Source organism: Streptomyces sp. NRRL S-920 (assembly GCF_000717945.1).
Lineage (GTDB): Bacteria > Actinomycetota > Actinomycetes > Streptomycetales > Streptomycetaceae > Streptomyces > Streptomyces alboniger.
On record NZ_JODF01000029.1, the window covers coordinates 1 to 115,343 of the forward strand.

A 115,343-nucleotide genomic window follows, 5' to 3' on the forward strand; every position below is an offset into this window, starting at 1 on the left:
CCGCCAGGTCACCATTCCGCTGCACGTCCTGTTGCAGTGGGACGACGAAGGGAACGACCGGCAGGCGGCCCTGGACCTGTTCGACGCCTTCGGCTCCAGGGAGAAGACGCTGCACGCCAATATGGGCGGGCACACCGGCGTCCCGCAGTTCGCGGGGGACGCGGCCGCCCCGTTCTTCACCCGACACCTGAAGTGATGCAGGGCCATCAGACCGGCAGCAGACGGTAGCTGATGTCGGTCGGCATGGTGTTCATCGAGGACAGGTCCTGGCCCTCCGTATGCCGAGTGCTGCCCCAACTCGTATACAGGCGCTGTCGGTTCTCGGGCTCTGGTCGTGCACCAGGACGACGACGGGGGGGCGCCCCCGACCCACGCCCCGGTGAAGCGGACCTGATCGGCAGCCCAGTCGCCAGTCGTTGCCACGGGCGCAGTCGCCCGAGCAGTGTCAGGTCCAGCAGGGGAATGATGTGATCGCTAATCAGGTCATGCCTCTGAACCCGGGATGCGTCAAATAGAACTGGACGGTTTCCAGGGACAGATGACCTGCATTTTCTTTACTTGATGGTGCGCTGACCTCCGACGCGGTAAGTAGTCTCGGACGTCAACTCAAGTGCTCCCGGACGTGTTACTGCATAGCTAAGCCGACGCGAAAGCCTCCGTGGAGGTTCCTGGTGATCGCTGCGGCGTTGGCGAAGCGATTTAGCAGCCCGTCGACGACGGCTCTGTGGTCCCGGTCAGGGGGCTGCGCGTGCGCCGTTGGGGAGCGGCCCGCCTCGGTAACAGGTGAAGGTCCGAGACGGGCGTACTGGTGCAAGCGAGCGCCGGTCAGAAAGGCTTCTCATCTCGGCGAGGTGCGGCAGACGGGAGCGCGGAGCCGACGGGCCGTGCACGGTGGCCGATCAGGGTGTCGGGGGCTGTTGTGACTGAACGGCCTGCGTGCGTGCCGGGGCTGCTTCTGCGGCGGGACGGGGTGTGTGGTGAGGCTACGGGGTGGGTCTCGGGTCTGTGTTGGGGTGGTGGGGCAGGTGGTCGTTGAGGTGGTCGGCTAGTGCAGTGATGGTCGCTCGGGTGTGCAGGACGCTGCGGGGCAGCGGGATGCCCAGGGTCTGCTGGAGGCGGTTGCGCAGCCGGACGGTGATGAGGGAGTCCATGCCCAGGGCGGGCAGGGGGGTGTGCGCGTCGATGCGGTCCGGCGGGCAGTCCAGGAGCATGGCGGCCTGAGCGGTCAGGAGGTCTTGCAGCAGCTGGCGGCGTCGGCCGGGCGGGGCCTCCAGCAGTTGCTGGAGCGACGCGCACCCGCCGGTGGGGTCGTCGGCCTGGTGGGTGGATGCGGCGGTGGGCAGGAGGGGGGCGAGGTAGGGGGAGGCGGTGACGGTGGGGTAGGGCGTGAGCCAGCGGGTGAGGTCGAGGGTGACGAAGCCGGTGTGAGTGCGGGCGTGGGTGAGCAGGAGTTCGAGTCCGGCCAGGGCGTCGTCGAGGGGGATGGTGGCAAAGCCGCGGTCGCCGAGGGTGCGGGCGCCGATGCCGGCTTCGGCCCAGGCGCCCCAGTTGATGCCCGTGGCGGGGAGGTTGGCGGCGGCGCGGTGGGTGATGAGGGCATCGAGCCAGGCGGAGGCCGCGGCGTACGCGGTCTGCCCCGGGGAGCCAAGGAGTGGGACGAAGGAGGAAAAGCCCACCCACCAGTCCAGGTCGAAGAAGGTGCTGGCCTGGTGCAGCAGCCACGCTCCTTGGGCCTTGGGGCGCCAAACCCGCTCCAGCAGCTCCTCGGTGAGGCCGGTGATGGTGGCGTCCTCGACCACGGCCGCGGCGTGGATGATGCCGCGCAGGGGGTGGCCGTGGCGTTCGGCGGTGTGCAGCAGGTGTTCGGCGGTGCCGGGCTCGGCCAGGTCGGCGCAGACCACTTCGATCCGCGTGCCGGTGCGCCGCAGTCCGTCCAGGAGAGCGTCGGTGTGCTGGTCGGGTTGGGAGCGGCTGTTGAGGACGAGGGTGCCTGCGCCCTTGTCCGCCAGCCAGCGGGCCAGCACCATGCCCAGGCCGCCGAGCCCGCCGCTGATCACGTAGGCGCCTTCGGGACGGACGAGGGGAACGTGGTCGGGCGGCAGGTGGGCGGTGACGGTGCCGGTGGGCCACCGGTATGCCGTAGACCTGCCGGAGGGGGTTTCGCGGGCCAGCTGCTCCAGGGGGAGCTGGGCGACGGGCAACAGCGGCAGTGCCCCCTGGACCAGGTCATCGGCGACGTTCCCGAGCAGGGCTGCGGCCGCACCGGGCGTCGCGCTCAGCAACGCCGTGAGGTCCACCGTGCGCGCTGGCGTGCTCCCCGAGCCGTTGCGGGCCGCATGGGCGGTGGTGGCCAGGAGCTGGCCTGCCGGTGCCAGAAGGCGGTGGGCGTGAGGTTCGGGACGGGGGGTGGTGTCGATGATGATGTCCCACAGGCCGCTGTAGTTGGTGATCGCGGTCGTGGCGTGGACCTGGGCCTGGGCGGCGGTGGCCGTGTGCTGAGCGGCCAGGGCCAGGGGCCCAGGGCCGAGGATCAAGACGCGGTCGCCGGGCCGGATACGGGCCAGGTGGTGCAGGCCGTAGTAGGCGGTGAGGTAGGGCAGCAGCGAGCCGGCCAGCCGGGTGGCGTCCAGGTGGGCGGGCACCGGTATGCACCAGCGCTCGTCGACGGTCAGACGGCTGACCGGGTCCGTTTCCGCGACGACGACGGCCACCTGCTGCCCGGGGGCCAAGGTGGTCTGGGGGCCGGCGGCCGTCACGGTGCCGGCGCAGGCGGACAGCGGTGGCGCGCCGGGGCCGTGATCGGGACGGCAGGTGGTGTGTACGGCGACACTCACCTGGTGCTCTGCCGGCTCGGGAGGCGGCTCGGTGACGGTGAAGGCCACGGTGGCGCCGTGGGGTTCGGCGCGTACTGGCACCTGATTGGTCCGGCAGACGGCGGTGCGGCGCTCGGCCGGGCTCAACGGGGCCGGGGCCAGGCGGGCGACGTAGCGCCGGCCGTCCCGCCAGGCCACCTCGTCCTCGGTGTCGTCGGCGAGCAACTGGGCGGCGACAGTGTGGGCGGGGGTGCGGGTGTCGGTGTCGTAGAGGGCGGGGCGCAGTTCGGGGTGCTCGTACAGGAGGGTGCGTAGCGCCCCGCGCAGCCCGGCGTGGCCCAGTGCGATGGTGTCCCGTTCGCCGATGGCCTGGCCGTGGTGGCTGAGGATGTGCAAGCGGGCGGGCGGGTGGCAGTCGGCCAGGGCCTGCACGGCGGTGATGAGGCGGGCGGTACGGCGGCGGGCCCGCTCCACGGCGCCGAGGCCGGTGCCGGTGTCCGGTTCCAGGACAACAACGGCGTCGGTGAACGGCGCCGGGCCCTTCTTCAGGGCTGCGGCGAGGGCCTGGTGGGCCGGGCCTGGTTCGTCTTCCAGGGGCAGGGTGAGCCGGGCGCAGGCGGACGGGGGATGGCCGAGGGCGGCTTCGAGGGCCAGGTGCCAGGGGTGGAGGTCCTCGGTTTCGGTGATCAACAGCCAGGTGGCGTGCTGTCGGCTGCGGGAGGCGGCCAGCGGCTGGGGCTGCCAGCGGTGTTGGATGAGGTAGTGCTGGAGGCGGCCGGCGACCGGATGCCTCGGCGAGTGGGCGAAACGGATGTGCTCGGCGCGGCCGACCACCATCCCCGCGGCATCCAGCAGCCGCAGCGAGCCGGTCACGGTGTGCTCGTCGAGGGCGTCGGCGCGGACGTGGCAGTACACGCCGGTGGCCGTGTCTCCGTGTACCTGTAGCTCGCCGATGCCCTGGGGGTAGGCGGTGCCCTCCGGCAGGGCGATGCGGCTGGTCCACAAGGCCAAGAGCGTCTGGAGACATCCGTCCAGCAGCACGGGGTGCCAGGCGAAGCCGTCGGTGTGCGGGCGGGCCGCGTCGGGGAGGGCCAGGCGGGCCAGGGCCTCGGGCCGCCCGGCATCCGGTGCCAGGTGCAGGCTCTGGACGGTGCGGAAGGCCGGCCCGTAGGCCACGGAGCAGGTAGCTGCCCAACTGCCCCACAGGCGTGCGGTATCCGCCTCCACGGGACAGGAGCGTCGCAGTTGTTCCACCGGCACGGGGGCGGGACTCGTGCCCTCGGCGGCGGGGGAGAGGGTTGCCCCGGCGTGCGGCTCGAAGCCGTCACCGGCCCGCGCCATCACCCTCCACACGGCCGTGCCGCCGTCCTCCTGCGCGCAGGAGGACAGGTGCACCCGCTCACCGCCGAGCGGCAAGAGCGCATCGAAGGTCATATCCCGCACACACACCTGCTGTACCGGCTTGGCGAAGGTGTGGGTGGCGGCGGCCAGAGCCATCTCGCACCAGGCAGCCCCGGCCATCGCCGGCTGTCCGGCGGCTTGGTGGTCCTTGAGCCAGCCTTCGCGCTGCGGGTCGAGGGTGGCCTGCCACAGGTGCCGTCGGCGCTGGAGCGGGTCGAGGACGTGCACGCCCAGCAGCGGATGCTCCTCGAGCACGCTGTGGGTGGTGGCGGGCCGGCCCCGGGTCAGCTCCGAGGGTGCGATCCAGTGGTGCCGCCCCTCCCAGCAGGTACCCGGAGCGTCCACCAGCCGACCCCTGACGTGCGTGCTCCAGGGCACGGGGAATCCGGCGCAGTGCACGGCGGCCAGGTGGGCGGCGAAGTCCCGCTTCTCGTCCCCGTCCCGCCGCAGCGTGGGCACGACCACCGCCTCCCCAGCGCCGTGGGCGGCCAGCGTTTCGGTCAGCGCGCCGGCCAGCAGCGGGTGGACGTTGACTTCGACGAACAGCCGGTGGCCTGCCGTCTGCGCGGCCTGGACGGCTGATGCGAACCGCACCCGGCGGCGCTGGTTGTCCGCCCAGTAATGGGCATCCAGTCGGACCGGCGCACACGGATCTTCGGTGACGGTGCTGTAGAAGGCCAGGGACGGACGCCGCGGCTGCACATCGGCGAGTTGCTCGCGCAGCGGGGCCAGGATGGAATCCATGTGCGCGGAGTGGGAGGCCACCTCCACCGCCACCCGGGCGGCCTCCACCACTCCTTCTTCTTCCCACTGGTGCAGCAGCCGTTCGACCTGGCCCGCGTCCCCGGAGATCGCCGTGCTGGCCGGGGAGGCGACGACCGCCACCTCCACCTGGTCGCAGCCGCTCTGTGCCAGCGCCCTGGCCACCTGGTCAGCGGGCAGCCGGACCACCGCCATCGCCCCGCCGCGCACCCGGGTGAGCAGCCGGGAGCGGCGGCAGATCACCTTCACCCCGTCGGGCAGGCTCAGCGCCCCGCAGGCCACCGCGGCGGCGACCTCGCCCATCGAGTGCCCGATGACGGCCGTCGGCACCACTCCCCGGGCCCGCCACAGGGCCGTCAGCGCCACCTGGAGGGCGAACAGCGTCGGCTGGACCCGCTGCACCCCGCTCACCACCGTGCCGGCGGCCAGCACCTCGCGCAGCGAGAACCCGCTCTCCGCCTGCACCAGCGGCTCCAGCTCCTCCAGGGCGGCGGTAAACGCCGCATCCCGGCCCAACAAACCTTGGCCCATGCGGGCCCATTGCGAGCCGTGGCCGGAGTAGACGAACACCGCCCCACACTCCTGCGCTCCGGCTCGTCCCGTGGTGGCGAGGGCCGTCGGCTGACCAGCGGCCAGCTGCCTCAGTCCTGTGACCAGCTCGCTGCGGCCATCGGCCACCACAGCCGCCCGGTGCGCCCCGTGCGAGCGCCGCACCGCCAAGGTGTAGGTCACATCCCGCAGCAGTTGGCCGGCACCGTCCCCTTCCAGCCAGTCCGCCAGCCGCGCCGCGGACTTGTGCAACGCACCCGGCGAAGCGGCGCTCAGCAGAAACATCTGGCTCCAGGCCCCGGCCGTACGGTCCGTACCGGAAACCGGTACGGTTTTTTCGGCGGGGGCTTCCTCCACGAGGAGATGCGCGTTCGTGCCGCCGACCCCGTAGGAGGAGACCGCCGCCAGCCGGGGTCGGCCCGGCACCGGCCAGTCGGCCGCCTGCGTCGGCACGAACAGCCGGCACCCGCCGGCATCGATCTCGGGATGCCACCGGGTGAAGTGCAAGCTGGCCGGCACCCGGCCCCGCTGGAGAGACACGACGGCCTTCAACAGCCCCACCACACCGGAGGCGGGCTCGGTGTGACCGATGTTCGTCTTCACCGATCCGATCGCGCACCCTCCGGGCCCCCTCCCGTAGACGTCCTTCAGCGCGGCGAACTCCCGCGGGTCGCCCACCGGTGTGCCGGTGCCGTGCGCTTCCACCATCCCCACCCGGTCGGCCTCCACCCCGGCGCGGCGCAGTGCCTCGGTGAACACCGCGGCCTGCGCCTGGGAGGAAGGCACCGTCAGCTGGTCGGAGCGGCCGTCCTGGTTGACAGCCGAGCCCCGCAGCACCGCCAGGATCCGGTCCCCGTCGTGCTGCGCGGCGGCCAGCAGCTTGAGGACGACCACTCCGCAGCCCTCGGCCCGCAGATAGCCGTCGGCCCTCGCATCGAAGGCCCGGCACCGGCCGGTAGGCGAATACATCCGCCACCGGGCCGAAGCCGCACCGATCTCCGGCCCCAAGGCCGCCGAGACACCACCCGCCACCGCAAGCGGACACTCACCGGCCCGCAGCGCCTGGCACGCCAGGTGCACGGCCACCAGGGACGAGGAGCATGCGGTGTCGACCGCCAGGCTCGGGCCGTGCAGATCCAGCAGATAGGACAGCCGTCCGGCCCCCACCCCGTGCACCGCGCCGGAGAACCAGTACGCGTCCGCCTCCTGTGGACGGCGGTGCCCCCGCAGCAGGTTGTCCATGGAATACATCCCCGCGAACACTCCCGCCCGCGAACCCCGCAGCCTCTCCAGCGGAATCCCGGCGTGCTCCAGCGCCTCCCAGGCCACCATCAGCAGCAAACGGTGCTGCGGATCCAGCCAGTCCGCCTCCTGCCCCGACATCCCGAACGCCTGCGGATCGAAGGCGCCGATATCCCCCGCAAGCCACCCGCCGACCCGCATCACCGCCGCGACCTGCTCCGGCAGCATGCGCCCCAACGCCTGTGCGTCCCACCGGTCCTTGGGCACCGGACCGACGGTCTCCCGCCCCTCCTCCAGCAACCGCCACAACGCGCCCAGCGAGTCCACACCACCCGGCAGACGGCACGAAGCCCCGATCACGGCAACCGGCTCGGCCTGTCCGGACGGGCCGTCACAGCATTCGGGCATCATTCCCCCCGGGTGGCGCGAACTCACTCTCGCACAGACCAGCGGAACACCCCGGGCCCCACTAGCCGCGACAGGTGTTCAGCCTTCCGCTTGTCCCGACAAGACAAGCCGAACGACCGCACACCCCAACCCTCGCAAGCCCCTGCACACACGCTCACAGAAGAGCAGCGCACCGGTTCCGGCTGGCGAGAAAACCGGCAGACGAAATCCCGCCGAACGCATCATTCGCTACTCGGGAAAACGCCGCCACACGTGTTTCACTGTCTCGTTGTCGGTCATCTCCGCCACGGCCAGCAAAGCCGTCCCGTTCAGATCACGGAACTTCCCGGTCGTGCTTCGCGCGTGCAAGACGCCCTCGAAACGCACCGATCCCCCGCGCACGACCCCAGAGGCACTGCCCGTCAGGACCAGCTGGCCACCGCCCTGCGTTGCCTGCACTACGATCTTGACGGTTGCCGTCTCGGTCCCGTCGGCCAACCGCACCGACTCGTGAGTCGCGATATCGGTCACCTGGTGGCCGTCCACCTCGCCCCCGCCTGCGGCCGAATACTCCAACCGCACGGTATCGTTTTCCACATCTGTAACACGAGTTGCGTTGACCCTGTTGGTGATACGACCTACCACGTCACTGGGCACGCCTCGCCCCTTTCTCTAGGGCCGTTTTTTATAAGCATGGTAAGGACGGGCGGCGAAAACCAGCAGAGAACATTCCGGCCACCTTTCGGCGCCACTGAAAAATTATGTCCCGGCGTCTGGACGGAGGGGCTGGGTGCTTGTCGTCGTGGAGTCCGGCACGGCTACCTCCGTGGTCGTGGCGCATAGCGGTTCTCATAGTTCGAAGCATCTCCCAGACCTCGTACTGGGCCCGGGCCGCGGTCTCCATCGTTTCGCCTGGTTCGGGGGCACCGCGTTCGAGGCGCTTGACTTGGTCGTAGACCGTGTTCAGGGCTTGGTTGACGACACTCGCTCGCATGAGTACTTCTTCGGGCGCGATCATCTGTGCTTCGGAGTATCGATCGCGGTGCGCGTTCTTCGCCTCCTCGAGTGCGTCGCCGTCAGCCTCCTCCACACCGCGTTCCCTCATGACGTGGAGACGCCGGTTCAGTGCGGTGGTGAACTGCCGCGCATCTCGGTTGAGTTCCACATAGCAGGTGCGTCCCAGCGAACGGTTCTCACGGACCTCCTCATGGTCTCGAACGAGTTCTACCTCCCGGCGCTTCGCTCGTTCGGAGCCGCGCTGGGTAAGTAGCGCCCCTCCCAGGGTTCCTGCGACGCCTGTCACTGCGATGATCACCGAGCTGATATCCACCGACGTACCCCGTGCAATTCATCGGCCTCGTGCTCGCTGCACATGGCCCGGGCCCGCCGGTGGCAAGGACTCTGCCCACGTCATGGTCGGTGCCCATGACTGCGATCCAGAGTTCGGCCGGAGTCCGCAGGGTCGGCGCACCGTTGACCAGGTCCGTCGCGCCTCCGCCGATCCGAGGCGACGGGCCCAGGCCCAGCGCTTCCTCGGCAGGCTGCGCCGCCGTTGACGTCAGAAACGTACGGTGATGCCGAGCGGGCGCCTGGGGCCGGCGAGGGCGATGTCCTGAGGAGCGCCCGGCCAGGTTGTACCTACTGGCGTGCCGGAAGCAGTACGGCGCCCTGACCTCTCCGGGGCCTGCGTGAGGCAACCCGGGGTACTGGAGACCAGCCCGACGGTCCTATATTCATACAAACAATTCACGCGCGGCCCTGCTGCGATGAACACGGGGTAGGACCGCAGTGAGCGAACCCGACGGCACTGAACCCGCCCGGACCGAGTCCCGCGCCGCCCGCAAGGCGCGCGAGAAGGCGCGAAGGCGCAAGCGGATGGCCGTGGTCGCGGCCGTGCTCGGCCTGGGCGGGGTGGCCACCACGTGCGTGCTCGCCCTCGCGAACTCCTCCGGAAGCCGGAGCGAGGACCGGCACACCGCGTCCACATCCTCGGGCAACGCGGCGCAGAAGGCGCGTGCCGCGAAGCGCGCGAAGAAGAGCGAGGAGAAGTGGGACGGCAAGGTCCGGGTGCTGGGCGACGGCTCCACGTCGCACACCGGACCGCAGCGCGGACAGCTCAAGCCGAAGAAGCTGAAGCCCGGCGAGAAGCCGCCGCAGTTCGTGGTCTTCTCCTGGGACGGCGCGCTGGAGGGCGACGACCGCCGCTTCTCCCACTTCCGCCAGGTGGCGCGGGAGAGCAACGCCCACATGACCTTCTTCCTCACCGGCATCTACCTCCTGCCGGAGAGCAAGAAGTCGCTCTACCGCCCGCCGCAGCACAACCCGGGCTCGGCCGCCATCTCCTACCCGACCGTGCCGCACATACAGACCACGCTGGAGCAACTGCGCGGCGCCTGGAAGGACGGCAACGAGATCGGTTCGCACTTCAACGGGCACTTCTGCGGCCCCAAGGGCGGCGGTGACTGGAGCACCAAGGAGTGGAAGAGCGAGATCGAGCAGACGTACTCGTTCATGAAGAAGTGGAAGACCAACACCGGCTTCACCCAGGAGGCGCCCCTGCCCTTCGACCCGGACCGGGAAGTGGTCGGTGGCCGCGCGCCCTGCCTGGAGGGTCAGAAGAACCTCCTGGCCGCGATCAAGCCGTTCGGCTGGCGCTACGACGCCAGTTCCTCGGGGGACTTCCAGATATGGCCGTCCAAGGTCGACGACATATGGAACTTTCCCCTACAACTCCTGCCCATGGACGGCAAAGAGGTGCAAGTCCTCTCCATGGACTTCAACTTCCTCTACCACCAGTCCGGCGACAGCACCCAGGGTGACCCGGCGAAGTTCCCGGCGTGGGAGGCGCAGGTCCGCAACTCGTACATGAACGGCTTCAACCGCGTCTACAACGGCAGCCGGGCGCCGATGTTCGTCGGCAACCACTTCGAGGACTGGAACGGCGGGATCTACATGAACGCCGTCGAGGATGTGATGCGGGAGGTGTGCCCGCGCAAGGGCGTCCGCTGCGTGTCGTTCCGGGAGTTGGCGGACTGGCTCGACGCCCAGGACCCGAAGGTCCTGGCCAGGCTGCGCCTGCTCGACCCCGCGCAGGCGCCGGACTGGAAGTCGCTCGTCAAGTAACGCGGGCGAGCTGCGCGGGCCGGGGTGCCCGGCGGCCCCCGCCCGGCCCACGCCTACTTGACCGCCTTGATGTAGTCGGCCCACAGCCCCACCGCCCGCTCGCTGCCGAGCGTTCCGGGGGCGTCACCGCCCAGCCCCTCCAGTGGCAGCGGCACCAGGTCCTTGAGCGACATGCGGTAGACCACCACGGCCGTGGTCTCGTCCTCGGTGCCTCCCACGAACCAGCCCGCCGTGTTCGCGGTGGTCGTCCCGGTCTTGCCCACGGCACCGGCGTGCGCCCCGCCCGCCGCCTTGGCCGACCCCTCGGTCATGGTGGTCCGCAGGGCGTCCGTGACCGCTCGGGCGGTCTTCTCCGACACCGCCCGGGAGGGTTTCGGCCCGACGAGCGGCACCGCGTCCCCGGCCCGCGTGATCGAGCGCACCGAGTAGGGGTCGGTGTGCATGCCGCCCGCGGCGAAGGTCTGGTACGCGCCGGCCATCCGGATGGCGCTCGGCGTCGAGTTCTCCCCGAGCGCGAACGTGGGGACCCGCTCCCCGAGGCTCGATTCGAGCAGCCCCGCCCGCAGGGCGTACTTCTCCACCCGGTCGAGGCCGACATCGAGACCGAGCTGGAGCATGGGTGTGTTGACGGAGTCGGCGACGGCCTGCCGCAAGGTCACCTTGCCCCAGTCCCGGCCGCCTTCGTTGCGTCCCTTCACCACCTTGCCGTTGCGGTCCCAGTACGGCCCCTCCGGTGTCCGTACGGCGATCCGGTCGTCGCCGTCGTAGACGCTGGCGGGGGAGACGGGTGTGCGGCCTCCCTCACGCGTGCGCTGCACACCGTCCTCGAGCGCGGCGGCGTAGACGAAGGGGGTGAACACCGAACCGGCCGGAATGGTCGTCGCGTTCGACTGGTTGAACCCCTGCTTCAAGAAGTCGTGGCCGCCGTACACGGCGAGCAGCCGGCCGTCCGGGCCGACGCTCGCCGCGCCGATCCTGGCGTGCTTGTCCGTGTCGGGCCGCCGCTCGGCGTCAAAGTCCTTGTCGACCTTCCGGACAGCTCCGGTCAGGGCCTTCGTGCGCTTGCGGTCGAAGGTCGTGCGGATCTGGTAGCCGCCGAGGTCGTAGTCGGCGGTCTTGATGTGCCCGGCCTTGATCGCGTGCCGCTTGGCCAGCTCCACCAGGTAGCCGGTTTGCGCGCCGGGGGTGGTGCCGCCGGACCCCGGCTTCGTGGGCTCCGGGAACTTCTTGTACGTGGCGCGCTCGGCCCGCGTGAGATGGCCGGTCTCGACCATGCGGTCCAGGATCCAGTTCCACCGCTCGACGGCCCGCGCGCGGTTCTCCTTGCCGAGGGCCGGGTCGTACAGTCCGGCGCCCTTGAGGAGAGAGGCCAGGAAGGCGCCCTCGCTGGGGTTGAGACGCGAGACGTCCTTGCCGTAGTACGCGTGCGAGGCGCGCTGGATGCCGTAGGTGCCGCGGCCGAACCAGCTCGTGTTCAGGTAATCCTGGAAGATCCGGTCCTTGCTCGTGTGGTTGTCCAGCTTCACTGCGAGCAGGGCTTCGGTGAACTTCCGGGAGAACGTGCGGTCCTGGCTGAGGTAGACGTTCTTCACGTACTGCTGGGTGATGGTCGATCCGCCCTGGGTCTCCCCGCCGGTGACCGCTGCGGTCGCGGCACGCAGGAAACCGGTCGGCGAGACCCCGGAATCCGAGTAGAAGCTCGCGTTCTCGGCCGCGAGGACCGCCCCTCGGACCTTCGGCGGCACTTTGTCCAGCGGTATCTCCTGCCGGATGACCCAGCCGGTGCGGGCCATGACGGTGCCGTCGGACCAGTAGTAGACGTTGTCCTGTTGTGTGGCGAACGAGTTGAGGTCGTCCGGTATGTCCGTGGCGGCGTACGCGATCGCGACGGAGCCGGTCAAGCCGAGGAGCACGTACAGGAAGGCGCCCAGCCACTGACGCCACGAGGGTATCCACCGCCGCCATCCGCTACGGCCCGGCCGTGGGTACGCGGGACGCAGCCGCCGCAGTTGCCTGCGCGCCCCGGCGACGACACCGGGTATGCCGCTGTCCGGCCGTCCCCCGCGCGACTGTCCGGGCTTCCTGCGCCGGCCGGTCGCCGCGCGGCGGCCCGGTGCCGCCCGCCGTCCGCCGCTTCCCCCACCTGCGGTTATCCTGCGCCCACCCACCCCGCATGCCTCCTTTGCTGCGCTATGCCGCACACCCTAGAGGTACGTGGGCCGCGGCCGCCGGGACTCTGGCGCCCCGGCCCGGCGGCCTGCGGGTCCGGCGGGAAACGAACGGCACGGTGTTGGCGCGGAGTTGTGCGAAGATTCCGTGCCCCAGTCGGGGTGATCACGCGCACGAGAGGAAACACAGTGATACCCAAGAGATACAGACCCGCCGCCGTCGCGAGCCTGACCGCGGCCGTGGCCTCCGGCTCCCTGCTCGCGCCCCCCGCCCACGCGGACGCCGTCGACAGCGGTCCCCGCAAGGCCGACCGCGAGACGGTCGCCGCCTTCGCCCGCATCGCCGATGACGTTCTTTCCCGGCGCACCCAGGCCCTGGTGGAGGATCACGCGGGACGCGGCGACGCCGGTACCGGCGCTTCCACGACGCGCATGTCCGGCCGGCTGAAGAAGGACGAGGACGCCGCGCTGCGGTTGTTGAGCGCCCGCAAGGCACGTCTGGCGAAGCTCGGCGAGGCCTACACGAAGGCGGACACCCGCGTCGTCGTGGAGCGGGCCACGATCACCGGCCGCACGGCGACCGTCCAGGTCACCTCGTCGTCGACGCTCACGTACAAGAAGGTGCGCGGGGACGAACCGGCCACCACCGCTTTCTCGACGCGGCAGGAGCTGAAGCTCACCGGCACGAAGGACGGCGGCTGGAAGCTGACCACGATCACCTCGCGGGACGAGGGTCCCGCTGCGGTCGACGAGCCGTCCGCGGCCGGGGTGAACACCATCAAGGACGACGGCAACCAGTACCCCGACGGCACACCGGCGTCCACCGAGTACCCCACCACGCCGATGCCCTCGGGCAAGACGGGCGGAGCCTACGACTACTCCGCCATGGCGCGGTACGCGGAGAGGTACTGGAGCAACTACAACCCGGCGTACCGGAAGTTCAACGGAGCCGGCGGCGACTGCACCAACTTCGTCAGCCAGGCGCTGAAGGCGGGCGGCTGGAAGCCCGTCCCGGGCTCCGCCTACGACTACCGGAACTGGTGGTACGGGAGCGCGAGCCAGAGCACCTCCTGGGTCGGCGTGAACGAATGGGCGTGGTTCACGCTGTCCAACCTGCGGGCCCCCAACCTGTCGAGCGTGTACAAGCTGGACGTCGGCGACGTCCTCCAGGTGGACTTCGACAAGAACGGCTCCAAGGACCACACCATGCTGGTGACTTACCGCAACAGGCGGGGCATGCCGTACCTCACCTACCACTCCACCGACACGGTCCGAAGGTCGCTGGCGAGCATCCTCGCGTCCTCGCCCAACGCGCGTTACTTCGCGTACCGCACCTGACAGAACCGGTAGCCCGCAGCGGCACGGACGGCCGGTATCCGACCGGACTTGTGCCGGGCCGTCAGGCGGGAAATTCGATCAGGCCGACGGGTGGCAGTGTGGGCGTCTTGGAACCCCCTGAGGGTTCGATGGTGATGCCCATGCCGTCGGCCTGGTCGATCGTCCCGTCCATGAGGGTGATCTGGGTGCTCTGGTCCCGGTCGAGGAGCCCCGCCGGACGCATCGTGCCCTTGTCGTTGAACCACAGCTCGTAGACCTTGCCCTCGGGCGGTGCGTCGAGGCCGGACACGGTGAAGACCGCACGGTTCTGGCTCGCCGAGGTCACGACGGTGCCGCGGGCACCGCCGGGCAGGGACGCGGTGTGTGTCCGCGCGTCACCGGCGGCCAGAACCTCCGCCACTTGATCGGCACTGGCCTCCGCCCGGTGTGCCTGCTCGCGAGCCTGCCGCGCTTCCTGGTGCTGCCAGGTCGCCACGCCGCCCAGGGACGCGGCGACCAGGCAGGCGGCCAGCGCCAGCCGGCGCGGCCAGAGCGAACCCCGCGGTGATCTTTGCGGCGCTTGCGCGACGGGCTTCTCCCGCACGGTGCGCGGCGGTTCCTGGCGGACCTGGGAGATCTGCCGGAGGACGGAGTGCTTGAGAGCGGGAGGCGGTGCGCTGCTGGCGGCGAAAGCCAGCCGACCCGCGGTGGAGACGAACTCGGCCACCTCCTGACGGCACTCCGAGCACGTGGCCAGATGCGCCTCGAACGCGGTGCGCTCGTCGTCGTCGAGGGCGTCGAGGGCGTAGGCACCGGCGAAGGTGTGCGGGTCGCTCACGCTCATGTCGCCACCCCCAGGCAGTCACGGAGCCGGATGAGCCCGTCCCGCATGCGGGTCTTCACCGTGCCGAGCGACGCCGACAGGCGCTCGGCCACTTCGCGGTAGGTCAGGCCCTGGTAGTAGGCGAGGATGATCGACTCGCGCTGGAGTTCCGTGAGGGTCTTCAGGCAACGCACCACGTCCTCGCGTTCCTGGCGGGCTTCTACCTCCGCCTCGGTCACGTCGAACTCGGGCAGCTGCTCCCGCCGCGCGGCCCGCTCCTCGCGTGCGGCGGATGCCACGACCGAGCGGACGCGGTCCACCGCTCTGCGATGTGCCAGCGTGAGTACCCAGTTCATGACCGATCCCCGTTCCGGCCGGTAGTCGGCGGCATGGCGCCACACCTCCACCAGCACCTCTTGCGTCACTTCCTCGGACTGCGCCGCGTCGCGCACCACGGCCCGCGCGATTCCGAAGACCGGGCCGGCCACTGACTCGTACAGCTGACCGAAGGCCTGCTCGTCGCCGTCGACGATCTGTTTCATCAATGCGATCAGGTCAGGCTTGTCGTCAGGGTTGCCGCCGATGAACACCGTTCGCCTCATGTCGACATCATTACCGACTCGCCCAGTGCCATGTCCGCACGGGGGAAAATGGGAGTGCCGCCCATGATTCGTCACCGAGAGCGAAAAGGATTGGTTGACCGGTGGCGAGATGCGAACGCCAGAGGCGGACGGAGTATTCGTAGCCGCGCCCTCTTTGGATTGGTCGGAAAGAATTTCTCCCTCAAATGGGTGGCGGACCAATCCGCACCCGGCCCCCGCTCCGGATGACGGGTGTGAGCGAAGAAGCGAAGACCTCAAGGCGCCCCGGAGCGTGGCGGCTTGGCGGGCTGGGCGCGCTGAGCGGCCTGCTGGCGGGTTACTCCGCGCTGGCGACGGCCGAGCTGGTGTCCGCCGCCGTACGACCCGAGTCCGGCCCCGTGATCGCGGTGGGCGGAGCCGCGATCGACCGGACGCCGACCCCGGTGAAGGACTGGGCGATCCGCGAGTTCGGGACGGACGACAAGCTCGTCCTGCAACTGGGCATCCTCGCCGTCCTCACCCTTCTCGCGCTCGCCCTCGGAGTGCTGGCGGTCCGGTACCGGAGTGCCGGCTCGGCAGGAGTCCTCCTGCTCGGCGTGGTCGGGGGCGTCGCCGCGACGAGCCGGACCGACTCCACGAGCATCACGGACGCGCTGCCCTCGGTGGCCGGGGCCGTGGTGGGCGCGGGGCTCCTGTACTGGCTGGCGGGGCGCCTGCGAGCAGGCAAGCACCCGGCACCGGCTCACGACCACGAGCGCCCAACTCACGACCAAGGGCGCCCGGGCTGGGACCGGCGAGGGTTCATCGTCGCCGCGACGGCCGCGGCGGCCGCGTCCACCGGGGTCGGCCTCCTGGGACGCACCCTGATCGGTGCGCGGGGCCAGAACGCCATCACCTCCCGCAACCAGGTCACGCTGCCCGCCCCGGCCTCGGCCGCCGCGCCCGTCCCCAAGGGTGCCGCGCTCCGAATCAAGGACGTCAGCCCGTTCATGACGCCCAATCAGGACTTCTACCGGGTCGACACCGCGCTGGTGGTGCCCAGGGTCGACGCGACCTCATGGAGGCTGCGGATCCACGGCAAGGGCGTCACCCGTGAGATGACCGTCTCCTTCGCGGATCTGCTGCGCATGCCGCTGATCGAGCGGAACATCACGCTGGCCTGCGTCTCGAACGAGGTGGGCGGCCCGTATGTGGGCAACGCGCGGTGGATCGGTGTGCGCCTGGCCGACCTCCTGGCGCAGTGCGGTGTGAAGCCGCCGTCCAAGGGCGGGCCCGCGGACCAGCTGGTCGCGCGGTCCGTGGACGGGATGACCATCGGAACCCCGGTCGAGGACGTCATGGACGGCCGCGACGCGATGCTCGCCCTCGGCATGAACGGCGAGCCGCTGCCCTTCGCACACGGCTTCCCCGTACGCATGGTCGTCCCCGGCCTGTACGGGTTCGTATCCGCCTGCAAATGGATCCAGGACATCGAGCTGACCACGTTCGACGACTACGACCCCTACTGGGTGAAGCGGGACTGGGCCCGCAAGGCCCCGATCAAGACCCAGTCCCGTATCGACACCCCCAAGCCCTTCGCACGCCCCGCGCCCGGCACGGTGATGGTCGCCGGCGTGGCCTGGGCCCAGCACCGGGGGATCGACCAGGTCGAGGTCCGTGTCGACGACGGCCCCTGGCAACAGGCCGACCTGGCAGCCGAGGACACCAGGGACACCTGGCGCCAGTGGTCCTTCCCCTGGAAAGCGACGTCCGGCGGCCACACCCTGACCGTCCAGGCCACGGACCGCACGGGTGAGACGCAGACGCAAAAGCGCACCGGCACCGTCCCCGACGGGGCCAGCGGCCGGCATTCGGTGGTGGTCACCGTGGACTGACCCAGGCCACCGCCGCGCAGTGCGGAATCAGCCGCACGAACCACGACCTGAACCCATGCACGAGCAATCCGCCCCGCATGAATGATCAAGGAGCAGAAATGAACGCCACCACCCGCCGCAACCACCGCACCCGCCGTGGAGCCCTCGTGCTCGCCGCGGCGGCGATGCTGCCGCTCGGCCTGACCGCCTGTTCGAGCGACGACGGCAAGGACGAGGCGTCCTCGGACACCAAGTCGTCCGCCACCTCCGAGAAGGCGACCGACAGCGCCGCGAGCGGCACGGGCAGCAGCGATGAGCCGTTCGGCTCCGCATGCTCCTCCGTGCCCGACGACGGCGCCGGCTCCTTCGGCGGCATGGCCAAGGACCCGGTCGCCACGGCCGCCTCCAACAACCCGGAGCTGTCTACGCTCGTGACCGCGGTCAAGAAGGCGGGCCTGGTCGACACCCTGAACAACGCCAAGGACATCACCGTGTTCGCGCCGACCAACGACGCGTTCGCGAAGATCCCCAAGGCCGACCTGAACAAGGTCCTCAGCGACAAGGCCCAGCTCACCAAGATCCTCACCTACCACGTGGTGGGCCAGAAGCTGGCGCCCAAGGACCTGGAGAGCGGCTCGTACCCGACGCTGGAGAAGTCCGAGCTGACGACGGCCGGATCCGGTGAGTCCTACAAGGTCAACGACTCCGCCAACGTGGTCTGCGGCAACGTCAAGACCGCCAACGCCAACGTCCACATCATCGACACCGTCCTCATGCCGAAGATGTGACGCCCGTATTGACGTGGGGCCGACCCCGATGGGCCGGCCCCACGTCAGCGTGCTCCGTCCCCGCCGCAGGCCCGCGAAGCCGCCTGGTGAAGCCGTTCGGCCGCCTGCCGTAGATAGGCGGTGACCTGCGGGTCGGCATCGAGGGTGTAGTCGCTGTCGAGGGCGGCGAGGAGCTGGGCGATGCCGGGCAGACGGTCACCGGAACAGTCGACGGTGCAGGTGTCCGCGTCGAGAGGCTGGATGCGGTCGGCCAGGGCCCAGGTGCGGCGGCGGACGGTGTCGGCGGGGGCCTGGACGGTGGCGACGGCGCGGTGGCGGGTAGGGGCGCCGGCGATCTTCCCGGCGACGTACGCGGCGGGGTCGTCGCCCGGTACCGGGCGGGGCGCGAAGTGGCTCCGGTTGGGGGTGAGGTGGCGGATGCGGTCGAGGCGGTAGATGCGCCAGTCGTCCCTGCCGGTGTCGTGGGCCAGGAGATACCACAGGCCACCGGAGGCGACGAGGTGGTGGGGTTCCACCCGGCGTGAGGCTGAGGTGCCGTGCCGGGTGGTGTAGTCGAAGGTGACGGATTCATGGTCGCGGCAGGCGGCGGCGAGGGCGGCCAGCAGCTTGGCGTCGATGCGCACCATGCGGGTCTCCCAGCCGATGGTGGCCGTGGTTTGATGCACTGCGGCCACCTGGGTGCGCAGCCTGGCGGGGAGGACCTGTTCGAGTTTGGCGAGGGCGCGCAGGGTGGTCTCTTCCATGCCGGTGAGGTGACCCGCGGCGGTGCGCAGGGCGACGGCGGTGGCGGTGGCCTCGTCGTCGTCGAGGATGAGGGGCGGCATGGCGGTGCCGGAGGCCAGCCGGTAGCCGCCCGCGTGGCCGGTGGTGCCCTCGACGGGGTAGCCCAGCTCGCGCAGGCGGTCGATGTCGCGGCGGACGGTGCGACCGGTGACGCCGAGCCGCTCGGAGAGTTCGGTGCCGGACCACTCGCGGCGTGTCTGTAGCAGGGAGAGCAGCCGGAGCATCCGGGCGGGAAGGTCGGTCGTCATATTGCCCAGAATGCCGCCCTTTAAGGACGTGAGGTGTCCTAAAAGCGTCCTAACGTGAAGACATGTCCGAGAACAAACCCTCCCGAAATCTCACCAACGCGGCGGATCCGCGAAGGTGGGCGGCACTGGTCGTCGTACTCGTCGCCTCCTTCATGGACGCGGTCGACGTCACCGTGGTCCACATCGCTCTGCCCGACATCCAGGCCGAGACCGGCGCGTCCACGGCACAGCTCCAGTGGATCACCGGCGGGTATGCGCTGGCGTTCGCGCTCGGGCTGATCACCGGCGGTCGGCTCGGTGATCTGTTCGGCCGTAAGAGGATCTTCCTGCTGGGTGTCGTCGGCTTCACGCTCACCTCGCTGGTGTGCGGTGTCGCGGGGAACCCGGAGACGCTGCTGGCCGGGCGCGTCGCGCAGGGCGCGATGGCCGCGTTGATGGTGCCGCAGGTGCTGTCGATCATCCACGTCACCTTCCCCGAGCAGGAACGGGGCAAGGTCTTCGGGATCTACGGTTCGGTCATGGCCCTGGGTACGCTCGCCGGGCCTCTGGCCGGTGCGCTGTTGGTCGAGGGCGACCTGTTCGGGCTCGGCTGGCGGCCGGTCTTCCTGGTCAACCTGCCGCTGGGCGTCGCCGGACTGATCGCCGGGGCCCTGCTGATCAGCGAGTCGAAGGCCCAGCGGGCGGCCCGGCTGGACCTGGTGGGCGTGCTGCTGGCCACGGCCGGTCTCCTGGCGCTGGTCCTGCCGCTCACGCAGGGCCGTGAGCTGGGCTGGCCCGCCTGGACGTACGGGTTGATGGCCGCTTCCGTGCCCCTCCTGGCCGCGTTCGTGGCCTGGGAACGGCGCCTGGCGCGGCGCGGCGGATCACCGCTGGTGGTGCTGTCGCTGTTCTCGCGGCGCAGCTTCGCCGGCGGCCAGGGAGTACAGCTGCTGTTCGGTCTGGCCTCGGGCGTGTTCTTCCTGGCCTGGACGCTCTACCTCCAGCTGGGGCTGGGCTTCTCGCCGCTGAGGGCCGGGCTGTCGGGGATGCCGTTGTCGGCGGCGATGATGGCCGGCGCCGGACTGTCGATGCAGGTGCTGGTGCCGCGCTACGGCCGCCGGGTGCTTCAGGCGGGAGGATTGCTGGCCGCCGCGGGCATGGTGTCGTACGTCCACCTGGCCGGCCATTACGGCACCGACATCGCGCTGTGGCAGACGATGATGCCGCTGATCCCTATGGGCCTGGGCATGGGGATGATCATCGCCCCGCTGACCGACGCGATCCTCTCCGAGGTCCCTCACGAGCACGCCGGCTCGGCCTCCGGTCTGACCAACACCACCATGCAGCTCGGCCAGGCGGTCGGCGTGGCCCTGTCCTCGGTCGTCTTCTTCGACCGGCTCGGACCCGGCGATCCCACCACGCAGGCGCGGCAGATGCCGCATGCCTTCGCCGGCTCCCTGTGGTATGTGGCTGCCGCGTTCCTCGCCGCGTCCGCTGTCCTGTTCGCTCTGCCGAGGACTGTCGGCACCAAGCGACCGGCGAGCGACGAGGCCGCTCCGGAGCGAGAGTGGGAGCCGGTGCCGGAGCAGGAGGCCGAGGCGGCCCCCGTCGGCTGACACGCCTTGCCTTGCTTTGCCTCGCCTTGCCCCTGCGAAACACCTGCGAAAGGCATCACCGCCATGAGTTTCATGTCTCCCGGGCAAGTGGTCTGGTTCGAGATCTGCACCACTGACCCGAAGGCCGCCACCGACTTCTACGGCCCGCTGCTCGGCTGGAACTTCGAAGTCGACCTGGACTCCTCGGTCGACGGCCGCACCTACACCCGCATCATCGCCCCGGGCGCCTCCTGGCCGATGGGTGCGATCCAGCAGGGCGACACCGGCGGCGAGAGCCTCAACCTCTCCATCCTCTCCGCCGACGTCCACGCCGATGTCGACAAGCTCACCGCGCTCGGCGCGCAGGTTCTGGTGCCGGCGACGGCGGTCGGCGAGGTGACGGTCTTCGCCCGGCTGGTCGACCCGCGTGGCAACGCCCTGTCCCTGTTCTCCCGCGGCGAGTCGGCGAAGCTCGCCGAGCGGGCCCGGGCGACCGAGGAGCACATGGAGCAGACCGTGGCCGCGCCGCAGCCCGGTGCGATGGCCCGGTTCGAGATCGGCACCACCGACGCGCAGGCCACGAGGGACTTCTACGCGGCGGCGTTCGGCTGGCGGTTCGAGAGGGGCGAGTCGGCTGACGGCACCCCGTACTTCGACGTCTTCACCGGCGCCCAGGGGCCCTCCGGCGGACTGCGGGACTACAGCGAAAGCCCCGAGGGCGTCGACTACGTCATGCCGTGCTTCCTGGTCTCCGACGCCGTGACTATCAGTACGGCCGCGGAACGGGCGGGTGCCCGGGTCGAGTACGGCCCCGCGACCGACCCCGAGGGGCTGGTCTTCTCCCGCGTACTCGACCCGCGCGGCACCCGCTTCGGGCTGTTCTCCCCGCCCGTGCGTACGCGGACGCCGTGATGGAGCGACACCCGGACGCTGCCCCACCCACTGCCACCCTCCCCCCCCACCAAGCCCGCGGCCCGCACCCGAGCAGCCGCGCCACCGAGGAAAGGAAACCTCCACCATGAGCACCTCCCACTCCGCTGATGCCCTCAAGGGCTCGGTGATCTCGTACGCGATCTGGGCCGATGACGGGCGTCGGCTCGCCGAGTTCTACGCCGCCGCGCTGGGCAGCGAGGTAGGCGAGCCCTACCCCGACGAACACGGCAATGAGGTCGCCTTCCCCGTCACCGTCGGCGGCACGATGTACGTCTTCTGGACGTCCAGCTCCTTCACCGCACCCGCCTGGCCCCAGCAGGACCTGCCCTTCCACATGGATCTGGCGTTCCCCGATGTGGTCGCCGCGGAGAAGCGGCTGCTGGAACTCGGGGCGAGCAAGCCCGACTTCCAGCCCGGCGGCGAGCACTGGACCGTTCTGCTGGACCCCTGCGGCCAGCCGCTGTGCATCAGCCAGACCCAGCCCTCCTGACCACAGGAGTCCCTGCTGACCACAGGAGCCCTACCTGACCACCCATGGAAAGGAACCAAACCCTCATGAAGATAGCCCTGTTGGGAACCAACTTCGGCCAGGCGCACGCCGCCGTCTACGCCGCCCGTGACGACGTAGAGGTGGTGATGTTCGGCCGCGACGCGGACAAGACCGCAGGGGTGGCCGGACAGTTCGGGTTCGCCGCCGGCACGGACCTGGACGCGGCCTTCACCGACCCCTCCTTCGACTTGGTCGATGTCTGTCTGCCCATCCCGCTGCACGCACCGATGGTGCTGCGCGCACTGGAGGCCGGCAAGCACGTTCTGACCGAACTGCCCATGGCCGGTTCCCTGGAGGAGGGCCGCAGGATCGTGGCGGCCGCCGAGTCGAGCGACCAGCACGTGTTCGTGGACATGTTCGAACGGTTCATCCCTGCCAACCAGGCCCTCACCGACGCCGTACGCGACGGTACCTACGGCCGACTCCAGGAACTGACCTGCTGGAACGCGGTCGCTCTGCTGTGGCCGGGCGCCTCGCTCGGGCTGCAGCAGCTGCCGATGGAGGCCATGCACAGCGACCTGGACCTGATCACCCGCGCCCTCGGCACACCGGGCCAGGTGCACGTCACCGCGGTGGGGCGCGACGCGGACGCCGGCGCGGTCGAGGCCACCCTCGCCTTCGACGGCGCGATCGCCCGCAGCTCGCTCTCCTCGCTGCGGCCCAAGCCGTGGGGCGCCCGCAGCGGCTACACCGCCGCCTTCACCCACGGCGTCCTCGAGTGGACCTCGGCCATGGGCTACGACGGCAAACCGACCGGCACTCTCACCGCCTACACCGAGGAGGGCGCCCGCGAGGTGAAGCTGGCCGCCGCCAACCAGTACACGGCGATGATCGACCACGTACTGGCTGTGCTGCGCGGTGAGGCCACCAACGAGATCAGCCCGGCGAGCGCCCTGGCCGCGCTGGACCTGACCTGCCGAATCAACGAGCAGGTCAACCCCGCCGCGTGACCGCCCGGCCCTGCTGCCGCGCCACCCTGAGCGCGCGAGCAGCGGGGCGCCGTGACCGGCAACGCGCGCGACCTCTGTCACCCGGTGTGCCACTACACTGCGCCGTGCGTGGCGTCACAGGACACGCGGCAACTGGCCGAAAGTCGAACGGGGAACGGCATGGCTACGGGGGGATGGGGGCCGGGCAACGGCCCGGGTCAGTCTGGCGGCAACGGCCCGGGAGGCCAGGGCGGCTGGGGCGCTCCTCACGGATCACCGCCGGGCGGCCCGTACGGTCCGCCGCCACCGAATCCGGGCCCGTATCCGAACCCGAACCCGAACCCGGCTCCGTACCCCTACGCCCCCCAGCCCACGAGGCCTGCCGCCCGGCGTTCCCGCGGCTGCCTGTCGTACTTCTCGCTCTTCGGGTTCGTCTCCGCGATCCTGCGCTCGGCGCATCGCGTCGCCACCCGGCTTTTCGCGCAGGAGGGTGAGGGCCGAATAGTGGACCGGGCCGTGGACCGCGTCCAGCTGGCGCGCACGGTGCTGGGTGCCGCAGCCACCATCGCCCTGATCCTCGCCTACAACGTGGACCGGAACCGCTTGGAGGACGCGGCGTGGAGCGGCGTCGCCAACCTCATCGTCGCCCCGTTGGTGCTGCTCATCGCCGGACCCCTGGTCATCGTCGGATTCCTCTATTACGCGCCCTCGCACCTGCGGCCGCATCTGCGCTCCCGGCTGCGCGCTCCGCTCAAGGCGGTCGGCTGGTACGTGCTGACGTTGGTCGTCATCAGCGGAATCCTCGCCCTCACGGCGCAGGCCATCGACGTCAACGACGGGAGGAGTTGGTGGGAGTACGTACTGGGCGTCGCCGCGATCATCGTGATCGTGTGGGGTTTCCCCTTCTTCTTCATGGCGTCGCTGTACTCGGCCCGCAGCGCCTTCAACAGCGCCCAGGTCCACCCGCTGCTGCCGCCGGTCCTGACCATGGTGCTGGTGTGGGTGTTCGCGGTCTTCAACCTGATCGGCGGCGGCATGCCGGGGGGCCCGCCCGCCGTCCAGTTCTGCTCCCTGCTGGGCGGACCGCTGTCGGTGACAGCCGTCTCGCTGTGGGAACTGCGACGGATGAGGACCCGTTTCGGCGTCACCCTTCGCGCCTGATCCGGCTGCGCCGGGCCCCGCTGCCAGAGGTAATCGCTGATCACCTTTGATCGGGGGGATGGTGATGTGTCCGTCGCCTACTTCAGCCCGAGAGCAACGATCAAGCCGGCTATCAGCACTGCCGCGAGAGTCGTCTGGAGCAACGTCAGAAGCTGTTGCGTACCGTCCCGTCGCAAGGTGCTGCGCACATGCTCCCACCCCGGCTGGCGACGAGGAGTCATCAGCCGTTCAGATCCATGACTTGGACAGCATGACTTCCACGTCCGGGCTCAAATTCGAGACCCCGTCTTCCTCCAAGGCGCTTCTGCGAAAGCCGCAGAGATACGACGACATCACCTTCTGACGGCCCTTCGTTCCCAGGGGTACTGAGCCTCGCAAGCGAGGGGAGACAGCGGCGACCGCTTCTCGCACCGTGAGCGTCAGCACGAACTCCAGGACTCGAACTCGAAGCCGCTCTGCAAAGTATAGAGATGCAAGATCAAGTACCGGAGTGCCGAGTCGTTGCCCTCGTCGATGGCGGAGACGATCCCTATCCGCTTTCGTCCCACAGCGCCCCTCCCGCCTCCGCTCCGGCATGACCTTACAACCTAGGCCTCCGTCCCCAACGCCAAAATCCCATTGGGTCCCCATACGGCCAACTGCCCCTGAGGGAAGCGGCGTTGGTAGGCGCGGGGGGTGTGGTAGTGGCCTGCGACCAAGATGGTGGCCGCTGCCGGCACGGATTCCGCACGCGGACGCCGTCCTCACCGGGCACCCGAGGCGGGTCCGAGGGCAGGCCGGCCTGTGACAGGTGATCAGCCACCAAGGCCACGCCGAGCGCGGTCTCGGCTTGGGGCTCGGCGGGTCCTGCCTGTCCGTGGACGAAGTCGAGCGGCAGACGCCGGGGGAGCGGCTGCCGGGGGCGCACGTGACGGGCGGTACGAAACGGCGTTTGGGGGGCTCTCGTGCTGAAGTGTGGTGAGAAGCTCATGATCGGGAACGTGAATGTCATGCCGGACGTATCAGCCCCCGTGATCAAACTGGTGCGGCGGACCACCGAACCCGTCGCCGCGCAGACCCTGCGCTCCACGGCCGCGGCCGTCATCTCATTCAGCGCCGCCTTGATGGTCCTGCCCGCGCAACCCGCTCCCCTGACGGCCCCGCTCACCGCGCTCCTGGTCGTCCAGGTCACCCTGTACGCGACCCTCACCACCGGCATTCGACGCGTGAACTCCGTCATCGTCGGCGTCCTCATCGCCATCGGCTTCACCGCCCTGGTAGGGCTGACCTGGTGGAGCCTGGGCCTGACGATCTTCACCTCCCTGATCATTGGCCGTTTCGTACGAGTGAACGAGTTCGTGCCCGAGGTGGCGATCAGCGCGATGCTGGTCCTGGGCGTCTCCCAGGCCACGTCGGCGGCCTGGCACCGGGTCCTGGAGACGCTGATCGGCGCCGGGGTGGGTCTGCTGTTCAACCTGCTGTTCGCGCCCCCTGTATGGACGCAGTCGGCGGGGATGTCCATCGACGGGCTGGCGCGCGGGATGGGCCGGATGTTCCGCACCATGGGCACGGAGATCGCCGGGGGCAACCTCCCCTTCCCGCACGCGGCCGCCAGACTGCACGAGGCGCGGCGGCTGGACCACGACATCGTGGAGGTCGACGCCTCGCTGCGGCAGGCGGAGGAGAGCCTGCGGATGAACCCGCGCGTACGGCAGGGGCTGCTGTCCCGGGTGGTGCTCCGGACGGGGCTGGACACCCTGGAGATCTGCGCGGTGGTGCTGCGAGTGCTGACCCGAAGCCTGACCGACCTGGCGAAGTTCCGTACGGACGAGCCGCTGTTCCCGCCGGATGTGTCGGCCGGCCTTCAACAGCTGTTCGAGCAGGTGGCCGAGGCCATCGAGAGCTTCGCCCGGCTGATCACCACCCAGGTGGCCGCCAACGCGGAGCAGGCCGAGGAGCGGCTGACCGAGGCCCTGGCCGCGAGCCGGACCACCCGCGACCAAGTCGCCGAGATGCTGCTGGAAGACGTGCAGGAGCACCCCAGGCAGTGGCAGCTGCACGGCGCGCTGCTCGCCGAGATCGACCGGATCCTCGACGAGCTGGACCTCGACAAGCGCACCGAGCGCCTCATACAGGAGCTGGACCGCCGCTCGGTGGAGCTCAACGAACGCCATCCGCGGCTCGCGGCGCTGCGCCGCCGACTGCGCGGCGAGAGCGGCACGGAGCGGCAGCCGGCCGTGGAGACGTGAGATCCGGCCCACGGCGAGCGCGACGGCACCCACGCGTCGATCGAGGTCCTGCTCGTTCCGCGTCCGCCAACCGAACGCGGAGATACGGATGGCTCGCCATCAGTCGCGCTCGGCGCCCGCCCCCTTGGCGGGCGCGGTGTCGGCGATGACGGCGACGATGTCCTGGAGGACGGCCTCGCTCTCGGTGACCTCGATGACGGTGACGCCGTGGTCGACGGCCTGGCCGCACAGCCAGGCCTGGATGAGGCGGATGTTGTCGAACTCGCGAAGGTAGCGCTCTCCGACGCGGGATCCGGTTTCACGGCCTCTGCGCAGGAAGTGGTTCCTGTGAGTGTCGGCGTCGGACACCGTCAGCACGACGGGCAGCAGGAGGGTTCGGGGGAATTGACGGGCCCAGTGCGCCAGGTGGCCGGGGACCACGTGGGAGCCCTCGACGATGATCGACGTCCGTTCCTCGACGGCACGGGCGATGACGGCCCGGGCGCCCACGGAGACGGCCTGGACCTGTTCCCGGAAGGAGGTGATCAGGGCCTCGGCCGGTTCTTCGGGGGTGGGGCAGGGCGAGGGTACGACGTGGAAGCTGGAGGTGTGCAGAGCGGGAAGCAGATCCTGTGGAACCGCGGCGCGCAGGACTGCGCGGACGGCGTCGGTGGAGATGACCCGAGTCATGCGCAACCGTACGGCCAGTTGGGTCGCGATCGTGGACTTGCCCACACCGGTGACGCCGCCCAGCAGGACGATCAGCGGTGCCTGGAGGTTGTCGACGCGCTGCCATCGCCGGTAGCGACGCGCGTGCTGTTCGTCGATCTCGCCCAGGACCGCGCATGCCAGATCGCGCAATGTGCGGGTCGTAACGAGGGGGAGTGCTTGGGCGGTCAGCCGCTCGTGCACGCGTCGGGCGGCGGCGAACGCCTCGCCGGGGAGTACTCCGGCGGTCATGAACGAGGAGGCGAGCAGCCCCTCGGAGAAGGGCAGACGTTGAGAGCCGGTGTGGATCTCGATGCCCGGCGTGGTGGCGTTCATCCGTGTTCTTCTCCCGCGGTCGCGTGTCGTCGGCGGGCCAGGTGGGCCACGGACAGCAGGTGGGGGTCGAGGGTGTCGCCGTCGAGGGTGAGGGGACGGTTGTCGACGTAGACCGTCTCGATGCCGTGTTCGGCGCCGAAGCGGGTGACGACGTCCACGCCGGCCGCCTTCAGTTCGACGGCCAGGACGTCGGCCTCGGGTGCGCGTTCCCCGAGATCGTGGGCCAGTTGTCGGCGGTCGCCCAGGGCGTGGCTGATGCCCACGACGTGCGCGCCGTGAACGTGTTCGAGGTGCGCGGCGAGCGTGGAACCCGCTTGCCGTGGCGCCGTGGTGGCCAGCCACAACTGCTTGCCGGCCACATCGGCCATGGGGTACGGGCGCAGGACGGCACGGATGGTGTTGGGGCGCGAGACGTAGTGTTCGGCGATGCCCGCCTCGATCGCTTCCGCGCGTCTGCGGCCCTCGTCGCCCTCGCACATGGTCAAGACCACCAGGTCGGCCAGCAGCAGGCGGTAGAGACCGAAGTAGCCGTAGAGGTCGACCGGGTCGATGTGCACGTCCACCACCAGGATCGTCGCGTCGGCGGCGGCCGGAGGGATGGACGCCCCGCTGGACTCCAGCACCAGCACTTCCGGATCGAGACCGACGGCCTTTTCGAGGGCACGGTCGTAGTCGGTGTGGAACGGGGCGCCGGCTAGGCCGCCTCCGGCCCGCCAGGTCCCCACGGTGGGCACGCCCGTCGTCAGGGCGTCCTCGATGTGGTCGCTTGCGGCGTGCCGGCCCCGGTCGGCCCACTCGAGCAGGGTCTCGGGCGTCAAACCGGCGTCGGCCGCCACGGCTTGGGGTTCGGCGGGACCGCCTCGGCCCATCGCCACGATCACCGGGGCCAACCCCGCGTGTCGATAGGCGCGGGCGGCGGCGCCGGATACCGCGGTCTTGCCGGTGCGCTTGCCCATCCCGATCACCGCCACCGAGGCGGCGCCGCACACCGGGGGCCGGTGCGGTGGGGTGAACACGAAATCGGGGCCGACATACGAGGCCTCGCGCCACACCGCGATCGAAGCCATGCGAAAGCGGCGGGTGTTGTGCAGGACCGGCTCGTCCGACAGGTCCAGTACCCGCGTGGCGCCCGTCTCGACGATGGCCGCGGCCAGCGCGCGTTCCGGGTCCTGCGCCGTGCGGACCGGCACCCCCAGGTCCAGGGCGCGGGTGCCCAGTTTCTCCCCGCCGCCCACCAGCAGTGCCAGGACGACGTGTTCCCCGGCCTCGCGCATGCGCGCGATCGCCCGCGCGGTCACCGGCGGATAGTGCTCACCGTCGACCAGGACGATGGATGTGGGAACAGTCGACACGAGGCTCCTCGATCGAGATCGACCAACGGTCCGGCGGGATCGGATACGAACGCCCAGGGCCCTGCGGCCCGTTCCCGGACATCGCCGGGCGACTCGTTCCCAGCGACGAAGCCGCGCACACAGCCAAGACGAACGACTGACCGACACCGCGGATGCCACCAGTAGACGCATGGGCTGGCCGACTGTCCGGCATTCATACTTTCGAGGTCGTTTCCCGGACCGCCGAGTCGGAGGTGAGACCTGCGCCCGACCCGGACATGGGCCCGGAACACCCAGCGTCTAGGGTGAGCTTGTGCCGCATTTCGAGGTGGTGACAGCCGTCGCCGCGCCCCCGGACCGGGTGTTCGCGGTATGTCTGGACGTGGAGGCGCATACCCGCTCCATGGGCGAGTCGTCGGAGCGCGCGGTCGGCGGCAAGACTCGGGGAGAGCTGGCCCTCGGTGACACGGTGACCTTCCAAGCTCGCCATCTCGGCCTGACCTGGCGGCTCAAGGCCCGCATCACCGGCTACGACCGGCCCCGATGCTTCGTGGACGAGCAGGAGTCCGGACCCTTCAAGCGATGGCGTCACGCCCACCACTTCGAGCCGGACGGTGCCGGGGGCACCATCATGAGAGACGTCGTCGACTTCGCCTCACCGCTGGGGCGCGTCGGACGCATCGTCGACCGACTCCTCCTGAGCCGGTACATGCCCCGCCTCATCAGAATGTGCAACGCCTACCTGGCCAGCACTTTCGACTGAGCGGCCGGGCCCGGCACCCCTGCTCCACTACAAACGGCCCCGCGGCGCTGAGCAACTGGCCGCGAGCGTGGTTCTCTTGCCCGAATCAGCGGAACGCACGGCCTGCCAGGGCCGGGGTCTGCCGGTCGGCAGCGAGGCGGAGGTGGTCGAGGGGCGGGTCACCTGGCCGTGAACCGCCACCCGACCACAGCAGGGCCCTGTCTTGCCGCGGTTACGACACCTTCGCCCCTACGACGTCTTCACCGCTAAGGCGTCACGGTGCGATCGCCCAGCGCTGACGCGCGTCGGTGCCGCACTCGTCGACCGTCACGTCCTCCGTCTCCCTCAGTGTCGATCCCCTTGATCCGCGCGATGTTGTCACCGGGGCCGGCGTACTGGATGTCCCGGCGCGAGATGTCCCCGTGGCTGTAGGTGGTCAGCTCGGCCCCGTCGCTCTTTACCCCGTCACGGGCGGAGAGGTAGAGGCCGTTCGACGCGCGCAGCCGGGTTCTGCTCTCTCCGGGCTCCCAGGTCTTCTCCTCCACGGCGCGGAAGTTGTCCCACCACCGCTGGGCCTGGCTGCCGTCGCACGGCAGCAACAGGACCTGCAGCGGCAGCCATGGGTTGAGACCGGGGCATCCCCGGGGCCTCGCCGCCCGGCCCGCGCGGGCGCCGCGGGCGGCAGAGGCGCCGGGCGGGCTGTCCCCGTAATTGAAGCGGTACCAGTGCCCCTCGACGGTGCCCATGCGGAACCGCTACCGGTCGCTGCCGCTGATCACACAGCCGTCGTTCGTCACGCTCATGACCCACCCGGTCCGGGCGTGGGTCGCGCGGTCGGGCGCGGCCGTCACGGGAGTGGGGTGGGGTGCGAACTGCACCGTATAGTGGTCGGCGCCGCGCCCTGAGGGGACGGCCGCGGTGTACCGGGGCATGCCGTGGGTGATCGCGTAGTCCAGCTCGCCGCCGTTCTGGTGCGTGGCCCTGTTCGGCCGTACCAGCTGTTCGTCGGCACCCAGATGGAGATTCTGGTTCCGGGCCTGCTCGTCACTGCGGTTGCGGATGTCGAGGTTGAAGTTGCCGAGCATGACCCACCGCTCGCCGGGCCGGGTCGCGTCGCGGATGCCCCGGAGCAGGCCGCCGACGTCCGCGGCCGCGCGCGTGCATGTTGTAGTAGACGGTGTTGCCGATCCGCACGCCCAGGGCCCGGCGAAGGCGGTACGCGTTGTTGGTCTCGCTCGGGTTGTACATCGGGTTCTCGATGACGCGGACCTCGGCGGCCTCTTCGGCGGTGACGATCGCGAGGTTGACCCGGCCGCCTATCCACGCGTCCCGCCCCGTCGTGCGGCTGTGCTGCGGGTCGGTCTGCAGGTAGTACACGTGGCGCGGCGGCCGGCCACCGTCACCGGTCGAACGACCGTACTGCCAACGCGAGTGGTTGACCGAGCGCGGCAGGCCGGGGGCCGCGTCGCGTCCATGGAGATGGGGATCGACTCGGGCTCCGTACCGTGCGCGTCGGTCGGCGGGCCGCTGCCGACCTCCTGGAGGGCAAGGACCTCGTGCTGCTCCGTCAACGGGCCGGCTTCACCGGTCCAGCGCTGGCCGCGATTGGAACCCTCCATGTTGTACGTGGCGAACGACGGGGCCCGCTCGGCGGCCTGCCGCGCCGTCCCCGCAGGCTTTCCGTCCGCCCGCGCCGCTTGACCACCCGGCCCGGGCACGACGCCTTCGAGCAGGCCGACGGTGAGCAGCGTGGTCAGGACCGCTCCCCACCATGAGCCACGCGGGCCGGATCGGGACGTGGTGCTCGTTCGTGGCACCGGTGATAACCGCATGATGCGTTTCTCCGTTCAGGGATCGGAAAACGCCCAGAGTCTTGAGGGTGCTCCGTCCCGTACGCCAGGAAGATCGGGCGATCGCGGACGCTGGAACGCCGGACCAGTTTCGTGGTGGGCGCCGGTTTCGGTACGCATGCGAAAGCATCATGCTGGGCGGCTCGATCCCGACGGCTGGAGCCTCCGCCGTCGGCGGCCAGGCTGTGTGGTTCTCCGGATCGCGGGGCAGCAGGGCAAGTAGCTTCTGAAGCCGTCAACTCTGCCGTCGGGTAGCCAGCACCTGAGGGCCGGGCCGTGAACTTCATCAAGTGGAGGCGCTATCGACATGCAGGACGATTACTTCAGGAGAAAACAGGCGACTTCCCGGCTCTTTATGATCGCCACGTTCCTCCTTGCCTGTGGAGCGGGTATTGGCCTGGCCCTGGCCGTCGCCGGAAAGCCGGCAGGTCTTTGGCTGGTAGCGCTCTGCGCAGCTATATGGGGGGTCAGTTATCTGGCTCGGCGCAGAGTGACTGGCGACGAACTGTGAGATCCGTCCGGTAATGATGGAGGGTCCGGACCAGAACATATGGCGGAGTCCAACTCCCCTCCGGGCTGCCCGCGTCTGACCCTGAGTTCAAGCGATCGGCCGGTGAACGCTAGCGGCTGCCCGTGACAACCCCTGCGCTAGTTTTCGCAAAGCAAGAGGTAGCTGTCAACAACCCCACGAGAGGTTCGCCAGCCGGGCGAAACGTTGCCAGAGGGTCCGGTTTGCTCCGCTATGCACGGCGCATCACACGTAAGCATGAGCGCCAATAGGCACTCTGTGCGCCCTCCCAGTTCCCCCGGGTGACGGAAACCATGAGCACACCGCACATGAACCAGTGATCCGCGGTCCCCTGCCCCTCGGCCGGGCGGACTTGCGGCGGAAGGAGTTCACGGTGTTGCTTCTCATCTCTCCGGACGGTGTCGAGGAGGCCCTCGACTGTGCGAAGGCGGCCGAGCATCTCGACATAGTCGACGTCAAGAAGCCTGACGAGGGCTCTCTCGGCGCGAACTTCCCCTGGGTCATCCGGGAGATCCGCGAAGCGATACCGGCGGACAAACCGGTCTCCGCCACCGTGGGCGACGTTCCGTACAAGCCGGGCACGGTGGCACAGGCCGCGCTCGGCGCGGTCGTCTCCGGCGCCACGTACATCAAGGTCGGTCTCTACGGATGCACGACGCCCGAGCAGGGCATCGATGTCATGCGCGCGGTCGTCCGGGCCGTGAAGGACCACCGCCCGGACGCGCTCGTCGTCGCCTCCGGCTACGCCGACGCCCACCGGGTCGGCTGCGTCAACCCGCTCGCCCTACCCGACATCGCGGCCCGCGCCGGTGCCGACGCGGCCATGCTCGACACCGCGATCAAGGACGGGACGCGGCTCTTCGATCACGTGCCGCCGGACGCATGCGCCGAGTTCGTCCGGCTGGCCCACGCCGCTGGCCTGCTCGCCGCCCTCGCGGGCAGCATCAAGCAGGCCGATCTCGGCCCGCTGACCGGCATCGGCACGGACATCGTCGGGGTGCGCGGAGCGGTCTGCGAGGGCGGCGACCGCAACACTGGCAGGATCCGTCCGCATTTGGTGGCAGGCTTCCGGGCGGAGATGGAACGGCACGCCCAAGAGCACGCGGCCGGCGTCAGCGCCGTGAGTTGACCACCGGCATGCCGAGCTGCGAGCGCCACCGTGTGGCCGGACGCGGGGCCGGGCGTTTTCCCGTCACTGACCGGTCCCGCCAGGCCTGGCACAGCTGGCGTGCCGACGCCGCTGCCCGCATCACGGCTCTGCGCGCGGTGGCCGACCCCGTGGGGGCCGGCCGACGACGACCTCGCCCGACTGCTCACACGGGACAGGGCAAGCCCCTGGCCGAGTCGCCTGCGGAAACCGCCTGTCCGGCGGCTCGCCTGCGCTACGTTGCCGATCTGGCCCCCAGGACCCGGCGAATCACCGAGGGCCGGCCCGTGCACAGCAAGGTCCGCTGGCGACCCCGCGGATCCGGCGCCGCGATCGTGCCATGGAACTTCTCTCTCCAGCTCGCGGCGGCGAAGTTCGCACCCGGGCCCACCGGCCGCGAACCGCACGGCGCCCGCCTCGCCTCCCGCCCCGGCCCGGTCAACAACGCCCCCCAACTGGCCCGGGTCCAGCGGCTTACTCAGCGGGCGCTGGCGGCCGGCGCCCGCGCTGCGTACCGCGGCCACCGACTGGACGGACCGGGGTACTTCTTCGCTCCTGCGATGTTCACCGACATCCCGCCCGACATCCCGCCCGACAGCCCGGTGGTGACCCAGGAGCAGTTCGGCACCGACCCCCACCGGACCGAGGCGGTAGCCGACCGGCTCGAACGCGGTACGGCCTGTATAAATCACCACGCCGAACTGTCCCTCGGCCCGCCCTTCGCAGGCGTCAAGGACAGCGGCGTCGGCGTGGCGGGCGGACCGTGGGCGCTGTGCGGCAACCTGCGGCCGTTCGCCGTCCACCACCCGCCGGGGGCGTGGCGATGAGGTTCCAGGCGGCCGTACTGCGCTCGTACGAGGGCCCGTTCACGGTCGAGGAGGTGGACCTGCAGACCGAGCCCGCCGTCGGCGAGATCCTGGTGGAGATCGCGGGCTCCGGGATGTGCCGGACCGATCTCGCGGTCCGGCGATCCGCCGGCCGCAGCCCCCTGCCGGCCGTCCTCGGCCACGAGGGCTCCGGAGTCGTGGTGAGGACCGGTAGCGGCCCTGACCTCGCGGTCAATGTGGGCGACCACGTCGTGCTGAGCTTCGACTCCTGCGGGCACTGCCGGAACTGCCGCAGCGGTGCTCCGGCCTACTGCGACTCCTTCGCCTCCCTCAACCTCTTCGGAGGACGCGAAGAGAAGCCGCCGCGGCTCACCGACCCGACCGGCAAAGCACTCGCGCCCCGTTGGTTCGGCCAGTCCTCGTTCGCCGCGTACGCGCTCGTCCCGGCCCGCAACGCCGTCCGGGTCGACCCCGCACTGCCGCTCGAACTGCTCGGGCCCCTCGGCTGTGGCTTCCTCACGGGTGCCGGAGCCGTGCTGAACTCCTTCGGCGCGGGCCCCGGCGACCACCTGACGGTCTTCGGCGCCGGAGCCGTGGGCCTGGCCGCGGTGATGGCGGCCACCGCCGCCGGCGTCTCGGCCGTCGCCGTCGACCGACATCCTGAGCGGCTCGCCCTCGCCGAACGGCTCGGCGCGACCCCGCTCCACGCCGAGGCACCCGACCTGCCCGGGCGGATCCGGCGCCTGACCGACGGCGGCGCCCAGTACGCCCTGGACACCACGGCCGCGCCGCCCCTCATCAACGCGGCGCTCCAAGCCCTCCGCCCCACCGGCAGCCTCGGCCTGGTGGCGCGCCTGCACACTCCGCTGTCCCTCGAACCGGGCGCACTCGACCAGGGCCGCGGCATCCGTCACATCTGCGAGGGGGACGCCGTACCCGCAGTGCTGATACCCCGGTTGATCCGACTGTGGCAGGCCGGCCTCTTCCCCTTCGACCAGCTGCTCCGCACCTACCCGCTGGCCGACATCAACGAGGCCGAACGCGACTGTGACGCGGGCCGGGTGGTCAAACCCGTCCTGCTCCCGGAGAGGGCGAGCCGATGAGCGAGGCGCACGGCACCGGGGACTCGCCCCATCCGACGAGTGCGCATCTCGCGTCCCCCACCCCCACCGACGGAGGAAGCATGACCGGCACGGCGTCGCAGCACACAGACGTGGAAAGCGTGGACGGGGGAGTGGGCTTGACCGCCCTCCTGGTCGCCGCGGCGCGGGCGATCGAGACCCACCGCCACGACAGCCTGGCCCAGGACGTCCACGCGGAACACTTCGTGCGCGCGGCCCCCGCCTGCGCGCGGTGGCCGGTACGCATCGAGCAGGTTCCGGCTGGGGACGCCGACCCGCTGTGGGGGCGATTCGCCCGCTACTTCGGTCTGCGGACGAGGACCCTCGACGACTTCCTCCTCCGGTCGGTCGGTACCGGCGCCTGCCAAGTCGTCCTACTGGGTGCCGGGTTGGACACCCGCGCCTTCCGACTGGACCTGCCGTCCGACTGCGTCGTCTTCGAGATCGACAGGGCGGGCGTGCTGGCCTTCAAGCAGCAGGTGCTCACGGACGTGTCAGCCGCCCCGAAGGTGAAACGCGTCCCCGTACCGGTCGATCTGCGCGCGGACTGGGCCAGCACGCTGACCACCTCCGGCTTCGACCCGGCCGTGCCGAGCGTGTGGCTGGCCGAGGGGCTCCTCTTCTACTTGCCGGGCCCCGCCGAGACGTACCTCATCGACACGGTGGACAGGCTGACCACCGCCGGAAGTGCTCTGGCCTTCGAGGCCAAGCTGGAGAAGGACCTCCTGGCCTACCGCGACAGCGCGATCTACACGGCGACGCGAGAACAGATCGGCATCGACCTGCTCCACCTCTTCGCCAAGGGACCACGACCCGACTCGGCGGGAGACCTGACGGCCAAGGGCTGGTCCACCGCGATGCATACGCCCTTCGACTTCACCCGTCGCCACGGACGTGGCCCCCTCCCCGAGCCGAACGACGCGCTGGAGGGGAACCGGTGGGTGTTCGCACACAAACCCCGGCCATGACGCCCGCAGCACTCACGATGGCGCCCGTACGGGGCTTCTAGGGCCTGTCCGATAGATCAGTGGCCGGGGTGTGACGCGGGGCCCCCACATGGCCGCTGCGGAAAGGTTTCGGCGTTCACGAACGGATGAAAGCTCGCTGCTCCCCGTCTTGAGTCGGTGGTGGCATGGACAGCCTGGGGAGGAATCCACCCCTCCGTCTAAGGATGCCCTCATGCGTTTCCGTACTTCCCTCGCCGCCGCCCTGGGCGCGCTCGCGCTCGTCGTCACCCTGCCTACCTCCGCCAACGCCGCGACCGGCCAGTTCGTCTTCACCTACAACCGCGACGGCAAGACCATCGAGGCCAGGCTGAACGATCCCAAGGGCCGCGAGTGCATCGACCTGGCCGAGGTCGCCGACCCGAGCGCGACTCCCGCGCACTCCCCGCGTAACCGCACCAACAGCATCGTCACCGTCTATAGCGACCTCGAATGCGAGGGCGAGTCCTTCTCCCTGAGGGCGTACAGCGGCTTCGGCGGCGAGGGCCTGAAGTTCCGCTCCGTCATCTTCAACCAGTAGCCCCGCCGCCGACGGCCCTTCCGGCTGCTCGAGTCTCAGTGGGTGAGCGACGGCTGGAGGGGCCCGGTGCTGCACCCAGCAGACGCTTCTTAGACATCGGCCCGCCCGGTCAGGGACGAATCCAAAGGCGTACGGAAGCGGCGGTCACGCTGCCGTGGAACACGTACGCTCTCTTGTCGAAGCGGGTGGCCACGGCCCGGTAATTCTTCAACCGGTTGATCAGCCGCTCCACCTCGTTGCGACGCTTGTAGACCGTCGTGTCGAAGCCGGTGGGCCTGCCGCCCGCGCTGCCCCGCCGCTTCCGGTTGGCCTGTTGGTCCTTGCGCTCGGGAATGGTGTGCTTGATCTGCCTGCGCCGCAGATACCGGCGATTCCGGAGCGACGAGTAAGCTTTGTCGCCGCCCAAATGGCCGGGGCGGGTACGAGGACGGCCACCGGCCGGGCGATGCACCCTCACTCGCTCCAGGAGCGGAACCATCTGCGGCGCGTCACCCCATTGCCCAGGAGTGACCAGCGTGGCCAGCGGCCGCAATCCGCCCTCACCGACCACGTGGATCTTCGTCGTCAGCCCGCCCCGGGAACGGCCCAGGCCCTCGTCGGGACGGTGCTGCACCGGACGGGTGCGCTTCCCGGAATTGCGTGGCGCCTCCCTGCGGGCGCCCGCGGCATGCTGGTGAGCCCGGCACACCGTGGAGTCCACGCTCACCATCGACCAGTCGATACCGCCGGTCGCGTCGGCATCAGCCTGGACAGCCCGCAGAACCCTCTCCCACGTGCCATCCGCCGACCAGCGACGATGCCGGTCGTGCATCGTCTTCCACTTCCCGAACCGCGCTGGCAGATCCCGCCACGGAATACCCGTCCTCAGCCGGAACAGAATCCCGTTGACCACCCGACGATGATCCTTCCAACTCCCGCCCCGCCCGACGTTCCACGGCAAGTGCGGCCTCAGCCGCGCCCATTCAGCATCCGTCAGATCGCCTCGCCCCACGCTGAGATGAACGATCAAGACACAAGCCAGTCACACGACCCACCGGACAGGCCCTAAGAGGCGCGAGCAAGCCCTGTCTGGGCTGCGGGGCACGTAGTGGCCCAGCTGCGGTTGTCAAGCGACAAGCGGTGTTCGTGCTGACTGCACGACGTGGGCGTGCAGTCAACACGGTTGCATCCAGGTGGAGGCCCATATTCCTAGCGTGGTCCGGGGCCGTAAATGGCACCGGAGATCCGCTGCGCATATGAAGAATTCCCTGGTGGGAGCCTCCAGGCGCGAGTCTCTCTCGCACTGCAGGAGGTCCGCGATGCGGCCCGGGGTGGGAGCCTAGAGAAGCGAAATTCGATTGCTGGCCTTGTCACCAGGGACGTAGCCTGAGGTCGCTCGTGGAGCTGTCCGCTCCGTTCGTAAATGTCATGAGGTGATGACTTATCTCCCAGGCCTGAGAACCGCTTGTCATGAGGCTTGACCCCCTGCTCTGTGCAGTAGCGCGCGGTCGTCTCTCAGCAGCGGTCTGCCCTTCGGCCTGGGCGTTGCCGTACCCGAATTTTCCTGTCGCGCAGTGAGCGGGATGGGCATGCCTGGCCTGCCCATCTCCCCCCTTTTCTGTCCGCCAGAACAGGAACTGCGTTGTGTCTGCTGACACCAAAGCCTCCTCCTCCTCCTCCCGCTCCGCCTCCACGGGCAACCGTCCCGGCAGTGGTCGCACCGTCATGCTGGTCGTCGTCCTGGTGGCGGAGCTGATGAATGCCCTCGACGGCTCCGTCGTCTATACAGCCCTGCCCTCCATTCAGCACGACACCGGCGCTTCGGGCGCCGCCGTGCAGTGGATCCACGCCGCCTACGCGCTGACCTTCGCCCTCGGACTGATCACCGGCGGCCGACTCGGCGATCTCCACGGCCGCAAGCGGCTCTTCCTCCTGGGTACCGGCGTCTTCACCGCAGCATCGCTGCTCTGTGGTCTGGCCGGTTCGCCCGCTCTGCTGATCGCTGCCCGCGTCATCCAGGGCGGCGCCGCAGCGGTCATGGTTCCTCAGGTCCTGGCCACCTTGCACATCAGCTTCGACGAAGGCTCCCGTGCCAGGGCGTTCAGCCTCTACGGCACCATCATGTCGCTGGGCAGTGTTGCCGGACCGGTCCTGGGCGGGGTGCTCACCAGCGCCGATCTCTTCGGCCTCGGATGGCGCCCGATCTTCCTGATCAATGTCCCCATCGGACTGGCCACCGTGCTCCTCGGCCTGCGGTACCTGCGCGAATCCCGCGACCTCACAGCCCGGCGCCTGGACCTTACGGGCATGATCTTGGCCAGCCTGGGCCTGCTCCTGATCGCCTACCCGCTCACTGTCGGCGGCGCACACCACTGGCCCGTCTGGAGCTTCCTCATGATGGCCTGGGGGCTGCTGACCCTGGCGGTCTTCCTGGTCCAGCAGCGGACCAGAACCGCACGAGGCCGCGATCCACTCGTTGTTCTGGAGCTGTTCAAGCGCAGGGCGTTCACCGCGGGTCTGTCCGCGCAGCTCGTCTTCGGGCTGCTGTCCGGTGTGTTCTTCCTGGCGTGGACCCTGTTCATGCAGGACGGACTCGGGCTTTCTCCCCGGCAGGCGGCGACAGGCTTTGTGGCGGCCTCGGTGGGTGAGATGGCCGGCGCCTGGCTGGCGATGAGTCTGGCCGTCCGGCACGGCAGGCGCGCCCCGCAGGCCGGAGCACTGCTGGCCGCGGCCACCCTGGTGATATACGCGTGGCTGATCACAGACCAGAGCACCGGCCTTTCCCCGGCGTTGACGGTTGTGCCCATGCTGCCGGTCGGCCTCGGCCTCGGCATGATCGGAGCAGCCTTGGCCGACATAACACTGCGCCAGGTCGACCACGACCACGCCGGGTCCGCCTCCGGGCTGTTCAACAGCTCGACCCAGCTCGGCATTGCGCTGGGCACGGCATTGACCGCCGTGGCGTTCTTCGCGCACGCCCCGGCCGGTAGCCACGGCGCCACAGTCACCGCCGCGTTCACCGGCACCCTCTGGTACGTCATCGGCGCCTTGCTGGCGATGTGGGCCCTCATGCTCTGGCTGCCCAAGCGCCACGCCACGCACTAGAACCAGCCCTCCGGGGCCCGTACGGCAACGCCCGGGCCCCGGAGCGGGGCAGCCGCCCGGACGGCAGGGTCTACGACCAGCAGTCCTGACCGCTGCTTTAGCCCGCCCATGAGTCCGTCAACGAGGAACAACCGCCCCCCATGATCCGACTGTTGATCGCCGATGGCCTGCGGCTGACGCGCGAAGCGCTGGCTGTCGTCCTTGCATCCGAACCTGGCATGCAGGTGGTCGCGCAGGTTCCACGAGGCGACGAGATCGTGCCGAACGCCCGGCGCACCCGCCCCACGGTGGCGCTGCTCGACGCCCACCTCCCCGGCCAGGACGGGCTCTCGGCCGCCGCACAGCTCAGAGACGCACTGCCCGCCTGCCGCATCGTCATCCTGACTACGCTGGAACGCGCCAGCGCCCTGCGAACTGCTCTGGAGGTCGGGGTCGAAGGGTTCCTGAGCAAAGGTGTATCGGTCAGCGAACTGGCCGACTCCGTCCGCAAGGTCGCACGCGGTGACCGCGTCCTGGACCCGCGGCTCGTCACTGACGCTCTGCACACCCCTGACAACCCGCTCAGCGAACGCGACACCGACCTGCTGCGCCTGGCCGCGCACGGTCACACGCCTCCCGAGATCGCCGAGATCCTGCATCTCTCACCCGGGACGGTCCGCAACAACCTGGCCGCCATCAACCGCAAAGTCGGGGCACGCAACCGCATCGAGGCGATACGCACCGCCTCCGCCCGCGGCTGGATCTGACCGTACCCCCATCCGTCACCGCGCCCCCCCGAATGAAATCTGCACGAGAAACCATGCATTTCACCTGCATGGCACCCCTACGGCGGCCCCTGAATCTTCTATAACCGCTGGTCAGCGCGGCGACAGCCGGAAAATGCCGGGTCCGGAACCGGTTCGTGGGTCGTCGTGACTTGGAAGAATCTGAGCCCGGTCGGCCCACGAATGAGCCGCTGCCGTCCATGATCTGAACGAGAAGGAGACATCGTGTCCAGTCGGTGTGATGTGTGCAGCAAGCAGCCCAGCTTCGGTAAGCGTGTGGCCCGCTCCGGGTCCCGCGCCCAGAGCCGGCACGTCCGGGGACGGTCAAGCCGCCGTTTCAACCCCAACATTCAGTCGGTCCGGGCCGTCAAGGACGGAACGCCTCTGCGCATGAACGTGTGCACCTCTTGCATCAAGGCGGGCAAGGTGGACCGCCGCGTTTCCGCGTAAAAATGCGGGAGAAACTGGTGCCCAGGCTCTTCAGCCGCATCCGCGCTGCGGCGCCTGGTGCCCGGCGTTCTCCGGCAAGGAGTGAATTCCCTTGTGACGACTGCGGATTGCCGACCGCTCCCGTGGACGGCCCTGACGAGTGGTACACCGTACTCGACGGTGTGTGGGAATGCGCTGGTGCTGCCGAGGACAACGTCCTTTGCGTCGGTTGCCTCGAGGTACGCCTGAAACGCCGCCTTGTGCGCACCGACTTCATCTCGGCACCCCTCAATGACCCGAACTACGGACACCACAGTGAGCGCCTGCTGAGCCGTCTGCGCCCCGCAATCGAGGATTGATATGCCTTGGCGCCGGCCCCTCACCAGGTCGGGTGCGTCAGCCACGCATCCACGGCAAGGCGCGCCTCCGGGTCAGGGGAGTGGTGAGCGAATGACGTACTCGCTGCGGCGACGCTGCGACGCCTCGGCACAAGCGAATTTTATTCCGTTGCATGGAGGCCCGAGGTCGTTTTAGGCTGATGTAGTTCCGTTGTATTTCCGTCGGTGCCCGTTCTGGGGTCCGGCGCTGTGTTCCGAGGTGATGACCTATCCCCCAGGCCGAGTAAGCAGCCGCTCGTTTTTGAGGCGCTCTTCCGGTTGTCCGCGATGGTGGACCGCTGACGCATGCCTCGACGGCGGTGCTCCCTGATGGCCTGGGTTCGTTGCCCCCTGTTTCCCCCTGTCGCGCCAGACGGCGTGCGGGGGCATGCCCAGGCTGCCCCCGCCCCTTTCCCCTTCTGTACGCGAACAGGAATCTCCACCGTGTCAACCGACACCCACACCACCGGCCGCCCCACCGGCGCTGCCCGTGCTGCCACGATCACGCTCGTCGTGATCCTGATCGCCGAGCTGATGAACGCGCTCGACGGTTCCATCGTCCATACCGCACTGCCGTCCATCCAGACGGACACCGGCGCCTCCAGCGCCGCCGTGCAGTGGATCCCCGCCGCCTACACCCTCACCTTCGCCCTCGCCCTGATCACCGGCGGGCGCCTGGGTGACCTCTTCGGGCGCAAGCGGGTCTTCATCGCCGGCACCATGCTGTTCACGCTGGCCTCGCTGCTGTGCGGACTCGCTACCGGCCCGGACTTCCTGGTCGCCGCCCGCGCCCTCCAGGGCGCCGGAGCGGCGGTCATGGTGCCACAGGTCATGGCCACCATCGCGGTCACCTTCCAGGGCGAATCCCAGGCCAAGGCGTTCGGCATGTACGGCATGATCATGTCGCTCGGCGGCGTCCTCGGGCCGGTCCTGGGCGCTGTCCTGACCGCCGCCGACATCGCCGGTCTGGGGTGGCGGACGATCTTCCTGATCAACCTGCCGATCGGCGCGGCCACCGTGCTCTTCGCTCTGAAGTTCATCCCGGAGTCTCGTGACCAGCAGGCCAGGCGCCTGGACCCGCTGGGCATGCTGCTCTCCTCAATGGGTCTCCTGCTGATCGCCTACCCGCTCACCGTGGGCGGCGAGAAGCACTGGCCTCTCTGGAGCTTCTTCATGCTCGCCGCAGGTGTGGTCGTGCTGGCCGTGTTCGTGGCCCAGCAGCGCGCCAAGACCGCAAAGGACGGGTCCGCGCTGGTGGCGCTGTCTCTCTTCAAGAGCAAGGCGTTCGCCGGCGGGCTCGCCGCGCAGCTGGTCTTCGGTCTGGTCTCCGGTCTCTTCTTGCTGACGTGGGTGCTGTTCATGCAGTCCGGCCTCGGACTTACGCCCGGGCAGTTCGCTCCGGCATCCGTCGCCATCTCCATCGGCGGCATGGCCGGCGCCATGCTGGCCTCCAAGTGGGCGGGACGCCACATGCGGCGCGTGCCGCAGACTGGAGCCGCACTGATCGCTCTCACGCTGGCGGGCTACCAGCTGATGGTCTCCGCCCAGCAAACTGAGACGCCGTTCGTGGCCGCCGTCGCCCCGATGATCCTCGTCGGTGCCGGTTTCGGCATGGTCGGCGCGGGTCTCGCCGGGCTCACCCTCAGCCAGGTCGGCCACGAGGACGCAGGCTCTGCTGCGGGACTGTTCAACACCGCCATGCAGATCGGTACCGCACTCGGTATCGCGACGGCCTCCGTGGTGTTCTTCAATCACGCCCCCGCAGGTAGCCACGGCACCACGGTGACCGAAGCGTTCGCGGGCAGTATCTGGTACATCGTCGCCGCTCTTGCGGTGATGTGGGCGCTGATGTTCCGGCTGCCCAAGCCGGGCAAGGCCGCCTGACCCACCGCCGGGGTCCGCCCTCACCGGGCGGACCCCGGCTAGATGTGCAACCTCTCTACCGGAAGAGTGCCCAAAGCCGATAACTGGCCACTACTGAACGTTACCGCTGACCTTGATCACGCGGAAATGCTCGAACGGTGCTCGTGATCACGCGGAAGTGCTTGCGAAACCGCGGAACTGTAGGTTCCGCGAGTTGGTGAGCACTGTCTCCTGCGTAAACACCGGATTCCGCGGGTGATGAGCAGCGTGCGTTGTCGGTGACCATGAGCAGAACCGCCTGTTGGATCCTGAGGGGTCGTCACTGTTGGTAGGCGATCTTGGGTTCGCAGGCCGCGAGAGGGATGCGGTGGCCATGTTCTCCACGTGAGGCTCGGGGATGGGCTGAGGCTTCAATGGTCGTGACGATCACCGGTTAGGCAAACCGGTGATCGTCGGCTATGTTGCGGCGCCGCAGGCGCCCTTGGCAGTCGAAGGGCTCCTTTGCGGACTCGACGCACTGCGGCGATGTCGCAGCATTGGGGCTTGCGGTTGCCCGGCATCTGCTGTCCGGATGGTGAGATCAGCCAGCTTCTGTCACTGTGTGCGCTCACGCGGTTACCTGGTGGAATGGTGGGGTGAGGCGGGACGCCGTGTCCGGCTGGAGCATGAGGGAATGCCTGTGGCAGAACTCAGCCTGACCACCAGCGAGCGCAGTTGTCGGGGCAGTGTTCAGAGCGCGCGGCGGACCGGCGGATGCGGTCGGGGCGGGTGCAGAACCTGTTCGGAAGGGGACAGGCGCGCCGCTGCGGAGAGCCGGTCTTCCGACCCGCGGTCGCGCAGCCGGTCTGGCATCGGTGACACCGTTGAACTGCACTGCTTCTGTACGCCTCGGGGCTCGCAGAGACCGATCTCCCGATGGCCAACTTCACCTGCGCACAGCGCTCCCAGATCGGGAGCGTTTCTCAGCTTTCATCAAGGATGTGGTCGTTCGTGTCGGGATCGCCTTTTACCGCTGAGCAGCGCCTGGAGCGCCTGAATGCTTCGTTGTCCGGGACGCCCCGGGTCCGGGGTGAGGAGAGCCGGGGAGAGCGCCGGCTGCGGATGAACCGCTCGTCGAACCTGCTGGTCGGGGTGCTGCTCCACGCCGCCGCCCGCCAGGACGAGGGCCTGGCCCTGACGGACCTGGAGCAGCGTCTGCTCAAGACCGCCACCACGCTCCTGCCGGAAAAGGAACTGCCGGCCTTCGGCCAGGCGTACCGCGACGCCTGCGCCCGTGGCCCGGTCGCGGTGCTCCCCGAGGCGATCACGAGCCGGCCGATGGAGAGCGGGTTCAGCAAGGCAGACCTGAAGGCCGCGCTGCCTGCCCTGGCCGAGGAGATCTGCGCCCAGCCCAACGTCCAGATCATCGATGTCAGCAAGCGCGACATGGCAGACAGCGACGAGTTCGCGGCAGCGCTGGGCGAGTACGGGCGGGGCGTCACCATCCTGACCGGCCCGCGCCCGGCCGCCGACACCCAGGGCGTGCTGAACGAAGTGCGGGTGCGGATGGAGAAGTTCGACTGCCTGAAGGAATCGGGAGAAATCTCCGGGAGCGACGAAATCTACTGAGCGGTGAGCGCGGGCAGCGACCAACACATCAAGAAGTCGTTCAAGACCCGCAAGTACGGAGACATCGACGTCAACGACTACCCCACGGTGTTCGACTACGACTTCAACGCCCGCGAGACGTACGCGTACAGCGGCCCCGTCGACCAGCACCTGTCGGTCGAGTTCCAGTGCTGGGAACAGGACGACAGCCCTGGCGGCTTCTACGACGACCTGCGAGGAGCTCTCGCGGGCTTCGCCGAGTATGCCGTGGACGCGTCCGCCGACATGACCGCGGCCGGTGGCGACGGGGCGGAGAAGGCCGCCGGCTGGGCTGCCCTGCTCGGCATCGCAGCCGGCCTGCTCAACGCCATCCTGGGATGGGTCACCAACGACGACGACCTGGTGTGTGAGAGGACCATCGGCTTCGACCGCGCCGCCTTGTACGCGATGCGGGACCGGCCCTACAACAAGAACTTCTGGCACTTCAACGGTGGCGGAGTCGGCTACCACTACCTCTATCTGACCACCAACGACTTCTGAGCCACAGGACCACGCCCGGCGGCACAGGACTCAGCCTCTGTGCCGCCGCCGCGCACTGCGGCTCCCTGATGCCGTCGGCATTGCCCGGAGGTCCGCGTTATCAGAGCCTGATTTCAATCCTCAGTTGATCTCGTGCGGGCGCCTCACTGGTCGTCGTAGTGAACGGCAGGCTTGTGTACGCGCTGGGGTCACGGTGGTGTGGCAGGGGGCTTTGCGGAGAGCTTGCGGGTGCCTCACGCGCCTTGGTGGTGCGCCTTCCGCTGGGGGGCCGGCAGTCGGATTCTGCCGGTGACGGGCGGGCCGGGGTTCTTCTCTACGGCCAAGAGAGGCCGTGCTCCGGCCTGTTGTGGGGTGGGCGCGATGTCCGCAGGCATGAAGGTCGGGAGCGTGACGCGCAAGCGCTACGAGGAGCTCGTCGCCGAGGACCGGCAGCTCGTCCTGGACGAGACGAAGATCCAGTTCAAAATCGGGGACGACGCCTTGGAGATAGAGCCGCTGCGTCCGCACGGCGGCTCGCAGCCCGCAACAGACGAGGAACCGTTGGGAGTGCGGGCGACGCTGGAAATGTTCGCCGAGGACATCGGCGTCTCCTACAACCAGGTGCGGATCGTCCGGCAGACGGCCAGTAAGTGGCCGCCCGAACGCCGGGCGGAGGGGGTCCCGTTCGAGATCCACCGCATCCTGGAGAAGCTTCAGGACCGCTTCGAGCGGATCGTCAACCCGCCCAGGCATCCGCGGACCGGGAAGTTGCAGTGGACGGGGGACGCGGCGAAGCGGCAGGTGGGATGGCAGGTGGACACCCCGCAGTCCGTCCAGGAGAAGGTCGAGGCCATCCATGATCTGGCGACGGATGAGCAGGTGGCCGCGCGGGTGGCGACCGACTTCCTGCGCCGTCCCGGCGTCGCCTTCCGGGCTGCCGGCGATGGCACGGCCGTGCACCTGTTCAACAAGGCCCAGACCCAGCGCTGGAAGCAGGCCGAGGAGGCCCGCGAGGAGCTGGTTCCCGGGCAGGAGGAGAATCCGGTGGCTCCGGTGGTGCGGTCGATCGACCGCACAATGGAGTTCCTGGATCTGGTGGGCGCCTGCCACAAGTTCGTGGCCTCCACCAACCGCCTGGTGCCTTTGATGCGGGATCGGGAACTGTCCCTGGACGCCCAGGAAGTGATCGGGCACAACCTGTCCCGGGTGCGGGCCGCGTGTGACTGGGTCGAGCACGCGGTCTCCACCGGCGAGACCGATATGGACGAGGAGCTGGCCCGTCTGCTGCGGGGCGAGTGAGGGGCCATGGCACGTTCACGCCGCAAGGGCGATGCCGCCCGGCGGCATGCCGAGTGCATCCGCCGCATCCTGATGGAAGCACGCCCGGCCGGACTGGACTTCGGCCAGCTGATGGCGGCCTGTGAACTCACCCGCGCCCAGGCCCGCGACGGGCTGGCGATGCTGCGGGACACCATCACCAGGAACGGTTGGCTGCCCTTGGTCTACAGCCGCCTGGACGGCTACATGTTCACTCTCGATCCCGACGAGCTGGAACGGTTCGAGGTGAGCCGCATCCGCGAGCTGCTGACCGAAGCCCGCCGTCTGGCCGACGCCACGATCGCCCCGCACGCCGCACACGCTCCGCAGGACAAGCGGGTGCAGTACATCGTCACCCAGATCAGGGCGGTCGAGGCCACCCTCGACCTGATCGCCTGAAAGGGGGCGCGCGGATGCGGCGGCGGCGCTACCCCTCGGACACCACCGATGAAGAATGGTCGGTCATCGAGCCCCTGCTCCCGCCTGCCGCCTGCACCACGCCACGAGGCGGGCGGCCGGAGAGGCACCCTCGCCGGGAGATCATCGATGCCCTGCGCTATGTGGTGTCTGAAGGCTGTCGCTGGCGGTCGCTGCCCGCGGACTTCCCGCCACCTGCCACCGTCTACGGATTCTTTCGCAGGTGGACGAAGTCCGGGGCCCTGGAGAAGATCCGCGATCACCTGCGCCGCGAAGTCCGGTGCGCCATGGGCGCCTCACCGCACGGGGTAGCGACCGTGATTGACAGCCAGTCGGTCAAAGCCGCCGAGATGGTCGGCAAGGATTCCCGCGGATTCGATCCCGGCAAGCGCATAAACGGCCGCAAAAGACACGTCGTTGTGGACCTTCACGGGCTTCCGCTGCTGGTCACGGTCACGCCCGCCAGCACGCACGACGCGAACGCCGCCCGTCTCGTCCTGGCCCGTCTGCGCGCGGAACACCCGGAGATCGCGGTCGTCTGGGCCGACCGCGCTTACGCCGGCACCCTCGTCTCCTGGGCCAAGACGACACTAGGCCTGACCATCAAAACCGTCAGCCGCCCCAAAGGCGCGGCCGGCTTCGTCCTGCTGCCCCGCAGATGGATCGTGGAACGCAGCCTCGCATGGATCTTGCACGCAAGACGGCTGGTCAGGGACTACGAGAGGCTGCCCGCCCACGCGGAAGCGATGGTCAATCTGGCACTGATCACCTTGATGAGCCGCCGTCTGACCCGGCCCGCACTGCACCCCACCGCGGCCGCCCTCCGCCCGGGAGCGGCTCTCCAGGCAGCTTGACCAGGACCGCGCTACCGATCACATCGGCCGCCCGTCTACTCTCACCCCAGGCCCCCAGCCCCCGGGCCGTGACCGTCTTCGTGAGGCCAGCTGGAGCCGCGTCGCCGACAACGCGGCCCCAGCCCCTGCCCTCCAGGCGGCGGCGGGGCAACTCCCGCGGCCCTGCCACCCGGAGGGCACCTCGCGCGAGGCCCGACCGAGGGGAGCCTTCGGTGCCTCGCGCACCCGGCCGCCGCCGCATTCCGGCGGCGGCCGGACCCAAGAAGCGTCCCACCGCCGCCGCCCGCTGTCCGCGCGATGCCATATCTAGCTCGTGCATTCACCCGTTGCACCCCGGCCGGACATCGAACTCCGCAGTCGAACCCGCCGATTCGCGGGCTGCTGCCGCATCGGCGACGCGGTCAGCCGCCCATAGCCGAGCACACAAATCAAGGCGGCCAAGCGGACGTGGTCCAGGCCCACCCCGTGTCCCGCCCACTTCGCGTGGGTGCCGGCGCATTCCCGCGACGCCGACACCCACGGTCGGACTGCACCGGCTACGGAGGGGAGCTCGACACGGCCGGAACGTCCTACCCACCACCCTCCTCCCCCAAGAGGGGGCGGAACGGGCCGGGACAGCGCATTTCCTCTACGCCAGAGAGCACACGTCGGTCCTCACCCTTTGGCATGTCGGCTTCATCAGCGGCTTCTCACACATTGCACCCGGTGTCTGTGCGGGCCAACCACCGGGTTCCGGGGTCTGGCGGCAGGGGCCGCGTCACGAGGGAGCACTGAGCGGCAAAGCGGCACGGATGGATCCCACACATGCTGGGTGGTCTGCTGAACCCGGCCCGTACTCGTGTCCCCACCGCCATGCCCACTCAGTGGCGAACGGAGCACTGCTTCTGGCACGCCGGGCTGCTCCGCTGCTCCCGTCACCCGCAGGGAGCCCGTCGGCGAAGGGCCGCAGTCGGCCCATCCCAGTGGGGAAGACCGGAAAGGCATCAACAATGTCCGCTACGGTAGGTAGTCGTTGACAACGGGTCTGCGGATTTGTCAATCCATTGTCAATGGAGCGCCTTCATTGTCAGCGAAGTGGCGGATCCTACAACCGCTGTAGGGTCCGCGGCCTCGTGAGCACGGACTCCTGCAGGAACGGCGGATTCCGCGAGTGATGAGCGCTGCTTGTGGGTGCTCATTACGAGCAGAACGTCTCCGTTGGGATGCCATTGGCGGTCGCTGTGAGTAGCGCCTGCCGTCTCCGACCTTCCGCCTACCGGGTATGAGTCGGGAAGAGACCGTCACGCGTCTCCGGTCGAGCTGCCCATTCACCGCTACAGAATCGTGGCGTCCCAGATACGCAGAGTGCCGTCGGCGCCACCTGTGGCGAGCCAATGGCCGTCGAGGCTGAAGTCAAGGAAGAGTACTGAGTTGTTGTGCCCGATGAGCTTCTCGCCTTGGCGAGGGTAAGGAGCGTCGTCGAGGTGCCAGAGCTGTATGTCGCCACCGTACGATTCAGCAACAGCGAGAAGGGGGCGCTTCGGGTGAAAGGCTCCGGTGCGCAGCGCCGCCCCCAGGGTATGCGGCGTGGAGGTCCAGCCTGTCCCGCGTCGCCGCCACAGTTCGGCTCCCTCGGGCCCGAAGACGGCGAGAGAATCATCGAAACGGCTGATGAGTAGGGTCGCCCCGTTCTCGGAATCGAACACCGCCTCAGGACTCAGGCGCATGGATGGGAGGTCACGTTTCAGGTCGTTGAATCCTGGAGCAGTAGATCGCCACGTTCCGCCTCCATCGCCCATGAAAGCGAGACTGCCGTCGCGAAGGAACGCCATTCCCTCAAGATTGGCGTCCTCAAGGTTGTCGCCCTCCCCGCCCTTGAGAAAGTCGTCGAAGAACTCCCACCGGACGAACAAAGATGGATCATCTTCCCGGATCGCTTTCCACACGCCGATGTGTGACGAGTCGCTCCAGGCCATGTGGTCACCGTGTACGGCCAAAAGTGAATCGGAGGTCGATGTGTCAGATGGAAAGCCGACTTGCTCCATCCCGCCGCTGGCCAGGTTCCAGATGCTCACCCCTCCCCCAGACTCACGAGTTGCCATGAGGAGGTCACCGTCCGCGGAAAAAGCGAGCACCGGCATCGGCTCATCAGGCTCGGTATACTGGGGGTAGCCTGCGGCCAGTGAGACTGAAGGCGACGCGGCGTATCCGACCCACCGCCACACAGACCCGTCATCCAGTGCGAAGGCGACCTCGCGTCCTGCCCCAGGTCGCATCGCCACTCCTACGACTCTGCGCCGCCCGGGAACTGCCAGTCTGGCCACACTCCCGTCCCTGCGCCCGCTGAGCAACCGGAACATCCCTGCAACTGCTAGACCTGTGCCCGCTACTAGCACCAGTCTGCGTCTCACTGGCGACCGCTGCGCTGTGTTCCGTGCCTGAACGGTATCTCCGTACGTCGGCTGCACAGCTAGCGTTTCTTGGAGCCGGATGTGCCGAAACTGGTATACGCCACCCGCCTGTCGCAGCAGTTCCCGGCGGCGTGCATCGGCGAGGAACGTCATGAGGCGCCATGGGAGCTTGCCGCGTACCGCAAGATAGAACCTGGCTACGACGAAGCGGGGCCACGCCCGCCCCATGAGAACGAGCAGGCTGAAGAACACTCCCGGCAATAGCAAGGCAACACCTAGGAGCGAGCCTGAGTTGCCGAAAGCTCCGGTTAGCGTGCTCCACCGGTCGGCTGCGAGAAGCCTGACATCAGAGCGGCCCGGCCAGCCTGTCCAACCGGTTAGCAGGCCCAGTAGAAGCTCGCCGGCCACCGTGCCCACCCACCAGGCGGGCAGCCCCAACAAGGCTGCCACAAGGCCAGCCGTCGTAGCGCTGACGATCGACGAACGGCGGTCCTGGCGAAGTGAGCTGGCGGGACTGACCTGTGTTGCCCGCGATGGGGGCGCGTCCAGCCAGTTGTGTGCGGCCAGAGCGCAACCGACTACCACGGCAAGAGCCACGGACACAGTGAGGGCCTCGACGTACAGTGCGGTCGCCACGGGAGTTTTCTGATCGCCTGGCTTGTCGATGACGCGGATGGCAGTCCACCCGAACATGAGAGGCACCACGGAAACCAGCGCGAGCACCAGTCCCATCCGGAATCCGCGCGCGAGGCGTTTCGGCGATCCACGCACCGACCAGGTGAGCCGACCAGGCGGTCTGGCTTCGGAGACGTACCAGACAAGAGAATTCAGGAGCGCGAAGACGCCGCCGACGATGAGGGAGACCACGACGGCCAAGCCCCGGTCCTCGAGCGCGATGCTGTCCGTCATCGGCATCCACAACACGGCAGCCAAAACCAGCAGGCTCCCGCCTGCCAGACCGGTTACCGGTCCTGCCCAGGCCGACAGCAACCGCCCGCTCATCAGCCACCAGGCCAGATCCCGCTCCCGCCGATCGTGCAGATAGCCTGCAAGGAACGTCAGCCAGCGTCGCGCCTGCGCGGGGCTCCAGGGGATTGAAGTCGCCATCTCGTCGGGCTGGTTCGGATCCGGCGCGTAGGCCGCGTCGATCAGCCTGTGGAAAACGTGGTCCTCCACCGCATGCATCGAGTCGAAGTGTTCGGCATCCAACAGTTCCCGCGGACTTCCGCAGCCTCGCTCGTACACCAATCGCGCCGACGTCACCATCAACGGCGTCGACAATGCGGCGGCCACCGCGCCCTGCCGCCGTGCCCGCAGGTGGGTGAAGACCGGCGCCCAGTCGACGTGGGCAGGCCAGTGCACCTCTGCAAGATAGGCGATGACGTCTTCGGCCAGTACGGGGGAGATTTCGACCACCGCTGCCTGCCGCAGCATTGGCGCGCCACCACGGATCAAGTCCTCGTACTCGGTGGCGCGACACGTCACAACGACAGGTCGCTCGCCGCCTATCGCGTGGTTGATCCCGCGGATCGCGCTGCGTCGGGCAGATTCCGGGATCTCGTCGAGGCCGTCGAGAATGGGAAGGAGCAGGCCGTGGGCGAGGAGGGTGCGCGGGATTTCTGGACGGTCGTTGTAATAGGGCTGGGCGAGTGTCCGCACGATCCAGTCGTCCAAGCGCTCGCGGACCGGGTCCCAGGAGGAAACCGGGAGAAGCACCGGAACACAGCCGCCCGGCTCGCGGATACTGAGCAGGCCCAGCGTGAGCAGCATCGCCAGTACCGTCTTGCCGGAACCGGGCTCACCGATGATGACCAGGCGGCCGTTCGGGATCCGGGCCCAGCCCTCGGCGAGCCGGCGGGTCGCCTCGTCGAAGCGTCCATCGAGCCGGCCGTCCAGTCGTATCCGCACGACTGGGGAATTGGGAGAGCGCAGATCATCGACGATGTTCCTGGTTGTAGATTTCCAAGTTAGCGGTAGTACCCGCGGGTCGCGCAACTGGCGTGCTGTGGCTTCCTCCGACCACTGGTCACGCAGGCGCAGTCCGAGGTCGTCGGCAAGGGTGGCAGGATCGTGGCGGACCGGTTCGCGGCGAAGAAACTCAGTGAGAGACAGCAGTAATGCGATCATGCCGGTGAACAGTCCAGCGATCGTGGCAAGCGGTCCAGTCACGCCCGGGTCCAACACGATCCACACGGCGAAGCCGATGGCCAAGGCCGCGCCAATGGAAAGTACCGTCTTACGGATCATCCTGCGGCGGGCGGCTTGTAACGCGCCTAGAAGCACAACTGTATGTTTCCCAACGTTTGGGTGCTCAATCTCGAACGCAGTTTCCGGTGCACTTGCTGCGATCCCCATGTATGCGTGATCTCTTAGACGGAATAGTGCAGGCAGTAGGCAACCGAACGTGACCACTGCCCATGATCACGCAGAAATGCTCAACCAGTGCTCATGGTCACGCAGAATTGCTCACAAATCCGCGGAACCTAGACTCGCTCTAGGGACCGTAGCTTCGTGAGCACTGGGTCCTGCGGCGATGGAGGTTTCCGCACGAGATGAGCACCGCGCGACGGTACGGATCATGAGCAGGATTCCTGAGCGGGGGCCATCGGGGGTTGCTCTGCGTAGCGATGGTTCTGTGCCCACCGCCGGTCGGGCGTGAGGATGTCTTCGGGCATGTACGGCGGGCAGGTGGCTTGGGGCATGAGGAGGTCCTTCCACGGACTGAACGGGGGGCGGTGGAAGGGCAATGACCCGGATGTTCCCCGGTTTCGCTAACCGGGGATCCGCTGCTATAGGTGGCAACGAGTGTGTCAGCCAGTCAGTCGGGCATGGCCCGAAGAAGCCCCTTGAGGTCGTTCAGGGTGTGTAGCGTGCCAGGCATCCCAGATCCCGCGCCGGATTCTGCCCCGTTGCGGAACATCGAGGTCTTGACTGCGAGCCTTAGGCTCGGACTTCCGCAACGGTCGGTAGCGGCCGTTGTGTGGTCGTCATGTCTGAGCCTCGCGAAAGCTCGGCTACGCCAGCCGAACCGAAATGATCGCACGACGGGTCAACCGCTGAGCTCGCCGTTTGTTATTGACAACTACTGGATGTCACCACTGTCCAAGATCACGTGGCGGGGTGTCAGCGTCGCGCGTGGCATGGCGCGCGACTCGACGGGGACAGCGGCATCCTGCCTGTCCAAGTGCCCTCTCGGGACTCTGAGATCGCTGAGCGCAAGGAGGGATATCGTAAGCGGGCGCTGTCACGGCTCGTGGCGTAGCGCCCTGAACTGGAGCGCCTGCGCGGTGGGTTGCCGACGGTGCCGTACGCGCCTGCTCAACCCGGAAGAGGCTCCTGCTCCTGAAGCCAATTCAGGAGGGTGCTGAGTAGCGAAAGTAAGGTCAGACGTTGATGTCGAATTCTTGTGCGATACCGACCAGGCCGGAGGTGTACCCGCGACCGACGGCTCGGAACCTCCATTCCGTACCACGTCGATAGAGCTCACCCAAAATTACTGCGGAGACGTTGGAGCTTGCCCCGGGGAACGAGTAGTGGGTTATCTCGTGGTCGCCTGATGGGTTGATGACCCGGACGGACGCTTGGTGAATATCGTCGAAGGTCTGCTGCCGGTTAGCGGCATCGTAGATTGATGCTAAAAAAACGATCTTTGTGACTTCGGCTGGGACGGTGACGAGGTCGACTTTGATCCTTTCTTCGGAGGCCATTCCCACAGTGAAATGTTCGACCGAACCCTCTGGGCTCGTGCGGTTATTGAAGAATACGAAGTGCTGGTCGGATATCACTCTCCCTTTGGCGCCAACCAATATGGCACTGGCGTCAACATCGAAGTCTGGACCCGCTGGCGTCCGCACGTCACAATTCAGCACAACGATTACGGTTGTGAGGTCCGGCGCCTTGGTGGTCAGCGAGACCTTGCCCCCCTTCTCAAGCCGCGTGCTGCCAGCTTGGCAGGATGGTGCGGAGAGTGATGGGTGCTGGATGTTGAGTGCGGTGGCCCGCAGCCGAACGGCGGTGGCAACGGGTTCGGGTAGCCAGCCACCTTCAGCGAGGCTCATAGCTACGGCTTGCCTACCTCCGTGGGTCACAGCTAGCTGTTCCAGCAGCTCTGGTACGGAGAGCCGTCGGGAGGGGTCTTTGGTCAGACACTTTGCCACTACGGCCCGCAGACTGTTTGGTACTCGCTGCAGATCGGGCTCTTCATACACGGCGCGAAAGTTCACAGCATGGGCCAGGCCGGAGCCGAAGGGACCGGCTCCGGTGGCGGTGAACACCAGGACCGAGCCCAATGAGAAGACGTCGCAGGCCGGAGTGACTGGATTGCCGGTGATCTGCTCCGGCGACATGAAGCCTGGCGAGCCCACCACCATGCCACTCCGTGTCAGAGCGCTGGCCTCGTCGGCGACCGAGATGCCGAAGTCGATGACTCGGGGCCCGTCAGCAGCGAGCAGTACATTAGAGGGCTTTAGGTCTCGGTGGACCACTCTGGCGGCATGAACAACCTCCAAGGCTTCGGCCAACCCCGCGCCTAACGCCAGTACTCGCTCCTGTGGCCAGGGACCGTGGGTGGCAACCGCCTCTCCGAGTGAGATACCCGGTACGTACACGGTCGCTAGCCAGGCCGGGGACCCGTGCGGGTCTGCGTCAATCACTCCTGCGGTGAAGGCTCCATTCACCCGGCGGGCCGCCGTGATCTCCCGAGCAAATCGGTGCCGGAAGCCGGTGTCGTCGGCCAGATCGGGGCGTACAACCTTCACGGCTACCGGCCGCCCACCTCGTGAGCGCCCTAGGTAGACCCGCCCCATGCCGCCGGCGCCTAGCCGCGCGACTATTCGGTACGGCCCGACCTGGTCCGGATCCCCTGCCTGCAAGGCTTCGAAAACCGTCATTGTGCCCCCGTTGTGCAGCTTGCCGTCAACTCGCCGTTGGACGGATCGAGGTGGCGGTGGATGGTCTCCTCGGCCAGCGGCCCAAACACCCGGTCCGCGTCGTCCTGGGTCTTGTCGCACGGTCGGCCTCGGCCGGGCTCCAGCCGGTCCGCCCGGTGCGTGCACTCACCCACCGCCTTGCGTACACGTCGTCGCGTCCGGCGAACAGAGCCCGTAGCAGAGTGATCTTCGCCACGGTGCCGGACGAGGGGCCGGCGCACGGAAGCCCGCCGCCAGCACCAAGGACGGGGGCACCGGCATGGGGTCGGCTGCGGCCGACGGCGCGGGGGCCGGGCATGGCGGTTGGCCTAGGCGCGCCCTCAGGCGTGTGTTGTTTGTCTTCAGCAGGGCGAGCTCCGCGTTCTCCTGCAGGGCGGCGTTGAGACATGCGCAGCTCATTGGGGTCGTTGCCATCAGACCAGTCCTCCACGCCCCTCATGATCCAGCCTGCAGGTGGATCGTGCGGTGAGATCCGTCAGGTTCGCTAATATACGTCGGCTGATGCTGAGGGCTCTTGCGCGTCAAGGAGCTGGAGCAGGCGCCTGGCCTCATTGAGGAGGGTTCGGCCGCGGGGCGTCACCCTGACCGGCCGCTTGCGGTGGTTTAACACGGCGAACCCGGCGCCGTCTTCCACCAGGCGAAGGCGCGCGTTGAACGTTGTGCGGGGGATGCCGAGGGCGAGGGCTGCCGAGCGGCGCGTGGGGTATCCCGGCACCAGCACCGCGCTTCGCAGGGCGGTCAGGCTGTTCTGGCGGATGCTGATGCGGCGCATGGCCGGCGAGAGCTTCACTAACAATCCGTCGAACGGATTCGTGTGGATGCGTGGCGGAGGGGTGTGGCCGCTGACGGGGTGCCGGGGGATCTCCCATGCGTCGAGGAGCTTGGTGATGCTGTTGCCGCCGGTGTTGAGTTCCCGTCCGATGTCCGCGGCCGTGCGCCTCTTGACGTAGTACTCGGTCGCGAGCCAGGCGGGGTCGACGGACCGGGCGAGTTCACCGGCGGCGCGGCGCGGCCGGAGCGGGATTTCGGCCTCCCTCAAGGAGTAGCGGACGATATCGGGGCTGCATCCGGCGACTTCGGCGATGTCCTTCTGCTGCATCCCCCGTTCCACATAGAGGTGGCGCAGGCGATCGGGTGCAAGGTCACCTTGCCGGGGAGTGAGGTGCCCCGGCCCTCGGGGTTCGGGCGGTTTCGGGGCGCTGACTCCTCGGCTCTCCAGCAGCAGCCGCAACTGGTGCATCGTCAGGCCGAGCTCGCTGGCCACATCGCCGGCGCTCGGCCCCGGCTGCAGCAGCGCGGCCAGGCGGTCCACGGTGACGTCCAGCGGGGCGACGGGCAGCGCGATCCCGTCGAGCCAGTCGTCGGGCGGCTCCCACCACACCGGCTCCTTGATCTTGCGGGCGGCGAGGATCGCAGCGGCCTGATCAGCGAAGAAAGCACGCAGATCGGGATGCAGCCGGTAGGTGAAGCGGTGAGCCCATGCGGGCGGGTGGTTGCCCCGGTGGGGCTCGGCCCCCAGCAGCAAGCGGCGCACCTGCCAGCGGGCCCGCTCCCGATGTACCGGTGTGAACTGGCGGCTGCCGAAGCTGCGACAGATCTCCCGGTGCCGCCACTCGTCGAGGCACAGATCGACGCTCTCGTCGGCGAACAGGGCCCGACGGCGTGCGTAGTTGATCGGGACTGTATGCGTGTCGACGACGTGCGCGAAGTGCGCCAGCGTGCTGGCGATGTGGTCCTCGTCCACGAAGGCCAGCAGCGCCTCCTGCTGGCTGCGGAAGTGGCTGTTGCCCATGAGCCGGGTGGCTTCCCGGTGCCCGATCGGGCCTGCGGGGATCAGCATCAGGTTCACGCAGGCGCGGCGGATGCCGCCGATACGCGGCTGGTGGGCGGCCTTGGCCGGCAGCAGCCGCAGCGTCCAGGACGCCCAGAGCATCCCGGGCAGCTTCGCCGCCCGCTGGCTCACCTGCGCTTCGGTGAGCGCGGGAGGGGCGGCATCGGGGGTCGCCGTCCGGTAGCGCAGCCGGGCCTTGAGGGTGAGCTGTCCGTCCGAGGCTTTGAGGATCCGCGAGATCACGCGTGGCCCGGCCGGCCTCCAGTTCCCCAGATCCGAGGTCGGGTGATCGCGGGGGATGCCGATGGGCTGCCCGTTGCCGCGGTGCAGCCAGGCGAACAACTTGTCGGAGGCAGGGTGTTCAGGGTCTGTGGCGATGACGGCCAGGGCTGTGCCGACGGCGATGTTGTGCGCGTCATGCACTTCCTGGGTGGCGGCGACCCGGGGTGTGGTCCCGCCGCATTCTTCAAGGACCTGACCGACCACGGGTGGCGCCAGCTCGAGTTGCGCCTGGATGCCGCGCAGGGCCCGGCGGCCCAGGAACGACAGCTCGCCGCCGCGCTGGCGTGCAGCGGGGCCGTGGTGGTCGGCGAGCACGGAGGTGTCCACCGCGTGCTGGGCTGCGAGGACCGCCCCGTTCGTGGGCAGGCGGACCGCTGGTGCGTGGGCGAGGGGGAAGTCGCAGCGGACGTCCTGGCCCCGCTGGATGATCCAGGAGCGGCAGGTTTCCGGCGGCGGCACGACGCGGTGCCGGCCGCGGGTGGCCACGGGCGGGGCGTTGCCGCACTGGGGACACAGGTCGAGCAGCAGCAGGCTGTGCCGGGTGCAGGCGAAAACCCAGCCAAGGCGCCAGCGCACCTGCCACCGTGCCTGCTGCTCGTTCAGGCAGGCCGGGCAGTACCGGGAGGTGTTGCCGTAGTGCCGCCAGGTGGGCGGACACCGCAGGCGCCGTGTGACCGGGTCGATGCGCACGAGGGAGCCGTCGTAGGGCTCCAGGGTCATCGCCCTCAGCTGCCCGGCCCCGATCCCGGTGCGGCGCTGGAGCACCTCGCGTTCGTCCTCGGTCAGGCGGCGGACCATCGTGCGCGCGGACGAGCGCGGCAGACCGAGATAGTCGACGAAGTCCAAGGTGTTGATCCGAAGCCGTTGTGCGTACCGCTCCAGCCAGCTGTCCAGGGCCTCCCCCGGGACCGGTGCCACGGCGATGGGGATGCGCTCCTCACTCCAGCCCGTCATGCCGACTTCCTCCGGTGTCGTGGACCCTGGTTGGGCCGCGTGGTCTTGAGGCCGGCCTTGATCTCGGCTTCCAGTTCCTTGCGGGCCTCCTCGGCCGCGGCATCGTTCTTCACCTGGTTCATCAGCTCCTCGTCCAGGCGCTCGTGCCCGCTGCGGATCGCGCGCAGGCAGCCGCGGTTGATCAGCGACATCAGCGAGGCGAAGTGCCCGGTGGAGCGGGCGAAGAGGTAGTCCGAAAGGTCCTCGGCGAGCATGCCGGGGTGCTTCTCGGCCAGGACCAGTTTCTGCTCGATCGTCTTGAGCAGCTGACGCCACTGCAGGCGGCCCTCGTCGTCATCGACCTGGAAGGGCGCCAGCGTCAGCGCCGTGGTGCGGCGCCCGAACTGGGCGAGCGGGCTCTCCCTCGGCGAGAAGCCCTCGTGGAGGATGCCGCGCTCCTGGACGCCTACCCCGACGTAGATCAGGGTGACAGGGAAGACGTTGGAGAGATACTTGAGCTGGTTGGCCATACGGACCGAGTTGGACTTCGAACCCGCCAGGAAGTGAATGTCGTCGATGATCATGGCGACGGTCTTCATCGACAAGACCGCGTCCACGGCCCGCTCGGCCAGCGTGTCCGCGTCCCCCTTGACGGGCAGCCCGTAGAACCGGCAGATCGCCGCGTTCAGACCGCGGATCTGCGTGTTGCCGCTCAGCGCGATGTAGATGACCGGCACCCGGCGGGCACCGGCCGCCGTGGTGTCCCCGTGCAGGTTCACCTGCCGTTTGAACAGGTCACAGCCGTACGCACGTACCGCCGTGCTCTTACCGAGCCCCGGGTGGGCGTCCACTAGGGCGGCCGGTTTGGTCTTGTTGCCGTCCTGCCGGTTCGCTTCGACGATCTCGCGTAAATCAGCGTGGAGGGCGAGCAGTTGCGGAGTGTCGATGGGGCCGATGTTGGCGTGCCAGACCTCCCGGTTGTCGTTATGCACCGATCGCGCCCGCGGCGACAGCTCAGCGAGCTGGGCCCGGCTCAGCTGCTCCGGCCGGATCCGGTCAGGGCCGTAGACCTCCTGCAGCCATCCGGCCAGCCGGGTCGGACTGTACTGGCGGTCGTCGCCCTCGAACGGCGCGGGGCCGTCGGCCTTACTCAACGGCTCTCCCAGACATCGGCGTAGTACTCATCCTCATCGACCAGGCCCGCAGTCTCCTCGTCTGCCGGGACTGCCTCGCACTCCTCGTCCTCGTCGTCGTCCCCGCCCAGGTCCTCATCCGCAGGCACGACCACCACCTGCAGATCAGGTGCCGTCCTTCGGCCTGTTCCCACGTTTGGCGAGCTGAGCTCCGCCAGACGGCGCACGGAAGGAAGCTCGTCGATCTCGTCGACTCCGGAACCGTCTCCGCCCATCAGGCGCAGACGGTCCTGCGACAAGCGCACCGCCATGCGCCGCTCGGCCCGATCCACGGTCAGCCCGGCACCCCAGCGTTCCAGCAACTCGATCAGGGCGCGTTTGGTGTCCGGGAAACGATGCGTCTTGGCTGCGATCCGGCGTGCGTACTTCAATGCCTCCAAGCTGGCCGGCCCGTTAAGGGCCGGGGCGTGCTCCCAGTCCAGCGTGTGCCACAGGTGAGACTGCCCCGGATCCTGGAAGTAGATCTTCCTGATGTCGGCGCGATCCACGGCGACGGGCCATTTCCCGGCGTGCTCGCCGCGGTGCGGGCTGATCCGATTGCGGTAGTCGTCGAGCCCGTCACCGTTGTAGCGCAGCCCATTCATCTCCACCCCGTAGTGGTGGATGGGGCGCCACTCCTCTTCCAAGAACTCGAACGCGAGCCCCGGCCTGGACGGGATACGCAACGGCCCCGCCCGGTTCACGCCGTGCTCGAACATCTCCAGAGGGCTCAGCTTCAGACCCGGGACCTCCGGAACCGTCAGCCCTCGGTGGTGCCGCCTGTGATAGATCAAGGTGATCCACTCACGGATGATCATCTCAAGCTCGTCCAGGAAGAAGTACGCCTCCTCCTCCACTTTCTCTCCCCGGCTGTGCACGTCTGGCCCCTTGTAGCCGGGAAGCGCCGCCAGAAGCCCCTGGTTCAACGTTTTGAACCACCGCTCCACCGGCTTGTCGGTCGGCGTATAGGGGCGAGCCGGCTGCAGCGAGATGTCGAGCTTCGCGCTGACGCTCGCGATGTGGTTCGAGACGTAGATCCGGCCGTGGTCATAGATGATCGTCTCTGCCGCGACCGCGGGCAGCAGCGGCTGCCCCTGCGCGTCCACCAGCTTCTCCGCGTCGAACACCACCGTGGAAGGAACCCCGTAGTACGGAAGCGGCTCACCCGTTCCAGCAGACGACACCTCCCGCGGTCGGATCGTCTCGAACAGAACACCGGCCACGTCGGTCGACTTCGTCGACACCGGCGTCAGACGCAACCCGGTGATCACCTTGCTGTAGAGGTCCATGGCGACAGTGAGTTCGCACTGCACCCACCGGCAGGTCACCGGCTCCATTGCGAAGACATCCAGGCTGTTGGTGTCCAGCACGACGTACTCACCTGGCCGCGCGGCCCGCAGCTTGCCGAAGACCCCTTGCGGACGGTTCGCGATGGACCGCTTCCCCTTCGTGCTGCCCTGGAACGCGTTCGTCCCCCGACCGAGTTCCTTCAGCAGCGCATAGCCCGTGGTCTGCTTCGGAATGCTCACCTCATCACGGCCGTACTTCTTGGCCAGCCGTTCTTCGATCTCCATCAGCACCAGGCCACGAACCGGGCGGCTGGACTTCTCCAGACTCCCGATCACCGTGCGTGCCATCTCCAACCAGCGCGGATCGGCCCGATCCAGCACGCCTTTGGGCTGGCGCTTGCTCACCAGCCCGGCCGGCCCGTCCCGCTCGACCTTGGACACCCATCGCCGGACCGTCGCTGGGTCGACTCCGAGCTCGGCGGCCTTTGCCCGGTACCGGTGCATCAAAGGCACCTCTGGCGCATAGTCCGGCCGTGGCTCACCCTCCAAAGCCAGCTCGGAAGAACCCAGTTGAAAGCCGAAGCGAACCTCCTGCACATGCCGGAACCGAACGGTGAGCGCATCGTCCTCCGCACTACTGAGGCCGCCCACCAACGCTGCGGCCGCCGGCTCCGCAGGCGAGGTCTCCACCAGGAACTCGGTAGAGGGGTGTGCCAGCAGCACCGACAAGTCGACCTGCCGCCACGTGGGGCGGCCCTCTGCCGACATGTGCTGAAGGAGGATGCGGCGGCCCTCGATCTCCGCGATCGTGAACTGCTCGCCGTCATAGGTGAGTGGCAGACCAGTCCGCAGAGTCGTTGTCCAGGCGTTCACAGTGACCTCCGCGGGACCCAGTCGCCACTCAGCGGGCGGGATAAATCAGTGGTCAGCCGCCCAGACCACACCAGCGCCAAAAGAGCTGGTCGCGCCTCGTGGTCGGGGCGCCCAGCTGCCAGCCGTCGCTCGGCCACACCCAGTCGGTCACCGTCCTGCACGCTTTCCCAAGCACGCTCGATCTCGGCCTCCGGCACCACGCCCGGGCGACGGTAGGCCGCGAGGAACCGGACGTTCTCCAGGACCACCCGGTCCGCCCCGGACCAGATCTCGTACTCCCAACCGTGCCGTTCGACCAGTTCACCCGGCCAGGCCAACGCCTCCGTGATCTTCGGATCCTTGAGCCGATCCGCGGGCTTGACGTTCACCACCCGCACCGCTCCCGACTCCATGATCAGCAGGAAGTCCGGCACGTGCCGCCGTACCCGATCGCCAACCCGAGCGGTCAGGTGGCACGGCTGGGCATGGATTCCCCGCACGGCAGGATCCATGTCGGCCAGGAGCAGCCGTGCCAGCTCCAAGCGGCTCTCATAGACCACGGGCCCGGCCATAGTTGCCGACGCGTACCGCCCTGAGTAGTGCGCCTGGCCGTGGACGGAACGAAACTTCCGCCATGGAACCGACCATGTGAAATCCGCCAAACGCAGATCCTTGAACGGGACCTTGCGCACCGACGCGTCGTTGTAACGCACCGAGGCCATCGGCTGTTTGTACTTCCCGCGGGCCTGGGCTGGACTCGGAATAGCCATAGGGCGGAAGCTAGTTACCGTGCGGAGTCAGTGCGCACAGATCCTTGAAATTGCGCATCGGATGCGCATTTCACGGGTACAGTGCGCACCGGATCGCGGAACCTACAGGAACCTACATCGCCCCGCTCAGCCTGCAGTTCACGTTCGGCGCGCCCCAGCAACCAGGCGTGACGGCGGGCATCGAACTTGACTTCGTCCCGGTAGGTGTCCTCGGCGCTCCACTACTGATCATGAACTCGCCGGTGGTACACAACGTCGCTGAGCATGAGACCGGCACTGCGGCCACACACGCCGAGGGCGAACTTGTAATCCTCTCCCTTGTGAAGGCCGCCGTGACCGACTGCGCGCGCGAGGCGAGTGTCGGTGAGCAACATGCAGTGACCCATCGGCGGCTTGCTCGCCATCGGATCCGGCCAGAACGTCCAGACGTCGCCGGCCTCGTGGCGTCCCACAGGGGTAGGACACATCCAGGTCGTGAGGCTCCCCGACTCGGCGTGCCAGTCAGCGGACCGGCCGGCGACCCAATGCAGCCCCGTGGTGATCGCATGCTCGTTGCGGATGGCCAGCGACGACGGGGGCAGCCGATCGTCGTCGTCCGCGAAGGCAACACGGGGGGCTCGTACGTAGTTCAAGGCCGTGTTGCGCGCGGGCGCGGGGCCCGGGCCCGGGCGTACGACCACGCTCACTCGCGGGTCCTTGACGATGGCCGGCGGGAGCAAGCCCGGGTCGGCCTGCGGCCCGTTGGGAGCGACGATCCATTCCCAGGTCACGTCTTCCTGGGCAAGGAGACTCTCATAAAGCTCTTCCAGAAACGGCAGTCGATTCGGCCGCAGGCCGGTCGGAGTGATCACAGCAACGGCAGGCTCGTTGAGGGGGTGCATAAGGGTGGGACTCCAGAGCGAAAGCATCGGGGCGGGAATGGTTAGGCGACTTGGCCGACGCTCAACACGCTGGACTTGACAGGGAACCGGCATGCATCCTTCGACGGTACACGACGTCCGGCAGCAGCTCCCCTGCCCAACGGCCACAAATCCCAGTGATGTAGGCGTAATCCTCCCCCTTGTGGAGCCCGCCATGTCCGACTGCCCGGGCAAGCGGCGTAGAGGTCAGCAGCATGCAGTGTCCCAGCGGTGGCTTGCTGGCGAGCGGGTCCGGCCAGTAGTCCAACACCTCGCCGGCCGCGAGCGGCCGACGGGGGTTGGGCTCATCCACGTCGAAAGGCTCCCGGATTCGGGGTCCCAGTCGGCCGACCGGCCGGCGACCCAGCCCAATCCGGTGATGATGGCGCGCTCGTTCCGGACCGCCAAGCTGAAAGGGGCGGCGAGCTGATCGTCATCATCCGCGAAGGTGCAGCGGGGCGCCTCGACGTAATTCAGGGCGGTGTTGCGGGCTGGAGCCGGGCCCGGCTCAGGTCTGGCGATCACCTTGACCCGGGGGTCCCTTGTGATCGCCCGCGGGATGCGGTCAGGCTCTGCTCGTGGGCCGTTGGGGGCGACGATCCACTCCCAGGTGACGCCCTCCTGGGCACAGAGGCTCTCGTAGAGCTCCTCGATGAAGGACAGGCGGGTGGGGTGCAAGTCTGTCGGAGTGATGACAGCCGTCTGCGGAGTGGTCAAAGGCACTGGTCCTCCAGTATTGGTTGGCCGAGGTGGTTACGCCGGGCGGGAAACGCCCACAGGCGGGGTAGGGCCCGGGTGGCTCGCCGCGAGATACTGGCCCGGGCGTTGCGACCAGGGTCCGATCACAGACGTGGTGGTGAGCGCGATCAGGTACAGGTGCTGCGGCAAGGCCCGATGGAATGCCTTGAGACGTTCAGCGTCGTGCAGATCATGGGCGGGGGGAGCGGTTGCGAGCACCTGGGCCAGGACGCCGGGTGCCTGAGCACTCGCGCTCTCGGGGGCGCACCAGCGCACGGCGAGCAACTCGCCGGTGTCGTACGGGCACCGCATGGGGGTTATCCCGGGCCCCAGGTTCTGCCACTGCGGCCCCGGATCAACAACGATCAGAGGGAAAAGGCGCCGTTGCGGTAATTTCCGGTCTGGATCTCGTCGGCGATCACGTACTACGCCTCCGTGGTGTGGGCATGTGCGGGCTGTCGTGTCGGGGACAGTGCAGTAAAAGCAGGGGTTGGTCTCGGTCCCGCTCCTCGGGGCCCTGGTGGAGGCGCGTGCGGCCCGGTCCGGTGGGCGCCGGTGCCGCTGTCGTCCTCGGCTGGTTCGGGAGTGCTGCTGCGGCCCGGGGTGGCGAGGTTGAAGCGGAGGATGGCCCACTTGAACAGCACGTAGTAGATCGCCGCGTACGCGGCCGCGATCGGCAGCAGCAGGATCGGACGGGTCGCGATCGGGAAGTTGAGGCCGAAGTCGAGCGCGCCGGCGGAAAACGCAAAGCTGTGTTTGATACCCAGGGCGTTGACGAGGGCGAGGCTGGTCCCGGTGAGTACGGCATGGGTGAGGTACAAGGGCCAGGCCGCGAAGGCAAACAGGAGCTCGATGGGCTCGGTGACCCCGAAGCAGAAGGACATCAGGGCCGCGGTACCCAGGAGTTGGCCGGTTCGCTTGCGCTGCTCGGGCAGAGCGGTGCGCCACATGGCGACTGCCGCAGCCGGCAACGCGCCGCACGCAATCGGGTAGAAGCCCGTGGTGAATGATCCTGCAGCCGGATCACGCGCAACCAGAAATCCAGGGATATCCCCGTGCACACCGTTTGCGTATTCGCCTGCGACGAACCACATGATCGTATTGGGGATCTGGTGCAACCCGGTCAAGAGCAGAACTCGGTTGAGGACGCCGAATACCCCGCCGCCTATGACTGCTTGCGCGGTCAGTTGCTTCGCCAACCAGACGAGGCCGTCGTTGACCGCCGGGAATGCGAGTCCGAGCGCCGCCCCGAGCAGGAGAGCCGCAACGAGGATCGCGGCGTGCGCCGCGAAGGGCGGGAGCCTCCGCGCGGTCAGTCTTCGCCAGAGCATGGCGGTCAGGATCCCGGCCAGGATGCCGGTCAGGGCCCCGTACGGCTGCTGGCTTGGAGGCGTGTCCAGTTTGTCGGAGGGCAGTGGGTTGAGCTGAAGGCACGCGTGACTGATCGCAAGGTAGGCGACGATCGCGGCAAGGGCGGCGTGCGGGTCACGGTCACGCTGCAGTCCGAAGACCGCACCGACAGCGAAGAGCAGAGGGAGATAGCCGAGCACGGCCCCACCCACGGCCGACACGACGGACGCGGCCGGAGAGATCGCGCCGACACCGCCCAGGAGGTCTTTCTGCCCGATGCGCAGGAGCAGTCCGGCTGCGGGCAAGGCGGCGACGGGGAGAGCGAGCCCTTCACCGAGCCTGCGCAGGAATCCCGTCTCGCTATGGGAAGAGCGCGGGGTCCTGCGCCAGCGGCCCCTTGAGCGCTTGCCAGCCGCGTTCGTCTTTCGCAACGATGTCACGCTCATCAGCCGCCGGCCCGCCCAGAAGGGCTCTGACGAACCAGACGGGACAGGGACTGGGCATCGTCGGGGACAGCAGGCACAGATTCCTCCGAAGCGGGGCGGGGCCGCGAGCAGGCGGGTGTCGGAGGCCACGCTGAACGAGCCCGTGAAGGTTCGCAATGCACCATCTCCGTTGGCGGGAACCGTGGCCGGGACAGCGTCAGCCCCAGGAACGGGTCCCGCCCGGTCCGTCCCGCCAGGCGAATTCGCGACATGGTCACCCACAGCAGTCGCAGCAGATGAGGAGCAACGCCCCTGGAGCGGGGGACGGTTCGGTGGAGGGCCGGGCTGACCCCTGATCGGCAGCCTCTCCCCCCTGCTGGGCGCTCGTTGGGGTGCAGCGCACCCCCACGGGCCCAGCGGCCGATCTTCGCGGGGCACTGCGCGATGTTGGTCGGCTGCGGAGGTCAGGACGGGACACACACGGCGGTGGTTGAACCATCCTTCGGTTCAGCCCAGTTGTACGTCCCGCGGGCCGGTCCACCCCTCTCGCACGCCGGGTGTCCCGGTTCTACCGTCCATGCTCATGACCGAGTCACTCACCGGTGCCGTGCACGAGCGGATCATCGAGCCATCCCACTTCCAGCCCGGCGACGATGTCCACATCATCGGGTCCGTCGTCGATGCCCGCCGCTTCGAGCGGCCGCACACGGTCGACCAGGTCCGCGAAGGTAGCGGGACCCACGCCAGCGGGGCGCCTGCGCTCCTCCTGCACGATCGCGGGAGCACGCTGAGAGCACCAGCCCGTTATCTGATCCACTGGAAGAACTGCCCTCAGTGTGCCGGCTTCGAGGCCGAGCTCCGCGAGGAGATCACCACGGCCGACTATGGCGACACGCCGCCCCATGAGGTGATGCTGATGGCGCGCTCCGCTGATGGGCAACTGCTTCACATTTTGGATGTCCTGCGCATTCTGGATGAACTCGGATCCTGATCAGTGCTGAACAAGTACGGGTGCTGAGAACGCGCCTTTGCACCTCTCTGGTGAGGCCCGTGTGAGTGTGCAGCCTTGTTTCGCCTAGGGATGTAGAGTCTGTTGGCTCTGTTCTCGTTCGCCGTGTCCGGCAGCCGGGGGTCAGCCGGTGTACGCCCAGGAGTAGACCGCAAAGCCGACGGCAACGGGGCAGGCCACAACACCCGCCAGGATCAGGCGGCTTGCCCATGACAGACGGCGGATGCCGGGGGCGAACACCAGGGCGGTCAGGGCCGCGGCAGCACCGGCGACGAACGCCACGTACTGCAGGACGAAGGTGCCGGCGTCCGCGCCTGCCGCCTCACCCCAGAGTGCGGCCAAACTCACGAGCACCGTGATCCAGGCCAGCGATGTCAGAGTGAGCGCCCACAGCACTCCTGCCACTGCGACGAGACCCCAGTGCCCAGAGCGCCGTGCGGGCTGAGCAGGGCCGTACAAGCGCGCGTAGGTGCCGGGGTTCGTCATCGATTCCTTCCACGATCGGTATGCACAATCCTCACCGCGCCCGCCCCGCCGCAGCATGGGCGCGGATACTCATCTGCACCGCGGCTCGTACTCAGCCGACACAACCCGGCTCCCGACACCTGGGTCACGTCCGGCACGGCCATCGCCATCGACGGTCTTCAGCTCTCCGCCGGCCCAGAGCGCGGCGGACCCTATCCACGACCCCACGCCGGGCCTACGTGTGCGGGCGGGCCGCGCCTCAGCCGACCGTGCTGGCCAGACGACGCATGATCGTCATGAGTTCATCGGGCGGGGAGATGCTCATCGTCCGGCTTTCCTCGTCGAAGAGCGTGATCGATGTCAGGGTGCCGGCGCGCCGCCAGAAAACCCGGGGGGAGAGGCGTCCGGGGCCATCCTGCCCTCGTCCGGTATCTCGGGGCCGTCGGCGGCTCGTACCGCCTTCGTCCGTACCGACGGCCGGCTCGCCGCCGTCCGAGTCGTCGACGACGATGTCTCCGTCGACTTCCTCGGCCTCGAGCCAACCGGAAGCCCCGGTCTGCCCAGAGCGATCGGGAGCGCGCCGACCCCGGCGACCACGCCGAAAGAGAGTTTCACCAGGTCGAAGAGGGTTTTCGCATCTAGCTTCGCAGTGCTGTCGATCTCCCTGAAGCCCGCCTCCGGCTCCCCAGCCGCAAGCCGGACCAGCAGCGCTGTCTCATGAGACATGCCGAAATCTGGAGAACGACGGTTACCGGACCATCGTGTTCACCGGGCCGTCCCCGTACGTGCAGTTGCGGCGCGGCGCCGACCTGGCACCCGCGTTCCCGGAGATCGCTCGCGCCGCGGCCGAGCTCGGCGTCGAGGTGGTCCTCGACCGTAGTGTAGGCAGAGCCGTCCCCGGCACGCGCCCGGGGCCCGGGGGTGGCAGTGTCCAAGAGGCCGCCGACCTGTGAGGCCAGAACGCTCGTCAGCGTCTGCGACGAGCACGACGGGGCAATCGGGCAGGCGCAGGGCGAGGTACCGGGGCCGGGCGCGAGGACCGGTATAGCCGATGACGCCGGATGACGTCGGCATGACACCGGCGAAGCGGTGGTAGTGGCCGAACGGCACCTGCGGCCGGTCGCCTTCGAACGGCCATAGCGCCGAGGTCCGGAGCGGCTCATTGTTCGTACGCCCCGGCCTCCTCATGCCTAGGATGAGAGGACCGAGTTGTGGTCCCCTGGCCGGCATCCGGCGCGGGAGGTCCAACGGAGGCAGGAGATTCGTCATGGCCGACGCGGTAACACTGGCAGTGTTGGGGAGCGTGGCAGCCACCGAGGGCATCAGGTTCTTGTACGACCAGGCATCCGAAGTGCTCCGAGCCTGGCGGGAACGACGCCGACAGGATGGCGAGGCGGCGGCCGATGCGGCTGAACTCAACGTGCCTGTCGTTCCGTGCGGAGTGCTTGACGCCCCGGCCGGCGACGGCCACGTTGACGCCGCGGTCGTGGCGCGTGAGCACCGCGCCTTGGTCGAGCTGTCCGCTGCCCTGTCCCCTTACGCGCTGGACCAACTCGATGTCGACACCACCGACAGCGAGCTGGCACTGCGCGCCGGCCGACTACGTTCCCTGTTGGAGGCCGTCTACGGGCAGCGGTTCACCTTCCGCGGCGAGGATCGCGAACCGGCCGGGTCCCAAGTCTCCGTGTCCCAGGCGCTCGGTGTGGTCGAGGGGCAGGTGCTCGGCGCCGAGGCAGAGGTCAGCAAGGGCGGTTCTCTGCGGGTCGGTCAGCAGGTCGATACGGTCGCCGAGAAGGGAAAGTTGGAAGGTTTCAAGGGCACCGTCGGCGGGCCCGGGCAGTGATGCCATGACGGAGAGGCACCAGGGGGCAGGGCAGGACCTGTTCTTCCGCGAAACCGTCGACCGGTACGTCAAGGCTCCGCGGTTCGTGCACCGTGACTGGCTGGCCAAGAAGGTGACTGCCGCTCTGGGTCAACCAGACTGCCGCATGGTCCTTCTGACGGGGCAGCCGGGCGTGGGCAAGAGCGGGCTGATGGCCCAACTGGCCGAGAAGAACCCGGACTGGCTGGTCTACTTCATCCGCCGGGACCAGCGTTCGCCGCTGTCCGCCGCGACGGCCCGAGCCATGCTGCTGAGGGTGGGGTTCCAACTCGTGGCACTGCGCCCGGAACTCTTCGACGCCGCCACCGTGCGGGTCGTCGTGGAGCAGCGGATCGGCGAGGTGCTGCGGGAGGGCTCCGCCGCGGCCGCGGACGTGGATCGCGTAATCGGCTCGCCGTTCCATCAGACCGTACTGGAGCTTCGACAGGAGGTGGCCCGCAACGGCGGGGCCGTGACCGGGCTGCGGGTGCGGGAGTGGGTGGCAGACCCCCGGTTGGTCAGCCTCGACGATCTCACCTCCATGGCACTCCTCGATCCAGCGGCGGCGCTTCGCCGGATCGACCCGCACGCGCGGATCGTGATCGTGGTCGACGCGCTGGACGAGGTGCCGTACCAACCCGTGGAAATGACCCTGCTGTCGTGGCTAGCTTCCGTCGATCTACCGGACAACGTCCGGTTGTTGCTCACCTCACGACCGGAACCGCTGCTCGATACGCTGAAGGACCGGAAGGGCGGCCAGCTCGCCCAGCTAAAGTTTCCCAGCACAGACGCGCGCGTGCGCGGCGACCTCACTGAATATGCCCGGCTGATGCTCTCGGAACCGTACGTGACCGAGGCGCTCGACTCGCTGGACGTGGGGGCGGACGAGTTCGTCGGGCGGGCGACGGACAAGGCCGAGGGCAACATCGGCTACCTTGACGCAATTGGTCGCGCGGTGGACCAAGCCGTCGCTGAGTCCGCCACTGACGGGAGCGGGGACCGGACGTCCCTGGCCAGCCTCCTCGCTCTCGACCGACTTCCGAGCGGGTTGGACGACCTGTACGCCTTCTTCCTCCGGCAACTGCGCAACGGACCTGGCACCCTGCTGGTGCGGATCAACGACCCGGGCACTGGCATCTCGGGGCGGGCCAAGGCATGGACCGAGCTGTACCACCCGGTGCTCGAAGTGCTCTCCGTGGCGCTGGAGCCGTTGACGGCCGCGCAGCTCCGTGACCTCACCGGCACCCTGGCCACCGATGTGGACCTCGTGGCGGCCGTGCAGCGTCTGAGTCAGTTCCTCGACCGGACAGGCGGGCGCTACCGCCTCTACCACGCAACCCTCGGGGAATTCCTTCATGCCAACGGCACGCGGCGGAATGCCGACACCGCCGAACTGGCGGTGGACGCGTTGGCCGCGCACCGCCGTCTCGCCGCGCGGCTGCGCGCCGTGGGCGATCTGAAGGTCCCGTCCGAGGCGTCGCAGCGGGGGCCCCTCGGTGACTACGGGTTGCGCTATCTCGCAGTTCACCTCGACGGGGCGGGATGGCACGCCGAGCTCAGAGACCTGCTCGTCGGGGACCGCCACTGGATGGACGCCAAGTTCACACACCTCGGCGGCGACCGCTCCTACGTCGCCGAACTTGACCTAGCCTCCAAACGGTTGACCACTCCACTCGCCCCCGCACGAGCCCTCGGATCGGCTCAGCTGGCGGCGGCACGGTGTGTGGTGAATCAGCGAGTTGCCGTGCTTGAGGATCCCGAGATCCGGCTGCTGGTGGCCCTCGGGCGCGAGGCTGAGGCGCTTGGTCAAGTACGGCTGCGGCCGATGGCGCGGGACCGGCTGGACGGCCTGCTGCTGGTGGACGGCGAACTGCGCCGGAGGGGAAGGGGTGATCCCACCGTCCTGGCCGACGTGGCCGACGACATCGTCGCGCTCGCCCTCGACGACGGGGACAATTCGCTCGTCGAGACGTACGGCAGGCGCAAGACCGAGACCCTGGTGTATCTGGCCTTGGCGCAGGACGCCTGGGGACGCGCGGGCAAGCTGGCCGACGACCTGGAACGCGCGTTGCCGGACATGCGGGGCATTTCGTGGCCCCATTGCCGCGCAACAGCGCTGGCCGAGGTTGCTCGGGCCTATGCGACGCTCGGTCTGGTAGACGAGGCGTGGTCCGCGGTGCGGACCGGTGTCGACCATGCGGAGCGCCCGGAGCTCGTCCCCGCCATCGCCGAGGCGGCCGCCGCCGCGGGAGCGGGCGTCGACTCCCGCGACGTCTATGCGCTGGCAGGCGGAAGCCCACGGGACAGGTGGTTCGCCACTGCCAACAGCAAGCGCAAGATCGCGCTGTGGGCCGCCCTCTTGTCGAGCGGTGCCCTGGATGAAGCCCTGGCTGCGATCGGCAACCTGCAACCCGGGCTAGAGGCAGGGGAGTATGCCGAATGCCTGGGGCGCCTGGCCTCCATACTCGACCGGCACGGACGGTCCGACGAAGCCGGGAAGGTATTCAAACAGGCGCGCCGGGCAGCACGATCCATCGACCCACCCACCCGCCGGGGTTTCGCACTGGGGAAACTCGTCGCACTACTCGTGGACGCTGGCCGAAACCGGGCAGTGTCTCGCGTGCTCGAGGACCTAGAAGAGACCGCGGCAAAGTCCTGGCACGAGCCCGACGTCACCGAACTGTCTCTGGTCTCTGCGCTGCTGACCGCAGGGAAGATCGACGCAGCCGCGCACAGGGCGAAGAGCACGCGGTCCCTTGTCGCCCTCGCAAAGGCGCTGATCAAGGCCGGGCGCATCGACGGCGCGCTGCGCGTGCTGGATCAGTGCGAGGCCGACTATTTGGTCACCACACTGGCATATCGATCCATCGTCGAGGCGGCAGGTCGGCTCGGCGATTTCGAGGCCGCCCGGAGAGCCCTGGCGGCCAACCCCAACGAGGAGGACAGGGAGGCCCTCTGCGGCCTCCTCGCCATCGCTTTAGCCCAGGCCGACCGGCAGCAGGAGGCACGGGAGGTCTACGACACCGAGCTCCGCGCCCCCGAGCACCGCGTACCCGTGCTGCGCGCGATGGTCGAGTCCCGGGCGGCGCGGTCCGACACCGTGGGCGCGTCAGCCGCGTACGCCGAACTCGACGGTGAGCTGCACCTGCGGAGGGATCCCCTTCCGCACCTGTCGGCGCTCCGTGCACTGGCCGCCGCCCTGTACCGGACCGGACATCGGCGCCACGGCCGGGCGGTGCTCAACCACGCCACCACCGAGGCGTCGACGGTGGTGGACATGTTCCGGCGGTACGAGGAACTGCGAGACCTCGCGATCCTGTACGCGGACGCCGGACAGCCGCGGAAGGTGGAACAGATCGCGCGGTCCATCCTTGACTCCCGGGACGACCGACCTCCGACCGGCCAGGGTGAAGAGAAGTCCTTGGCGTGGGTGTTGGAAGCGCGCGCCGAGGCGGTTCGCGACATTACCGAAGCCCTGGCAGATCGGCGTCGGTTCGACCTGGCCCGCACTGTCGGATTGAAGATCAAGGACGAGTTCTACTGCCGGAACTGCATCGAGTTGAGACGTCAGGCACTCGCCTGCGTCGCCAGCACCCGGGTGGGAGAGCGGACGCCTCCGCCGGTTGTCCCGTTCGCCCCCCGGGCAACTCAGGCAGAGGCGTCCCGACCGTGCGCCGATCTTCGCGCCTTGGAGGCGTCTGGCCCCGACGAACTCATCAGGGATATCGCCGACCGGAGCGTCGCTTTCGAGGCGGTCGAGCCGAACTTAGTGGTCAAGGCTCTCAAGGAGGCGATGCGGATCAGCGGATGGGTGCGAGCGGACTGGCGTCACGTGCACGATCTCCTGTCGGACCTGTAGAGCCGGCCACCGTCCACAGCTTCTTAAGGCCAGAGAAGAGCGTTAAAGGATAGCGATCTGCATCGACCTCACTAGGGCCTGTCCGGCGGATCTTGTGACTGCCTCAGCCTTGGTTCGTTGTCATGGGCATGGGGCGGTGGGATCTAACGAACGAAGAGTGGGCCCGGCTGAAGCTGCATCTGCCGAAGTCCGGGCAACGGGGCGGTCGTTGGGAGAGTCACCGCAGGGTGATCAACGGGGTTCTGTTCCGGCAGCGCACCGGGGTGCCGTGGCGGGACCTGCCTGCGCGTTTCGGCAGGTGGAAGACGGTGCATGAACGGCATCGGCGCTGTCGGCGGACGGCACCTGGGACAAACTCTTCGCGGCGGTCCTGGCCGACTCCGACGCGGAAGGCCGCATCGACTGGTCGATGGTGAGCGTGGACTCCACCTCCTGCCGCGCTCACCAGCACGCCGCCGGGGCCCACAAGAAGTCTCCGCGGCTTCCGGGAAAAGACGCACGCCCCGCCAGCACCGCCCCGATGAGGGACTCGGACGCTCCCGGGGCGGCCTGACCTGCAAAATCCACCTCGCCGGAGAAGGCGGCCGTCGGCCCCTCGCGTTCCTGATCACGCCCGGCCAGTGGGGCGACGCACCCCAGTTGATCCCGGTCATGGAACGTGTTCGTGTCGCACGCCTCGATGGCGGACGCGCCCGCACCCGGCCTGGTCATCTCGGTGGCGATAAGGCGTACTCCTCCCGCCGCAACCGCCGCTACCTGCGACGACGCCAGATCAAGCACACCATCCCCGAGCCGAAGAACCAGCGGGCCAACCGCCAACGCAGAGGCAGTAAAAGTGGCAGGCCCGCCGGCTTCGACAAGACGATCTACAAGCGGAGGAACGAAGTCGAGCGAACGATCAACGCGCTCAAGAATTTCCGGGCCGTCGCGACGAGATACGACAAGCGGGCCTACATCTTCCACGGCACCGTCACCGTGGCCTCGATCCGGCTGTGGCTCCGCCCGTGACCTGCTGAGCTACTGATCGAGGTCGTAATCGAACCAGATCCGGTGCGTGCCGTCCGGGTCGATCGCAATGCCTCCGGTCCCGGTGATCCCGGCCAGCTCGCCCGTTCCGCTGCCCGGAACGATGACGACGAAGAACCGCCCTGCCTGGATCCGCCCGACATCGTTGCGGAGTGCGCGAAGTTGAAGGTGCCCGCCCGGCTGTGCAATGCCCCCTCAAAGGACTCCATGGCGACATAGGTGCCCGTGTTGGTGGACTGGTCGAACGCGGAGGTGAACAGCGTGGCCGACCGCCCGACAACCTCTCCTTCGAACTGCTTGTCCATCGTGGCGACACCAACGGACACCGCGGTCTCGATCGCCGGGCTTGGCACCGGGGCGGGCGTGAAGTCCACAACTTTGAATGTCCCTGAAGCTCGCATCCCCGGAGCCTACTTCGCACCACCGACATCGACGGTGGCCAGACCGCTCATGATCCGCCGGACAGACCCTAGGGCGGGGCCAGCCGCGAGCCCCGCCCGGGAAACGCATTCCGCTGGAGGCGGCAACTCGGTTGCGCCGCACCGGTTGCCGCCCCGGCCCAGCGAGCCGCTGACGGGCTGTGTCAGACGGTTCGGGTGCCCACCAGCTGGTCGCCGGGAATCCCGGCCTTGTCCGGTGCGTAGTAGTCCTCGATGCCGGCGGCCCACGTGGCCACGGTGATGCGGTCCTCGGCGTCCGGCCCGAAGGCGTCGAAGAGCGCGTGGATGTTCGCTTCCTCGAAGCCGATCGCCGTCATCAGCGACACGAAGAGGGAGCGCTCGATCAGGCCGTCCCCATCGGGATCGCCGAGGGCGGAGAGTGCCTGGGCGAACTCAGTGATCGTGGGGCCGAAACGCTCGGGGTCGAGTACGAACGGACGGAACTCTTCCACGGTGATCACACCGTCGCCGTTGGCGTCCAGTTCAGTGGCGAGTGTCGTCCAGTAGCGGCGGAACGCGGCCTGGATGGCGGCTCGGGCGCCGTCGTCCGACGCGGTCGCCGCCTTCAGAACACGGCCCGTCATGAGGTCGAAGTCGCCGGAGTCGATGACTCCGTTGCCGTTGGCGTCGAAGAGAGAGAAGACCAGTTCCACACGCTTGGCGGCCTCAGTTCGCAAATTTCTCACCTGTCTCCTGCGACCCGATGATTCCGGGCCTGCCCAATGGGTGCCTCTACCTGACCGAGTGGGGGACACACGCCCAGCCCGGCGCGTATAGGGGCCATGGCCATGGAACCGCCACGAAGGGCCGCGGACTCGGCGATCTTCGCTTGTGGTGACAGAAGGACTGTTGAATGAGCGTGTATGACAGATCAGATGCCTCGCCTGTGACAACCAGGCTGCTTCAACCGATCCCGCTCGTCGGCTCATATGACCACGCTGACGACAACTCCTGAGCGCTGGCTTACGCCCATCGACAGCGACGTCCTGGACCCCCGACCACGGCAACGTCCTTGGCCCCAAAGACCTGTTCACCCGGGCCGTCGACGTCGCCCTCGCCGCCGACGAGCGGCCGCCGACTGGGCGAGCCGGCTCCACTTCGTCGCACGAGCGCGTCAGGCGCTTCGCGGAGCCCAGGTCTTCCGCGACGGGTTGTCGGCCGCCGACCAGGGAACCTTCGCGCAGGAGGTGTATCCCGACAGGAAGAGGGAGGTGGTCGAGTCGTTCCACGCCAGGTCGAATTGGTCACCGGTCGCCGGGTCCTGGACGCGGAAGCCGAACTCGACCCAGTCCTTGCCCCGGCGGTTACCGTCGTGGGTGAGGGTCCAGCCCGCCGAGGTGAACTTCCGGCGCAGGCGAGCCTCCGTGGCACGGGCGACATCGGCCGGGATGTCCTCGACCGTCCACCTGAGCTCGAAGGTGACGACGTCAGGCAGAGTCTTCTCAACGCTGAGGCCGCCCGCATAGCAGCTGTGGCCGGGGACCACTTGGACGGGCGTCACCGCCTCATGGGGTGGCAGGGCCATGCCGTCGTACGCCCACTGCGCGCGGTCCGTCAGACGCTGGGAGAGCGTCGCAGGGTCGGCGGAGGGATACTCCCGCTCCAGCATGGAGCAGCCCGAGGTCGTCAGGGCGGCGAGCAGCAGGGCCAGGAGCGCGGTGGTCTTCCTCATGGATGGACCATACGAACGAGGCGGCGCAGGCCGCATGAGCACGGGTACTCAATTCGCAGGAGGGAACCAGGGGCCCGCGCCACACCCGAACTCCGCGCCAAAGGCCAGGCCGACTCCGAGGGCAACGCCGCGACCCAGGCCGAGCGCAAGACCAGCGCTGGCCTTGGGCGGGGACCCCTATCCCTCTACTCCGGACTCAATTCACCCCGCAACAGCGGGTACCGAAGCCCGCTCTCCGATGCTTGCTGTGCCTCATGCGCGCGTGCGTCACATCCGTCCCAGCGCCGTCGTCGAACGCCGGTGCGGGGGAGAGGGGCCTTGTCCGTCAACTGTCCGAGCCGACCCTTACGATCACGCCGTGACCACGCAATCGCCCTTGGCCCCCTTCGTCCTCGACGAGGCCGACGCAACGCAGACCTCGCACTGCCTGATGCTCTTCGAGGGCGACATGGAACAAGTAGAGGCGGTGTTCGAGGAGCACGACGCCGAAGGGAACGGGCACGGCTGGGAGGGCTTGGCCGAATCGCTGGTCCATACGCAGATGCCCGAACTTGCCGACCGACTGGACTTCGGCTCCGAGTCCGGCACCTTCGTCGTCACCAGCGACGACATCACCGCGCTCAGGCAGCTGGGGGACGTGCTCCACGGCGCATTCCACGACCGCGAGCTCCTCGCACGCCACATCCAAGGTGCTGACCCGATCTTCCTGCCGCGCTGACGGGCCGCGCAGGTCGTAGGCGACAAGCGGCGCGGCCACAGGTGCCACAGGCTCTCGGCTACTGGCCCGAAAGGACCCCGCGTGTCGAGAGCCCTCGGGGGTCGCCTCCGTCAGTGAAGAGGGCCGAGCGCGCCTTCGCGGAACTGCCGGAAGGTATGCCAGCCCAACCGCTTTCGTGGAGTGATGAGCTCTCCTTCTGCGCAGTCAAGGACCTTGCAGCCCAGGGCTTCGGCAAGGCGAAAGACCGCTACGAGCACCTCGTCGCCAGAGCCACGGATGTGGAGCATGATCGAGTCCACGGGGTCCGCGGAGCCGATGTTGAGTTCCATGGCCCAGGCGGGGCGGAGGAGTTCTCCCCAGGAGGGGTCTGAGAAGTCGACGTCTGGGACGGCCTGAGTCACGGCCGCGAGGACGTCGTGTCGGCGGCCGAGTGGTGCCGGGCTGAAGTCGTCGGGGATCTGCCGCACAGAGGTGACCTCGTCGGGCAGGCGGAGGAGAAGCACGTCCCAGCTCATGGAGGCCTTCCGAGTAGCGCTCAAATAGTGCTTGCTGTAGGTCAGATCAGGCTGAGCACTTCTCCGGGAGGCGGCGGCAGGAGTACGTTCCGCAGGCGGCGGATGTTCGCGCGCCAGGGGCCGCCGCCATCCGATTGTGCCCATAGGTCCACCAGCTCGGACGGCTCGGTCGTGATGCGGTCGAGGGCCTGAAGGGCGAGTTGCCGAAGGCCAGTGAGATCGGGGAGGGGCTCCTCCGGTCCGTAAACCGGATCGGCAGGCTCACCCTGGGGGCATTGCGCGGCGACGAGGGCGGCCGCGGCTACGGCTTGCTCGGATTCGGGTGCTTCGAGGTATCCCGCGATGTCGATCACACGTGTGAGAGCGCCGCGGACGATGCCCCCGCGTTCGTCCCCGGCCGCCTCATCAAGGTCGCTGCCAAAGTCCGCTGCGGTGTCGTTGTCGAAGGGGCCGACGTCCCAGGTGCCCATGGTCTCTCCTACCTCGTGGTCCGACTGGGGCATCCTGGCAGGAGCCTCTGACAACGCCCCGCCTACGGCGAGGGCGGCGTGATCAATCGCGATGACTTCTGATGTCACGCCTCGGCGATCAGCTTCTGGGCGGTCTCAGCGGGGGACCTCCGCGATAATCCATGGTTTCCTGAATTCAGGAGTCTGTGTACTGTCATGGGGTGCTGACTCTCGCCCGTGACATCGAGGTGCTGGCCCGTTTCGGCCGCGCGCTCGCCGACCCGATCCGCTGCCGCGTCCTGCTCGCCCTGCGCGACGCCCCCGCCTACCCCGCCGATCTCGCCGACACGATCGGCGTCTCCCGTACCCGGTTGTCGAACCACCTGGCGTGCCTGCGCGACTGTGGCCTGGTCGTAGCGGTGCCGGACGGCCGGCGGACTCGATACGAGCTGGCCGACGAGCGTCTGGGCCACGCGCTGGACGATCTGCGCACCGCCGTGGTCGCCGTGGAGGCGGACAGGACGTGCCCGGACGCCGAGACGAAGGGCTGCTGCTGAGATGACCGCGATACCCCTCGGTCCGACCCCGACCCCGACCCCGACCTCGGCCCGTCGCGAGGTACTCGCCAGGCGCATACGACTGCTGGTCGGCGCGACCATCACCTACAACGTCATCGAAGCCGTCGTCGCCCTCACCGCAGGGACGATCGCCTCCTCCACCGCCCTGATCGGCTTCGGCCTGGACTCCGTCATCGAGGTCTCCTCCGCCGCGGCGGTCGCCTGGCAATTCTCCGCCCGCGAGCACGCGGTGCGCGAAGCCCGCGAGAAGACCACGCTGCGGATCATCGCCGTCTCGTTCTTCGCGCTCGCCGCGTACGTCGGCATCGACGCCGTGCGCGCGCTGACCGGCACCGGCGAAGCCGACCGCTCGATCGTCGGCATCGTCATCGCGGCCCTCTCGCTGGCGGTGATGCCGTTCCTGTCCGCCGCCCAGCGCCGGGCCGGCCGCGAACTCGGCTCCGCCAGCGCCGTCGCGGACTCCAAGCAGACCCTGCTCTGCACCTACCTCTCCGCCGTGCTCCTGGTCGGCCTCGTCCTCAACGCGACCCTGAGCTGGACCTGGGCCGACCCGATCGCCGCTCTGGTGATCGCCGTCATCGCGGTGAAGGAAGGCTGCGCCGCCTGGCAGGGCAAGGGCTGCTGCGCGGCCCCCGCGACGACGACCGCCCCGGCCGACGACCCCTGCGGCTGCCGCCCCGGATGCGAGTGCTGCACTTGAGTCGACAGATGCCGGGGCGAGCTGTTCAGCTGTCCTCGACTCGGTCGGCCTGGGCTCTGTCAACTCCGGCTCGACCGCCGCGCAATGGCCTCCAGCAACTCGTCCAGCGCCGCCTCGCGTGTCCGGTCCGTGGGTCGGGCCAGCCCTACCCGGCTCGGTGAGACCCCGCGAACTCGACGGAACACCACGTCCGGGTGGGAGTAGAAACGGACCGTCGACGCCGGGGCCAGTGCTACGCAGCCGGCAGCAACCGCGCCGAGCCACTCGTCGGGCCGGCTGGTGACGGCGCCGACCCGGACTGGGTGCCCCTCCCGCTCCTCCGTCGCCAGCCAGTGTTCCCTCCAGGCCCCGGTCTCGGCTCCGGCCGCGACGAAGGGCTCGTCCCACAACTCCCGGAACTCCACCGTCCCGCTGTTCGCCAGCGGGTGTCGAGCCGGCAGCAGCACCCCACGCTCCTCGACGAACAACTCCCGCACGTTCAGCTCCTCCTGCCCCGGAAACGGCAGACGCACCACTGCCGCGTCCGCTTCGCCCCGGGCCAGGCCGGCACTCGGGTCCGACCAGTCGAACTGACGCAGTTCCACCCGCCACTCCGGGTGTGCCTGGCGGAACCCGGCGATGACCTCGTGGACGGCGCCCACGGCCCCCGCGTCCAGAAAGCCGAGGCGCAGCAGCCGCGCCGCCCGGCCGGTTGCCCGTAGCGCCTCGTCCCAGCCGTCCAACAGGGCGGGCACCCGCGCGGCCAGCTCCCGACCGGCCTCGGTCAGCGCCATCCCGGACCGCGAACGTACGAAGAGCGGTACCCCGAGATCGTCCTCCAAGCGCCGAATCTGCTTGGTCAGTGCGGGCTGCGAGACGAACAGTTCTCGCGCCGCCCCGGTCAGGCTGCCCTCCTCCGCTACCGCGGCGAAGTACCGCAGCAGGCGCGTGTCCACGTCCATGCCGCCAGGTTATAGAAGCAGGTATTGGACGGTGCCGAAGCGCCTGCGGACCCTGAAGGCATGACCGGTACCCAGCTCGCATTCCTCGTCGTCACCTTGTTCACCGCCGCTATCAACGTCGCTATGGCCGTAGCCGACCTCGCCGGGGCGCGCTTCGTGCTGGCCAACTCGGCGCAGGTGGGTGTGCCCCGCTCCTGGCTGCCCTGGCTCGCCGCCCTCAAGCTGGCTGGCGCGGCGGGCCTCCTCCTCGGCCTCTCCGCCCCGGCACTGCGTCCCCTCGGTGCCGCCGCGGCCTGCGGTCTCGTACTCCTCTACTTGGGCGCGCTCGCCTTCCATCTGCGCGCCCGCGTGCTCTACAACCTCGCGTTCCCCGGTTTCTACCTCGCCACCGCCGTCGCCTCGTTGGCCATGGCCGTGTCCTTCTGATGGCGGCACCGCTCAACGTGCGATGAGAACACTCAGCCTGCGTTGCGGTAGGTCGAGCACAACCTTGCCCCCCTGACCAGCAGATGGCATCTGCCACGCTTCGAACACCATCTGTACGCCATCGGTACGCCATTCGTGCGGCGTAAATGCGTGGTCCGTACGTTCCCTGAGGGTAGGGTGGGACTGGAGGTGCCCCATGTCCGAGTTGTTCGACGCGGTCGACGCGCTGGTCGAGTCCCGCGCCGCGCTGCCACCGCCGCCGGAGCGCAAGCGGCTGCGTGCCGCGCACGGCCTGACGATCGATGAGGTGGCTACCGCGCTGAAGGTACGCCGGGCCACGGTGTCCGGCTGGGAGTCGGGCAAGACCGAGCCGCGTCCGCCGGAGCGCAACGCCTACGCCCGGCTGCTGAACAAGCTCGCGGGGCTCTACCCCGCCGACCCCGCCGACCCCACGGACACGGCCGCGCCTGTCCAGGCCACCGCGGTGCAGACCACGTTCACCGCCGTACCCCGCCCGGCGGAAGCGCAGCCGCTGCCCAAGGATCCGGCGCCCGAGGCCGCGGCCACGACAGCCCCCGAAACGCCCCGGACCCCTGCCCCTGCCTCTGCTTCAACCCCTGCCTCTGCTCCCGTCGCAGTGGCCACGGCAGCCGCGCCGCGTTCGGCACGCACCACCAGGCCGTCGTCGACGTCGCGCCGTCCGGGTGGGAAGCAGGTGACCCCGGCCGCGCCCCCGGCAGACGCCGATCCGCGGTTCGAGAACGGTCCGCTGGCGGTCGTCGATTTCGAAGAGGGCAAGGTAGTGGCGTACGGCGTCGGTGGTCTGGTCCTGGACGTGCCCGCCAAGTCCCTCCCGTCCCTGGTGGACTGGACGCTCACGGAGGCGAAGCTCGGTCAGCCGAAGCTATCCGGTCCGGGAAGGCCGGCCGACCCGCTGCTCGTACTCACCGAGGCTGCCCTGGATCGCCTTGGCCTGCCCGTCGCCCTCACCGAGGAGGAACGGCTCGCCGGGCGGATCCCGGAGAGCCACAAGGTCATCAAGCAGCTGGCCCGCGCGGAGTGGAAGCTGACCAAGCGCGGGCTGGGGCCGTGGGCGCGAATCTACCGACCGGCCAAGGGTGCGGACCGCCAGTGCGTACAGCTGTGCATTCCGTCGTGGAACGCGCTGGACACCCGGCACTGGGGCCACGCCGCGCAGCTGCCGCCGGCCGAACTCGCGCGCGTGCTGGGCGTGTACGCGTCCCGGGTGATGACGCCGCGCGGCTCCACCGCCGTAACCGGCCTGGAGCTGATGACGGCGCTGCACCCGCCGACGTATGCCGTGCGGGATGAGGAGACGGGTGCTCTGCGTCAGGCCGACGACAAGACGCCCGGCTCGCTGGGCAAGGACCCGGTAGACCCGGCTCCGTGCGAGGCCCCCGACGGGCACCCACTCCTCAAGGACCTGCCGCGCTTTCACATCCGTACCCCGGCGGAGAAGCTGTTCGAGGAGGCGTACGACTGGGCGCGTCCCCTGACCGACGCCGAATGCATGCGCCGCCATCTCGTGGGCCTGGACGTCAACATGGCGTTCGCCGCAGGAGCGAACGGGCTGCCCGTGGGCCTGGGCGCGCCGACGTATGTCAAGAACCCGCTGTTCGACCCGAAGCTGCCCGGCTCGTGGCTGGTCGACCTGTCCCACGTAGACCTGTCCCGGGTGAAGGTCGGCAAGGAGTGGGTGGAGCTGGACGGCAGCCTGCTGCCCAGCCCCTTCACACCGAAGGGCGACCGCCCGACCGGCCCGGCCTGGTATGCGACACCGACCGTGGCCTACGCGGCGGAGCTCGGCTATGAGGTGCACCCGGTTGAGGCGTACGTACGGTACGAGAACGGCCGCTACCTGGACAGCTGGTACACCCGCCTGCGCGACGCCTATCTGGCCACGATGGCCGACCTCGGCGTCGGCGCCGACCTCGCCCCGGCCGACTTCCTCGCGGCGATGGACGACTACCGCAGCCGCGACCCGGAGCTGGCGATCGTCGTCTCGGCGATCAAGGCGACGGTGAAGGGCGGTCTGGGCAAGCTCCGCGAGCGCCCGCGCGGTGAGGGCTGGCGCCCCGGCGAGCCGTGGCGCGCCCTGTCCCGCCCGACGTGGCGGCCGGACATCCGCGCCGCGGTCATCTCCCGCACCCGCGTCAACCTCCACCGCAAGATCGTCAAGCACGCGGCGTTCACCGGGCAGTACCCGGTCGCGATCCTCTCCGACTGCGTCGTCTACGCGGCCGACGGCGAGAGTCCGCTGGACTTCCTGCCCTACCGGGACGGAAAGCCGCTGCCCGGCGGCTTCAAACTCGGCGTCAACCCCGGCCTGGTCAAGCACGAGGGCACCCAGACCGTCCTGTGGGGCGAAGAGGTCCGCGAGCGGTTCGACGCGCCGGAACTCAACCTCGCCCGGTAAGGCGTTCACGCGCCCGGCACCCAAGAACGCGGGCCCGCAGATGCGGTACCTGGTCAAGCAGATGAAGGGCACCAAGGCGGTCGCCCAGCTGCTGCGCGTCTCCCAGCGCACCGTCGAGCGGTACGTGAAGGACCAGATCAAAAAGCCCCGCCCGGACCTCGCCGCGCGCCTGGAACGCGAGGTGAAGGCCCGCTGGCAGCCGCAGGTCCGGGCCAGGGCCAGGCAGAAGGCGGCGACGACCGACGGCATCGTCATCGACGTCCACGCCCGCCTCGGCTACGCGGGTGCGCCGATGGGCACGACGGACGAGGACCGCGTCCGGCACCTCACCGTGGCCCTTCCGCCCCAGCACGCCGCCCGCCTCTTCGACGCCCAGGAGCAGGGCGCGGGCGAAGCCCAGCTGCGCGACCTCACCGCCGAAGCCCTCAGAGAGGTCTACTTCCAGGACGGCGGCCGCCGCGCGGGCTCCCTTCAGGAAGTCCAGATCAACGACGTACTGAACCTGGAGTTCGACCTGTAGAGGCCGCGCCCCGAACAGCCCGCGAGCCCCGGACCGCCGACAGCCAGGCGCCCCGCGAGCACGCCGCCGATCGGCGCGCCGGACGACGTCTCCTCCACGTCGCGCCGAAGGCGCCCGGCGCGGACTGCACCGGGAGGGAGGCTTCCCGGCGCATGGCCATGCGTCACTGTTTCACTGGGCCGCGAGAACTTCTTCCGCCATCTCCTCCTCAGTGGCCGCTCCTGGTGGTGCGGCCACGCGGAAGGGCTTGCCGAAGTAGCTGAAGGACTCATCGAGATCCATGGCGGGGTTGGTGACCCGCAGAAGGAAGGGCTTGCCTTCGGTGGCGATGTGGAATTCCACCGCCCCTCCTTCCCACTTGTAAGTGATCCTTGTCGCGGGTCGGCCCTGCACCGTCGCAGGCCGCTGCGTTGAGGATGTCTTTTTGAGCTGACCAAGGGAGGGCAGACGCTTTTCCAGCCAGTCCCGCCGGGTCTTCGGCGCACACATGTCACGCATCACCTCGTAGACGTCGGCGTTGCGTTTCACCCACCTGTCAGCCAACACCTTCACACGTGTCGGATGCTTTTTGGCTTCGGGCGCCACCTGGAGCGCTTCCTTGCTGCCCCGTGTGTAGAGCGCCGACGGAGTGATGACCCAGTCCAAGGTCGCAGCACCTTTCCAAGCGTGCGCCTTGCACGCCTTCGTGTCGCCAGACATCGCGCTGTGCATGACGGTGGTGCCCTCGGTCCTCTTCCGCCGGGTCGAACGGAGATAGTCCTGATCGAGCGTCACGTCGATCGCCTCGCTGATGAGCTTGGCGGTCCGGTCTTCGCCCGAGGATGTCGGGGCAGTGGCGGCCGCCCGCTTCGGGCTGCCTTCTGAAGGGCTCCCCTTCGCGCCGTTACTACTGGAGCCGCACCCGGCTGCTGCGATGAGTGCAGCGGTTACGGCCGCAGTAGCTGTCGCTCTTCGGGCACGGTGGACGAGCGGGCTGGTGGCGCTGGACATCAAATTTCCCTGGGAGCAGACAATGATGCCCCCATGATCCACTGTCGCGGCCGTTCCACCGTCACCGGAATGCGCGAACAGCGGGGCAACTGTCGCCGGGTCGTGCTCGGCGCGTTCGCGTAGCGCGGCGACGGTGGCCCGGGGTGACTTCCAGCTGCTCGGCTGCCTCTGAGCCGAGGCCGGACAGCACCCCGGCCAGTACCTCCAGGGCTTCGGTTGCGACGGCTTTACGTGCCGCCCCACCAGTACGGCCAGTCGGCCAGTACGCATGCTGCGGCACTTCCTGACGTAACGACCGGCTAGCAACGTCACTTTGGGGCGCGCCGCGCAATGAGGCGATGGCCACCCTCGGCGTCTCGGCGTGCGATGCCCCTGGCGACAACCGCCCCAGGGCCAGGCCTCCACGGCATCAACTGCCGCACCCTCGCCCGACGCGGAAAGTGCACCCACCCCCTGAGCCCACCCGCTCCACACGACAGTGCCGCAGTGTAGGGGTGCTGGGCTGGAGGGGACAGGGCGATGAGGCGAGGGCTCGCTGCGCCCAGTGTCAGTTGGCGGTCTGCCGCGGGCAGCAGCTTCAGTTCCCGGTCGACTCGGACTTGGTCCACACCCTCTTCATGCCGCCTTCGAACAGCCTCCGGACCTCGACCAGGGAAGGCCCTCCGCGGAAGCACCACAGGGCGATGACCGGATCACAGATGGCACATGCCAGGGATGCGTCGTGGTAGAACGGCAGGATCGGATGGCCCTTGACATGGTGGGCCATGTCCCAGGCAGTGTGGAGCAGCCAGCCGACGCCGATGAAGGCCCAGGAGTCCAGGCCACGGTAGGCGACGTAAGCCATGAGTGCCACGAAGGGGAGTTCCCACGGGCCGAATCCGCCCCCGCTCAGATAGGCGGCGCCGGCTCCGCCCACCATGATCGCGTTGAAGTGGCGTCGGTGCGGTTCCTTGATCAGGGACATCAGCAGGCAGTAGATGATGCCGACGATCACCGGTGACACGAGGTGCATGAGGGGATGACTTCTTCCTTCTGGGACGGGCCTGTTCGCCACGATCGAGTTGCTAGGACTTTGACGGCGGCCGGGGCTGGATCGAGGCGCCAGTTCGTGACTGCGACGAACAGGTAGGCGCATCCGAGGGTAGAGCCCCTCAAGGTGGGGTGGGCTTGAGGTGGACACGGGTTCGAGGCGATCGTCAGGCGTCGCCGAGCGGGCGGCTCAGCATTGCGGGAAGGATGCTCGCGGCGACGGTGACCGGGCCGACGGCGACGATGGCGGCCAGCATGTGCAAGGACAAAGAAGCTTGGTCACGCCGGGCGCTCCGGGGCGGTCTGGCGTTCGCCGGTGACCTTCGTCGGCGAGAGTGCTACTTCCTCGCCAGCTCCGTGGGCAAGCCGGACAGGGCGCCGTCCTGCTCACGGAGTTCGAACACGGCCTTGGTCGTGCCGATGGGTGTGGCGATGGCCAGGTTCCAGCTGCCTTCGGCGCACATGTGGTGAGCGACCGATCTGGGAATGACCGGGTCCTCAGAGGGTGGTGGGCATCGGGCCCTGCGCGCGCCAGACCGTGCCGCGCCGCTCGTGGGAGAAGAGTCCTTCGACGGCATGCGCGACGCGGGGGCCCACCTCGCGCTCCAACAGATACAGACCCAGATCGAGACCGGAGGTCACCCCGGCACCGGTGACCAGGTCACCGTCGTCCACGATGCGCGCGCGAACCGCGTGGGCGCCGGTGGCGTCCAGCATGTCGTGGCCCAAGTGGTGGGTGGTGGCGTGACGTCCATCTAGCAGGCCGGCCATGGCCAGGATGAGCGAGCCGCCGCAGACGGTGGCGACGGTGATGTCCGGGTCATCCATGGCCTGTTTGAGGAGCGCGGGGAGTTCGGTGGTCAGCGTGCCTCCCAGCAGTACTGGGATGAACTCGTCCTGCGTTCGCTCGCAGGCGCCCGCCTCTTCTTCCGGGGCCTCGCCGGGTTCGCCCATGCGGCCGGAGGCGCCGGGCACCAGAAGCAGGTCGGCGCGCTCCGGGTCGACGGCGCCGACGGCACGCAGCGTCAGCCCTCCGGTGCCGCTGACGACCTCACGAGGACCCTCCGCGGTGACCAGCTCCACGGTCACCGCGCCGTCCGTCGCCGAGCCGCCGGCGTACAGCACCTCGTAGGGGGCGATGACATCGAGCGGGTCGAAGCCATCGAACAAGACGATCTGGATGTGCATGGGTGTTCCCTCGGCGTCGATTTCCATCGGGATGCTCCGAAGTCAACCGGCTTCCCGGCATCTCGCCCAGTGGCACTAGTGACACGTTCCGACGGAATAGTGCCAACACCTTCGCGAAGGGTGTGAACTGCGATGACATGGAGCTTCCGCAAGGAGGGCCCAGGTTCGTCAAGCTGATGGGCAGGTAGGTTCTGGCCATGCATACGGTCGCCGTTCTCGCGTTGGACCAGGTGATCCCGTTCGACCTGTCCACCCCGATCGAGGTCTTCTCCCGCACCCGCCTGCCCGACGGGCGGCCCGGCTACCAGGTCCGGGTGTGCGCCGAACACGACGAGGTTGACGCCGGGCCCTTCATCCTGCGCGCCCCCTGGGGTCTGGAGGGTCTCCAGGGCGCGGACACGATCATCGTGCCGGGCGTCACAGATGTCGCCGCCCCGCTCCCTCCCGCCGTACGCGACGCGCTGCGGTCGGCCGCTGCCGTCGGCACCCGGATCGCGTCCATCTGCGTGGGCGCCTTTCCCTTGGCCGCCACCGGGCTCCTGGACGGGCTGCGCGTCACGACCCACTGGCGAGCGGCCGGTCTTCTGGCCGCCACTCACCCGGACATCGACGTCGACCCGGACGTCCTCTACGTCGACAACGGCCAGTTGCTCACCTCGGCCGGTGCCGCGGCCGGTATGGACCTGTGTCTGCACATGATCCGCCGTGACTACGGCTCGGCCGTCGCCGCCGACGCCGCACGCCTGTCCGTGATGCCCCTCGAACGGGAGGGCGGACAGGCGCAGTTCATCGTCCACGATCACGCACCCACACCACAGGGCTCCGAACTGGAGGTGCTGCTCACCTGGCTTCAGGAAAACCTGGCCCGCGACCTCTCCCTTGCCGGCATCGCCGAGCGGGCCGGGACCAGCACCCGAACCCTGATCCGGCGCTTCCGCGACCAGACCGGGTCCACCCCGCTCCAGTGGCTCCACCGAGCCCGCATCCGCCAGGCACAGCACCTGCTGGAAACCACGGAGCACTCCGTGGAGCGCATCGGCCGCCAGGTCGGCTTCGGCTCACCGACCACCTTCCGTGACCGCTTCAAACGCACCACCGGCGTCAGCCCGCAGACCTACCGACGCACGTTCAGCGGATGACGCTGCCTTCGATGATGGGCAGCGGCCCGTCATATTTGATCCAGGCGCCTGGTGGGTGAGCCGTGGGTGCAGGCGGTACCGTGCCTGCGCGGTCGCCTTGTTTGGCTCGGTCGGAGCGGAGTCTGCCGGGATTTCGACGGGCAGATCGGTGAGCAGGTGGGCGATGCGGGGTGCGTTGCATCCAGTGCCCAGCATGACCAGGACATCGGGGTCGCCCGGCTTCCACTAACCTGCGGCGACGAGCCGGTCGACCAACTCGCGGAGCTGGGCCGTGGTCACCGCGGCAACGTCCGCGCCGGGCTCCGGACCAACCGCATCCAGCACCACCGCCCACGACGTCAGGTCGGTCTCCAGCGCGGCCACAATCGAGTATGGCCAGCCCGGGACCATCTGATGCTTGCCCTCACCGCGACCGAAGGTGTGGCAAAAGGAACGGTCAGCGGCAGGTGTTGGCGTCCGGCCGCAGTCGCGGCGATACGTCCGCAGTCAGGACGATCCGACCGACGCCCTCGGCAACGGCATCCCGCCCAGAGCTCTGGCCTCCGTGCCGCTGCCCGTTTCGGCGGGCGCGTTACGGTGCGAGGTATGCCGCCGACCGCTAAACCCGATGCTGGCGAAAGAACCGGCGTCACATCCTGTGCCACCTTCGAGGACTTCGAGGAAGTCCGGGGGACTGCCCGTCGCCGGATTGCATCCCGGCCCGGCTGACCGCTCGGCATCCCGGAGGCTTCTTGGCATCATCGCGGCATGACCCCGACCCTTCCCCGCACTGTCAGAGCCGTCGACACGGCTCAGCTCCTGGACCTGGCCCAGGAGGCCGCCATGCACAGCTTCAGCCAGCGGCTCCCCGTCGACTGGCTACGAGTGCACCTCGCCGCAGATGCGACGCACACTCGTGCAGCGGCTCACGCACCGGCCCGAGACGCCGCTGCAGTGGAGGTGTCGGCAACTGCTGACCGTCACAACCGGCGAACAGATCTGGGGTCTCCTCGACGTCCTCCCCGACACCTTCGACAAGATCCCGGAGACCCTGGACACACCGTCCAAGAAGGACATCGTCAACCGCATCGACCAAGCAGTGACGGTGCGTGAGTGGATGGAACGGACGGACGCCGATGCAGGCTCATGAGGTCCGGGGCAGCCGACTGGACAGTCTGAGGAAATGACACCGACTCAAGGCGTGACCGGGCCGAAGCTCATCACTACGAACGTCTCACCCGGACCGGGCGGCCGCGTCCAGGAGCAGGTGGTGAAGGTGTGCAGACGGCCGTGGTCAAGGGCGTAGCGGGGGAGCGTGACACCGAACGCGGCCGCGATCGCCGTGAGGGCGGTGGCCTCACCCGGCAACCCGCCGTCCCGCTCACTGTCGCTTCCGCCGTCCCGCTGCATGCCGCCGCCGTCGTGCGGTCGGCGGTCCCGGATCGTGGGGAACAGGCGGGCCGGGTCCAGGTCCTGTGGGATCTCCCCAGAGCGCTCGCACCGATTGCCCCGGACCGTGAATGCGTACTGCTGCTCGCCCCGCTCGGCGACGGACAGGTGGAACAGCGCGCCCTCGCCGTACCGGTCGGCCTCACCCCACACCACCACCGCGCGGCCGTGCCGGGACGCCGCAGCGGCCGGGGAGACGAACCGGGCCTCATTGAACGGCTGCGGATCGCTGTCGAAGGCGAAGATCCAGCCGGGCCCTGCCCGGCCGACGGCGACCAGCGCCTTGTCGTCGTACGAGGACCTGGTGCGCACGCCGGAATCACCGTCGGGCCGCGACGCGTGGCGCGCGTCCCACAGAGTCATCGGCGTGTGCAGTTCCGCGCCGTCCTCGTCGCCGACGAGCGCGGGCAGCGTGGCAGGCGCCACGCCCTCGACAAGAAGGAAGCGGTATGCGGTGCGCTGGCCGCTTCCAGGGCGGTCCGCGAGCCAGGCCAGGCCCTCGGGGTCCTCGTCAACCACGGCGCCGGCCACTCCGGTTGCCTCTTCGCCTCGGGGCGTGGCCAGCAGAGCCCGGCCGCGTGCCGGGGTGAACAGCGGTCCCAGCAGCGGATCGGCGGTCAGGCCAACCGGCGCGAGGTGATCCGGCCCCAGGGGCTGCCACCGGGGCAGTGCCGCGGACAGAGTCCGCCAGGCCGCGTCGGCCTCGCCCCACCGCATCTGCTCCCGCGCCGCCGCCACGGCGCCACCGAACGGACCCGCCACGGTGTAGGCATAAGTCCCCTCCTGGAACTGCTCCAGAAGCGTGCCCTCGAGCGCACGCACCTCCTCCGCCCCGCCCCGCAAGTGGTACTCGTACGCCCCGTCCCCCCATGACCGCCTCTCCCGGCTGTTGATCAGTGCGGGCAGCAGGTCCGGCGCGTAGCGGGGGTCGGCGGCAAGGCCGCCGAGGGAGTTGGTGTGCCGGTCACCGAGCATCCAGGTGAGCTGCTCCCGCAGAGCCGTGGCCCGGGGTCTGCCGAACGCGCAGGCTTCCGCGAGCGCCGCCTCGGCCCGCTCGTAGTCCCCGCGCAGCGCGTCCCGTCGTGCCTCCTCCACCTGCGCGTCCAGCGCCTCGGTGGTGGCATTCGCGAACAGGCGCCCGCCGTCGCGCCCCGCCTCCAGCTGATGGAACTCGCGATAGGCGGCCTGCATGAACTCCCAAAAGCTCCGGTGCCGCTCGGGAGGGGCGGCCCGCCACGGCGCCCAGGTGAGCACGGCCCACTCACCGTGCTCATCCACGTCCTCCGGATCCAGCGCCACGGACACAGCGTCGGACTCCACGTCCAGTTGCAGGCCCCGTGTCCAGACCAGTGCCTCCTGGAACTCCGCCGGACTCGCATCCTCGCGCAGATGCTCCAGGAACAACTCGGTCAGGTCCGTCTCACTGTCCGGGCGGTACGCCTCCCGCGTCCCCGCGAGCCGCCACACGAACCCACCCGCGTGCCGCCACCCGTCGGTGACCCCCAGGAACTGCCGGTACGACGGCGGCAGCCGCAGGCCGATGCGCTCCTCAAGAGCCGCTATGCCGGCGCCCGTCGCGGGGGCGAAGCCCAACCAGCGTTCCTCCAGCACCTCTTGGTCCCCCGCGTCCGGCGCCTCGTCCGGATCGTACGCGTCCGCCCACTCGCCGCTCCACCGTGCGAGGAAGGGCTGCCAGTCATACGTCATCTCAGCGGTCTCGGTCATGGCGCGATCGTCGCACCGGGCACTGACAACGCTCCGTCGCCGTAGAACGCCGCCCAGGCACCGGTGGCTTGCGCCGCGAGACACAAGCTGGCCGAGCGGGCGGGCGGGGGCCGCCCGCGAGGAATTCGCCGCAGCGGGGAGGCCTGCCGCTTGTCCGCATCTTCGGCAGGAGAAGAGCGGACGGCCTGTCCGAGCAACGTGCGAGGAGCGCGGACGGGCTCCGGTCCTGATTGACCCTTAGCTTGTTCTTTATCTTCCTGCCTCGAACGGTGTCTCGAACTGGGTCGCTCACCAGGGAGTTCGCCGGACACGGGGGCGGCCTTCGTCTGATCATGTGCTCCGACCAAGGTGCACGTGACCACGACGAAGGCCGTGAGGGTGAGTGGCTGCCTGATGCTGTCCGGAGGGATGCGTTCGCGGAAGCGTCACGCTTCCGGGGAGAGTTCTACGAGTGCCTGACCGCACGGCGCGACGAGTTGTTCGAGCTGGTGGACGCGGTGCTGTGTGCGGATGGGGCGGTGAAGTCCCCGGTGGACCTGACGCTGCTGCCCGAACATCAACGTGGGCACGGAGCGATGTACGGCGGCCTGAATCGCGGCCGGATCGACACCGAATGGCTGCGGACCGTGTTGGCCGGGTTGCCGCTGCCGCGGTTCGACGGCGGGCGCCTGGTCCTGGCGGCGACGTGTCACCGTGGCTTCGCTCAGACGCGCCGTGTTCAGCAGACCGGCTGTTCTGCCACGTCTACGGCCGGGCGAAGACAGCGTCGCAGTTCATCCCGGGCTGGCTCTACTCCTTCGTTGCCGTGCTGGGGCCGGGAGCCACCTCCTGGACCGCGATCCTGGACGCGGTCCGGCTGGGGCCGGTGGATGACGCGACCGCGGTCACCGCAGCCCAACTACGAGGAGTCGTTGAACGGCTCATGGCCGTCGGCCAGTGGCAGAGCGGCGACCCGCATATCGTGATCGTCAGCGACGCCGGTTACGACGTCACTCGCTTGGCCTGGGTCCTGCGCGACTTGCCCGTCGAGCTGGTCGGGCGGGTCCGTTCCGACCGCGTCATGCGACTGCCGAAGCCGCCTCGTGTCTACGACCCGAAGGGCGGTCGGCCGCCTAAGCACGGCCCGGAATTCCACTTCACCAAGCCAGAGACCTGGCCTGAGCCCGCGATCACCACGGTCACCGCCACCACCAACTACGGCAAGGCCGAGACACAGGCATGGGACCGGGTCCACCCACGGCTCACCCACCGCTCCTCATGGCTCGACCACGATGGTGAACTCCCTTTGGTCGAAGGCGCGTTGATCCGGTTACAGGTCGAGTATCTGTCGAAGGAACGTGATGCACCGCCGGTGTGGTTATGGTCCTCCAAGACCGGCGCCACCCCGGGCGACGTGGACCGGTTCTGGCAGGCGTTTCTCCGCCGCATCGACCTGGAGCACACCTTCCGCTTCGCGAAGCAGACCCTGGGCTGGACCGCTCCGAAGCTCCGTACTCCCGAGGCGGCGGACCGCTGGACCTGGCTCCTGATCGTGGCTCACACCCAGCTCCGACTCGCGCGACCTCTCGCCGAAGACCTCCGCCGGCCCTGGGAGAAACCCACCGCCTCCGACCGGCTCACCCCAGCCCGGGTCCGCCGGGGGTTCAGGAACATCCGCACTCACCTCGCCTGCCCGGCCCGTGTCCCCAAACCCCGAGGCGCCGGCCCCGGACGGCCACCCGGCGCCAAGAACAAACAACGAGCACCCCGCTTCGACGTGGGCAAAACTGTCAGACGCCCCGAGACCCTCAAGGCCATCGGCAAGCCGGGCAGGTCCTGGTAGATAAAGAACAAGCTCAGAGCCCGTCTCGAAACCTCCGAACCTAGTGCTACTCCGCGGAAGTTCGTGGAGGGGGTTGATCAGGGCTTCGGGTCGCCGAGGTGGAGGCCGCAGGCACAGCCCAGGGCTTCTTCAGGGGAACCGAAGGGAGCCCCCGATGGGAAGGAAGCCTTCCTCGAACTTGCCGCTGCTGGCCAACCATCTCCCGGTGTGCTTGGCGGTGTGGGAGACGACGGGAGCCCATTCAGTACGGCCTGATCGGCCAGAACACCCATCCGCGAACTTCTGCGGGCAGCACTGGCTCAACTCCGGGCGGTCAGCTGAGCAGAGCTGCTGGATCATCGAAGCCAAGGTTCTGCGGAGCTGCCAGGAACTCGTAGCCTGCCGTCGTGGTCTCCGTCGTGGGTACATCGAGACCCACCACTTCGAAGGAGAAGTCGTCTGCCCAGACCCGACCTCTGCCGTGCACCATGAAGCCGAATGCGATCACCAGGCTCTCGGGGGCGACGTTCAGAACAATGCTGTAGCGACACCAGCCCGTAGTTCCCTCGATCGATCGATCGGACATGTTGTCGAAGGCGAGCATGTTGTCGTCGGATCCATCTACACGCATCCAGATCGCGGCACTTCGGGCATTCTCCGTCCTGACCCAGGCCGTCATCCGGAGCCGTTGCCCGCGGAACGGCCCGGCGTCGACGGACTGTATGAGGGTGGCGAAGCCCCGAGCCCTCGGCATTGCGTCGATCCGGGCACTGCAGCCACCATGGCGCGCGGCCTCGGAGTCGAGGACGACCTCGTAGTCCTCAACTCTCGTCCCGGCCACATGCCAGCCGGGTATCTCGGTCTCCCGGTCGGCGCTCAGCCCGGCACTCATGTGGGTGGGAGTCTGAAACCGGATCTGCTCGGCTTCCGCACGGAGCTTGTCCGCCTCAGCTTTGACTCTCTCCCGAGTCCCGAGATGGTTCACGAAGGCCACAGCGGAGCCGCCGAAGAATGCTGAGCCGAGCGCAAGCAGAGTTTCTGTGTTCACGCCGCCCCCAGAGTGAGCCTTCGAGATGGCCAGTCGGCAGTCTGGCCATGCGGGGATAGCAGCACAAGACCGTGTGTCGCGCGATCCCTGGCCACGGTGATCCGCGCGCAGGTCGACACGGCCCGCAAGATGCAGAAGATCCAGAGGGAGCGCGCCGAGGGTTCACCCGACGGCTCGCTACGCCTGGCCCTGCTCCTGGGTTTCACCGGCAGCGGCGTAGCGGGTGAGGTCGACACCGGCCGAGCGGGCTTCCTTGAGCCGGATGGACACCAGACCGGCGGAAACATTCAGCTCGCGCGCGATCTCGTAACCCTTCAGCCCCTGCCGGTGCAGCTCGACGATCTGGTCCCGACGTTGCCGGGAGCGGCCCTCGTACGCCGCGCGTTCCTCAGCGACCATGCGCACCACCGTCCGCGGGGACACTCCGAACCGGTCCGCAAGTTCACGGGCCGTCACGGTACGGCGCTCCCGGCTGGGTTCCTGCGTCACGACGTCCCCCTCATGTACTCCAGCATTGCTGCGGCGCGCTCGTCCCGGCGCGCAGCTCGTACTTGCCCGGAAGCCTTCCCGCCCTTGGCGCCGCCCTTCTTGCCGCGGGCGGACTGGATGGCGACGAAGGTGGCCTCGTAGACAGCTGCGCTGTCCTTCCACATCCTCGACTTGGTCGTGATCCACCGGTGGATGCTGTTGGCGATCGCACGCGCCTCCACGGCCGGCAGCGGCTCCGCGAATTCGGTGTTGCGGGTATGGACTTCGGCGTGGATGGCGGTGTGGAGGGTGTCGGGGCTGCCGAAGTGGTGGCGTACCTCGCGGTACGCCAGGTCCGTGCCGTCTCGAAGATCGAGCAGTTGCGCCCCAGCCCGGTGATGTTGGTGCGGAACCGCTTGGTCTCACGCCAGCGCGAAGGCGGCATATGGCCGTCCAGCGTCTCCTCCAGGCCGCCGAGCGTGTGGAGTCCGCCGTGGAGCCACTCGGTGCTCCAGTCCGTGTGCAGCGGGTTCTTCGTCATCAGCCCCGAGTACGCCGCATCGCCGTCCAGCGCGCGGCGCAGGCCCTCGGTGACGGCGGCGGCGTAGGCCAGTGGTTTGCGCCGGGCGTACTCGGTCCGCGTCACCGCCTCCGCCAGCGCCCACACCGCATGAGCATGCCCATTCACCGGGTTCTCCACGACCGCGTTCGGCAACGGATGCGACCCCACCGACGACACCGCCCGCAGCACCGCATCCGAGTGGTCCACATCCACGACGAGAAGATTGCTCACCGCCGACGGGTTCGCCTCCACGTACCGACGCGTCATCGCCACCGGCCGCCGCTCCCGCCGGATCCCCTCCGGCAGCCGGTTCGTCGCATACGGCCGCAACGGCAGCCACAACTCGTCCCACTGTGCCACCGGCAACTCCACACTCATGCGCTGATCATCCCGGTCCGGCCGAGCGGGGAGGTACGGACACGCCGCAAGATTCAAAGTGAGTCACGAAAGCCAAGTCAGATGGTTCCCGCCCACCCGCCGCTCGTTCGCGCTGGAAGTCTTCAAAGTACGCCACGAAGACCAAGTCAGATGGTTCAGCTCCCCCTGCCGGGAACCACGACCTACCCCCGACTCCCTGACCGGCCCCGGCCGCCACGTAGTTCGCGGGGGGAGGACCCTGAAGATCCCAGGGCCTACACGCACACCAGTGCGATGCCGCAGATCAGAACCCCCGGACATCGCACCCCAGTGCGTGTAGGGCCTGGGATCGGTGCCGCTGGCCCCGGACAACGAAGGACCCCGGGCCGCTCTGCGCCCGGGGTCCTGTCGCCGGTCTCACCGCCGCCGCTCACCAGTCGTCAGGCGCGCTGCCCACCCACGCGATCGGCCGGCCCTCGCCGTTGCGGCCCCAGTGCGGTTCCTCCACCGAGGTGCGTCGGGCAGGACGCAGAGCCGTGCTTGCCCCACAGAGCCCAGCGAGCCCGTTCGCGTCACCTTCCGGCAACCCTGCACCATCGGAGCCGAGCACCAGCGGGCCGCGACCCGGGCGGACCCTGACACCCCGCAGCGTCCACAGGTCGTGGTGGTTGAGGGAGGCAGCGCGCACCGTGATGACCGCCCAGTCTTTGTTGGGCGGAAGCGGGGCAAGCACCCTTCGTATCTCCAGTCCGTCGAGAGGCGTGTCGGCATCGACTCGAACGGCGCAAACGGCAAGCACGTGCACGCTCCGTCTTTCCAGTTACTGTGCGGGCAGCCGCAGCGCGCCGTCGAGACGGATCGCGGTGCCATTGACCATCGGGTTGGCGAGTACATGCCCGACCAGCGAGGCGAACTCATCCGGTGACCCCAGCCTGCCGGGATGGGGCACGGACTCGCGCAGCGTCGCGCGCACCGGCTCCGGCACTGCACTGAATACGGGGGTGTCGAACAGGCCTGGCGCGATCGTCACCACGCGGATGCCGTGCGGTGCCAGCTCTCTCGCCAGAGGAAGGGTCATACCGACGATTCCCGCTTTGGCCGCGCTGTAGGCCGCCTGCCCCGGCTGGCCGTCCCAAGCGGCGATTGAGGAGGTGTTGATGATGACGCCACGCTCCTCCCTGACCAGAGGCTGAGCCATCATCCGGTGCGCGGAGAGCCTGGCGAGGTTGAACGTCCCCAGCAGATGAGTGCGGAGCACCGTTTCGATCTCGTCCAATGGCGCCGGGCCGGAGCGGCCGACCAGGCGCCGCGCATACGTCGAGCCAGCACAGCACACCACAGTGCGCAATTGGCCCACTGCCTCGGCCACGTCCAGGGCGTCCTCGACATCGCGTGGGTCGGCCACGTCGCCGGCGACGAACCGTGCGCTACAGCTGCCCAGTTCGGCGACCGCCGTCTGGCCCGCGGCCTGGGTACGCGCAAGCAGGACGACGCTCGCCCCTTCCTTGACTAGGTGCTTGGCCGTGGCGAGCCCAAGACCGGAGGTGCCTCCGGCGATAAGCGCAACCGTGTCAGCAACTTTCATCGGAGCGCTCCTCCATCGCACGGGCGATGATGTCACGGGCGGCCTCCGCGGCATCCACGGGGGCCACGACCGTCATCGCTGGCCGCCGCGAGCCCAGCCGGGTCGGCACTTCGACCGGGCTGGCCAGGCGGAGGACGAGGGCCCCACGGCCCTGACAAGGAACGAGGAAGACGTCCGGGGTGCCGTCCTGGCCGGACGCGGACTTTGATGGCTCCGCCCTCACCTCTTCCAACGTCTCAATGGGTACTACGAGTTCTTGATGCAGGCCCCACCGCAGACGCAGAGCACCGCCGTGACTCACATGCGGTCTGGTGCTGCTGGCTGCGGCCATAGCTGCGGTCAACAGGGCTCCGTAGAGGAGCGGCACCCCCACCACGTAACGAGGCAGAGTGGGTGACACTGTGGCAAGGACGACTGCCCCGGCAGTTGCCAGGAGCACAGCAAGCACAGTGGACACCCGGCGTCCGTCGCGGCCGTACCCCAATGGGATGCCGCCGAGCCGGCTCCGCTCGGTCCGGCGGGCCGCCGCCAGGGCAATAACCCTGAAGATGCTCATCTCGCGGCGTACCAGCTCCGCCATGGGAGGTGGCAGCAGAGCGAAGAACGACGATGAGAACGCTTCAGCCCGAGGTACCCCGACGCGGCGCAGATTTCGGTACTGCGAGACGAAGGCCGCGCCGTAGACCACGCCCAGGACGGCAAGGGTGCCTTCAGTCACCGCCAGGATGCCCGCAGCGATACGCCAGTCGAGGATGCCGCTGGTCACGAGGACGATCTCGGCGAGCAGGATGAGCAGCCCGGCCCAGCGCAGCCTGCGCAACCAGCCCGGCACCTGCGGCCTGCTTTCCGCGTCCGGGGCCGACGGCGCTTGGGGAGGAACCGGCGGCGTGCCCTCGATCGCGGCGCGCACTAACTGCACTGCTGTCTCCGGCTCTGTGGCGAAGAAGCGGATCTCCTGTAGCGAGATGACATTCTTGCGCAGCTCCATCTCCACTGGGGAGTCCAGGGCCACCAGCACATTGGTTACGCCCATGACGGGGACTATCAGCGCGCCGTCGATCACTTCAGCGGTGCGCCGGTAGCCACCGCCCCTGCGCTGACCGCTGACGGACGTGATCAGGCTCGTGTTGACGTCCGCTGCGAACGTAGCTCCGTAACGGATCCTCAGCCTCCCGTTTGCCACTTGGTGGGAGGCGCTGAGCGCCATGGAGAATCCGATGAGCAGATAGCCCGCTGCGATACCGGCTGCGGCGGCCACGAGGCGCACCCAAAGCGTGTCGAGGACCAGGTCGACCAGGACGATCTCAAGGACGGAGAGACAGAGGATGATGGCGACACCCGCGCCCACGCTCTCCTGATAGGTCACCGCGCCGTTCTCGGCCCGGTTGCGCCGGGCTACCCACGGCGCCGCGAGGGCACCGCCAACGCTCACGCCACGTGTGCCGACCTGCCTGGTCGTCATGTGTCTTTCCCCCTTGCACTGCCTCGACTTTGGCAAACTTCCGTGATTTCCAGCAGATCACGCAATGCCGCTTCCGGACCTTCAGCTTCCAGTGCCGTGGGATTCAGGACAACCTCGTCGACGCCGGCGGCCCAGAAGTGTTCGATCTCGTCCGCCACGGTCTGCGGTGATCCGGCCAACACGACTCCGTGTTCAACGAGTGCGCGGGCGGAGCTTGGCCCGTCGGCGATTGGGCCGAGGCCAGCTGCGGTCAGCATCGCCCGATAGTGCCCTTCCCCGGTATGGCCGTGTGTCGCCCGCCAGACGACCTCGTCCACGTCGAGCCCGGGACGGACTACGAGCACGTGCACCACGCTGACCACGCGCACTTCCGTGAGCACGGGTAAGAGCTCACGGCGCAGGTACGGCAGAGGTGCCATCCAGGTGAGAGCCACATCAGCGGTTTCTGCGGCCACGCGCGCCATCCCGGGCCGGAGCACCCCCAGGCCGACGTCGACGTGGGGAGTCGCTGGCCACGGGGGAAGCTGAGCAGGCGTGTGCACATACTCGCCCCGGGTGTCCGTCGGCTGGCCATCCAGCAGTCGCCGCACCGTGCTCACGTACTCGCGGGCGGCGCCCAGCGAGCTGGTGTAGGGCGCGCCTCGCAGTGCGGCGACAAACGAGGGCTTGGACGTGCCGAACACCGAGATGAGCCGCTTGCCTGACAGCGAGGCCAGAGAACGCGCTGCGAGCGCCGCCTGAAAGGGGTTGTGCAGTGGCATGAGCGACACTCCCATCCCCAGGGCGGGGTTGATCCCCTGCCCCGCCAGATAGGCCAACACCTGGTGCGTCCCTAGGGCCAGCGACTCGCCCAGCCAGAGCCGGTCGGCGTAGCCCCGGGCCACCAGCCGACCGAAAGGGGCCAGTTGGGATGGGTGGTGCGGCTGCAACGGGTAGTAGACGCCGAGGCCGGAAGCTGGCGTGGCCTGCATACTTGTCTCAGGACTTGACAAGCAGGTCAGCCTCCTTCTTCTCCGCTGCGGCGGTCACCCGCCGGCGCATGCGCAAGAGTGCCGCCTCGTGGAACTCCTTCTGGGCCGACTTGTCCATGTCGCCCTCCGGGGACTTCTCGGGGGCGAAATGGCCATACCTATCCGTCCCGCTCACCAGCAGTGGGGAGTCCGGCTTGCCGTCCTTTGGGCGGACGGACGTCGCCAGATAGTCGATGGCGAAGGTGACCCGGGGCTCGTCAGTTCGGTTGATCCCCGACCCGTGCACGACCAGCATGTTGTGGAGCGAGCACTGACCCGGGCTGAGCAGCACGTGGTGCTGGTCGAAGTCCTTTTCCGCGAAGGCCGCTTCGTCACCCCGCATCCGGCCGCCCAGGTGAGACGCGCGGTGATGGACCAAGATGCCCTGGCGGTGGGTTCCGGCTGCGAAGCGCATGGTGCCGTTCTCCACCGTCGTGGGGGTAAGCGCGAGCCAGCCCCGGAACGCGGCGACTTGGCCGTCGCCATCCAGATCGTAGGTAAGGGTGTCCTGGTGCCAGGCGAGGTCGGTCTCTCCCCGTGGCTCCTTGACGAACACACTTGTCCCCCACACCAAGACGTCGGGGCCGACGACGGTCCGCGCGATCTCCAGGAGACGGAGATGCCGCACGAGGCGATCCGCCCACGTCCACAGCAGGTGAACCTTGGGCCCGCCGGCCAAGACGGCTATCGGGCCACCCCGCTCCGCGCTGACCGCCATGTGGTGCAGCACCGCGTCGCGCAGCGCGTACGTCTCCTCCTCCTCGAGCACGTCGAGCGGAAAGAAAAAGCCGTCCTTGTGAAAGTCGACCTTCTGCTGGGGAGTCAGACCCGGCACCTTCATCACCTCTCGTCCAATCGTTGGAGCAGTCGCTGTACCGCTTCGATGGACGTGGATTTGTTCACGGGTCACGCCGACGTTTCGACACGACTCCGGGCGTCGCACGGTCGTGCGAGGCGATGTTCACGGCTTCGGAAGGCACTTCTGCCCCGAGGCGTGGTGGTCGGCAACGGTGCGGCCACGACCGGCTGTCTACGCCCGTAGCCAGCGCCTTTGGTCTTCATCTGGTGACCGCAGACGCTTGGCCCAGAGCGCCGCCTTCCGGGCGTTCGCGGCGCCTTCCGAAAAGGATTTCGCGAGCCATTCGTAAGCGGGGGGTGCATCGATCATCTAAATGGACAGTGATCGCGGGCGCAATCAAATTTCCATTCAATGTGACGTAGATCACTGCGGAGTAGTTTATTCCGTAATCGGCTGGCAGGGAATTTGACAAAACAAGCCAGAGGGGAGGGTGATTTAAGCCTCAGGGGTCCTGCGGTGCACCTCGCGAGGAACGCTGCTTCACTGGCTCTTTGTTCGTGGATTCAATAACTCCATTTCTGTTTACTAAGGACCTCCCTTTTAATTTTCCCGCATTACGCGCGCCCCGATTGACCTGTTTGTCCGTTTCTATTTCGGGCATACTGTCGCGAAAGGAATCGCTGAATTGGTGGGTGAATCCCATATTCCGCATTCTGATGTTGGATCGATCCTTGACGATTCGGCGCGGTCGATCTAGCGTTCACATCAGCACCACGGGGTTATACGCACCACTGGAATCGGTTTACGACCAGCGGGAGACACGTGTTAGTGCGCTTAGTGACTGAATGTCCGAATGTTTTACGAAGTGGCAGTGGAGTATTTCCTTCCGCCTCTGAACGACCGCTCGTGATAGTCCGAGGGGATCCGCCTGCTGCTGCGGCGGACCTCGGGTGAGAGTTTCCTTCCGCCGGCGCCTTGCCGGGCACAGGAGTCCACTCCGTGCGCGCAGCGGTCAGGCGCTCTGGTACGAACCGCGCGAGGAACCCGTCTCTCCCGCCGGTTACCCTCAGTCCTCCTTCCTGGAGCAGGCGCCCACCACGCGCTGACTCCCCACATCCGTGATGCGTGCCGAACGTGCCAGAAGTCGGATCACAGTCGTGCGGAATGGATTCAATCAAGCAGAACACGGCATTCCGTCCCGCTCGCTGATCCAACCGAACGCACGGGGAGTGCATCACTTTGTCCGGGGTGGTTATCGGCATTCCGGAAATTCCCCCGGCACAACCCGCATCCTCATTTGAGGTGCGTTGAAATCAACACTGGAGGTATCGCCATGGAGAACACCACTGAGCTGGCCGTCGAGGACATCTTGTCCACCCTGCTGGACGACGAGACGGCCGGCGACCTGGCCGAGCTGGAGATCGACCCGTCGCAGATGCCGGTCGCCAAGAGCTCGGTCGTCTGGACGGTCACCGCCCACTGCTGACCGGACCCTGATCGACTCGCTGGTGTGCGGCGACGGGCGGTATTGCCCGTCGCCGCACACCAGCGGCACACCGGAGAAAGGTCCTGCCCCGATGCGATCACCCGCCCCGCCACCGGCCCTCGCCCCGCCGTCACCCGCCGCCGCACCGGCCGTCGGCAAACTGCGGCCCACCGAGACCGAAGTGGCGCAATGGGCCGCCGGCCTGCGAGTACCCCCGCGTACGGCTATCGCTCCGGCTGTCGTTAGCACCCGCCTGGGGCGGCCCGTGCTCAAACACGTGCCAGGGCCCCGGCTGGATCTGCGCGTACAGGACGGCAGCGAGCCCGACGGATGCCTGGCGGCAACGGGACGCGCGCTGGCCGCGCTCCACGGCGCACCGCCGCCCGGACGGGACGCGGTCACCGTCGAATCACCGCCGTGGGGCGCGCTCCCGGTACGCCTGTGGGCCGGGCTCTCCTCGGTGCAGCGCGGACTGGTCGGCGCCTTCCACGGCGACGCCGAGCTGCGCGAACGCGGCAGGCGGACCCGCGACCACCTCGCACGACCGGCCGTGTGGTGCCATGGTGACGCCCGCACCAACAACGTCGTCGTCACACCTGACGGCCTCCCTCTCCTGATCGACTGGGAGTGCGCCGGCCTCGGGCAGCCGGAGACGGACCTGGGATCGTTGTGCAGCGCACTGCTCATGGACAGCCTCTCGGCGTCCTCGTCCCCCAGCGGACCGCAGGCGCGGGCCGCTCTCTCCGCCGCCATGACGCGCGGCACCGTCCTTGTCCGCTCCGCCCTGACGGGATATCGCGAGGGCGGCGGACAGGAACTCGACAAGGAAATGCTGGCTTCCGCCGTCGGCTGCGGACTACTGGCGCGGGCTTTCATGCGTGCCTCCATGACGAGCCGCGACCGTATCGTCTCGGCACTCTACGAAATAGGCCGGGGGCTTCTGCTCGACCCCGCTCGCTGGGAGGTTCTCGATGGACGCGCGTGACCACCGGAACCTCGACAAAATCCGGCGGGGCATCAGTGGATTACTGAGTTCCCACGGCACGAGAGGGAACCTCACGGTCTCGCGCCGTGAAGACCTGATCGAGAAAGTTTACAGTGCGGTGCACGCACGGCAGCCGAATCTGCAGAGCGCGTTCTCCTCCAACCGGGCAGAGTTGTCTGAATTCAGCGGAATGGCCCTACAGAGCCTGTCGGGCCTGACGGTCGAGATCCGGGGGTTCTCGTTCCTGAACCGGACAGCGGAGCTCGTGACGGTCCGCTGCCCGGACGGCATCGAAGTCGCCGTCCCGGCCGCCGATACCGACGTGTCTGATTCCGGTGACGCGACCCTGAGGGTCAGCCCGCTGAACACCCCCATGGATTCGCGGTGGTTGCACTGGAATCCGCCCGGCCGATTCACGGAGAAGCCGGACGCTCGCGTGTACGTGAATGTGCGCGCCGACGAAGCCATGACCGTGTGGTGCGCCCTCGTCCGGGCGTTGGAGGGCGCCGCGGTGCCCTTCTCGACCAAGATCGGCGGCTCGACGGAGATGCTGGGCCGCGCAGACGGCGTCGTTGTGTACAGTGCGGCCCGCGACGTCCACCGGATCCTCAACTGCCTGGACGGCCTCGGAGCCGCCGACTGCCTGCGCGGCCCCGTCCCCGGCTTCAGCGCCATGGCGACGGACGGCATCGGCGTCGCGCTCGACCCCGAGCCGTCCGGTGGAGCGCTGTCGGGCAGCGTCGGCTACTACTGGTCGCGCGCCGTGGTCGAGAAGTGGACCGCGTCGGGGGACGAAGGCCTGGAAGCGGTGTTCGCGCGGCTCACGGCGTCGTGGGCCGACGCCCGACGCGCCATCGACGCCGCACGCGCGGCGGACGAGGCCCGGGTATGAGCCACGAGACCGACGCCGTAGGGACGCCTGGCCCCGAGACGTCCGCAGCTGGGACCGCTGCCTTCGAAGCCCCCACCGCCGAGGAGGCCCCCGCCTCCGAACTGCCCGCCACCCTCGGGGTGAAGCGCGTTCTCGTCGTCGGCACCGGCGCCATCTCGGTCTGCCACCTGCCCGCCTTCGTCACCTTGCTGCGGCACCACTTCGAGGCCGACACAGCGGTCTGCCTGACCCGGTCCGCCCGCGAGATGGTGTCTCCCCGCGCGCTGGAAGTGGTCTCGGGCCGCCCGGTGATCGCCCCCGACTGGTCGGGGGATAGCGGACCCTCCCACGTCAGCTGGGCGGACTGGGCCGAGGCCGTGATCGTCTGGCCCGCCACTTTGAACTTCATGTCCCGGTGCGCCTTCGGCCTGGCCGACAGCCTGCCGTCCGCCATCGTGCTGTCCACCTGCGCGCCCGTCATCTTCGCCCCGTCGGTGGCCGAAGCGGCCGTCCGCGGCGGCCCGTTCCGGCGTGCGGTGCGACTGCTTACCCAGGACGGCCACGGTCTCGTCGGCCCCGTCGTCGGCCACTCCGTCTCGAACTGGGAGATGACCCCGGGAGCCTGCGCCCCTGCGGACAAGGTGCTGCGCGCCCTGGCCGATCTGGTCACTCGGTCCGCGCCGCCCGCGACGGACCCGCCGCACCCCGCCCACTCACTCCCGCATCCGAAAGGAACACGATGACCGGCCAGAAGCGTCGCCTGTTGCCCAGTGAGCTCACCGTCCGTCCCGCCACCGTCGGCGACCAGTCGCTGCTCGACACGTTCATCTCCAACGAGCGCATCGCGGAGATGGCCGAGTCCGGATTCACCGCGAGTGACGAAAACACCCGCACCCAGGTGCTCCCCCTGATTGAGCAGGGGCTGATCAAGGGTTGGTTCGTCGAACTCCCGGGCCACGGAGCCCTGTCCGTCCAGATCTACGCGCCGACCGGGACCCCCGGCGTCTGGAGCGGGGACACGATCAACGCTCCGGACGTCGACGGCCTCCCGTTCCGCTGGATCGGCACCGCCTGTATGGCGGTGACACTCGACGCGCTCTTCGCCGACGAAGAGGTCTACCGCCTCTGCGGACATGTCGCGGTCACCAACCCCCCGTCCCTGGCCATGTGCGACCGGTTGGGCTTCACCCGCGAGGGGATCGCCCGCGAGCACATGCCCGTGGGGCCGGGACGCCGGGCCGACGCCGTAGTCATGGGCATGCTCCGCCGCGAATGGCAGGGAGCGGCCACGTTGGAGAAGCTGGCGACCGCCTGATGGCCGCGCCCGCCCGTGGCCCGGCGGCCACCGGGGTGGTCGGCGGACTCCTCGAACAGGTCTGGACCCAGGGGCGCGTGGACCTGATACCGGAATTCATCCACGCCGACTACGTACTGCTCGACGAGCGCGCCGAGCTGCGGATGCGCGGCCGCGAGGAGTTCGCCCAGGACGTGCTCACGTACCGGGCACTGCTGGCGGACATCACCATGCGCGCCACCCACGTCGTCCATGAGGGTGACATGGTCGTGTACCGCTGGGAACTGATCGGGCGGCTGAACGACATCCAACAGTTAGGACCCGGCCTGCGAATCGTCATCCGCGACATCCCCGATGTGGGGCTGATCAGCGTGCGGGGCATCAACATCGCCCGGCTGTCGGGCGGGCTGCTGATCGAGGAGACGTGTGAGACGGACGTGGCGTCCCTGGGTCAGCAGATGGGGTGGTGGAAATGACCACCGCAGCGCGTACCGGAGCGAGCACCGGCCCGGACGGGGGATCCGGCCTGGGCGTCGTCGCCCTGGCCTCCTACCTGCCAGGTGAACCGGTGACCAACGATTCGGTCGGTGCCGCCATCGGCGTCGACCTCAAGTGGATCCAGGACCGCATCGGGATCCGCACGCGGCACCACGCCGCACCGCACGAGCACACGTCCGACCTCGCCACCCGCGTCGCCCGGCGCGTCGCGGAGCACTCGCCGGTCGGCCCCGACCTGATCGTGCTTGCCACCGTCACCCCCGACCGCCCGGTGCCGGCCACCGCCTGTCTCGTCCAGGACCGGCTGGGCCTACCAGGGACCCCAGCGCTGGACATCAACGCCGCCTGTGCCGGATTCATCTACGCCCTGGTCACGGCGGCGGGCACGGTTGCCGTCGGCGCCGCACGGACCCCGCTGGTGATCGGCGCGGACGTCTTCACGCGATTCGTGGACCCCACCGACCGCCGCACCGCGCCGCTGTTCGGCGACGGCGCCGGGGCGGTCCAGCTCGGCCCTGTTCCCGAGGGCTACGGCATACTCGCGACCGAACTGTGGGCCGACGGCTCGCAGGCCTCCTACGCCACCGTGCCCCCGGCGGGCGAGGGCTGGTTCGAGATGAACGGCCGCGGCGTGAGCGAAGTCGTCCTGGAAATGGGCCCCAAGGTGCTCGGCACCGCCCTGACCAAGGCTGGGATCCGGTTGGACCAGCTCAACCGGGTCATCGTGCACCAGGCCAATCCGCGCCTCGTCGGGACCCTGGCGGAGTCCGTCGGACTCGACGACCGCATCGTCCCGCGCTACGGAGTCCAGACCGGCAACACCGCTGCCGCCTCCATCCCCATCGCGCTGGTAATGGCGCATGAGGAACAGCCCTTCCGGCGGGGCGACCTGGTGGCACTGGTGGCCGTGGGCGCCGGGATGACCGCGGGCGCGGCCGTACTGCGCTGGTACTGACACCGGGACCGAGGCCGCTACCGGGACCGCATCGGAAAACGAGGAAGTGCACATGAGAGTTCTGGTTGTTGACGAGGAACAGGGCGCGCCACCGGACCACTGGTCGGCCATCGCGGAGCACACAGTCCGGGGACGAGCGCTGCGCTTCGGCCTGGCGGAGGCGGCCGACACTGCTTTCGACCCGGCGGCCGACCACAACCGCGAGTACGTACTGGCGCGCGTACGGGCCTTCTCACTGAACTACCGCGACACTGCCCTGGCCCTGGGCGAGCACGCCGAGGGAACCCATGACCGGGGCCGGGGCTTCGGCTCCGACTTCGTCGCGGAGGTCGCCGCCACCGGCTCCGCCGTACGCGGACTGCGTCCGGGGGACCGGGTGATCCCGTCGATGGACTGGCCGCCGCGCCCCGGCGACACCGTCTCGGCGGGCGTGGTGACCAACACCGCCTCGCGCGAACTGCAGCGGGTCCACCACTCCCGGCTGGTTCCCGTCCCGACTGCGATGAGCGACGCGCAGGCGGCGTCGTTCTCGATCGGTGCCCAGACGGCGTACGCGATGCTGCGCCGGGCCGAGGTGGGCCGGGACACCACCGTGCTGGTGACCGCCGCCACCTCGATGACCAGCCTGTTTGCCATCAGCGCAGCCTGCGGGCGCGGCGCACGGGTCTACTGCCTGTCGCGCAGCGGACGCGGCGCGGACCTGCTGGCGGAGCTGGGGGTGGTGCGGTCCTTCGACCCCAACGACCCCGCCGACCTGAAGGACCTCGCCAGGCTGGCCCGCCAGATCCGTGGATTCGACGCGGTCGTCGACCCGTTCTGCGACGCCTACGTCCTGACCGCCGTGAAGCTGATCGGCTTTAACGGCCACTACGTGACGTGCCGGCTGATGGGCGGTCCCCACGACGAGATGGCCGGTACCGACACGCCGGGCGGGCACTGGCTGTCGATGCTGACCAGCCTCGTCTCGAAGAACGCCACGATCCACGGCCAGTGCCTCGGGGTGCGCGCGGACCTGGAGGCGGCGCTGGGCGACTGGGACGCGGACCGACTGAGGGTGGTCGTCGACTCGGAGTTCTCCGGCGCCGACATCGGCCCGTTCGTCCGCAGGACCTTCGACCCCGCGCGGCTGGGCAAGGCGGCGTACGTGTTTGGCGACCGCGATCACGACGAGTACCCCGAGCGCGACGATACTACGAAGGGTGCGTGACCTGACATGCCGGACCTCGCCGATGACCTGTTCGGTCCCTTCGTGGGCATCCACGCCCTGAACCTGCCCGAGACCCGGTTGACACCGCCCTTCGAAGGAGTGCTCGGGGCTTTTTACACCAAGCTCGTCACCCAGGCACAGGACGACAGCGCATGGTTCGCGGAGCACACCGGGACCGGGCCCGCCGACACGCTGGAACTGTGCTGCGGAGGCGGGCGGTCGGTGCTCGAACTCGCCCGGCGCGGCCACCGCGTCACCGGCGTGGACCTGTCCCTCACCCAGCTGACTGCCGCCCGGACAATGACCGCCGCAGCCGACGAGGAGACCGCCGGGCGGATCACCTGGCTGCACGCGGACGTTACCGGACTGGACCTCGGCCGGAGCTACGACAATATCGTCATCGGCGGGCTCAGCCTGACACTGTTCGACGGCCCTGCGCGCGAAGCCCTTCTGCAAGTGGTGCGCGGCCATCTGCGGCCCGGCGGACGGCTGCTGTTCGACCACACCCCGGCCCTGGACCAAGAGCGGGCGACCGAACGGGTGCTGAGCTGCCCGGTACGACTGCGGGAGCGCTCGGGCTTCGTCCTGGTCGGCTCCCGGCGGGACGCCGCCGCACGTACCCAGTACACCAACATGTACGCGGAACTCGTCGCCCCCGACGGACACACCCGGCGCTTCCTGACCGGATTCCGGTTCCGCCTCGACGGCCCGGCCGAACTCGCGGCCGAGCTGGCGGAGTACGGATTCGTGTTGAAGGAGACCGAGCGGATTACCACTGGCCATGACGACGGCACGGACACGCCCTTCATGGCACGAGACTTCGTCGTGGCGGAGCGGGTCCGGTGACCTCCGCCCCTGAAACTGCCACCGCACCCCGCGCGGCGCAGCTCGCCGCGGAACTGCGCCGCCGGGCCGACTGGGACCAGGACGTGCGCCGGACGCCGGGGAAGTCGGCCGCCGACGTGGCGCGCTGGATGGCCGTGGACGCGGAGAACCAGCAGTGGATCTGGCGGGTGCTGCGCGAACACGGATGGCCCGGCCACCGGCTGGTCGGTGAACAGGGGTCGGACGACGCTGCCCTGCTGGTCCAGCACGCCGACCGCGACCGGCCCCTGCAGCGCTACGGCCTCGAACTCCTCATCGAGGCCGTGGACGCCGGTGACGCGACTGCCTCGCACGTCGCCTACCTGATCGACCGCATCCACCTGCACGCGGGCGTGCCCACGCGCTACGGCACGCAGTACGCGCGCGCCGAGGACGGCCGCTACCGGATGCTTCCGGTGGAGGAGCCCGGCGGACTCGACGCCCGGCGCGCCCAGCTGGGCATACCCCCGGTCGCCGAATTCGAACGGCAGCTGCGGGAACTGCACGCGGGCACCGAGATGCTCGAGGAGTACCAGTGACGGACCGGACGCCGAGACTTGCCCCGCGGCAGATCCCCGCCTACCGCGAGAACGGATTCGTCTCCCCTGTGGACGTTCTGCCACCGGACGGGACAACGGCGCTTCGTGAGGCGGTCCTGCGGTACCTCGCCGACTCGCACCGACGGGCGGCGTGGCCGCCGCGTTGGCCAACGGCCCGAAAATCCACCTGCTGCGGTCATGGGCGGACCGGCTGGTCCGGCACCCCCGCCTGCTGGAGATCGCCACGAGCCTGCTCGGGCCGGACGTCCTCGTCTGGAGCACCAGCATCTTCGTGGAGCCCGGCGGGGACACCGACCTGGCCTGGCACCAGGACGCCCTCACCCACGAGCTGGACGACGGCGACCTCGCGGCGTTCCGGGTCCGGCTCGCCCTCACACCGACCTCACCGGAGAACGGCACGATGCGCTTCGCCGCCCGTACCCACCGCGACGGCGTCCTGCGCCACCACCGCGCCGGGCACGCGGCCGGCCGGTTACGCGGCGAGGCAGCCGACTTCGACGCGTCCGCCACCGAGCGGCACGATGTCGTGCCGCGCCCCGGCCAGTGCTCTCTGCGCAACATGCTGGTGGTGCACGGCTTCGGACTGAACCGCACTGACGAGCCCCGAGTGGACGCGGTCATACTGGAGCGGTTCTACGGTGCCGTACGCGTGCACCTGGAACGCCTCCTGTCGGCCTCGCAGTCCAACGTGGCTACAGGGCAGTTGGTTCGGGAACCCGCCCATGGAGCCGGAACGCATGGGTGAGCGGGATCGTTTTCACTCCGCGTGGCTCTTTCCCGCGGTTCGCCCCCGCGGAACGGCCCGCGTGGCACGCTTTCTGTAGGGCACCCAGACGTGAGGTGGAGAACATGCGACACGACCAGGCCGCTCCGGACTGCATGGTGATCACCGCACACGGGCTGAACTGGACCAAGGCCGCACGCGCGCTGTGGCTGGCACCGGGCGCGGGCAAACGCGCCGCGGACCCGGGATCGATCCCCTACCAGAGCAGTGTCACGACGCAGGTGGTCCTGATCACGCTCTCGTCGGTGGTTGAGATCGCCCTGGTCGACTTCCTGCTCTCCGCGGCCTGGGCGAGAGTGCTCGCCTTAGCAGTCGGGCTGCTAGCCCTGATTGTGATCCTGGCGTTGGTCGTCGCACTGCGCGCGTTTCCCCACCGGGTGGAGAAGGGCACCTTGACGGTCCACTACGGGGCGACCTTCGAGGTGCCCGTCCCGCTGGACCGCGTGACGAAGGTGACCGAACGCCGCTCCCTGAGCGGCCAGAAGCGCACGGCAGAGGTCGCGGACGGCGTCCTGTCGGTGCCGATGATGGGCGTCACCAACCTGGCGGTGACCCTGGATCCGCCGGTGGAGATGACACTGCCGAAGGCCGATACCGCCACGGTACGCGAGATCCGCCTCTTCGCCATCGACCCCGTGTCGGGCACCCGGACACTGCGCGGCGGCGGACGGCCCGAGACCACGTCCTCCGAACGGAGCGACATCCCTGCAGCCGCAGCCCCGGCACGAACGGGCACACCGCACAACACACCCCGGTGGATGCGGTGGCTGCGCTGGACCGGCGTGCTGGTGCTGCTCGCCGAGATCGTCCTGGTCACCACGGGCCTACTCGACTGGCGAATCGCGGCCGGCATCCTCGTCGTGACCGAGGGTGCCCTCGCGGTCCTCGGCCTCATCGCCGGGGCGGCCTTCATCAGTCAGTACCGCCGCCTGCGGGCCGCGGGCGAGACCCGGGCCGACTCCTTCAGCGACGCCCTGTTCTCCCTGATGCCCGAGCCCATGGCCGCGATGGTCCGCAGAGAACTGAGCGTCGTGCGAGTGCTGACGCTCGTCCTGCTGCGCCGGACCGAACGGCCCCGCCCCGGCGACCTGCCGCTGTCCTACGGCAGCGCGTCCCGCAAGGCCCTGGTCGGCACGGCAGCGCTACTCCTGGTAGCGGGCGTGTCCGCACTGTTGAGCCTCGCCTCAGGGGTGCCGCGCATCGTGCTGGGCGTCGTCCTGCTCTACGCCGCCCTGTTGACGGCCACCATGGGCCTGGCCGCCGGGGTGCGTCCGCACCTGCTGCGCGCCGACGGCCTGGTCGTACGGTGGGGCCTGCACCACGAGTTGGAGATCCCGCTGGCGACGGTGCGCTCGATCACGCTGGAACAGCCCGCGCGGGGGCGGCCGAAGGACGACATCACGTCCGACCGGTTCACGGTCCCCGCGTCCGGCCGGGAGCAGGTGGCGGTCGTGTGCGAGGAGCCGGTCGAGGTGCCGGCCCGGTGGGGCGCGCGACGACCGGCGCAGACGATCGTGGTTCCCGTGGACGACTCCAAGGCAGTGCTGGCCTACATCACGCGGCCGGCGGGAGCCTGAACTCGCCCTCTCCCGCCACCACCGTGTCAGGGACAGCATGCAGGCCGACATCGTGCTCAGCTTGTCCTACCTTCCAAGTGCGATCTCTCGGTTTTGGGACAGTGGGTGAGTGGCAGTGGGCTTCGGTGTGTTGCTGCTGGTCAGTGGTGGTTGAGGGGGTTGGGGTCGCTGTTCTGGACGCGAGGTTTCCGAGGGTGTAGCTGTTCTGGGGGCGTTGTTGCATGAGGGGTGACGCTGTCTCAGTTTGGTGAGTTCTGATCCGCTGGCCGATGGGTGTTGGTGTGCTCAGGGGTGTGGACCAGGAGAGCAGGACCTGGCCCCGGAAGGGGTGGGTGGTGACGCGAGTGGGGCTTTGCCGGCTGCGTCGGTTCGGGCGTTGCGGGGACCGGCGGTGCGTCGTCTGCTGGCCCTGCGGCGGGAGGGAAAGCTCACCACGGGGCAGGTGAGGTCAGCGGCGGACGTGCTCGGGGTGCGGGAGCGCGCGGTGTGGCGGTGGCTGGCGGCCGCCGAGCGGGACGAGGCTGTGGCGCGGGCGCCGGGGGAGCGGGGCGCGTATCACGGGCGGTTCACGGTTACGGATGAGGTCCGGGCTCTGCTGGCCTTGTGGAAGGGGAACGTCGCGGCGGTCCACCGTGAGCTGATCGCTCGCGCGGCCAGGGGCGAGGGACAGCCGCCTCCGTCGATTCCGACGCTGCACCGGGCGATCCGGCGTGATCTGACGCCGGGAGAGCGGGCGGCGCGCAGGCACGATGTGTTCCTGGCCCGGCCGCGGGGCTGGCGCAACCAGGCATGGGAGACCGACCACATGCAGGCGCCGGTGCTGGTCGATGTCGAGGGCAAGGCCCGCAGGCCATGGATCACCCGGTTCACCGACTGCGCTACCAACGCGATCACCGGCGTCGCCGTCACGCCCGGGCATCCATCGCGGGAATCGGTACTGGCCGCGCTGCGCTCCGCAGTCCTCCGCGAGGACCCCTACGGCCCGTTCGGCGGCCTGCCCGAGTAGGTACGTGTCGACCGCGGCAAGGACTTCCTGTCCCGAACGGTGACGGCCGCGTTCGATCTCTTGGACGTGACGGTGGAGGACCTGCCCGCCTACACCCTCACCTCAAGGGCACCGTGGAGGGGCTGAACCGGGCGGTGGAGAGCATGTTCCTGGCCGCGCTGCCCGGCTATGCCCGCCAGCCGCGCCCCGGCAAACGCGTCTCCCGCCCGAACGACGAAGTGCTGCTCGGCTTCGAGGACTTCACCACCCAGCTTCTGGCCTGGACGCTCTGGTGGAACACCGAGCACCGCCCCGCACCTCTGCGTGGCAGGACCCCGCTTGAGGCGTGGCAGGACGATCCCACCCCGCTGCGGGACGTGGCCGCGACGGATCTGTGGACGTTCACCCTCGAGGACGACGGCCGCCCACGGAAGCTGACCAGCCACGGCGTGCGGTGGCGCGGGCGCACCTACATCGCCCCGTGGATGACCGGCCAGGGCGGCATCCAGGTCCAGGTCCGTTTCATGCCTCACCATGATCACCGTATCGAGGTTGTGAGGTCTCATCGGGCTTGCGGTTGTTGTGCGCCTCTGGCCTGCGGTGCTGCAGGTAGGTTGCGACGTGCTTTGGACCTTATGGGGGCCGTATGAGCTGCCGTAATGCAGGTTGGATGAGACTGCCGCAGATGCAGTGAGAATGCTTAGGTCAATCACGCGCTTCCCCGGTTGGTATGTTCTGCGTTTTATGCGGCGGCTCCCTTACGGGCCGCGCCAGGTAGGGTCCGGAGCAGCTCGTGCCGGTATGGAGTGTGCGGTCAGGACCGAACTCGCGTCTGGACCGCGAGCTTCGAGACGTTCATCTTGGGCGAGGACGGCAAAGTCGACATCCAAGAGGTCAACGTCTCGCGCATGTCCCGCTGAGAACCGAAGACCTGCCCTTTCCCCGTCTACCCGCGCGTGGTGGTGGTGGGGGGGCTCGGCACAGAGCATGGTTCATCGAATGGGCATCCAGGACCTCGACGAGAAGCACCGCATGGGGCTCGACTATGGCTACAACCCTCGCCTCTGCGCCCGGACGCCGACCCAGAGCCGAACCGACCGGCCAAGCTCAGATCGGTCCGGCGGATTGAGGCGCTGGAGCCGCGCTCCTTCGCGGACGAAAGCCGTGCCGTCGACGGCGAAGCCTCCAGCGCGGTGGGCGCTGCGTGCCTCAGAGTCGCCAGGGAACGGGCGAATGTGCCGACGACACGCTTGGTCTGGCTCCGAGATTTCTGCTCATAGGGGTGGCTTTTTGTGTCGTGAGAGGAGCTCGGTGAAGAACTCTTCCAGGAGCTGTTTGCCGCCCGGTTCGGTCAGTTCCCCCGCCGAAGCGGTAGATCTCAAGGACGAACCATCGCGGTGTCAGTGCCGCCTGCGAAGGTGACCCATGTAGTGCCACGACCAAACTGGCGTTGCACAGACGTAGATCGCATGCTGAGGAAGGTGAGCTGAACTGTTAGCAGTCTCAGGTTGGTTGTCGGAGCGGTCCTGGGTGCTCACGCCTTCCGGCGCCTCTCCACTGTGGCGTCTTGTAGGGAAGACGGTCTTCGTTGCGCGCGCGGACGCCTATGGCTTCGTCGAGGTTGAGGTGTCATCCGCGCATGTGGCACCGATGCGCCCGGTAAGTTTGAGCAGTGGCTGGTGCTTGACGGCCTCGCCGGGCACTGTGCTGGCTGCAGGTGCCGTGCGCCCAGACGAAGCGCAGGCACCGCGCCGTCGTCGCGGGGTCGAGGCTCACCAGCGACGTCCGGTGGGCAAGTTCACTGCCCCCGCGCCTGTGCAGATTGCCACCCTTAACCCGTCAGCTTGGGTAGGGCTGGGCATCCCTATGTCAGTTGAGTGGTCCGGGGAAGGCGATGAGCGTGACGGCTACCTGGTGGGCCATCTCATCGGAGACGGCCACTTCACGCGCACCACAGCGGACCTCAACGTGTGGGGCGAGACCGATGGACCCCGCCAAGTCAGGCAGTACATCGCCGCGTGCGCACAGGATTTTCCCCACCGCTCCGATGCCAGCGGGTGGACCTACCTTGCCGAGCACGGCAAGTGGAGGTATCGGCTACCTGTGTCCGGCCTGGAGATGGTGCTCAGCTACGGAGTCGCCCCCGGCCGCAAAACACTGGGACGGCTGTGCGAGGAGGGCGTCTCACCGCTGTTCCTCGCAGGGTTGCTGAAGGCCGTGTTCGACTGTGACGGGCACGTCGAAGGGCACCCCGGCACCGCAGGCGTCAGTATCCGGCTGTCCCAGTCGAACCACGACATGCTGCTGCGCGTGCAACGGATGCTGGCCTGGCTGGGCATCAGGTCGCGGCTGCGCAGGATGCACCCGGCCCGCCGTCACCCAATGCCCGACGGGCGCGGCGGGACACACCTGTACGAGGCGAAGGAATCCTGGCGCCTGATCATTTCCGGTGCCGATACGTGTATCTATATGAACTCCATCGGGTTTGCCGACTCGGACAAGGCCGGCAAGTACTTCTCCGCGACCGCGGGCCACACCTTCTACAAGAAGCCCTACCAGGACCGTGTGGTCTCGATAGGTGACACATGCCAGGGATGGGGAGTGACGCTGGAGGCCTCGGATCCTGCCTGGATCGCCGTCGACGGCGTAGCCGTCGCGCTGCGCCCGGGCTCGAGGCCAAGTCCCGCGCCCGCCACATCGCGCCGCGCCCCGTCCCGTGCGGACTGTGACGAGGAGGTGGTGACGCCACACCAACTGGCACAGGAACACATCTCAGGCCAGAACGTCACTGCCCTGGCCATGAAGCACTGCCTACCCCAGACCGAGATACGGGCCCGTCTGGAGCGCGCTGGACAGAAGGAAATCACGGGTAAGGAATTGGCACCCAACGCGGTGCGTGACCTTCCGCCGCAAGAACTGGAAGGCCTCTATGCGCGCTACGAGACCCACGAACTGGTGCAGCAGCTCGGTGTGCGGCCGGATCAGGTACGCGACGCCCTACAGCGTGCTGGCATCGAGCGACGCGGCCCTGGCCAGCGACTCGGGCTCGAACGGTTCGTCACCCCGGAAGAGCTCAGGCGACAATATGCCAACGCCTCCCTCCACGAGCTGGCCCGCAAGTACGGCGTGAGTGCGTCGACAATCCGCAACTACTTGATCCGCTGGCACATCAGCAGACGAGGTACTGGCCTGAAGGTCAAGCGGCCGTAGCTCGACAGCGAGTTGCAGAGAGGTGCGGGCAATTGGAAGTCCGTCCCGGCCGGCCACGATGGAGTAAGCGCAAGCCAGGCGATAGCCAGATTATCCCGGTATGGCCTTCCCTATTCAGTGACGCGATGAGCACAGGCACCGGGGGAGCTTGGACCCCCGCGCGGTGGGCGCGAAAGTTGCCGTGGTGTCCTCAGTAGCGTCCTGAGCATGCCTCGAAGTGAACCCAGTAAGGCTGATCGGGAGTTGATCCAGCATGCCCGCGCGCAGGGCTATGAGGTCAGCGCGAGTCAGCTTGAGCGATGGCGTCGGCGCGGCCTGCTGCCGCAACCGACGCGTGTCTACCAAGGCCGGCACGGTACCGCGTCGGTCTACCCGGACGGGACGAGTGACCTCGTCTGTGCACTCGCCCGACACAGTGTCCCGGGACGGAGGAGCGACGACCTGGCGCTTCTGGCGTTCTTCGACGGCGCCGATGTTCCCGAA

At 68.6% G+C, this 115,343-nt stretch carries 95 protein-coding genes and 8 pseudogenes (1 of these 103 running past the window's edge); 58 read left to right on the forward strand and 45 right to left on the reverse strand.

Annotated elements, in window-relative coordinates:
* Nucleotides 1–196 (forward strand): annotated as a pseudogene (locus IG54_RS0121025) (alpha/beta hydrolase); the annotation flags it as partial.
* Between the two features lie 787 nt (nucleotides 197–983).
* Here the strand turns inward: IG54_RS0121025 and IG54_RS0121030 are convergent.
* Nucleotides 984–7,178 (reverse strand): type I polyketide synthase, encoded by a 6,195-nt coding sequence (locus IG54_RS0121030; RefSeq protein ID WP_078594323.1) that lies wholly within the window; start codon nucleotides 7,176–7,178, stop codon nucleotides 984–986.
* A 225-nt stretch (nucleotides 7,179–7,403) separates the two neighbouring features.
* Nucleotides 7,404–7,811, reverse strand: a complete 408-nt coding sequence (locus IG54_RS0121035; protein WP_158708895.1) for a hypothetical protein — start codon at nucleotides 7,809–7,811, stop codon at nucleotides 7,404–7,406.
* A 133-nt stretch (nucleotides 7,812–7,944) separates the two neighbouring features.
* Here IG54_RS0121035 and IG54_RS42075 point away from each other — a divergent pair, with 133 nt between their 5' ends.
* Nucleotides 7,945–8,424 carry a hypothetical protein gene (locus IG54_RS42075; RefSeq protein ID WP_030786492.1) on the forward strand — a complete coding sequence of 160 codons (480 nt, stop codon included), beginning with the start codon at nucleotides 7,945–7,947 and terminating at the stop codon, nucleotides 8,422–8,424.
* Nucleotides 8,425–9,029: 605 nt separating this feature from the next.
* The gene (locus IG54_RS0121045) at nucleotides 9,030–10,277 is read left to right on the forward strand and encodes a hypothetical protein (RefSeq protein WP_030786495.1); all 1,248 of its coding nucleotides are present in this window, start codon (nucleotides 9,030–9,032) and stop codon (nucleotides 10,275–10,277) included.
* Between the two features lie 53 nt (nucleotides 10,278–10,330).
* Here IG54_RS0121045 and IG54_RS0121050 read toward each other — a convergent pair whose 3' ends face one another.
* Nucleotides 10,331–12,178: a transglycosylase domain-containing protein gene (locus IG54_RS0121050; RefSeq protein ID WP_420712268.1), complete on the reverse strand. Its 1,848-nt coding sequence runs from the start codon at nucleotides 12,176–12,178 to the stop codon at nucleotides 10,331–10,333.
* Between the two features lie 456 nt (nucleotides 12,179–12,634).
* Between IG54_RS0121050 and IG54_RS0121055 the strand changes: the two genes are divergently transcribed.
* Nucleotides 12,635–13,783 carry an amidase domain-containing protein gene (locus IG54_RS0121055; RefSeq protein WP_030786501.1) on the forward strand — a complete coding sequence of 383 codons (1,149 nt, stop codon included), beginning with the start codon at nucleotides 12,635–12,637 and terminating at the stop codon, nucleotides 13,781–13,783.
* Nucleotides 13,784–13,844: 61 nt separating this feature from the next.
* Here IG54_RS0121055 and IG54_RS0121060 read toward each other — a convergent pair whose 3' ends face one another.
* Together IG54_RS0121060 and sigK are read right to left on the reverse strand one after the other, a co-directional pair.
* Nucleotides 13,845–14,606 carry an anti-sigma factor gene (locus IG54_RS0121060; RefSeq protein ID WP_030786504.1) on the reverse strand — a complete coding sequence of 254 codons (762 nt, stop codon included), beginning with the start codon at nucleotides 14,604–14,606 and terminating at the stop codon, nucleotides 13,845–13,847.
* Nucleotides 14,603–15,187, reverse strand: a complete 585-nt coding sequence (gene sigK, locus IG54_RS0121065; RefSeq protein WP_030786507.1) for an ECF RNA polymerase sigma factor SigK — start codon at nucleotides 15,185–15,187, stop codon at nucleotides 14,603–14,605. Before sigK ends, IG54_RS0121060 begins: the two co-directional genes overlap by 4 nt.
* Nucleotides 15,188–15,411: 224 nt before the next feature.
* On the opposite strand from sigK, the gene IG54_RS0121070 reads away from it, so the two are divergent.
* The gene (locus tag IG54_RS0121070; RefSeq protein WP_106977055.1) at nucleotides 15,412–17,040 is read left to right on the forward strand and encodes a molybdopterin-dependent oxidoreductase; all 1,629 of its coding nucleotides are present in this window, start codon (nucleotides 15,412–15,414) and stop codon (nucleotides 17,038–17,040) included.
* A gap of 98 nt (nucleotides 17,041–17,138) precedes the next feature.
* Nucleotides 17,139–17,807, forward strand: a complete 669-nt coding sequence (locus IG54_RS0121075) for a fasciclin domain-containing protein (protein WP_030786512.1) — start codon at nucleotides 17,139–17,141, stop codon at nucleotides 17,805–17,807.
* 44 nt (nucleotides 17,808–17,851) lie between these two features.
* Here IG54_RS0121075 and IG54_RS0121080 read toward each other — a convergent pair whose 3' ends face one another.
* Nucleotides 17,852–18,838: a helix-turn-helix transcriptional regulator gene (locus IG54_RS0121080; protein WP_030786515.1), complete on the reverse strand. Its 987-nt coding sequence runs from the start codon at nucleotides 18,836–18,838 to the stop codon at nucleotides 17,852–17,854.
* 62 nt (nucleotides 18,839–18,900) lie between these two features.
* Between IG54_RS0121080 and IG54_RS0121085 the strand changes: the two genes are divergently transcribed.
* From IG54_RS0121085 to IG54_RS0121115, 6 genes are all read left to right on the forward strand, one after another.
* The gene (locus IG54_RS0121085) at nucleotides 18,901–20,433 is read left to right on the forward strand and encodes an MFS transporter (RefSeq protein ID WP_051819749.1); all 1,533 of its coding nucleotides are present in this window, start codon (nucleotides 18,901–18,903) and stop codon (nucleotides 20,431–20,433) included.
* Nucleotides 20,434–20,496: 63 nt separating this feature from the next.
* Nucleotides 20,497–21,324, forward strand: a complete 828-nt coding sequence (locus IG54_RS0121090) for a VOC family protein (protein ID WP_030786521.1) — start codon at nucleotides 20,497–20,499, stop codon at nucleotides 21,322–21,324.
* Between the two features lie 106 nt (nucleotides 21,325–21,430).
* Nucleotides 21,431–21,835 carry a VOC family protein gene (locus tag IG54_RS0121095; RefSeq protein ID WP_030786524.1) on the forward strand — a complete coding sequence of 135 codons (405 nt, stop codon included), beginning with the start codon at nucleotides 21,431–21,433 and terminating at the stop codon, nucleotides 21,833–21,835.
* A 65-nt stretch (nucleotides 21,836–21,900) separates the two neighbouring features.
* Nucleotides 21,901–22,845: a Gfo/Idh/MocA family protein gene (locus tag IG54_RS0121100; protein WP_030786526.1), complete on the forward strand. Its 945-nt coding sequence runs from the start codon at nucleotides 21,901–21,903 to the stop codon at nucleotides 22,843–22,845.
* Nucleotides 22,846–23,328: 483 nt separating this feature from the next.
* Nucleotides 23,329–23,985: a hypothetical protein gene (locus IG54_RS0121105; RefSeq protein ID WP_234336283.1), complete on the forward strand. Its 657-nt coding sequence runs from the start codon at nucleotides 23,329–23,331 to the stop codon at nucleotides 23,983–23,985.
* A 989-nt stretch (nucleotides 23,986–24,974) separates the two neighbouring features.
* A complete protein-coding gene (locus IG54_RS0121115; RefSeq protein WP_037897520.1) occupies nucleotides 24,975–26,213 on the forward strand; it encodes an FUSC family protein in 1,239 nt (412 codons plus the stop codon).
* 99 nt (nucleotides 26,214–26,312) lie between these two features.
* Here IG54_RS0121115 and IG54_RS0121120 read toward each other — a convergent pair whose 3' ends face one another.
* On the reverse strand, nucleotides 26,313–27,236 hold the full coding sequence (locus tag IG54_RS0121120) for an AAA family ATPase (protein WP_051819751.1): 924 nt from the start codon (nucleotides 27,234–27,236) through the stop codon (nucleotides 26,313–26,315).
* The gene (locus tag IG54_RS0121125; RefSeq protein ID WP_051819753.1) at nucleotides 27,233–28,588 is read right to left on the reverse strand and encodes a hypothetical protein; all 1,356 of its coding nucleotides are present in this window, start codon (nucleotides 28,586–28,588) and stop codon (nucleotides 27,233–27,235) included. The genes IG54_RS0121120 and IG54_RS0121125 overlap by 4 nt, the downstream gene beginning before the upstream one ends.
* 292 nt (nucleotides 28,589–28,880) lie before the next feature.
* Between IG54_RS0121125 and IG54_RS0121130 the strand changes: the two genes are divergently transcribed.
* A complete protein-coding gene (locus IG54_RS0121130) occupies nucleotides 28,881–29,330 on the forward strand; it encodes an SRPBCC family protein (RefSeq protein WP_030786554.1) in 450 nt (149 codons plus the stop codon).
* A 245-nt stretch (nucleotides 29,331–29,575) separates the two neighbouring features.
* Here the strand turns inward: IG54_RS0121130 and IG54_RS0121135 are convergent, their stop codons facing one another.
* From IG54_RS0121135 to IG54_RS42080, 3 genes are read right to left on the reverse strand one after another with little or no spacing between them, the layout of a single operon-like run.
* Complete coding sequence (locus IG54_RS0121135; protein WP_030786557.1) at nucleotides 29,576–30,055, reverse strand: hypothetical protein; 480 nt, start codon at nucleotides 30,053–30,055, stop codon at nucleotides 29,576–29,578.
* Nucleotides 30,056–30,064: 9 nt separating this feature from the next.
* On the reverse strand, nucleotides 30,065–30,394 hold the full coding sequence (locus tag IG54_RS0121140) for a hypothetical protein (RefSeq protein WP_030786560.1): 330 nt from the start codon (nucleotides 30,392–30,394) through the stop codon (nucleotides 30,065–30,067).
* The gene (locus tag IG54_RS42080) at nucleotides 30,354–30,686 is read right to left on the reverse strand and encodes a hypothetical protein (protein ID WP_158708896.1); all 333 of its coding nucleotides are present in this window, start codon (nucleotides 30,684–30,686) and stop codon (nucleotides 30,354–30,356) included. Before IG54_RS42080 ends, IG54_RS0121140 begins: the two co-directional genes overlap by 41 nt.
* A 1,375-nt stretch (nucleotides 30,687–32,061) precedes the next feature.
* On the opposite strand from IG54_RS42080, the gene IG54_RS0121150 reads away from it, so the two are divergent.
* The 5 genes from IG54_RS0121150 to IG54_RS0121170 all read left to right on the forward strand — a co-directional run bounded on the left by IG54_RS0121150 (nucleotide 32,062) and on the right by IG54_RS0121170 (nucleotide 36,307).
* Nucleotides 32,062–32,817, forward strand: coding sequence for a (5-formylfuran-3-yl)methyl phosphate synthase (locus tag IG54_RS0121150; protein ID WP_030786566.1), 756 nt, complete (start codon nucleotides 32,062–32,064; stop codon nucleotides 32,815–32,817).
* Between the two features lie 8 nt (nucleotides 32,818–32,825).
* The gene (locus IG54_RS39680; protein ID WP_063756246.1) at nucleotides 32,826–33,662 is read left to right on the forward strand and encodes an aldehyde dehydrogenase family protein; all 837 of its coding nucleotides are present in this window, start codon (nucleotides 32,826–32,828) and stop codon (nucleotides 33,660–33,662) included.
* Entirely contained in the window at nucleotides 33,659–34,765 is a 1,107-nt protein-coding gene (locus tag IG54_RS0121160) for an NAD(P)-dependent alcohol dehydrogenase (RefSeq protein ID WP_030786572.1), read from the forward strand. Before IG54_RS39680 ends, IG54_RS0121160 begins: the two co-directional genes overlap by 4 nt.
* 80 nt (nucleotides 34,766–34,845) lie before the next feature.
* Nucleotides 34,846–35,751, forward strand: coding sequence for an SAM-dependent methyltransferase (locus IG54_RS0121165; RefSeq protein ID WP_030786575.1), 906 nt, complete (start codon nucleotides 34,846–34,848; stop codon nucleotides 35,749–35,751).
* Between the two features lie 211 nt (nucleotides 35,752–35,962).
* Nucleotides 35,963–36,307 carry a peptidase inhibitor family I36 protein gene (locus IG54_RS0121170; protein WP_030786578.1) on the forward strand — a complete coding sequence of 115 codons (345 nt, stop codon included), beginning with the start codon at nucleotides 35,963–35,965 and terminating at the stop codon, nucleotides 36,305–36,307.
* A gap of 109 nt (nucleotides 36,308–36,416) precedes the next feature.
* On the opposite strand, the gene IG54_RS0121175 is transcribed toward IG54_RS0121170, so the two are convergent.
* On the reverse strand, nucleotides 36,417–37,298 hold the full coding sequence (locus IG54_RS0121175; RefSeq protein WP_030786580.1) for an IS5 family transposase: 882 nt from the start codon (nucleotides 37,296–37,298) through the stop codon (nucleotides 36,417–36,419).
* Nucleotides 37,299–37,930: 632 nt separating this feature from the next.
* Between IG54_RS0121175 and IG54_RS0121180 the strand changes: the two genes are divergently transcribed.
* The 9 genes from IG54_RS0121180 (at nucleotide 37,931) to IG54_RS0121220 (ending at nucleotide 47,518) form a co-directional block, all read left to right on the forward strand.
* Nucleotides 37,931–39,391: an MFS transporter gene (locus tag IG54_RS0121180; RefSeq protein ID WP_030786582.1), complete on the forward strand. Its 1,461-nt coding sequence runs from the start codon at nucleotides 37,931–37,933 to the stop codon at nucleotides 39,389–39,391.
* A gap of 140 nt (nucleotides 39,392–39,531) precedes the next feature.
* Nucleotides 39,532–40,137 carry a response regulator transcription factor gene (locus IG54_RS0121185; RefSeq protein WP_030786584.1) on the forward strand — a complete coding sequence of 202 codons (606 nt, stop codon included), beginning with the start codon at nucleotides 39,532–39,534 and terminating at the stop codon, nucleotides 40,135–40,137.
* 243 nt (nucleotides 40,138–40,380) lie between these two features.
* The gene (gene rpmB, locus IG54_RS40380) at nucleotides 40,381–40,605 is read left to right on the forward strand and encodes a 50S ribosomal protein L28 (protein WP_078594325.1); all 225 of its coding nucleotides are present in this window, start codon (nucleotides 40,381–40,383) and stop codon (nucleotides 40,603–40,605) included.
* Between the two features lie 800 nt (nucleotides 40,606–41,405).
* Nucleotides 41,406–42,845 (forward strand): MFS transporter, encoded by a 1,440-nt coding sequence (locus tag IG54_RS0121195; protein ID WP_199809567.1) that lies wholly within the window; start codon nucleotides 41,406–41,408, stop codon nucleotides 42,843–42,845.
* Between the two features lie 894 nt (nucleotides 42,846–43,739).
* Complete coding sequence (locus IG54_RS0121200) at nucleotides 43,740–44,432, forward strand: hypothetical protein (RefSeq protein ID WP_158708897.1); 693 nt, start codon at nucleotides 43,740–43,742, stop codon at nucleotides 44,430–44,432.
* Nucleotides 44,433–44,435: 3 nt separating this feature from the next.
* A complete protein-coding gene (locus tag IG54_RS0121205) occupies nucleotides 44,436–44,951 on the forward strand; it encodes a hypothetical protein (RefSeq protein WP_030786594.1) in 516 nt (171 codons plus the stop codon).
* Between the two features lie 360 nt (nucleotides 44,952–45,311).
* A complete protein-coding gene (locus IG54_RS0121210; protein WP_030786597.1) occupies nucleotides 45,312–46,229 on the forward strand; it encodes a DUF6192 family protein in 918 nt (305 codons plus the stop codon).
* Nucleotides 46,230–46,235: 6 nt separating this feature from the next.
* Entirely contained in the window at nucleotides 46,236–46,646 is a 411-nt protein-coding gene (locus tag IG54_RS0121215) for a hypothetical protein (protein WP_030786600.1), read from the forward strand.
* Between the two features lie 14 nt (nucleotides 46,647–46,660).
* A complete protein-coding gene (locus IG54_RS0121220; RefSeq protein ID WP_037897513.1) occupies nucleotides 46,661–47,518 on the forward strand; it encodes an IS5 family transposase in 858 nt (285 codons plus the stop codon).
* Between the two features lie 1,313 nt (nucleotides 47,519–48,831).
* Here the strand turns inward: IG54_RS0121220 and IG54_RS0121225 are convergent.
* The 10 genes from IG54_RS0121225 to IG54_RS0121265 form a co-directional block, all read right to left on the reverse strand.
* On the reverse strand, nucleotides 48,832–52,263 hold the full coding sequence (locus tag IG54_RS0121225) for an NACHT and WD40 repeat domain-containing protein (RefSeq protein WP_078594348.1): 3,432 nt from the start codon (nucleotides 52,261–52,263) through the stop codon (nucleotides 48,832–48,834).
* 1,028 nt (nucleotides 52,264–53,291) lie between these two features.
* Complete coding sequence (locus IG54_RS42975) at nucleotides 53,292–54,797, reverse strand: TerD family protein (protein WP_078594330.1); 1,506 nt, start codon at nucleotides 54,795–54,797, stop codon at nucleotides 53,292–53,294.
* A 25-nt stretch (nucleotides 54,798–54,822) separates the two neighbouring features.
* On the reverse strand, nucleotides 54,823–55,275 hold the full coding sequence (locus IG54_RS43800; protein ID WP_420712269.1) for a TOTE conflict system archaeo-eukaryotic primase domain-containing protein: 453 nt from the start codon (nucleotides 55,273–55,275) through the stop codon (nucleotides 54,823–54,825).
* Between the two features lie 45 nt (nucleotides 55,276–55,320).
* Complete coding sequence (locus IG54_RS0121230; protein WP_030786615.1) at nucleotides 55,321–57,903, reverse strand: TniQ family protein; 2,583 nt, start codon at nucleotides 57,901–57,903, stop codon at nucleotides 55,321–55,323.
* On the reverse strand, nucleotides 57,900–59,036 hold the full coding sequence (locus IG54_RS0121235; protein WP_030786617.1) for an AAA family ATPase: 1,137 nt from the start codon (nucleotides 59,034–59,036) through the stop codon (nucleotides 57,900–57,902). The genes IG54_RS0121230 and IG54_RS0121235 overlap by 4 nt, the downstream gene beginning before the upstream one ends.
* Nucleotides 59,033–61,216, reverse strand: coding sequence for a DDE-type integrase/transposase/recombinase (locus IG54_RS0121240; RefSeq protein ID WP_030786620.1), 2,184 nt, complete (start codon nucleotides 61,214–61,216; stop codon nucleotides 59,033–59,035). The genes IG54_RS0121235 and IG54_RS0121240 overlap by 4 nt, the downstream gene beginning before the upstream one ends.
* On the reverse strand, nucleotides 61,213–61,917 hold the full coding sequence (locus tag IG54_RS0121245; RefSeq protein ID WP_106977057.1) for a TnsA-like heteromeric transposase endonuclease subunit: 705 nt from the start codon (nucleotides 61,915–61,917) through the stop codon (nucleotides 61,213–61,215). Before IG54_RS0121245 ends, IG54_RS0121240 begins: the two co-directional genes overlap by 4 nt.
* Nucleotides 61,918–62,186: 269 nt before the next feature.
* On the reverse strand, nucleotides 62,187–62,816 hold the full coding sequence (locus IG54_RS38090; protein ID WP_234336285.1) for a glycosyltransferase family 2 protein: 630 nt from the start codon (nucleotides 62,814–62,816) through the stop codon (nucleotides 62,187–62,189).
* Nucleotides 62,817–63,071: 255 nt separating this feature from the next.
* Nucleotides 63,072–63,587, reverse strand: a complete 516-nt coding sequence (locus IG54_RS38095; RefSeq protein ID WP_234336287.1) for a glycosyltransferase family 2 protein — start codon at nucleotides 63,585–63,587, stop codon at nucleotides 63,072–63,074.
* Nucleotides 63,588–64,027: 440 nt separating this feature from the next.
* On the reverse strand, nucleotides 64,028–65,398 hold the full coding sequence (locus tag IG54_RS0121265) for a PTS transporter subunit EIIC (protein WP_267883658.1): 1,371 nt from the start codon (nucleotides 65,396–65,398) through the stop codon (nucleotides 64,028–64,030).
* 562 nt (nucleotides 65,399–65,960) lie between these two features.
* On the opposite strand from IG54_RS0121265, the gene IG54_RS0121270 reads away from it, so the two are divergent.
* A complete protein-coding gene (locus IG54_RS0121270) occupies nucleotides 65,961–66,368 on the forward strand; it encodes a hypothetical protein (RefSeq protein WP_030786629.1) in 408 nt (135 codons plus the stop codon).
* Nucleotides 66,369–66,509: 141 nt separating this feature from the next.
* Here the strand turns inward: IG54_RS0121270 and IG54_RS38105 are convergent, their stop codons facing one another.
* Nucleotides 66,510–66,872 carry a hypothetical protein gene (locus IG54_RS38105; RefSeq protein ID WP_030786632.1) on the reverse strand — a complete coding sequence of 121 codons (363 nt, stop codon included), beginning with the start codon at nucleotides 66,870–66,872 and terminating at the stop codon, nucleotides 66,510–66,512.
* A 339-nt stretch (nucleotides 66,873–67,211) separates the two neighbouring features.
* Nucleotides 67,212–67,577 (reverse strand): hypothetical protein, encoded by a 366-nt coding sequence (locus IG54_RS0121280; protein ID WP_030786635.1) that lies wholly within the window; start codon nucleotides 67,575–67,577, stop codon nucleotides 67,212–67,214.
* A 541-nt stretch (nucleotides 67,578–68,118) separates the two neighbouring features.
* On the opposite strand from IG54_RS0121280, the gene IG54_RS42095 reads away from it, so the two are divergent.
* The 3 genes and pseudogenes from IG54_RS42095 to IG54_RS40395 all read left to right on the forward strand — a co-directional run bounded on the left by IG54_RS42095 (nucleotide 68,119) and on the right by IG54_RS40395 (nucleotide 73,579).
* On the forward strand, nucleotides 68,119–68,694 hold the full coding sequence (locus IG54_RS42095; RefSeq protein WP_030786641.1) for a hypothetical protein: 576 nt from the start codon (nucleotides 68,119–68,121) through the stop codon (nucleotides 68,692–68,694).
* A gap of 4 nt (nucleotides 68,695–68,698) precedes the next feature.
* Nucleotides 68,699–72,571 (forward strand): AAA family ATPase, encoded by a 3,873-nt coding sequence (locus IG54_RS0121295; protein WP_030786643.1) that lies wholly within the window; start codon nucleotides 68,699–68,701, stop codon nucleotides 72,569–72,571.
* A gap of 128 nt (nucleotides 72,572–72,699) precedes the next feature.
* A pseudogene (locus IG54_RS40395) lies at nucleotides 72,700–73,579 on the forward strand (IS5 family transposase).
* Between the two features lie 9 nt (nucleotides 73,580–73,588).
* On the opposite strand, the gene IG54_RS43595 reads toward IG54_RS40395, so the two are convergent.
* The 4 genes and pseudogenes from IG54_RS43595 to IG54_RS0121310 form a co-directional block, all read right to left on the reverse strand.
* Nucleotides 73,589–73,786 (reverse strand): DUF3224 domain-containing protein, encoded by a 198-nt coding sequence (locus IG54_RS43595; RefSeq protein ID WP_324615422.1) that lies wholly within the window; start codon nucleotides 73,784–73,786, stop codon nucleotides 73,589–73,591.
* Nucleotides 73,780–73,998, reverse strand: a pseudogene (locus IG54_RS43600) (DUF3224 domain-containing protein); the annotation flags it as partial. The pseudogene IG54_RS43600 and the gene IG54_RS43595, both read right to left, overlap by 7 nt.
* A 182-nt stretch (nucleotides 73,999–74,180) precedes the next feature.
* Nucleotides 74,181–74,714, reverse strand: coding sequence for an EF-hand domain-containing protein (locus IG54_RS0121305; protein WP_030786647.1), 534 nt, complete (start codon nucleotides 74,712–74,714; stop codon nucleotides 74,181–74,183).
* 437 nt (nucleotides 74,715–75,151) lie between these two features.
* Complete coding sequence (locus tag IG54_RS0121310; protein WP_030786649.1) at nucleotides 75,152–75,709, reverse strand: hypothetical protein; 558 nt, start codon at nucleotides 75,707–75,709, stop codon at nucleotides 75,152–75,154.
* 358 nt (nucleotides 75,710–76,067) lie between these two features.
* Here IG54_RS0121310 and IG54_RS42100 point away from each other — a divergent pair, with 358 nt between their 5' ends.
* A complete protein-coding gene (locus IG54_RS42100; protein WP_030786651.1) occupies nucleotides 76,068–76,427 on the forward strand; it encodes an immunity 51 family protein in 360 nt (119 codons plus the stop codon).
* A 110-nt stretch (nucleotides 76,428–76,537) separates the two neighbouring features.
* Here the strand turns inward: IG54_RS42100 and IG54_RS0121320 are convergent, their stop codons facing one another.
* Nucleotides 76,538–76,942, reverse strand: a complete 405-nt coding sequence (locus IG54_RS0121320) for a hypothetical protein (RefSeq protein WP_030786653.1) — start codon at nucleotides 76,940–76,942, stop codon at nucleotides 76,538–76,540.
* 41 nt (nucleotides 76,943–76,983) lie between these two features.
* The gene (locus IG54_RS0121325) at nucleotides 76,984–77,412 is read right to left on the reverse strand and encodes a DUF4259 domain-containing protein (RefSeq protein ID WP_030786656.1); all 429 of its coding nucleotides are present in this window, start codon (nucleotides 77,410–77,412) and stop codon (nucleotides 76,984–76,986) included.
* Nucleotides 77,413–77,612: 200 nt separating this feature from the next.
* Here IG54_RS0121325 and IG54_RS0121330 point away from each other — a divergent pair, with 200 nt between their 5' ends.
* Nucleotides 77,613–77,948, forward strand: coding sequence for an ArsR/SmtB family transcription factor (locus tag IG54_RS0121330; RefSeq protein ID WP_030786661.1), 336 nt, complete (start codon nucleotides 77,613–77,615; stop codon nucleotides 77,946–77,948).
* 1 nt (nucleotide 77,949) lies between these two features.
* The gene (locus IG54_RS0121335; protein ID WP_030786664.1) at nucleotides 77,950–78,669 is read left to right on the forward strand and encodes a cation transporter; all 720 of its coding nucleotides are present in this window, start codon (nucleotides 77,950–77,952) and stop codon (nucleotides 78,667–78,669) included.
* A gap of 59 nt (nucleotides 78,670–78,728) precedes the next feature.
* On the opposite strand, the gene IG54_RS0121340 is transcribed toward IG54_RS0121335, so the two are convergent.
* Nucleotides 78,729–79,610, reverse strand: coding sequence for a LysR family transcriptional regulator (locus IG54_RS0121340; RefSeq protein ID WP_030786667.1), 882 nt, complete (start codon nucleotides 79,608–79,610; stop codon nucleotides 78,729–78,731).
* A gap of 60 nt (nucleotides 79,611–79,670) precedes the next feature.
* Between IG54_RS0121340 and IG54_RS0121345 the strand changes: the two genes are divergently transcribed.
* From IG54_RS0121345 to tpg, 3 genes and pseudogenes are all read left to right on the forward strand, one after another.
* Nucleotides 79,671–80,036, forward strand: a complete 366-nt coding sequence (locus IG54_RS0121345; protein WP_030786670.1) for a DoxX family protein — start codon at nucleotides 79,671–79,673, stop codon at nucleotides 80,034–80,036.
* A 196-nt stretch (nucleotides 80,037–80,232) separates the two neighbouring features.
* Nucleotides 80,233–82,473 carry a telomere-associated protein Tap gene (gene tap / locus IG54_RS0121350; protein ID WP_030786673.1) on the forward strand — a complete coding sequence of 747 codons (2,241 nt, stop codon included), beginning with the start codon at nucleotides 80,233–80,235 and terminating at the stop codon, nucleotides 82,471–82,473.
* Nucleotides 82,472–82,993, forward strand: a pseudogene (tpg, locus tag IG54_RS0121355) (telomere-protecting terminal protein Tpg); the annotation flags it as partial. The gene tap and the pseudogene tpg, both read left to right, overlap by 2 nt.
* 171 nt (nucleotides 82,994–83,164) lie before the next feature.
* On the opposite strand, the gene IG54_RS0121360 reads toward tpg, so the two are convergent.
* From IG54_RS0121360 to IG54_RS0121380, 4 genes are all read right to left on the reverse strand, one after another.
* The gene (locus IG54_RS0121360) at nucleotides 83,165–83,983 is read right to left on the reverse strand and encodes a hypothetical protein (RefSeq protein ID WP_158708898.1); all 819 of its coding nucleotides are present in this window, start codon (nucleotides 83,981–83,983) and stop codon (nucleotides 83,165–83,167) included.
* 577 nt (nucleotides 83,984–84,560) lie between these two features.
* Nucleotides 84,561–84,995 (reverse strand): DUF6010 family protein, encoded by a 435-nt coding sequence (locus IG54_RS0121365; protein ID WP_051819759.1) that lies wholly within the window; start codon nucleotides 84,993–84,995, stop codon nucleotides 84,561–84,563.
* A 355-nt stretch (nucleotides 84,996–85,350) separates the two neighbouring features.
* Complete coding sequence (locus IG54_RS43465; RefSeq protein ID WP_267883659.1) at nucleotides 85,351–85,476, reverse strand: hypothetical protein; 126 nt, start codon at nucleotides 85,474–85,476, stop codon at nucleotides 85,351–85,353.
* A 34-nt stretch (nucleotides 85,477–85,510) separates the two neighbouring features.
* The gene (locus IG54_RS0121380; protein WP_030786679.1) at nucleotides 85,511–86,200 is read right to left on the reverse strand and encodes a DJ-1/PfpI family protein; all 690 of its coding nucleotides are present in this window, start codon (nucleotides 86,198–86,200) and stop codon (nucleotides 85,511–85,513) included.
* Nucleotides 86,201–86,397: 197 nt separating this feature from the next.
* Between IG54_RS0121380 and IG54_RS0121385 the strand changes: the two genes are divergently transcribed.
* Nucleotides 86,398–87,339 carry a GlxA family transcriptional regulator gene (locus IG54_RS0121385; protein WP_030786681.1) on the forward strand — a complete coding sequence of 314 codons (942 nt, stop codon included), beginning with the start codon at nucleotides 86,398–86,400 and terminating at the stop codon, nucleotides 87,337–87,339.
* Here IG54_RS0121385 and IG54_RS43805 read toward each other — a convergent pair.
* Nucleotides 87,332–87,873, reverse strand: a pseudogene (locus tag IG54_RS43805) (transposase); the annotation flags it as partial. The gene IG54_RS0121385 and the pseudogene IG54_RS43805 sit on opposite strands and share 8 nt — an antisense overlap.
* Before the next feature lie 213 nt (nucleotides 87,874–88,086).
* Here IG54_RS43805 and IG54_RS38125 point away from each other — a divergent pair.
* A pseudogene (locus IG54_RS38125) lies at nucleotides 88,087–88,468 on the forward strand (hypothetical protein).
* Between the two features lie 44 nt (nucleotides 88,469–88,512).
* Here IG54_RS38125 and IG54_RS0121400 read toward each other — a convergent pair.
* Nucleotides 88,513–90,492 carry an SMI1/KNR4 family protein gene (locus IG54_RS0121400; protein ID WP_030786683.1) on the reverse strand — a complete coding sequence of 660 codons (1,980 nt, stop codon included), beginning with the start codon at nucleotides 90,490–90,492 and terminating at the stop codon, nucleotides 88,513–88,515.
* A gap of 332 nt (nucleotides 90,493–90,824) precedes the next feature.
* Between IG54_RS0121400 and IG54_RS38130 the strand changes: the two are divergent.
* Nucleotides 90,825–92,314: pseudogene (locus IG54_RS38130) on the forward strand (NF041680 family putative transposase).
* A 313-nt stretch (nucleotides 92,315–92,627) separates the two neighbouring features.
* On the opposite strand, the gene IG54_RS0121410 reads toward IG54_RS38130, so the two are convergent.
* The 3 genes from IG54_RS0121410 to IG54_RS42980 form a co-directional block, all read right to left on the reverse strand.
* Nucleotides 92,628–93,341 (reverse strand): hypothetical protein, encoded by a 714-nt coding sequence (locus IG54_RS0121410; RefSeq protein WP_051819761.1) that lies wholly within the window; start codon nucleotides 93,339–93,341, stop codon nucleotides 92,628–92,630.
* Nucleotides 93,342–93,518: 177 nt separating this feature from the next.
* A complete protein-coding gene (locus tag IG54_RS0121415) occupies nucleotides 93,519–93,830 on the reverse strand; it encodes an HTH domain-containing protein (RefSeq protein WP_051819762.1) in 312 nt (103 codons plus the stop codon).
* Nucleotides 93,827–94,051: a hypothetical protein gene (locus IG54_RS42980; protein WP_234336290.1), complete on the reverse strand. Its 225-nt coding sequence runs from the start codon at nucleotides 94,049–94,051 to the stop codon at nucleotides 93,827–93,829. The genes IG54_RS0121415 and IG54_RS42980 overlap by 4 nt, the downstream gene beginning before the upstream one ends.
* Nucleotides 94,052–94,099: 48 nt before the next feature.
* Here IG54_RS42980 and IG54_RS42555 point away from each other — a divergent pair, with 48 nt between their 5' ends.
* Nucleotides 94,100–94,417 (forward strand): hypothetical protein, encoded by a 318-nt coding sequence (locus IG54_RS42555; RefSeq protein WP_234336292.1) that lies wholly within the window; start codon nucleotides 94,100–94,102, stop codon nucleotides 94,415–94,417.
* Here IG54_RS42555 and IG54_RS43810 read toward each other — a convergent pair.
* A pseudogene (locus IG54_RS43810) lies at nucleotides 94,330–94,638 on the reverse strand (replication initiation protein); the annotation flags it as partial. The gene IG54_RS42555 and the pseudogene IG54_RS43810 sit on opposite strands and share 88 nt — an antisense overlap.
* Here IG54_RS43810 and IG54_RS42560 point away from each other — a divergent pair.
* On the forward strand, nucleotides 94,595–94,756 hold the full coding sequence (locus IG54_RS42560) for a hypothetical protein (RefSeq protein WP_199809570.1): 162 nt from the start codon (nucleotides 94,595–94,597) through the stop codon (nucleotides 94,754–94,756). The pseudogene IG54_RS43810 and the gene IG54_RS42560 overlap by 44 nt on opposite strands.
* A 792-nt stretch (nucleotides 94,757–95,548) precedes the next feature.
* Here the strand turns inward: IG54_RS42560 and IG54_RS0121425 are convergent.
* The 4 genes from IG54_RS0121425 to IG54_RS0121440 are packed head-to-tail and all read right to left on the reverse strand — an operon-like array spanning nucleotide 95,549 to nucleotide 99,620.
* Nucleotides 95,549–96,313 carry an SDR family NAD(P)-dependent oxidoreductase gene (locus tag IG54_RS0121425; RefSeq protein ID WP_030786692.1) on the reverse strand — a complete coding sequence of 255 codons (765 nt, stop codon included), beginning with the start codon at nucleotides 96,311–96,313 and terminating at the stop codon, nucleotides 95,549–95,551.
* A complete protein-coding gene (locus IG54_RS0121430) occupies nucleotides 96,300–97,775 on the reverse strand; it encodes a hypothetical protein (RefSeq protein ID WP_030786695.1) in 1,476 nt (491 codons plus the stop codon). The genes IG54_RS0121425 and IG54_RS0121430 overlap by 14 nt, the downstream gene beginning before the upstream one ends.
* Nucleotides 97,772–98,746: an LLM class flavin-dependent oxidoreductase gene (locus IG54_RS0121435; protein ID WP_030786698.1), complete on the reverse strand. Its 975-nt coding sequence runs from the start codon at nucleotides 98,744–98,746 to the stop codon at nucleotides 97,772–97,774. The genes IG54_RS0121430 and IG54_RS0121435 overlap by 4 nt, the downstream gene beginning before the upstream one ends.
* A gap of 7 nt (nucleotides 98,747–98,753) precedes the next feature.
* A complete protein-coding gene (locus IG54_RS0121440; protein WP_158708899.1) occupies nucleotides 98,754–99,620 on the reverse strand; it encodes a phytanoyl-CoA dioxygenase family protein in 867 nt (288 codons plus the stop codon).
* Nucleotides 99,621–100,917: 1,297 nt separating this feature from the next.
* On the opposite strand from IG54_RS0121440, the gene IG54_RS42105 reads away from it, so the two are divergent.
* The 16 genes from IG54_RS42105 to IG54_RS0121520 all read left to right on the forward strand — a co-directional run.
* Complete coding sequence (locus IG54_RS42105) at nucleotides 100,918–101,070, forward strand: hypothetical protein (RefSeq protein WP_158708900.1); 153 nt, start codon at nucleotides 100,918–100,920, stop codon at nucleotides 101,068–101,070.
* Nucleotides 101,071–101,161: 91 nt separating this feature from the next.
* Complete coding sequence (locus IG54_RS0121450; RefSeq protein ID WP_078594336.1) at nucleotides 101,162–102,055, forward strand: phosphotransferase family protein; 894 nt, start codon at nucleotides 101,162–101,164, stop codon at nucleotides 102,053–102,055.
* Nucleotides 102,042–102,947 carry a T3SS effector HopA1 family protein gene (locus IG54_RS0121455; RefSeq protein ID WP_125517096.1) on the forward strand — a complete coding sequence of 302 codons (906 nt, stop codon included), beginning with the start codon at nucleotides 102,042–102,044 and terminating at the stop codon, nucleotides 102,945–102,947. Before IG54_RS0121450 ends, IG54_RS0121455 begins: the two co-directional genes overlap by 14 nt.
* Nucleotides 102,944–103,669: a flavoprotein gene (locus IG54_RS0121460; RefSeq protein WP_051819764.1), complete on the forward strand. Its 726-nt coding sequence runs from the start codon at nucleotides 102,944–102,946 to the stop codon at nucleotides 103,667–103,669. Before IG54_RS0121455 ends, IG54_RS0121460 begins: the two co-directional genes overlap by 4 nt.
* Complete coding sequence (locus IG54_RS39330; RefSeq protein WP_030786714.1) at nucleotides 103,666–104,241, forward strand: GNAT family N-acetyltransferase; 576 nt, start codon at nucleotides 103,666–103,668, stop codon at nucleotides 104,239–104,241. The genes IG54_RS0121460 and IG54_RS39330 overlap by 4 nt, the downstream gene beginning before the upstream one ends.
* The gene (locus IG54_RS0121470) at nucleotides 104,241–104,696 is read left to right on the forward strand and encodes an ester cyclase (RefSeq protein WP_030786716.1); all 456 of its coding nucleotides are present in this window, start codon (nucleotides 104,241–104,243) and stop codon (nucleotides 104,694–104,696) included. Before IG54_RS39330 ends, IG54_RS0121470 begins: the two co-directional genes overlap by 1 nt.
* Nucleotides 104,693–105,673 carry a 3-oxoacyl-ACP synthase III family protein gene (locus IG54_RS0121475; RefSeq protein ID WP_078594340.1) on the forward strand — a complete coding sequence of 327 codons (981 nt, stop codon included), beginning with the start codon at nucleotides 104,693–104,695 and terminating at the stop codon, nucleotides 105,671–105,673. The genes IG54_RS0121470 and IG54_RS0121475 overlap by 4 nt, the downstream gene beginning before the upstream one ends.
* A gap of 52 nt (nucleotides 105,674–105,725) precedes the next feature.
* Nucleotides 105,726–106,880 carry a quinone oxidoreductase family protein gene (locus tag IG54_RS0121480; protein WP_030786722.1) on the forward strand — a complete coding sequence of 385 codons (1,155 nt, stop codon included), beginning with the start codon at nucleotides 105,726–105,728 and terminating at the stop codon, nucleotides 106,878–106,880.
* Between the two features lie 6 nt (nucleotides 106,881–106,886).
* A complete protein-coding gene (locus IG54_RS39335) occupies nucleotides 106,887–107,726 on the forward strand; it encodes an SAM-dependent methyltransferase (protein ID WP_051819766.1) in 840 nt (279 codons plus the stop codon).
* On the forward strand, nucleotides 107,723–108,283 hold the full coding sequence (locus IG54_RS0121490; protein WP_051819769.1) for a DUF6624 domain-containing protein: 561 nt from the start codon (nucleotides 107,723–107,725) through the stop codon (nucleotides 108,281–108,283). Before IG54_RS39335 ends, IG54_RS0121490 begins: the two co-directional genes overlap by 4 nt.
* Nucleotides 108,284–108,434: 151 nt before the next feature.
* Nucleotides 108,435–109,049, forward strand: a complete 615-nt coding sequence (locus IG54_RS0121495; protein WP_030786729.1) for a phytanoyl-CoA dioxygenase family protein — start codon at nucleotides 108,435–108,437, stop codon at nucleotides 109,047–109,049.
* Nucleotides 109,050–109,153: 104 nt separating this feature from the next.
* Nucleotides 109,154–110,665 carry a hypothetical protein gene (locus IG54_RS0121500; RefSeq protein WP_158708901.1) on the forward strand — a complete coding sequence of 504 codons (1,512 nt, stop codon included), beginning with the start codon at nucleotides 109,154–109,156 and terminating at the stop codon, nucleotides 110,663–110,665.
* Nucleotides 110,666–111,056: 391 nt separating this feature from the next.
* The gene (locus IG54_RS42985) at nucleotides 111,057–111,671 is read left to right on the forward strand and encodes a hypothetical protein (protein ID WP_234336294.1); all 615 of its coding nucleotides are present in this window, start codon (nucleotides 111,057–111,059) and stop codon (nucleotides 111,669–111,671) included.
* 143 nt (nucleotides 111,672–111,814) lie between these two features.
* On the forward strand, nucleotides 111,815–112,300 hold the full coding sequence (locus tag IG54_RS42990) for a Mu transposase C-terminal domain-containing protein (protein WP_234336300.1): 486 nt from the start codon (nucleotides 111,815–111,817) through the stop codon (nucleotides 112,298–112,300).
* 1,138 nt (nucleotides 112,301–113,438) lie between these two features.
* On the forward strand, nucleotides 113,439–114,860 hold the full coding sequence (locus IG54_RS0121515) for an LAGLIDADG family homing endonuclease (RefSeq protein WP_158708902.1): 1,422 nt from the start codon (nucleotides 113,439–113,441) through the stop codon (nucleotides 114,858–114,860).
* Nucleotides 114,861–115,067: 207 nt separating this feature from the next.
* Nucleotides 115,068–115,343, forward strand: partial view of a hypothetical protein gene (locus IG54_RS0121520; RefSeq protein WP_158708903.1) — the beginning only. The gene runs 798 nt beyond the window's last position; 276 of the gene's 1,074 nt are visible here — the first part of the coding sequence; it begins with the start codon at nucleotides 115,068–115,070; its stop codon lies off the right edge, out of view.

Bases quoted from the DNA above. Each gene is read 5' to 3' on its own strand.
- IG54_RS0121030 (WP_078594323.1), bottom strand. From the start codon at position 7,178: ATGATGCCCGAATGCTGTGACGGCCCGTCCGGACAGGCCGAGCCGGTT.
- IG54_RS0121045 (WP_030786495.1), top strand. From the start codon at position 9,030: ATGGCCGTGGTCGCGGCCGTGCTCGGCCTGGGCGGGGTGGCCACCACG.
- IG54_RS0121060 (WP_030786504.1), bottom strand. From the start codon at position 14,606: ATGAGCGTGAGCGACCCGCACACCTTCGCCGGTGCCTACGCCCTCGAC.
- sigK (WP_030786507.1), bottom strand. From the start codon at position 15,187: ATGAGGCGAACGGTGTTCATCGGCGGCAACCCTGACGACAAGCCTGAC.
- IG54_RS0121070 (WP_106977055.1), top strand. From the start codon at position 15,412: ATGACGGGTGTGAGCGAAGAAGCGAAGACCTCAAGGCGCCCCGGAGCG.
- IG54_RS0121075 (WP_030786512.1), top strand. From the start codon at position 17,139: ATGAACGCCACCACCCGCCGCAACCACCGCACCCGCCGTGGAGCCCTC.
- IG54_RS0121080 (WP_030786515.1), bottom strand. From the start codon at position 18,838: ATGACGACCGACCTTCCCGCCCGGATGCTCCGGCTGCTCTCCCTGCTA.
- IG54_RS0121085 (WP_051819749.1), top strand. From the start codon at position 18,901: ATGTCCGAGAACAAACCCTCCCGAAATCTCACCAACGCGGCGGATCCG.
- IG54_RS0121090 (WP_030786521.1), top strand. From the start codon at position 20,497: ATGAGTTTCATGTCTCCCGGGCAAGTGGTCTGGTTCGAGATCTGCACC.
- IG54_RS0121095 (WP_030786524.1), top strand. From the start codon at position 21,431: ATGAGCACCTCCCACTCCGCTGATGCCCTCAAGGGCTCGGTGATCTCG.
- IG54_RS0121100 (WP_030786526.1), top strand. From the start codon at position 21,901: ATGAAGATAGCCCTGTTGGGAACCAACTTCGGCCAGGCGCACGCCGCC.
- IG54_RS0121115 (WP_037897520.1), top strand. From the start codon at position 24,975: ATGCCGGACGTATCAGCCCCCGTGATCAAACTGGTGCGGCGGACCACC.
- IG54_RS0121120 (WP_051819751.1), bottom strand. From the start codon at position 27,236: ATGAACGCCACCACGCCGGGCATCGAGATCCACACCGGCTCTCAACGT.
- IG54_RS0121135 (WP_030786557.1), bottom strand. From the start codon at position 30,055: ATGGGCACCGTCGAGGGGCACTGGTACCGCTTCAATTACGGGGACAGC.
- IG54_RS0121140 (WP_030786560.1), bottom strand. From the start codon at position 30,394: ATGCTCGGCAACTTCAACCTCGACATCCGCAACCGCAGTGACGAGCAG.
- IG54_RS39680 (WP_063756246.1), top strand. From the start codon at position 32,826: ATGCCGAGCTGCGAGCGCCACCGTGTGGCCGGACGCGGGGCCGGGCGT.
- IG54_RS0121160 (WP_030786572.1), top strand. From the start codon at position 33,659: ATGAGGTTCCAGGCGGCCGTACTGCGCTCGTACGAGGGCCCGTTCACG.
- IG54_RS0121165 (WP_030786575.1), top strand. From the start codon at position 34,846: ATGACCGGCACGGCGTCGCAGCACACAGACGTGGAAAGCGTGGACGGG.
- IG54_RS0121170 (WP_030786578.1), top strand. From the start codon at position 35,963: ATGCGTTTCCGTACTTCCCTCGCCGCCGCCCTGGGCGCGCTCGCGCTC.
- IG54_RS0121185 (WP_030786584.1), top strand. From the start codon at position 39,532: ATGATCCGACTGTTGATCGCCGATGGCCTGCGGCTGACGCGCGAAGCG.
- IG54_RS0121200 (WP_158708897.1), top strand. From the start codon at position 43,740: ATGGCCAACTTCACCTGCGCACAGCGCTCCCAGATCGGGAGCGTTTCT.
- IG54_RS0121210 (WP_030786597.1), top strand. From the start codon at position 45,312: ATGTCCGCAGGCATGAAGGTCGGGAGCGTGACGCGCAAGCGCTACGAG.
- IG54_RS0121215 (WP_030786600.1), top strand. From the start codon at position 46,236: ATGGCACGTTCACGCCGCAAGGGCGATGCCGCCCGGCGGCATGCCGAG.
- IG54_RS0121220 (WP_037897513.1), top strand. From the start codon at position 46,661: ATGCGGCGGCGGCGCTACCCCTCGGACACCACCGATGAAGAATGGTCG.
- IG54_RS0121225 (WP_078594348.1), bottom strand. From the start codon at position 52,263: ATGGGGATCGCAGCAAGTGCACCGGAAACTGCGTTCGAGATTGAGCAC.
- IG54_RS42975 (WP_078594330.1), bottom strand. From the start codon at position 54,797: ATGACGGTTTTCGAAGCCTTGCAGGCAGGGGATCCGGACCAGGTCGGG.
- IG54_RS43800 (WP_420712269.1), bottom strand. From the start codon at position 55,275: ATGAGGGGCGTGGAGGACTGGTCTGATGGCAACGACCCCAATGAGCTG.
- IG54_RS0121230 (WP_030786615.1), bottom strand. From the start codon at position 57,903: ATGACGGGCTGGAGTGAGGAGCGCATCCCCATCGCCGTGGCACCGGTC.
- IG54_RS0121245 (WP_106977057.1), bottom strand. From the start codon at position 61,917: ATGGCCTCGGTGCGTTACAACGACGCGTCGGTGCGCAAGGTCCCGTTC.
- IG54_RS0121265 (WP_267883658.1), bottom strand. From the start codon at position 65,398: ATGAGCGTGACATCGTTGCGAAAGACGAACGCGGCTGGCAAGCGCTCA.
- IG54_RS0121270 (WP_030786629.1), top strand. From the start codon at position 65,961: ATGACCGAGTCACTCACCGGTGCCGTGCACGAGCGGATCATCGAGCCA.
- IG54_RS38105 (WP_030786632.1), bottom strand. From the start codon at position 66,872: ATGACGAACCCCGGCACCTACGCGCGCTTGTACGGCCCTGCTCAGCCC.
- IG54_RS0121280 (WP_030786635.1), bottom strand. From the start codon at position 67,577: ATGTCTCATGAGACAGCGCTGCTGGTCCGGCTTGCGGCTGGGGAGCCG.
- IG54_RS42095 (WP_030786641.1), top strand. From the start codon at position 68,119: ATGGCCGACGCGGTAACACTGGCAGTGTTGGGGAGCGTGGCAGCCACC.
- IG54_RS0121295 (WP_030786643.1), top strand. From the start codon at position 68,699: ATGACGGAGAGGCACCAGGGGGCAGGGCAGGACCTGTTCTTCCGCGAA.
- IG54_RS0121310 (WP_030786649.1), bottom strand. From the start codon at position 75,709: ATGAGGAAGACCACCGCGCTCCTGGCCCTGCTGCTCGCCGCCCTGACG.
- IG54_RS0121320 (WP_030786653.1), bottom strand. From the start codon at position 76,942: ATGAGCTGGGACGTGCTTCTCCTCCGCCTGCCCGACGAGGTCACCTCT.
- IG54_RS0121325 (WP_030786656.1), bottom strand. From the start codon at position 77,412: ATGGGCACCTGGGACGTCGGCCCCTTCGACAACGACACCGCAGCGGAC.
- IG54_RS0121335 (WP_030786664.1), top strand. From the start codon at position 77,950: ATGACCGCGATACCCCTCGGTCCGACCCCGACCCCGACCCCGACCTCG.
- IG54_RS0121340 (WP_030786667.1), bottom strand. From the start codon at position 79,610: ATGGACGTGGACACGCGCCTGCTGCGGTACTTCGCCGCGGTAGCGGAG.
- IG54_RS0121345 (WP_030786670.1), top strand. From the start codon at position 79,671: ATGACCGGTACCCAGCTCGCATTCCTCGTCGTCACCTTGTTCACCGCC.
- tap (WP_030786673.1), top strand. From the start codon at position 80,233: ATGTCCGAGTTGTTCGACGCGGTCGACGCGCTGGTCGAGTCCCGCGCC.
- IG54_RS0121360 (WP_158708898.1), bottom strand. From the start codon at position 83,983: ATGTCCAGCGCCACCAGCCCGCTCGTCCACCGTGCCCGAAGAGCGACA.
- IG54_RS0121365 (WP_051819759.1), bottom strand. From the start codon at position 84,995: ATGCACCTCGTGTCACCGGTGATCGTCGGCATCATCTACTGCCTGCTG.
- IG54_RS43465 (WP_267883659.1), bottom strand. From the start codon at position 85,476: ATGTGCGCCGAAGGCAGCTGGAACCTGGCCATCGCCACACCCATCGGC.
- IG54_RS0121380 (WP_030786679.1), bottom strand. From the start codon at position 86,200: ATGCACATCCAGATCGTCTTGTTCGATGGCTTCGACCCGCTCGATGTC.
- IG54_RS0121385 (WP_030786681.1), top strand. From the start codon at position 86,398: ATGCATACGGTCGCCGTTCTCGCGTTGGACCAGGTGATCCCGTTCGAC.
- IG54_RS0121400 (WP_030786683.1), bottom strand. From the start codon at position 90,492: ATGACCGAGACCGCTGAGATGACGTATGACTGGCAGCCCTTCCTCGCA.
- IG54_RS0121425 (WP_030786692.1), bottom strand. From the start codon at position 96,313: ATGAAAGTTGCTGACACGGTTGCGCTTATCGCCGGAGGCACCTCCGGT.
- IG54_RS0121430 (WP_030786695.1), bottom strand. From the start codon at position 97,775: ATGACGACCAGGCAGGTCGGCACACGTGGCGTGAGCGTTGGCGGTGCC.
- IG54_RS0121435 (WP_030786698.1), bottom strand. From the start codon at position 98,746: ATGCAGGCCACGCCAGCTTCCGGCCTCGGCGTCTACTACCCGTTGCAG.
- IG54_RS42105 (WP_158708900.1), top strand. From the start codon at position 100,918: ATGGAGAACACCACTGAGCTGGCCGTCGAGGACATCTTGTCCACCCTG.
- IG54_RS0121450 (WP_078594336.1), top strand. From the start codon at position 101,162: ATGCGATCACCCGCCCCGCCACCGGCCCTCGCCCCGCCGTCACCCGCC.
- IG54_RS0121455 (WP_125517096.1), top strand. From the start codon at position 102,042: ATGGACGCGCGTGACCACCGGAACCTCGACAAAATCCGGCGGGGCATC.
- IG54_RS0121460 (WP_051819764.1), top strand. From the start codon at position 102,944: ATGAGCCACGAGACCGACGCCGTAGGGACGCCTGGCCCCGAGACGTCC.
- IG54_RS39330 (WP_030786714.1), top strand. From the start codon at position 103,666: ATGACCGGCCAGAAGCGTCGCCTGTTGCCCAGTGAGCTCACCGTCCGT.
- IG54_RS0121470 (WP_030786716.1), top strand. From the start codon at position 104,241: ATGGCCGCGCCCGCCCGTGGCCCGGCGGCCACCGGGGTGGTCGGCGGA.
- IG54_RS0121475 (WP_078594340.1), top strand. From the start codon at position 104,693: ATGACCACCGCAGCGCGTACCGGAGCGAGCACCGGCCCGGACGGGGGA.
- IG54_RS0121480 (WP_030786722.1), top strand. From the start codon at position 105,726: ATGAGAGTTCTGGTTGTTGACGAGGAACAGGGCGCGCCACCGGACCAC.
- IG54_RS39335 (WP_051819766.1), top strand. From the start codon at position 106,887: ATGCCGGACCTCGCCGATGACCTGTTCGGTCCCTTCGTGGGCATCCAC.
- IG54_RS0121500 (WP_158708901.1), top strand. From the start codon at position 109,154: ATGCGACACGACCAGGCCGCTCCGGACTGCATGGTGATCACCGCACAC.
- IG54_RS42990 (WP_234336300.1), top strand. From the start codon at position 111,815: ATGTTCCTGGCCGCGCTGCCCGGCTATGCCCGCCAGCCGCGCCCCGGC.